This window comes from Stenotrophomonas sp. OVS01A, from assembly GCF_019969775.1.
Taxonomy (GTDB): domain Bacteria; phylum Pseudomonadota; class Gammaproteobacteria; order Xanthomonadales; family Xanthomonadaceae; genus Stenotrophomonas; species Stenotrophomonas indicatrix.
In genome coordinates this window covers 1-114105 of the sequence record NZ_JAHXYV010000006.1, presented here as the reverse complement: position 1 = coordinate 114105, position 114105 = coordinate 1, and the positions used below count along the sequence as shown (strand labels likewise).

Below are 114105 nucleotides of genomic sequence, written 5' to 3'. Positions count from 1 at the left end.
GACCAGTACGCCATCGATGCCTTCGAGCAGGGCGCGATGGATTACCTGCTCAAGCCGGTCAGTGACGAACGGCTGCTGGCCACGCGCGATCGCATTCTTTCGCGGCTGCCATCCACGCGCCAGGACGATGCGGTGCTGGAGCGCCTGCTGCAGCGCCTGGGTGCAGGCCCGGCCGCCAACGACCGGCCGCCCCTGGCCTGGATCACCGCCAGCAACGGCCGCGATACGCAGCTGATCATGCTCGACGATGTGATCTATTTCCGCGCTGACAACAAGTACACCACCGTGGTCACTGCCGCCGGCGAAAGCCTGCTGCGCACACCGCTGCGCGAGCTGCTGGAAGTGCTCGATCCGCTGCACTTCCGCCAGGTACATCGCTCCACCATCGTCAACATGAAGGCGGTGGCAGCCGTCAGCCGCGACGATACCGGCCGTGGCGTGCTGCGCCTGCGCCAGCGTGCCGAAACCCTGGTGGTCAGCCAGCCGTTCATGAGCCTGTTCCGCGGCATGTAGCCGCAGTCATTGCCATCCACCGAGGAACGAACATGCGCCGTATCCTGCTTGTAGGTCTCGCCGTGCTGGCCATCGCCGGCTGCGAAAAGTCCAGCAACACGTCGATCACCCGCACCAATGCCAATGGCGTGGACACGCTGTACAGCAAGAGCACGGTGGTCGATGGCGTGGCGCGTTTCGAATGCATCGCCAGCAGCAGTGGCCAATGCCATTACCTGGTGCTGGCGCCGGGCTGCAGCACCGACACCGCTTGCGCGACGCCGCCGCTGCGCCGGTTCGCGGTGGCCGCAGGCAAGACCGAGCAGGTCAGTGGCCTGCCGAAGGACTTCCGCCAGTGCGTCAGCGACGTGCAGAAAGAACAATGCCACCGTGACTGAGCACGGTGGCATTGTGGCTCCCCCCGGATTGCGTTCGGCTCAGTAAGCCGGCTGCAGCGTCATGTCGTGATGGTGTTCGGTTTCACCGACATGATTCAGGCGACCCACCAGTTCGGAGTGCTGCTTCATGCGCCCGATCTCGGTCATGATGCGGATGTCCTCGTGGCGCAGCTCGCGCTTGGCGGTGACCGCCTGCTTGTAGTCCAGCACTTCCGGATAGTGTTCAGCCAGGTCCAGCGCTTCGGCCACGTGCTCGACGCTGTCGGCCTTGGAGGTGATGCGCGCGCGGCTGTTGAAGGCCTTCATCCAGCGTTCGAAGCCCGCTGTGCGGTCGAACATGTTGGCCATGAACCAGATCACGAACAGGATCGAGATCCACGAGCCGAACACCACGACCACGCGGGTGAAGGTGATGTGGTAATCGTCGCGCCACAGGTAATTGGTGATCAGGCCGAGGATCAGCAGCGAAGCCGCCTGCCATCCGACGATCGAAGTGATCAGCCATTGGCACTTGGCCTGGGCCAGCACCGCCACTTCATCGCGGATCTGCTGTTCGCTGAGGCTGCGCCAGTGCGCGACCTGTTTTTCGAACGGGCTGCTGTAGAGCTCGTTGTCGCGAAGCAGTAATCCCAAACCCTTGAACAAAGCAATCATGGCTGGCTCCTTGTGGAACGTGCGGCGATCTGCAGTGGACGGTGTGGCGGGTTCAGTTCTAGCACTTCCAGCGAGCGGTGCAATGGCCTCAAGGCCACGCGGCACAAGGGCTCAGCCTGAACAGGTGAATATTGGTGCGACGCAGCATTGCCCGCGTGGCCTGCGACAAGATGTCGCAGGGTGAAATGTGCTGCGCGCGCACATGAAACCGCCGCTGAGCGGATGGGCTCGCTGTGCCGGTCGTGATCGACCAGAATCGGGGTGGACCGCGCAGGACGCGGTCCGTCCCTCCGCCGATCTGGACCCGTGATGCCGCCGTTGCTGCACCGTCTTTCCCGCCCCGTCACCGCGCCGATCCGGCGCTGGGTCCTGGATGCGTTTCCGCGTGGCCAGAGCGGCATCGACTACGACCATCCACTGGGCGATCCCGGCTGGTTCGGGCCGGACAGCGTGACCTGGCGGATGCACGCTGAGCTGCCCTCGATGCTGGCCGGCGGTCTGTGTGCGCTGATGCTGCAGACGCTGCATCCGCGCGCGCTGGCCGGTGTCTACGATCATTCCAATTTCCGCCAGGACCTGGTCGGCCGCCTGCGCCGTACCACTGCTTTCGTGGCCGGCACCAGCTACGCGCCGGCGCGCGAGGTGGAAGCGCTGGTGGCCAAGGTGCGGCGCATCCACGCGCAGATCCGCGGGCATACCGCGCAGGGTGAGCCGTATGCCGCCGATGATCCGCACCTGCTGACGTGGGTGCACGTCACCGAGGCCTACGGCTTCCTGCAGGGCTATCGCCGCTACGGGCGCGAGGTGCCTGCCGCGATCGCCGACCGCTATTACGACGAGTACCGCTGCGTGGCCGAAGCGCTGGGCGCGGTGGACGTACCACGCAGTGCAGCGGAAGTGGATGCGTATTTCTGTGCACGGCAGCCGGAGCTGGTGGTGGACGAACGCTCCCGCGAAGTGCTGCAGGTGCTGTCCGGCGTGCGCCTGCCGGTGCCGGTGCCCGGCCTGTCGCGCGAGATCTTCCTCGGTGCCGGTGCCGCGCTGCTGCCGGACTGGGCCGAGGGCATGCTCGAGCGCAGCACGCGCCAGCGTGCGCAGGCCGCAGCTTCGGCGAAGCTGATGCAGGGCATGGCGCCGCTGTTCCGCCGCGCGCTGCCCGACGGCCTGGCGAGCCGCGCCTGCGCCCGCGTGGGTGTGCCGGTGGAATCGTTGCGCGAGTGGCCGGCATTGCCCCGGTAAACGCCGACCTTCGGCACGCTGGCCGGCTGTGGTGGATGTGGACCTAGGACCGCACGCTTTGGCGCCCAGCCTCGTCCACGCCATTCGCGGATGGCACACGGTAGATCCACGCCATGCGTGGATTGGCTTTACGTGGTCGACTTCAGCCCACGCAACAGCATCTCCAGTGCCGCCGTTGCTTGGCGAAGGCGCGCATTGCCATCTTCACCTTCGGCTATCCAGAACGCGGCCTCGGCCAGGCTGCCGTAGATCAGCGATGCCAGCGCCTGCGCGTCCACCGGCGCGACCAGGCCTTGCGCGATCAACTGTTCGATCAGGCGTTGCATCGAGTGCACGCAGTTCCGCTGCGATTCCGGCGATGCGCCACCGAGCACCGCACGTGCATCGCGCAGCACGATGCGCTGGATCTCTGGTTCCAGCGCCATCTCCAGGTAGGCACTACAGCGCCGCACGAAGCCGTCCCAGGTGTCGGCGGTACCATCGCTGATCGCCTGCAGGCGCGCATCCATCTCGTCGTCAAGCTGGACGACCACCGCCGCCAGCAGACCCTGCTTGTCGCCGAAATGGTGATACAGCGCGCCGCGGGTCAGCCCAGCCTGGGCTGTCAGGTCGTCCATCGAGGCGGCGGCATAGCCCTGTTCGCTGAACACGCGACGGGCGGTGGCCAGCAGATTGGCGCGCGTTTCTTCCATCTCGGCGCGGGTGCGACGGACCATCGGGATCTCCTTACATACGACGTGCATGATTATTTACATACGGAGCGTATGAATGTAGTCTCATATTCATACGTTCTGTATGTATTGTCGTGGCGCCGCGTGCGCCAGGCAAGTCGCTGCCCTGGAGATTTCGATGGCCACCCCGTACCGCGACCTGTTCGCAGCCCCCGGCACCACCGGCCTTGCCTTGGCCGGGCTGCTGGCACGCCTGCCCCTGCCGATGACCGGCATCGGCTTCATCACCTTGCTGTCGCAGCTGCGCGGCAGTTATGCGTTGGCCGGCGCGGTGTCGGCCACCTTCGTGCTCACCTATGCATTGCTGTCGCCGCAGGTGTCGCGTTGGGTCGACCGCCATGGGCAGCGCAGGGTTCTGCCGTGGGCCACCGCAGCCAGCGCTACAGGCCTGTTGCTCCTGCTGGCATGCACGCTGCTGCGGGCGCCGTACTGGACCTTGTTCGCCGCGGCGATGCTGGCCGGCTGCATGCCCAGCGTGTCGGCGATGGTGCGGGCGCGCTGGACCGCGATCCACCGCGGCCGCCCGCAACTGCAGACGGCCTATTCGCTGGAGACGGTGTTCGATGAGGTCACCTTCATCGCCGGGCCGCCGTTGTCGGTCGGGCTGTCGGTGGCTATATGGCCGCAGGCCGGCGTGCTGGCTGCCGCCCTGCTGCTGGTCGTCGGCGTGACGCTACTGGTGCTGCAGCGTGGCACCGAACCGCCGCTGCAGGCCTGCGAGGGCGGCGCACCTTCGCGCTCATTGCTGCGGCAACCGGAGATCTGCCTGCTCGCATTGCTGATGCTGGCGATGGGTGTGGTTGTCGGCACGGTCGACATCACCAGCGTGGCCTTTGCCGAACAGCGAGGGCAGCCACTGGCAGCCAGCGCGGTGCTGTCGGCGTACGCACTTGGCAGCTGCGTGGCGGGGCTTCTGTTTGGTGCGCTGAAGCTGCAGGTGCCGTTGCAGCGCCTGTTGCTGCTGGGCGCAGGAGCAACCGCGTTGACCACATTGCCGCTGCTGTCGGTGGGCACCCTTCCTGCATTGGCCATTGTGGTGCTGCTGGCTGGGCTGTCCTTCGCGCCGACGATGATCGTGGCGATGTCGCTGGTGGAACAGCGCGTGCCCGAATGGCGCCTCACCGAGGGCATGACCTGGTTGCTGGCTGGCCTGAACATCGGCGTGGCACTGGGTGCCGCGTTGTCCGGGCAGAGCGTTGATGCCGGTGGTGTGCGCAGCGGCTTCGTCGTCGCGTTGGTGGCAGGCAGCGTCGTGCTGCTGATCGCCCTGCTCGCGCAAGGTGCGCTACGCACTTCTGCTTCGTCCACCTCCTCTGCTGGGATGGTCCCGTGAGTACTTCATCGCCCGCGCAAGCGTCGCCTGTGCCTCGCCATCCGTGGTGGGCCACCTCCGCCGTCGGCCTCGCTACCTTCTCCGTGGTCACCACCGAAATGCTGCCGGTCGGCCTGCTGACCCCCATCGCCGACAGCCTCAGCGCATCCGTAGGCACCGCCGGTCTGATGATCTCCTTGCCGGCACTGCTGGCGGCGCTGTTCGCACCGCTGGTGGTGATCGCAGCCGGTGGCATTGATCGTCGCCGCATCCTGTGCGCGTTGCTCGGCCTGCTGCTGGTGGCCAACGTCGCCTCGGCACTGGCGCCAAGCATCGGAGGGTTGCTGGCCGCGCGCGTGCTGGTGGGCTTCTGCATGGGCGGCATATGGGCCATCGCCGGCGGACTGGCGGCGCGCCTGGTGCCGTCAGCGCGCATCGGCCTAGCCACCTCGATCATCTTCGGTGGCGTAGCCGCGGCCTCGGTGCTGGGCGTGCCGCTGGGTGCACTGATTGGCGAGGCGCTGGGATGGCGTTGGGCCTTCGTGGTGATGGCTGCGTTCAGTGCAGCCGTCCTGCTGTTGCACCTGTGGGTGGTGCCAGCGTTGCCGGTGGACGGCTCGGTGCGCGCGCGCCACTTCGTGCAGCAGCTCGGCAACCGCAGCCTGCAGCAGGGGCTGCTGCTGACCCTGCTGTTGGTGGCGGGGCACTTCATCGCGTTCACCTACGTGCGGCCGCTGCTGACCACGCTGGCGAACATCGATGCGGCGTGGATCGGAGGCCTGCTGTTTGCCTATGGCATGGCCGGCATCGTCGGCAACTTCATCGTTGGCCTGCTGGCGGCGCGACGTCCGCGCGGGTTGCTGCTGGCCATTGCGCTGGGGTTGCTGCTGACACCGCTGTTGTTCCTGTGGACCGGCGGTACGCCGGCCAGTGGCGCGGTGGTGTTGCTGTTGTGGGGCCTGGCCTATGGCGGGGTATCGGTGGGGTTGATGACGTGGATGATGACGGCGGCCCCCAAGGCCGTGGAGATCGCTACGGCGCTTTACGTGGGCGTGTTCAACATCGGCATCGCGCTGGGCGCGTGGGGTGGGGGGCTGCTGCTGGATGGCATCGGGCTGCGCGCCAATCTCTGTGTCGCAGCCGGGTTTGCGGCAGCGGCGACGTTGGTCGTGGCTGGTATGCGCAGGCAGTAGATCCACACCACGTGTGGATGGCGAAAAACTGCCAACCGAGGTTGGCGTCTACCCATGGAAATAAAACGGGCGCCTTTCGGCGCCCGTCTGCGTTACATCACCACACCTTGACCCGCTTGTCCGGGGCCAGGTACAGCTTCTGGCCTTCCTTCACTTCAAACGCCGGGTACCAGGCGTCGATGTTGCGCACCGTCAACGCGCGGAACTGGCCCGGTGCATGCACGTCGGTCAGCAGCGAATTGCGCAGCGCCTGCTCGCGGCTCTTGCTGCGCCAGGCCTGGGCGAAGCCGAGGAAGAAGCGCTGGTCCGGGGTGAAACCTTCCAGGGTCTGGCCCGGCTTGCCCTGCAGCGACAGCTGGTAGGCGTCGTAGGCGGTACCCAGGCCGGCGACATCGGCGATGTTCTCGCCCAGCGTCAGCTTGCCGTTCACATGTACACCCGGGAACGGCTCGTAGCTGCTGAACTGCGCGGCCAGTGCATCGCCGGCCGCGTTGAACTGCTTGAGGTCTTCGGCCGTCCACCAGTTGTGCAGCTTGCCGGTGTCGTCGAACAACGCACCCGCGTTGTCGAAGCCATGGCTGATTTCGTGGCCGATCACCGCGCCGATCGCACCGTAGTTCACTGCGTCGTCGGCGGCACCGTCGAAGAACGGCGGCTGCAGGATCGCCGCCGGGAACACCAGGCGGTTCTCCAGCGGCACGTTCATCGCATTGATGGTCTGCGGCAGCATCGCCCACTCGCTGTGGTCGACCGGCTTGCCCAGCTTGGCGATGTTGCGCTGGTACTCGAACAGCTCGGCGCGCTGCGCATTGCCCAGCGGATCGTCACGACGGATGTCCAGGCCGGTGTAGTCGCGCCACTTGTCCGGATAGCCCATGCCCACGGTCAGGCCGGCCACCTTGGCCTTGGCGCTGGCCTTGGTCTGCGGTGACATCCAGGCCAGTGCATCGATGCGCTTGGCGAAGGCGGCGATGATGTTCTTGGCCATCTCGTCGGCACGTTCCTTGGTCTTCGCATCGAAGTGCTTTTCGACGTAACGCTTGCCGATGGCCTCGCCGACGGCATGGTTGGCGTCATCCACGGCACGCTTCCAGCGGTCGCTCTGCTGCGGCGTACCGCTCAGCGCGGTGCCGTGGAAGGCGAAGCGCGCATCGGCGAACTTCTTCGGCAGGTAGGCAGCGGCGCGGTCCAGCGCGTGGAAGGTCATGTAGTCCTTCCAGGCATCCAGCGGCTCGGTGGCCACCAGCTTGGACAGGCCGGCCACGGCCTTGGGCTGCCACACGATGAAGTCCTGCTGCTGGCCAAGCTTGGCGGCGTCCAGGAACGCGGCCCAGTCCATGCCCGGGGCCTTGGCGTTGAAGTCGGCCTGGGTCCAGGGGTTGGCGCCCTTGGTCACGTCATTGGTTTCTTCCTGCGTGGCATGCGCCTGGGCGATCTTCGTTTCCAGGGCGAGGATGCGCTGCGCCTTGCCGGCCGGGTCGGCCACGCCGGCCAGCTGCAGCACCTGCGCGATGTAGGCCTGGTACTGCTTGCGCAGGTCGGCCATGCGGCCACCGCCCAGGTAGAAATCGCGGTCCGGCATGCCCAGGCCGCCCTGCACCAGGTACGGCGCGGTACGGTCCGGCTGCAGCAGGTCCACCGACACCCACAGGCCGAACAGGCGGTCGGTGTAGAAGTTGGTGGCATTGAGCAGGTCGACGTCGGCGCGCACGTCGCCGCCGAGGGCGCGGGCCAGGCCGGCCTTGTCGGCGATCGCATCGATGTTCTTCAGCTGCGGCTGCACCGGTGCCAGGCCGCGCTGCTCGATGCCGGCCTCGTCCATGTAGGCGGCGTAGTAGTCGCCGATCAGCTTGTCTTCGCCGCTGGCCTGGGCGTTGCCGGCAGCGCCTTCCAGGATCGCGCGGGTGTCGGCCTGGGTCTTCTCGGCAATCACGTTGAAGCTGCCGAAGCGCGAGCGGTCGGCCGGAATCTCGGTGTTCTTCACCCAGCTGCCGTTGGCGAAACCGAAGAAGTCGTCACCGGCGGCGATGCTGCGGTCCATGCCACTGGCATCGAAACCAAAGCTGCCCAGCATCGGCTTGGCGGCAGCGGGGGTCGCCTCGGCCGGTGCGGCGGTGCCGGCGGCCGGATCGGCCGGGCGGTCGCAGGCGGCCAGGGACAGGCTGGCAACGATGGCCAGTGCCAGGGTGGGGCGGCGCAGCTTGGACATGGACTTCTCTTGCGGCGGAAAACTCCAAGTCTAATCCGCTGCGGGCCGGCTGGACGTGCTCGACAGGGCCAGCACTGTGCGTGATCTGGCTGAACACGCCGCAGCGATCTTCACGCGGTCACCGGCGTGGTGCATGCTGCGGGCTGGATGTCTGCAGCACCCGGGGGAGGGCGCATGCAGGACGGGTCGAGGCGTCAAGAATGGCGTCCGCCGGCCGTTGAGGTCGGGGATGTGGAGGAATCGTTCGCGCATGAAGCCAGCCGACTGCACAGGGAAGACCGACCGATGCCGGCGCTGAGACACGCGCTGGCCCGGCCGTTGCGTGCCATTACCTGGGGCGGCGTGGTGCTGGGCGTGCTGCTGGCGGCAGGCCTGGCCGCGATGCTGGCCAACGATTACCAGCGCCGGCTGGAAGCCGCGCAGCGGCAGAGCCGGGCGCTGGCGATAGGCAGCGAGCGCCTGCTGGCACTGGAGCTGCGCAACCTGGAACGGGCGATGGCCGGCATCGCCGCCGATGCGGCCGAGCTGTTCCGCACGGTGCCTGCGCAGGCGCCCGCGCTGCTGGACGCCGCCATAGCCGGCGTGCTGCGCCGGCACGCCGAACTGCACAGCATTGTCGTGCTCGATACCTATGGCCGCGCCCTGACCGCCGGCAAGGGCGAGCTGCAGCTGCCACTGTGGACCGATCCGCAGCGAAGGGGGCAGGGCAGTGCGCTGTACATCGGGCCGCCGCAGCGTGCCAGCGACGGTGGCTGGGTGGTGCCGCTGGCGCTGCCGATGGCTGGCGATCGCTGGCTGCTGGCACGGCTGCGCTGCGGCGAACTGCAGCGGATCGTGGGCGGTCTGGATGTGGGGCCCAGTGGCCTGGCCTCGATCAGCGACGCCGATGGCTACATGCTGGCCCGTGTCCCCGATCCGCACGGCACCGTCGGCCGCCGTTACACGCTGCCGGCACGCACGCTGCTGGGCCGGCAGGCAGTGGTCGAGCTGGGCAGCATTCCCGGCGCGGTGGACCAGATACCGCGCATCTCCACCATCAGCACCCTTGAGCGCAGTCCATTGGCGGTGCAGGTCGGTCTGGCAAACGAAGATGTGCTGAAGCCGTGGTGGCCGTATCTGCAGGCGGCGATTGCCATCATGCTGGCCTACGTGGCGCTGCTGCTGGTGCTGCTGTATGCCGTGCGCCGCAGCACGCACCGGCAGCAGTCGATGGCCGAAGAACTGCGGACCGGCCATGCCGAGCTGCGCCTGGCCCATCAGGTGGGCCGCGTATGCACCTGGTATGTCGACGAAGACGCTGCGCTGCTGCGCTGGTCACCGCTGGCGCGCGAGATCTTCGGTGTGCAGACCGATGCGCTGCCGGTGGCCGAATTCTTCGCCCGCGTGCACCACGATGACAGCGCACGCATGCAGCAGGCCTTCGATCAGGCCTTCGCCGGCAACGCTGTACTCGACGAAGAATTCCGCCTGGTGCTGCCCGGCGGTGCCGTGCGCTGGGTTGCCGCGCGTGGCCAGCGGGTAGCGGTGGTCGATCGGCAGCGGCGCATGATCGGCGCACTGACCGACCTCAGCGAGCGCTACCAGGCACGCGAGCAGATGCGCCAAGTTGAACGCCGCTTCCGCCTGTTGTTCGATCGCAACCCCGCGCCGTTCTGGGTGTTCGATCCGGACACCTTGCGCTTCATCGAGGTCAACGAGGCCGCCGTGCAGCAGTACGGCTACAGCCGCGATGAATTCCTGGCGATGAGCATCCTCGACATCCGCCCACGCGAGGGCTGGGACGAGGTCAAGGGCGCGATCGCGCAGGTGCGCAGTGGTGAACTGCAGGACGCTGCGGTGCGCCTGCACCAGCGCAAGGATGGCACGGTGTTCGAAGTGCGCGTGCACCTGTCGCAACTGGATTTCGATGGCCAGCCCGCGTGCCTGGTGCTGGCCGAGGATGTCAGCGAGCGGCTGGCCTACGAGCGCGACCTGGCCTATCACGCACGCCACAACCCGGCCACCGGCCTGCTCAACGTGCGCGCACTGAGCGAACAGCTGGACGAGCAGGCCGGCGCCTACACCATCGCCTATGTGCAGCTGCGCGGGCTGCAGCTGGTGGCCGATACGCTGGGCCGCGAGATCGGTGATGCGGTCCTGCAGTCGATGGCCTCGCGCCTGGGCGGGCTGGGCGCGCGCTTCGGCCTGCTGGCGTTCCAGCCGGCGGAGGATTTCGTGCTGGCGATCGCGCCGGAACACAACACCCAGCGCGTGCTGGACGATCTGCTGCAGATCGTCTCGGCACCGATGCGCGGCCAGGATTCGCTGCACCAGTTCGAACCCCGCATTGGTGTGGCCGTACATGACGCCGACGCAGGCCACAGTGCCGAACAGGCGATCGGCATGGCCGCGCAGGCGGCGCACGCGGCCCGCGCCGAAGGCAACGTGGTGGCCTGGTTCGATGCGGCGGTGACCATCCGCCTGGCCGACCGCCTGCGCCTGGCCGGGCGCATCCACGCGGCCATCGACAACGAATTCCAGCTGTACTTCCAGCCGATCCGGCACGCCAGCGATGGCAGCCCGGCGTCGCTGGAGGCGCTGCTGCGCTGGCCGCAGGCCGATGGCAGCTTCATCCCGCCCAGCGAGTTCATCCAGTTGTGCGAGGACACCGGCCTGATCCTGGCGTTGGGACGCTGGGTGATCCGCGCGGCAGCACAGGCGCAGCGGCGTCTGGTCGAAGCGGGGTGGGGCGAGCTGTCGATCGCGGTCAATGTGTCGGCGGTGCAGTTCTTCAACAGCGATCTGGTGGCCGAGTTCGCCCGCGCGCAGCAGGATTTCGGCCTGGCCCGTGGTGCACTGCACGTGGAACTGACCGAGAGCAGCCTGATGCGCAAGCCGGCACAGGCGATGCAGACCATGCAGCGCCTGCACGAGCAGGGCATCCGCGTGTCGCTGGACGATTTCGGTACCGGCTACTCGAGCATGTCCTACCTGCAGCACCTGCCGCTGGACGTCCTGAAGATCGATCGCAGTTTTGTGGCCGACGTGGAAACCAATCCCCGCAACGCATCGATCTGCCGGGCTCTGCTGTCGCTGGGCCACAGCATGGGGCTGACGATCATCGCCGAGGGCGTGGAAACGCCGGGACAGCTGGACTGGCTGGCCGCGCATGGCTGCGACCAGGTGCAGGGCTACCTGCTGGGGCGGCCGGCACCGCTGGAAAAGATCATCGCGCAGCTGGATGAGGTTGTCGCCTAGGCCGCGCTTCGCGCTCGCCGGGCATGGCCCGGCGCTACCGTGTCATGGGTGCGCTTCGCGCTTCGCCGGGCATGGCCCGGCGCTACCGTGTCATGGGTGCGCTTCGCGCTTCGCCGGGCATGGCCCGGCGCTACCGTGTCATGGGTGCGCTTCGCGCTCGCCGGGCATGGCCCGGCGCTACCGTGTCATGGGTGCGCTTCGCGCTCGCCGGGCATGGCCCGGCGCTACCGTGTCATGGGCGCGCTTCGCGCTCGCCGGGCATGGCCTGGCGCTACCGTGTCATGGGCGCGCTTCGCCCTTCGCCGGGCATGGCCCGGCGCTACCGTGTCATGGCCGCGCTTCGCGCTCGCCGGGCCATGCCCGGCGGACGCACGCTTACACCCCGGTTTCCACCAGGTAGTCGATGAAGCTGCGCACCTTGGGGGCGAGATGGCTGCGGCTGGTGTAGACGGCGAAGATGCCGATCGGCTCAGCTTCCCATCCGGGCAGGATGCGCACCAGGCGGCCATCGGCCAGCGCCTCGTGCAACAGGAAGTCCGGCTGCAGGATCACGCCCATGCCGGCAATCGCCGCTTCGCGCAGGACGTCGCCATTGTTGGCGCGCAGCAGGGTGGTCACTGCAACCTTCACTTCGCCACCCGGTCCCTGCAGGGGCCAGTGGTCGCCGGCGGCCCAGTAGCTGTAGCCGAGACAGGCGTGGGTCTGCAGATCCTCGGGGGCCTGCGGTGTTCCGTGTGCGGCCAGGTAGGCCGGTGCGGCACACAGGCTGATCCGCGATTGGCCCAGGCGCCGCGCGATCAGGCTCGGGCCCGGTTCGCGGGTGATGCGGATGGCCACGTCGTAGCCTTCTTCGACCATGTCCACCAGGCGGTCGGACAGCGCCAGGTCCAGTTCGACCTGTGGGAAGCGTTCGCGGTAGCCGGCCAGCAACGGGCCGAGGCGGGCGATGCCCCAGCTGACCGGTGCGTTGATGCGCAGCGTGCCGGACGGCTCCAGCGCCTGTGCGCCGATGCTGGCCTCAAGCGCATCGAACTCGGCGAGCAGGCGCACGCACTGCGCGTAGTAGGCGGCACCGGCGCTGGTCGGGCTGACCCGGCGGGTGGTGCGGTGGAGCAGGCGGGTGGACAGGCGCTTTTCCAGTGCGGCGACCTGGCGGGTGACACCGGCCGTGGACATGTCCAGCGCCTGTGCGGCGGCGCTGAAGCCGTTGCGTTCGACCACCGCGACGAACACGCGCATGGCATCCAGGGTGTCCATTGTTGCGCCTTATGAAATAAATACGGTCGATCCATCGTATTTATCGGCAATCGAGGGCGCAATAACCTGTGCCCTGTCCCTACCGAGGTGCCCCATGAACGCGACCCCCACTCCCCTGTCCCCGCTCGCCCCGTACGCCGCGACCCTGCTGCGGTTGGCCCTGGGCGTGTTGTTCCTGGTCCATGCGCTGACCAAACTGCTGGTGTTCACTCCGGCAGGTACGGCGGCCTTCTTCGAGTCGCTGGGCCTGCCCAGCGTGTTGGGCTACCTCACCATCGCCGTTGAACTGGCGATTTCCGCAGCGCTGCTGCTCGGCATCTACGCGCGCTGGATCGGCCTGCTCGGTGTGCCGCTGCTGCTGGGCACCATCGTGACGGTGCACGGCGCCAACGGTTTCAGCTTCGCCAATGCTGGCGGTGGCTGGGAATACCCGGCGTTCTGGGCGCTGGCCCTGGTCGTGCTGTTCCTGCTGGGCGATGGCCGCTGGACCCTGCGTTCGCGCTGAACGTCCCCCGGCCCGCTGCCTGTTCCTGTGATTGGAGAAGATCATGTCCCGCCTGCCTTCGCTGTACATCTCCCACGGCTCGCCGATGACCGCCCTGCATCCGGGCCAGGTCGGCGTGCGGCTGGCCGAGCTGGCCCGCGACCTGCCAACGCCGCGTGCGATCGTCATCGCCTCGGCGCATTGGCTGGCCCGGCAGCCGCTGGTCGGCAACCATCCGCAGCCGCCCACCTTCCACGATTTCGGCGGCTTCCCACGCGAACTGTTCGCGCTGCAGTACCCGGCGCCCGGTGATCCGGCGTTGGCTGAAGAGGTGGCGGGCCGCATCGCCGCCGCCGGCCTGCCGGTGGCACTCGATCCGCAACGTGGCCTCGACCACGGCGCGTGGGTGCCGCTGCGCCTGCTGCACCCGCAGGCCGACATCCCGGTGGTGCCGGTGTCGATCCAGCCGATGCTGGGCCCGCAGCATCAGTTCGCGCTGGGCCGTGCGCTGGCGCCGCTGCGCGAACAGGGCGTGCTGCTGATCGGTTCGGGCAGCATCACCCACAACCTGCACGACTGGGGCCATTACCAGGACGGCAAGCAAGCGCCCTACGTGCGCCCCTTCATCGACTGGGTGGAGCAGCGGCTGGCCGCCAATGACCGCGATGCCCTGTTCGACTACCGCCGACAGGCGCCGTTTGCCGAGCGTGCGCATCCCACCGATGAGCATCTGCTGCCGCTGTACTTTGCGATGGGTGCGGCGGGGGAGGGCGGTTTCGGTGCGCAGCGCATCGATGCGGGTATCGATGCCGGCTTCCTGGCGATGGACCTCTACCGCTTCGATGGTGCCGACCGCGCTCAGGACGCGGCATGACCCCACCGCTGCTGCCAGGGCTGGAACGCCCTGCATCAGGACACGTGCAGGGCCGGTTGGCAGTGCTGCATGACGACGTGGCCAGCACGCCGGCCTGATCGGGCGGCGCTTGCTGTCGCGGTCCTGACGCGCATTCAGATCGCTGGCCGCAGTGGCGGCCTGCTGTGTTAAGTTTTTTCCCGTCCCCCGGCGCACTCCGGTTTTTCCGGCCCCACGCGCCGCTCCTGTGGAAGAAGCATGCACACCATCGAAGTCGTCCTGGCGATGCTGGTGGCCGTTGTCGCCAGCGGTTACCTGGTTCGCGTCCTGCCATTCTCGTTGCCGCTGCCGCTGGTGCAGATCGGCCTCGGCGCGGTGATCGCCGGGGTATTCAACCGCGGCCATGCACTGGAACCGGAAGTGTTCTTCCTGCTGTTCCTGCCGCCACTGCTGTTCCTCGATGGCTGGCGCATTCCCAAGCAGGGCCTGTTCCGCGACAAGGGCGCGATCCTCGAACTGGCGTTCGGGCTGGTGGTGTTCACCGTGATCGGCGCGGGCCTGCTGATCCACTGGATGATTCCGGTGATGCCACTGGCGGTGTGTTTCGCGCTGGCCGCGATCGTGTCACCGACCGATCCTGTGGCGGTCGGCGCGATCGCTGCCAAGGCACCGATTCCCAAGCGCCTGATGCACATCCTGGAAGGCGAGTCGCTGCTCAACGATGCCTCCGGCCTGGTCTGCTTCCGCTTCGCGGTAGCGGCGGTGATGACCGGTACTTTCTCGTTGGCGACCGCCTCGCTGACCTTCGTGTGGGTGGCGGTGGCCGGCCTGGCCGTCGGCGTGGCGGTCACCCTGGGCGTGTCCACGTTCCAGCGCTGGCTGTGGCGCCGTTTCGGCGAAGAGCCGGGCGCGGCGATGCTGGTCAACCTGCTGATCCCGTTCGCGGCGTACCTGCTGGCCGAAGAGATCAATGCTTCGGGCATCCTCGCTGCGGTCGCAGCGGGTATTTCGATGAGCTACGTGGAAATGACCGGCCGTGTCTCCGGCAGCATGCGCGTGCAGCGTGCCGGCGTCTGGAACATGCTGCAGTTCAGCTTCAACGGCATCATGTTCGTGCTGCTGGGCGAGCAGCTGCCGGGCATCGTCGAACGTGCCACCACCACCATGAACGAGAGCGGCCACCAGAGCGCGTGGTGGCTGCTGGTGTACGTGCTGGTGATCAACGCGACGTTGATCGCGCTGCGCCTGCTGTGGGTGTGGCTGTCGCTGCGCTGGAACCTGCTGCGTGCGCGTCGCCGCGGCCTGGAGCGTGGCGAGGCACCGAACTGGCGCATCGTGGTGGCCACCTCGGTGGCGGGTGTGCGTGGTGCGATCACCCTGGCCGGCGTGTTGACGCTGCCATTGTTCCTGCCCGATGGCAGCCCGTTCCCGGCACGCGACCTGGTGATCTTCCTGGCTGCTGCGGTGATCCTGTGCTCGCTGGTCGGCGCCAGCGTGGCGCTGCCGCAGCTGTTGAAGGGCCTGCAGCTGCCGGCCGATTCGGGTGAGCGCAAGGAAGAGGATCTCGCCCGCAAGCTGTCCTCGAAGGCCGCGTTGGCGGGCGTGGAGCGCATGCGCCAGCAGCTGGTGCTGAACCAGAACACCGAGAACGTGCAGCTGTACAACGACGCCGCATCGCGGGTGAGCCTGCTGTATCAGCGGCATCTGGACCGCGACAACCCGGACGTGGACCCGGAAAAGGTGAACCGGATGGAGATGGGCTATCGCCAGCTGCGCAGCGCCGGGCTGAATGCCGAACGCGAGGAACTGTTCCGGCTGACCCGCCGCGGCGTGGTGTCGGACGAGATCGCACGGCGGCTGATCCGCAACCTCGACCTGCTGGAATCGCGCAAGCGCGAGTGAACGGTATGCCGATCGGGGTCAGATCCCTTTCCGCAGGAAAGGGATCTGACCCCGCCCCGGGACCGCCGGTTACTCCGGCTTCTGTTCCAGGAAATACGCCTCGACCTTGCCCTTTACCTTGATGGTCATCGGGTTGCCGCGACGGTCACGAGCCTTGCCGGCCTGCACGCGGATCCAGCCTTCGCTGACCGAGTATTCCTCGACGTTGTCGCGCTCGACATCGTTGAAGCGCACGCCGACGCCGCGCTCCAGGGCCTGCGCATCGTGGAAGGGGCTGGCCGGGTTGATCGCCAGGTGGTCGGGAGGGGTATCGCTCATCGCTTCATTCACAGTGACGGCCACCACGGCCGGCTTCAGCGGTACAGGATAAACCGTAGAATGCCCCCCTGCTCCCGAGGACGTTCCGCCATGCCTGACAACAGCGACTATTTCGACTTCGAGGAAGACGCCCACGATTTCGACGAGGACGATTTCGAGGCGCGGGTCTGGAACCTGCTCGTGCTGATCAACCCCGGTGACGAAGAGCTGGCCCTGCAGCAGTTCAACCGCTGGCGCGAGCATCTGTCCGAGGACGGCCAGCCGCTGGAAGCCGATAGCGACTGGCTGCCGGCGCTGTTCACGGCCATTGCCTGGCAGTCGGGCTTCGAGGTCGAGCGTGATGATTTCGATTCGCTGCAGTCGGCGGTGAACGAGCTGTCGGCGCGCTTCAACCTGCAGCTGGACTGGGGTGGCGACCTGGACGACGAGGATTTCGCCGCGGAGCTGGATGGGGTGCAGCTGATGAGCACCGCCTTCGACCGCCTGCGCGAGCACAACTACACGCTGTGGAGCGTGGATGCCGGCAACGACGGCTTCAGTGGCTGGATGGCGCTGACCCGCGATGACGACGCCCTGCTGGCGCTGTGCTCGCTGCTGAACGTGGAAGTGCGCCTGGGCAGCGACCCGTTCTGAGATTCACCGGTAGCGCCGGGCCATGCCCGGCGGCTTCCCGCCGCGCTGCGCGCTCGCCGGGCGCGGCCCGGTGCCACCTGTACCAGCCTAGGGCTGGTACTGAGCCCTGGCGTTGGCGATCACCGCCTTCACCTGCGCCCGGTCCACATGCCGGGAGATGGCGACCGCACCCAGCGCGAGTGCCTGCGCACGCAGCTCGGCGGTGACATCGTAATGCGCCCCGCTGGCCTTGTTCTGGAAGGCCCGTGGAGGAATGCCGAGCTGCGCCGCCATTGCGTGCAGCTCGGCCAGGGTATCGGCCATCAGGTGCGCCCAGCGCTGACCGCGCCAGGGATGCACCGCGTCATCGACGTAGACCGACACCGCCGCCGCCGGATCAGGCCTGCGGCTTGCCGTCGGCGTCGGCGGCCGGAGTGGCCTCGGCGTCGGCAGTGACTGCAGCCGCTTCATCGGACGCTTCGCCTTCAGCGGCTGCGTCTTCAGCCTGCTCGCTGGCGAACTCGGCCACCAGCTTGTCCAGGTACTCCTCGGCGGTCTGGCCCGCTTCTTCGGCCAGGGTGTCGAGCAGCTTCTGCATCAGCTCGGAATATTCCAGGGTGACCTTGCGGCCTTCGGCTTCCTGCACGTTGGACAGGTGCTTGAGCATGGCCAGCATCGGCACCGGGTTGTCGGCGTTGCCCATGGTCTGGCCGCCGATGGCCAGCAGCCACTCGCGGCCCTGCAGGCCGATGGCGGCCACGGCCTGGCCGTCTTCGTTGACCAGCACGGCATGGTTCTGCACCTGCTGCTGGGCGTTCAGACGGAGGAACGGGCGCTTGGCCTGCTGCTTCTTGCGCTTGTCGCGCTTGGCCTTGGAAGACTGGGACATGGGGGTGTGATCACCTGGAGTCGGAAAGACCGCCATTGTAGCGGCCGCGCGTAGGTGGGGTCAGATCCCTTTCCATGGGAAAGGGATCTGACCCCGGTTCAGCGCTGTGCGGACCAGGGTCCGCACCCACGGATTACTTTCCTGACCCCTGCGCGGCCTGCACGTCCGGGTCCACGGTGGTTGCCGACAGGCCTACCTGCGGCCCGGCGCCGGCCAGCGCAGCTTCCTCGGCGGCCTTGGTCATCACCACGATGCTGATGCGGCGGTTGATCGGGTTCTGCGGATCGGCCTTGTCAAACAGCACCGACGAAGACAGGCCGACCACGCGGGTGATCTTGCTGTCTTCCAGGCCGCCATCGATCAGCGCGCGGCGCGCGGCATTGGCGCGGTCGGCGCTCAGTTCCCAGTTGCCGTAACCGCGCGCGGCCGAATAGGCGGTGATGTCGGTGTGGCCGGTCAGGCTGATCCGGTTCGGCACGTGGTTCAGGTACTCGGCCAGTTCGTGCAGGATCTGCTGCGTGTACGGCTTCAGGGTGGCGCTGCCGAGGTCGAACATCGGCCGGTTCTGCTTGTCCACGATCTGGATGCGCAGGCCTTCCGGGGTCAGGTCCAGCAGCAGCTGGTCCTTGAACGGTTCCAGCGCCTGGCTGCGGCTGATCGCTTCCTGCAGTTCCTTCATCAGCGCTTCCAGCTGCTGCTTGTCGCGCTGCTGCTCGTCCACCGGCTGCGGTATCGACTTCTGCTGGTTCTGGAAGGGATCGTTGCTGTTGCCGCGCGAAACATCGGTGGCGCCGCCGAGCTTGATCATCGAGGTGCTGGCACCGCCCGGCCCGGCCATGCCCGGCGCCGGCGTCGCGCTGGAGCCGACCAGCGGGCTGGGGTTGCGGAAGTACTCGGAAATGGCTGCGCGCTCGGGCTTGCTGGTGCTGGCCATCAGCCACAGCACCAGGAAGAAAGCCATCATCGCGGTCACGAAGTCGGCATAGGCGACCTTCCACGAACCGCCATGGTGGGCAGCGTGGCCGGCCTTCTTGACCCGGCGGACGATGACGGTGGGCTTGGTCTCGGCCATGGCTTACTTGACCGTCTTCAGGTGCTGCTCGAAGTCGGAGAACGCCGGGCGCACGTTCGACGGCAGCGTCTTGCGGGCGAACTCCAGCGCGATCTTCGGGTTGTAGCCGCGCAGGCAGGCCAGCAGGGCGGTCTTCACCGACTCGTAGATGCGGCTGTCCTGCTCGGCACGGGCTTCCATCGCCGAGGCCATCGGGCCGACGAAGCCATAGCCCAGCAGGATGCCGAGGAAGGTGCCGACCAGCGCGCCGGCCACATGGCCACCCACTTCGACGATGTCGCCGCCGATCGAGCCCATGGTGATGACGATGCCCAGCACTGCCGCCACGATGCCGAAACCGGGCAGGCCGTCGGCGACCTTGGTCAGCACCTGCGACGGCGCCATCGCTTCGGCGTGGTGCTTTTCCAGCTCCAGCTCCAGCAGCGGCTCCAGCTCATGCGGCTCGATGTTGCTGCCGATCATCAGGCGCAGGCAGTCGGTGATGAAGTCGATCAGGTGGTGGTCGGCCTGCACCTTCGGGTAGTTCCCGAACAGCGCGCTCTCGGCCGGGCGCTCGACATGGTCTTCCAGCGCCATGAAGCCTTCACGGCGGGCCTTGTTGAGCAGTTCGTAGACCAGGCTGAGGACGTCGATGTAGTCCTGCTGCTTGTAGCGCGGGCCCTTGAACACGCCGACCATGGCCTGCAGCGTCTGCTTGACCGTCTTGGCCGGGGTGCCGACCAGGAACGCACCCAGCGCGGCACCGCCGATGATGACCAGTTCGTAGGGCTGCCACAGCGCCCCAAGGCGGCCGTGTGCGCCGAGGTAGCCGCCCAGCACGCTGATGATGACGACCAGGAATCCAACGATGATGAGCATGGCGCGACGCAAGGAGGGGGGATATCTCCTTGTCGGCCTGACACCGGTGTTTCTGAAGAGGGAATTCTGTGAAGTCGGTCAGCGGGGCATTGCGGCGCGTGTCAGCCCGCCACGCCGGCCTCCGCGCCGCCACGCTGCAGCGGATCGGGCCACGGCTCGCCGTTGCCGGTGAATGAAAGTGAGACCGAGTTCAGGCAGTGGCGCTCGTAGGTGGGCGGCGGACCGTCCGGGAACACGTGGCCCAGATGGCTGCCACAGCGGGCGCAGGTGATCTCGGTGCGGACCATGCCGTGGCTGGTGTCGCGGATCTCGCGCACGTGCGACGGGTCGAACGGGGCGAAGAAACTGGGCCAGCCGGTGCCCGAATCGAACTTGGTGCTGGAGCGGAACAAGGGCAGGGCGCACAGGCGGCAGCAGTAGACGCCCTCGCGCTTGTTGTCGAGGAATACCCCGCAGAACGGCGCCTCGGTGCCGTGCTGCAGCAGCACGCGGCGCTCCTCGGCGCTGAGCCCGGCGACCAGGGCGTCGGTCTGCGTGGCGGTGGGGGGCGTCAGATCGAAAGCGCTCATGCCGGCTCTCCGTGGGGTTGTGGCCTGGGATGCCAGCAGACGTGGGGGTGTCGGCACACGCTTGCAAGTGTGATGGCCGTTCATGGCCGGCACACAGGGGCAGGCGCAGGGTAAGCGTGGCCCACCCTGGAGCGCGCGATGAAACCCCGCCTAGTCCTGTTGCTGTCGGCCCTGTTGCCTCTGCTCGCCCAGGCGCAGGTTCCCACCGGCAGTCCGACCGCCACCCGCAGCAGCTCGACGGTGGCACCGCCGCCTGTCGCCCCGCCACCGCAGGCGTCGCGCCCGCAGCCGCAGGTGCTGCCCTCGCCGCAGCCGGCACAGCCGATCCGATCGACCGGCCCGGCCCAGGTGACCCCCACGCCCGCACCGGCGCTGCCGGACAAGGTCTACGACCGCAACGGCCGCATCGTTCCCGGCGTCAAACCGGTCGGCCCCAACCGCGTGTTCGACTCGCGCACCGGCCGCTACTACGACAGCGTACCGACCGGCGACGGCCAGCAGATCAAGCGCTGACCCCAGCGCCCGCAACCAATCGCGCAACCCAAAGAGAGCGCAGCGACCCGCTGTCGCTCTTTTTTTTTCTTTTTCTTTTCCGTGGCTGGCGCCCGCATGAACCTGTCCAAGGCCGGGCGGGTGGGCTGTGCAGGGGCGCAAGCGCCATGGATGGCGCGCCCGAGCCTACAGGGGTGAGGGCGCTTTGCTTGCGAAGCACTGCTTCGCAAGCGCCCGAACGCACAGCCGCTAGCGGCTGGGCCGGTCTGGGGATTCACGGCGTCCCCTGCACAGCCCACCCGCCCGGCCTCACCCGCAATGCTGGAAGCATGCGCAGCCACAAGGGGCTCAGCCGTTGGCAGGAAACCCGCCACCCACATGAACGCCGGAAAACAGCCCCCGCCCTGCACATCCCGCATCACCCGTTTTTCGCCTGCGATTAACCGCCCCAGGACCACGGTGGACCTGCGCCGGCATACCTGTCGTCGCGCTTCCCTCGTCCCCTTGGAATACGATCATGGCCAACCAGCAGAACCGTCATCCCGGCAAGGAACAGCAGGGCAAAACACCGCAGGAACAGCAGCGCCAGCAGCAACAGCAACAGCAGCCGAACGAGCAGCAGAAGAAGAATCCGCAACAGGGTTCCATGAAGAACCCGCAGCAGCGCTGATGCAGCCAGGGGCCAGAGCCCGCGTTGCGGGGTCTGGTCCCGCTGCCGCCAGTCGGTTCAATCCGGAATCGGCAGCGCCCAGGTCTCCTTGACCTCTTCCATCACGATGTAGCTCTTCGACTCACGCACATGTGGCAGGGTCAGCAGGGTGCTGCCGAGCAGCTTGCGATAGGACGCCATCTCGCTGATCCGTGCCTTCAGCAGGTAATCAAAATCGCCCGACACCAGATGGCATTCCAGCACGTTGGGCAGCTTCAGCGCCGAACGCCGGAATTCCTCGAAGATGTCGCCGGATTTGTAGGCCAGGCTGATCTCCACGAACACCAGCAGGCTCGCTTTCAGCGCGCTGGGGTCCAGGTGCGCGTGGTAGCCGGTGATCACCGCTTCGCGCTCCAGCCGGCGCACGCGCTCGGTGCACGGGGTGGTCGACAGGCCGACCCGTTCGCCCAGCTCGGTGAAGGAAATGCGGCCTTCGGCCTGCAGGATGCGCAGGATCTTGCGGTCGATCTTGTCCAGCTCGCGGGGACGGGTGGCCATGGGCGTCAAGTTCGGGGAGTGAATCACAGGGAAATATCCTGACTGCATTGCTGAAATCAGGCAAATCATCTGGATACGGAAGAATATACTTCCCCGATTATGGCCCCTGCGCACGCAAATGCAGGGAATGATCGGGTTGGAGAATTCCCATGCGAGTCCTAGTCCTCGGCAGCGGCGTGATCGGCACCACCAGTGCCTGGTACCTGCGACAGGCCGGGTTTGAAGTCACGGTCGTCGACCGCCAGCCCGGTCCCGCGCTGGAAACCAGCTTCGCCAATGCCGGCCAGCTGTCATTCGGCTACACCTCGCCGTGGGCTGCCCCGGGCGTGCCGAAGAAGGCCATCGGCTGGCTGTTCGAAAAGCACGCACCGCTGGCGATCAAGCCGGGCATGGACCTGGCCCAGTACCGCTGGCTGTGGCAGATGCTGCGCAACTGCACCCACGAGCGCTACGCGATCAACAAGGCGCGCATGGTGCGCATGTCCGAGTACAGCCGCGACTGCCTGAACGAGCTGCGTGCGCAGATCGGCATCGATTTCGAAGGGCGCGACCTGGGCACCACCCAGCTGTTCCGCACCCAGCAGCAGCTGGATGCATCGGCGCAGGACATCGAGATCCTGGCCCAGTACGGCGTGCCGTACGAAGTGCTGGATCGCGCCGGCATCATCAAGGCCGAGCCTGCGTTGGCCCACGTCGATGGCCTGGTGGGTGCGCTGCGCCTGCCGCGCGACCAGACCGGCGATTGCCAGCTGTTCACCCGCCGCCTGGCGCAGATGGCGGCCGAAGCGGGGGTCGAGTTCCGTTACGACCAGGACATCACCGGCGTGGAATCCGACGGCGACCGCATCACCGGCGTGCGCATCGGCGGCAAGCTGGAAACCGCGGACCGCTTCGTGGTCGCACTGGGCAGCTATTCGCCGGGACTGGTCGCGCCGCTGGGCATGCGCCTGCCGGTGTATCCGCTGAAGGGCTATTCGCTGACCCTGCCGATCACCGACCCGGCGATGGCGCCCACCTCGACCATCCTCGATGAGAGCTACAAGGTGGCGGTGACCCGCTTCGACAACCGCATCCGCGTCGGTGGCATGGCCGAGGTGGCCGGTTTCGACCTGTCGCTGTCGCCGCGCCGCCGCGAGACGCTGGAGCTGGTGGTGCGCGACCTGTACCCGAAGGGCGGTGACCTGGCCAAGGCCGAGTTCTGGACCGGCCTGCGCCCGGCCACGCCGGACGGCACGCCGGTGATCGGCGCCACGCCGTTCCGCAACCTGTTCCTCAACACCGGCCACGGCACGTTGGGTTGGACCATGGCCTGCGGCTCGGGCCGCTACCTGGCCGACCTGATGAGCGCGCGCCAGCCGCAGATCAGCACCGAAGGCCTGGATATCTTCCGCTACGGCCAGTACCGCCACGCCCCGCAACATGAGAACCGCACATGCGTCCTGCCCGCGCGCTGATCGACCTGGGCGCACTGCGCAGCAACTATCGCCTGGCCCGTGAACTGGGCGGTGGCAAAGCGCTGGCGATCCTCAAGGCCGATGCCTATGGCCACGGTGCGGTGCGCTGTGCGCAGGCACTGGAAGGCGAGGCCGACGGCTTTGGCGTGGCCACCATCGAAGAAGCGCTGGAACTGCGCCAGGCCGGCATCCGTGCGCCGATCCTGCTGCTGGAAGGCATCTTCGAGCCCAGCGAAATGGCGCTGGTGGCCGAGCATGACCTGTGGTTCTCGGTCGGTTCGCCGTGGCAGCTGGAAGCGCTGGTCGCGTTCGACAGCCCGCGGCCGCTGACGGTGTGGCTGAAGCTGGACAGCGGCATGCACCGGCTGGGCCTGGACGTTCCCGGATTCCGCGCCGCGCACGCGCGTTTGTCTGCACTGCCGCAGGTGGCGCGCATCGTGATGATGACCCACCTGGCACGCGCCGATGAACTGGACAGCGAGCGTACCCGTGAGCAGGCCGCGACCTTCGTCGAGGCCATCGATGGTCTTGAAGGCGAGACCAGCATCTGCAATTCGCCGGCGCTGCTGGGCTGGCCGGACGTGCGCAGTGACTGGGTGCGCCCGGGCCTGATGCTGTACGGCGCCAATCCGCTGCCGGACAACAGTGAACTCACCGCGCGCCTGCGCCCGGTGATGACGATGCAGTCCAAGGTGTTCGCCGAGCGCTGGATCGAAGCCGGCGAGCCGGTCGGCTACGGTGCGCGCTTCGTGGCCAAGGCGCGCACACGCGTGGGCGTGGTCGCACTGGGCTATGCCGATGGTTATCCGCAGTTCGCCCCCAATGGCACGCCGGTGCTGATCGATGGCCAACCCGGTGGGCTGATCGGCCGCGTGTCGATGGACATGCTGACCGTGGACCTGACCGCGCATGCGCAGGCCGGTGTCGGCAGCGTGGTGGAACTGTGGGGTACGGCGCCGACGCTGTCCGAGCTGGCGCCGCGCTGCGGTGTCAGTGCCTACCAGCTGCCGTGCGGCGTCAAGCGCGTGGCACGCATCTACCAGGACTGACCGGCTCTGGTAGCTGCCGACCTTGGTCGGCGCTGTGAATGCGTGTCGACCAAGGTCGACACCTACCGGATCGGATCAGACCCTGGTCGGCGCTGTGAATGCGTGTCGACCAAGGTCGACACCTACCGGATCGGATCAGACCCTGGTCGGCGCTGCGAATGCGTGTCGACCAAGGTCGACACCTACCGGGCAGCGGTAACGCGTGAGGTCAGCTGGCGCTTCACCCAGTCATCGATCAGGCGCTTTTCATAGCGCAGCGGATCGGTATCGCTCTTCAGGCCGATGTTGTGCAGGTAGCCGCTGTCGCTCAGGCGGGCGTCGCCTTCATCGATGATGCGCCCGCTGGCGTCCTTCAGCGTGTATTGCAGGGTGATCCGCGGCGGGTAGATGTCGCGCATGATCCGGATGTCGCGGCCACGCGGGCCGTGCCAGGGCTCGTAGTCGCCTGCGCGCTTGACGTCCACCAGGGTCACCTCCAGCGTCTGCCCGGCCTGCAGGGGCTTGGCGGCGCTGGTCTGCACGTAGCGTGCCAGCTGCTGCACCCAGTCCCCGCGTTCGGCCTCGAAGCGGTTGGTGCTCTGGCGGATCTCGGTGAATTGCGCCGGATCATTCCATTGCACGCTGACCGGGCCATCGGCCTGTAGTGCGCGCGGCGCATCGGGCGCGGTTACCGTCCGCGGTGCGGCGGCCACGCTGCCCACGGCAAGCATGCCGGCCAGCAGCAGGGCGGTTGAAAGCGAACCTTTCATGGCAGTCTCCTGCGTCCCCGAAGCGGGGAGGATGATGATCTCGGATCGAGTGTGATCCCGCCGCCGGGCCGCAGCAATGGCCAGTAGCGTCAAATGCGTCAACAGTTGCCGCCAATTCATGGTCGTCAACCCTGACTGACGGCGCTTGACGCTGTGAATACGCACTCTGGAAGATGCTGTACCTCCATCCGGTCTTTTCCTCCCACGCCCTTGTCCACACTGCCGCCCCTCGTGGAGCGCTCACCCTTGATGGTGCCGACGCCCGAAACCGACCTGCACCATGGCGTGCTTGAGCGCATCCACGCAGGTTTCTGTGTGATCCAGGTGCTGTTCGATGGCGACGAGGCGATCGACTACCGCTTCCTCGAGGTCAACGATGCCTTCGAGCGCCACACCGGCCTGAAGGATGCCTGTGGCAAGCGCATGAGCACGCTGGAGCCCCATCACGAAGGCGACTGGTTCCGGATCTACGGCGAAGTGGCGCGGACCGGGCGACCGGCCCAGTTCGAAATGGATGCCCGTGCTCTGGGGCGCACGTTCGCCGTGGATGCCGTTCGGGTTGGCCAGCCGGGCGAGGACAAGGTCGGCATCCTGTTCTTCGACGTGACCGCGCGCAAGCAGATGGAAGTGGAACTGGGCGAGAGCGAGGCCCGTTTCAGTGCGTTGGCCGATGGCCTGCCGATGCCGGTGTGGGTACTGGACGAGCGCGGCCACGCCCGCTTCGTCAACAGTGCCTTCAGCGAGTTCTTCGGCGGCGACGAGAACCGGGTGCCCGAAGATGTCTGGCGCGGCCTGGTGCATCCCGACGATGCGTCGGTGTTCGAATACGAACTGCAGGAAGCGCTTAAGGCACAGCGTTCGATGCATGCGTTGGTGCGTGCCCGTCGTGCCGATGGGCAGTGGCGCTGGCTGGAAATGAACGCACGTCCGCGCTTCTCGCGGATGGGCCGTTTCATCGGCCTGGCCGGCAGCAGCCCGGATGTCACCGAGCGCCGCGAGATCGAACTGGCGCGCGAGGAACTGCTGCAGTCCGAGCGTGCCGCGCGCAGTGCGGCCGAAAACATGGCGCGGCTGAAGGATGAGTTCCTGGCCACGCTGTCGCACGAGCTGCGCACACCGCTGACCACGATCCTGGGCTGGAGTGAACTGCTGCTGCAGCGCGTGGATTCCACCAGCCCGCTGTACAAGGGCCTGGGCGTGATCGCCAACAGCGCGACCGCGCAGAAGCGGTTGATCTCGGACATGCTCGACCTCAGCAGCATGCTGCTGGGCAAGGTGCAGCTGGAAGTGGAAGTGCTGGACCTGCGCGACCAGTTGAACGAAGCGATGGGCGCACAGGAGCTGGTGGCCGAGGGCAAGGCGCTGGACGTCACCCTGCAGCTGCCGGCACAGCCCTGCCAGGTGCTGGGCGATGCCACCCGGCTGCAGCAGGTGTTCTGGAACCTGTTGTCCAACGCGATCAAGTTCACCCCGGCCGAAGGCCGCATCGACGTGCAGCTGCAGGCCGATGGCAACTATTGGACGATCACCGTGCGCGATACCGGCGACGGCATCGCGCCGGAGTTCCTGAACCATCTGTTCAGCCGCTTCCGCCAGGCCGACGGCACCACCACCCGCCGCCATGGCGGTCTGGGCCTGGGCCTGGCCATCGTGCAGCAGCTGGTCGAGCTGCACGGCGGTTCGGTCAGCGCGGCCAGCGATGGCCACGGTCACGGCTCCACCTTCACCGTGCGCCTGCCGCAGCATCTGCCCGATGCCGAACGGCGTCCGCTGCGTGAGGTCGTCAGCGGTCCTATCCTGGAACCGATGGTGGTCGAGCCGTACCCGCTGCGCGGCCTCCATGTGCTGGCGGTGGAAGACCAGCCTGAAGTGCTGGAGTACCTGCGGCGCATGCTGGAAGAGCAGGGCGCGAGCGTGTCCGCCGCCAGTTCGGCGGGCGAGGCGCTGGCGCTGCTGGCCGACAATGGCCACCTGCAGTACCAGGTGCTGCTGACCGACATCGGCATGCCGGGCATGGATGGCTATGGCCTGGTAAGCACGTTGCGGCAGGACCTGGGCGTAGACGCGGCAGCGCTGCCGGCGGTAGCGGTGACTGCGCTGGCGCGTGCCGATGACCGTCGCCGTGCGTTGGCCTCGGGCTTCCAGGAGCATGTGGCCAAGCCGTATTCGGTGGCCCAGCTGGTGGGTGTGGTGCGGCGCGTGCAGGCCACGCGCGGGGACAGCCTGCTGCACTGAGCATTCACGGACGATCGGCGACCCTGCAGTTCAGGAGGTCGCCGATGTCCCGTATTGCTCCCCGTATCCATACTGATTCCGCGCAGATCGCGCGCCTGGAAGCCCTGTTGCCGCAGTTGCAGGGGGAAACCGAGGTGCAGCTGACCCTGCACGATGGTCGACGCCTGCTGGGCACGGTTGCGGTGCAGCCGACGCTGCAGCAGTACCGCAACGACGCCGGCGACGAAGGCAGCAATGGCCAGCTGCGGCTGGACGATCTTGATGCGCCGGTGCAGCAGCATCACGTGTGGCTGGATGAAATCGCCAGCATCCGCAGGTTGCCGCCGAGGCTCTGACGGCAACTGCAGATGGCTGCATCCACGCATGGCGTGGATCTACTGTAGAGCCACGCCATGCGTGGCTGCGATGGTCAACGTTCGAACAGGCGTAGAGCCACGCCATGCGTGGCTGCGATGATCATTCGAACAGTAGAGCCACGCCATGCGTGGCTGCGATGGTCAATGTTCGAACAGCGTTGCCGTCGCTTCGAACCTGCGCGCATACGCGCGCTCCTCGGCTACCCGGGTCACTTCATCGTCTGCCAGATCCGGCGCGCCATAGACGGCGTAGGCCACGCTGCCATCGGCGCCGTGGCCAACCTGGTGCAGGCGGTAGCGGGAATGGCCGCCGCCGGTGTCCTCCGGGTAATGCACGGGGGGATGGCTGCCTTCCAGGTCCATTTCACTGTTGTCGACAACACCTCCGACGAACAAGGCACGCATGCAGGATCTCCAGGGGTTGCGGGGGAGCTTCTACCCTGAACGCTGGCATGTTGCTGCGGCATCAAGGCAACGTTGAAGTTTCGCAAAGCGGTGGCCGGGGCCGGGCCGGGGCGGACAAGCCGGTACAATGGACGGCCCTCACGCTTCCAGTACCCGCGCCGATGGCATCCAGCGACGACGCCCCCCTGCAGACCCTGTTCCTGCCGTTCTCCAGCGGCGCCCTGCGCTGGCCGGAGGGTCCGGTGGCCTTCCTGCGCGCCCGTGACGGCTGGCCACTGCGCGAGCAGGCCGGCGGCCGCGAGGTCGACTGCGAGCAGAGCTTCGCCCCGTTCGCGCAGCCGCTGCAGCAGGCCGCTGGCTGGACCGTCAGCGGGCAGCTGGATGATGTTGCCGGCCGCGGCCGTTACCCGCTGGTGCTGGTGCTGCCGCCGCGCCAGCGCGAGGAAGCCCGCGCGCTGTTCGCCCGCGCCCTGGCGCTGGTCGCCGAGGGTGGCCGCATCGTGGCCTGCCAGCACAACAACGAAGGTGCCCGCTCCGGCGAAGGCGACCTCAAGCAGCTGGCCGGCCTCGGCGGCAGCCTGACCAAGAACCACTGCCGCGTGTTCTGGACCGCTCCGCTGCAGGGCCAGCACGATGTGGACGTAGCCAAGCGCTGGGGCGCGCTGGACGCGGTGCGGCCGATCGTCGGCGGCCGTTTCCTCAGCCGTCCGGGCGTGTTCGCCTGGGACCGCATCGACCCGGCGTCGGCCCTGCTGGCCGAGCATCTGCCGGCCGACCTGGCCGGGCGTGCAGCTGACCTCGGTGCCGGTTACGGCTACCTGTCGCGTGAACTGCTGGAGCGCTGCCCGAAGATCACCGCGCTGGACCTGTACGAGGCCGAGAAGCGCGCGCTGGACCTGGCCGAACTCAATCTGGCGCCGCCACCGCGTCCCGTGCCGCTGCGCTTCCTGTGGCGCGACGTCACCGCCGGTATCGAGCCGGACTACGACGTCATCATCAGCAACCCGCCGTTCCACACGCCCTCGCGTGCGGATCGCCCGGACATCGGCCAGCGCTTCATCGCCGTGGCCGCGCAGGCGCTGCGCCCGGGTGGGCGCCTGTACGTGGTGGCCAACCGCCACCTGCCCTACGAGTACACGCTCAACGAGAGCTTCGGCGCGGTGCGCGTGGTTGCCGAGCGCGATGGCTTCAAGCTGGTCGAAGCGGTGAAGGGCAAGGGGAAGGGCCGGTGAAGCTGGTCAAGCACATCGCCAACCTCGGCTACGGCAGCCGCAAGCAGGTGCAGTGGATGTTCCGCGAAGGCCGCGTTACCGACGCCGACGGCGAGGTGCTCTACGCCGACGACCAGGTGGCGCATGAAGCGGTGCGGGTGGACGGCGAGCCACTGGACCCGCCGGTGGGCCTGTCGCTGGCGATGTACAAGCCGGCCGGCTACACCTGTTCGACCAAGGACAAGGGCCGCCTGATCTACGACCTGCTGCCGCCGCGCTTCCGCGACCGCGACCCGGTGCTGTCCACCGTCGGCCGTCTGGACCGTGAGACCAGCGGCCTGTTGCTGCTGACCGACGACGGCAACCTGCTGCATCGGATCATTTCGCCGAAGTCGAAGCTGCCCAAGGTCTACGAAGTGGAGCTGGCCGAAGACCTGCGTGGTGACGAGGTGGCGCTGTTTGCCAGCGGCACGCTGATGCTGGAAGCGGAGAAGACGCCCCTGCTGCCGGCTGAACTGCAGGTGCTCGGGCCGCGCAAGGCGAGCCTGGTACTGCACGAAGGCCGCTACCATCAGGTACGCCGCATGTTCGCTGCCGCAGGCAACCATGTGCAGGCACTGCATCGCAGCCGTGTTGGTGGCCTGGACCTGCAGGGACTGGCCGAAGGGCAATGGCGGCTGCTGACCTCCACCGATCTGGATACGTTGTTCGCTCCATGACTTCCATCGCTGCGCTGCCGTTCCTGCCCGACGCCGTCATCTTCGACATGGACGGCCTGATGATCGACAGCGAGCGTGTGTCGCTTGCATGCTGGAGCGAGGCGGCGGAGGAATTCGGCCTGCCCCTGGATGCCAGCTTCTTCGTGCGCATGGTCGGCCTTGGCGACCGCGACAGCCAGGCGCTGCTGCGCCAGCAGGGCATCGAAGACAGCATGATCGAGGCCATGGCCGCGCGTTGCCATGATCTGTACGAGGAGCGCACGCAGACCGGGCTGCCGCTGCGGCCGGGCATCCTGGAACTGCTGGAGTTGTTGAAGGCGCACGCGGTGCCGCGCGCGGTGGCGACCACTACGCGGCAGCCGCGGGCCAGCCGCAAGCTGGCTGCAGCCGGGCTGCTGCCATACTTCGATGCGGTGATCACCAGTGGCGATGTGGCGCGGCCGAAGCCGGCGCCGGACATCTACCTGCTGGCCGCGCAGCGGCTGGGACAGGCGCCGGAACGTTGCCTGGCGCTGGAGGATTCGCCGGCGGGAACCCGTGCCGCGCTGGCCGCCGGCATGACCGTGATCCAGGTACCGGACCTGGTGCATCCCGATGAAGAACTGCGCGCGCTCGGCCACCGCATCGTCGGCTCGCTGGTGGACGCGCACGCCTTGCTGCTGCCGCTACTGCCGAAGTAACGGTGGGGGATGGTGGGTGCCGACCGCTGGTCGGCACGCTTCACCGTTCTCGCCGGGCATGGCCCGGCGCTACCGCCTTGGTAGGTGCCACCTTGAACCTGGTGGTGCCACCTTGAACCTGGTGGGTGCCGACCGTTGGCCGGCACGCTTCACCGCTCTCGCCGGGCATGGCCCGGCGCTACCGCTCTGGTAGGTGCCACCTTGAACCCGGTGGGTGCCGACCGTTGGTCGGCACGCTTCACCGCTCTCGCCGGGCATGGCCCGGCGCTACCGCCCTGGCAGGTGCCAACCTTGAACCCGGTGGTGCCACCTTGAACCCGGTGGTGCCACCTTGAAGCTGGTGGGTGCCGACCGTTGGTCGGCACGCTTCACCGTTCTCGCCGGGCATGGTCCGGCGCTACCGCTCTGGTAGGTGCCAACCTTGGTTGGCACGCTTTCAGATCACACTCTGCCGAACACCAGCGCCGCGTTGGTGCCACCGAAGCCGAAGCTGTTGGACATCACCGTATCCAGCTTCTGCTCGCGGCTTTCGCGCAGGATCGGGAAGCCTTCCACCCTCGGGTCCAGCTCGCCGATGTTGGCCGAGCCGGCCACGAAGCCGTCGCGCATCATCAGCAGGCAGTAGATCGCTTCATGCACGCTGGCGGCGCCCAGCGAATGGCCCGACAGCGCCTTGGTCGAGGACAGCGGCGGAATCGCATCGCCGAACACCTCGCGGATCGCACCCAGCTCGGTCACATCGCCCAGCGGGGTCGAGGTGCCGTGGGTGTTGAGGTAATCCAGCGGACGGTCCACGTTCTGCAGCGCCATCTTCATGCAGCGCACGGCGCCTTCGCCGGACGGCGCGACCATGTCGGCGCCATCGGAGGTCACGCCATAGCCGATCAGCTCGGCATGGATGTGCGCGCCACGTGCCACCGCGTGTTCGTAGTCCTCCAGCACCAGCATGCCGCCACCGCCGGCGATGACGAAGCCATCGCGGTCCTTGTCATACGGGCGCGAGGCGCTGGCGGGGGTGTCGTTGAAGCTGGTGGACAGTGCGCCCATCGCATCGAACATCACGCTCATCGACCAGTGCAGGTCTTCACCGCCGCCGGCGAACATGATGTCCTGCGCGCCGTGGCGGATGAGGTCGGCAGCCGCACCGATGCAGTGCGCCGAGGTCGCGCATGCGGCCGACAGCGAGTAGCTGACGCCCTTGATCTGGAATGCGGTGGCCAGGCAGGCCGACACGGTCGAGCACATCGTGCGCGGCACCATGTACGGACCCACTTTGCGCACGCCACGGCTGCGCAGCAGATCCACCGCACCCACCTGCCATTCGCTGGAGCCACCGCCGGAACCGGCGATCAGGCCGGTGCGCAGGCCGCTGACCTGTTCCGGGGTCAGGCCCGCATCGGTGATGGCATCGGCCATCGCCAGGTAGGCGAAGGCAGCGGCATCGCTCATGAAGCGCTTCTGCTTGCGGTCGATCAGCGCATCCAGGTCGAGGTCGACGCGACCGCCGACCTGGCTGCGCAGGCCGGCTTCGGCGTGGTCGGCCAGCGCGGTGATGCCGGCGCGGCTTTCACGCAGGGCGGCCGAAACGGTATCCAGATCATTGCCGAGGCAGGACGTGATGCCCATGCCGGTGATGACGACGCGACGCATCAGAAGCTCCCGGTTTCGGTGAACAGGCCCACGCGCAGGTCGCGGGCGTTGTAGATCTCGCGGTCGTCCACGTACATGCGTGCGTCGGACTGGGCCATCACCAGCTTGCGGTTGATGACGCGGCTGATGTCGATCTCGTAGCGCACCAGCTTGGCATCAGGCAGCACCTGGCCGGTGAACTTCACTTCGCCGCAGCCCAGGGCGCGGCCCTTGCCGGGGGCACCCAGCCAGGTCAGGAAGAAGCCAGTCAGCTGCCACATGGCATCCAGGCCCAGGCAGCCGGGCATCACCGGGTCGCCGATGAAGTGGCAGCCGAAGAACCACAGGTCCGGGCGGATATCCAGTTCGGCGCGTACCATGCCCTTGCCATGCGGTCCGCCGTCCTCGCGGATTTCGGTGATGCGGTCGAACATCAGCATCGGGTCGTTGGGCAACCGGCCGGCGGCAGCGCCGAACAGTTCACCGCGTGCGCTGGCCAGCAGCTGGTCGCGGTTGAACGCGTGGAGACGAGTCATGGAAAGCGCAATCCTGGAAGCGAAAACAAGGCAACGAATTCCCGAGGATGCACGACGGATCAGGCGGATATCAAACCGCGTCTCCGTACGCGTGCGTAGTGTTTTCAGCTGAAACCACGCATCCCGTTGATGCACAACGACCATACTTCGGCGTCTGGACCGGTACGGTGCAGGTATCATGTGGGCCAACCATGAACGCACTGCGCAAGATCATCCACGTCGACATGGACGCCTTCTACGCGTCGGTGGAGCAGCGTGACGATCCGTCACTGCGCGGCAAGCCGGTGGTGGTGGCATGGCGTGGTGCGCGTTCAGTGGTGTGTGCCGCTTCGTACGAGGCGCGCGTGTTCGGCGTGCGTTCGGCGATGCCGGCGCTGCGCGCCGAACGCCTGTGCCCGGACGCGATCTTCGTGCCGCCGGACTTCGCGCGTTACAAGGCGGTATCGCGCCACGTGCGCGAGATCTTCCTGCGCCATACCGACCTGGTCGAGCCGCTGTCCTTGGACGAGGCCTACCTGGACGTGACCGAGGCGAAGAGTGGCATCGAACTGGCCACCGACATCGCCCGCACCATCCGCGCGCAGATCCGCGAGGAAACCAACCTGACCGCTTCAGCCGGGATCGCGCCGAACAAGTTCCTGGCCAAGATCGCCTCGGACTGGCGCAAGCCCGACGGCCAGTTCGTGATTCCGCCACAGCGGGTGGACGCATTCCTGCTGCCGCTGCCGGTGAACCGCGTGCCCGGCGTGGGCAAGGTGATGGAAGGCAAGCTGGCGGCGCGCGGCATCGTCACCTGCGGCGACCTGCGGCAATGGACGCTGCCGGACCTGGAAGACGCCTTCGGCAGCTTCGGCCGCAGCCTGTACAACCGCGCACGTGGTGTCGACGAGCGGCCGGTGGAGCCTGACCAGCAGGTGCAGTCGATCTCTTCGGAGGACACCTTCGCCGAGGACCTGCTGCTGGAAGACCTGAGCGAGGCGATCGTGCAGCTGGCCGGGAAGACCTGGCAGGCCACGCGCAAGACCGAACGCATCGGCCACACCGTGGTACTGAAACTGAAGACCGCGCAGTTCCGCATCCTCACCCGCAGCTTCACCCCGGAACGCCCGCCCGAGTCGATGGAAGAACTGCGCGACATCGCACTTTCATTGCGCGCCCGCGTAGATCTACCCGCCGACACCCGCTATCGGCTGGTCGGCGTCGGCCTCGGCGGCTTCCGCGAAAAGGAAGCCGTGGTGCAGGGCGAACTGTTCGAGCACACAACGAACGACTCCCCACGGACCTGATACATGTGTCGACCAAGGTCGACACCTACCAACAGCCGCGTGCCGACCAACGGTCAGCACCCACCAACAGCAGCGGGAAGCTGTCGAAGGCGGGGTGGGTCCGGTTGCGGGGGTGTCCGCGGCATGGATGCCGCGGCCAAGCCCCCAAGGGTGAGGGCGCTTTGCTTGCGAAGCACTGCTTCGCAAGCGCCCGAACGCACAGCCGCCAGCGGCTGGGCCGGTCTGGGGGTTTACGGCGTCCCCCGCAACCGGACCCACCCCGCTAACCCTCAGAAAACCAGCTTCTGCTGTTGCTTCTGCTGTTGCAGTTGCCTCTGCGGTTGCAGGGCGCAGCCCTGCAAAAGAACCCCTTACCTTACAGCCACTGCATCTCGCCCTTGGCCACCTTCGCACTCAACTCCAGCGACGCCACGCCCGCCAGCTGCGGATAGCGCGCCTGCATCGCCTTCACCAACGCAGCGCTGTCCTTGGCCTTGGCGGTTTCAACATCGAAGGCACGGATGTAATCCGCGGTGAAGCGCAACGCACTGGCATCCAGTGCCGCTCCCTCCGCGTAATGGCCGGGCACCACCACCTTCGGCTTCAGCGCCTGCAGCTGCTGCAGCGTGCGCAGCCAATCGGCATGCGACTGCGGCGTCTGCGTATCGGCCATCCACACGTGCTCGCCGGCCACCACCGGAATGCCACCGACGATCGCGCGCAGCGACGGCACCCACAGCACGCTGCGGTCCGGCGTCGGGCCATCCAGGCCGATCAACGGCAGGCGCTGGCCTTCCAGCTGCAGTGCATCGCCTTCCAGCACCGCGGGCACCACGATGCGTGCGGGAGCGTCGGCGCCCATCTTCGGCCCCCAGTACGCCAGCTTGCCGGCCTGGGACTCACGGATGTGCGCCACGGTCTGCGCGGTGGCGACGATGCGCGCCTGCGGGAACGCATCCTGCACGGTGGCCAGGCCGAAGTAATAGTCCGGATCGCCATGGCTGATGTAGATGGTGGTCAGCCGCTTGCCGCTGGCACGGATCTGCTCGACCAGCCGGCGTGCATCGCCGGCAGCAAACTGCGCGTTGACCAGGATCGCGTCGTTGCGCCCTTCGATCAGCACCGAGGACACCGAGAACATTGCCTGCGGTCCGGGATGGAAGGTCTGCAGGCGCAGCTGGGATTTGGCAGCGCTGGCGGGTGCAGGCGCGGCCGGTGCGGCCAGCAGCGGGGCGCTGGTGAAGCTGGCAGCCAGCGCGAGAGGAAGCAGCAGGGCAGCAGTACGCATGGGAGGTGTCCTTGGAGTGTCGAGCCGAGCGTTGGCTATGCCGGGCGTCCTTGCCCGGCCCCCTACGGGCCGTCGCAAGCGACGTTGGCAACGGCTCCTGCCGTTGCCTTCGGCTTTACAGGTGGGTAGCGCCGGGCCATGCCCGGCGGGCGGTCAGGCCGGCGAGTGCGTGATCAGTACGCCGCCGTGATGATCTGCCTGGGGTGCTTGTGCGCTTCCAGTTCGGCGACGAACGCGGCGCCGTAGTCGGCGTAGCTGATGCGGCTGTGGCCGCTGGCATCGGCGAGGAAGGCCTTGGGCTGCACGCGGTACTGCCCACGCTCTTCACCTGGGCCGATTTCGGCGGCCGGCGAGAAGAAGGTCCAGTCCAGGTCATCCACCGCCTGCAGGCGGTTGAACGCTTCACGGTGGGCAAGCGCGTAGGGCTTGTAGGCCTCCGGGAAGGTGGGGGTGTCGACCAGCTGCACGCCGGGGGCGACTTCCAGGCTGCCGGCGCCACCGACCACGACCAGGCGCGGCACGTTGGCCTTGCGGGCGGCGTTGGCCAGCTGTGCGGCAACCTCGCCGACGCGACCGATGTCGTCGCCCGGGCGCGGGCCGTAGGCGCTGGCCAGCACATCGTGGCCGGTGATGGCGGCGACCAGGGCGTCCTGGTCATCCAGCGAGGCGATGACCGGATGGGCGCCGGCCAGCTCGGCCGGCAGGTCCTGCGCGCTGCGCACGATGACGGTCAGTTGATGGCCGTTGGCCAGCGCGTGGCGGGCGATCTGGCGGCCGATGTTGCCGGTGGCACCGACGAGGGCGATCTTCATGGCAGGACTCCGTGGGGGTGGTGGCTGGGAATGGGGCCACTGTAGGCCGCTGCAGTCGCTCGAAAAACAGCGTATAACGCGCTTGTTTGTTGCATGGATCGAGCAGATGGACCGATTGACCGCCATGACCGTATTCGTCGAAGTTGCCGAGCGCGGCAGCCTGACCGCCGCCGCCGAGGTGCTGGACATGTCGCGGGCGATGGTCAGCCGCTACCTGGCCGAGGTGGAGGGCTGGCTGGGCGCGCGGCTGCTGCACCGGACCACGCGTCGGGTCAGCCTGACCGGGGCCGGTGAAGCCGCGCTGGCGCGTTTCCGGCAGATGCTGGCGATCGGCGAGGAACTGCAGGGTGAGCTGGCCAGCGACGATCCCGAGCCACACGGCACGCTGCGCATCACCGCCAGCGTGTCGTTCGGGCAGAGCCATCTGGCGCGTGCGGTGGCCGCCTTCGTGCAGCGCCATCCGGCCGCACGCATCGAACTGCTGCTGGTCGACCGCATGGTCAACCTGGTAGAGGAGCGCGTCGACCTGGCCGTGCGCATCGCGCGGCAGATCGATCCCAGCCTGATCGCACGTCGTTTGGCGATCTGCCGTTCGGTGCTGTGCGCGACGCCGGCCTACCTGCAGGCGCGTGGCACGCCGACCGCGCCCGAACACCTCGCCGTGCACAACTGCCTGACCCATCACTACGTCGGCAAAAGCCTGTGGCAGCTGCATCGCGAAGGGCGCTCGTTGTCGGTGGCGGTGGGCGGCAACATCAGTGCCAATGAAGCATCGCTGTTGCTGGAGGCGGTGCGCGCCAATGCCGGTATTGCCATGTTGCCGACCTATCAGGTCGCGCCGTTGCTGCGCAGTGGTGAGCTGATCGAACTGCTGCCCGAGTACAGCCTGGACGAGCTGGGCATTCATGCCGTGTACGCCTCGCGCCGGCAACAGCCCGTTATCATGCGGCGATTCCTGGATTTCCTCGCCGAGTGCTTCGCCAGCCCGGCCTTCCAGGATCTGGACTGGCGGCCTTCGGGCAAGGAGAACACATGAACCATGGACAGGCGTTGATCGACCACAACCGTGCTGCCTGGGACCGCCAGGCCAGCGAGGTGCGCGAGTGGTCGCGACCGGTGGATGCCGAAACGATTGCCGCCGCACGCGAGGGACGCTGGCAGGTACACCTGACGCCGCGTGCGTTGCCGCTGGATTGGCTGGGCGATGTGCGTGGCAGGCGCATCCTGTGCCTGGCCTCGGCCGGTGGCCAACAGGCACCCGTGCTTGCCGCGGCAGGCGCTGAGGTGACCGTATTCGATCTTTCCGAAGGGCAGCTGGCGCAGGACCGCGCCGTCGCCGACCGCGACGGTCTGTCGCTGCGCACCGTGCAGGGTGACATGCGTGATCTGCAGGCCTTTGCCAGTGACAGCTTCGACGTGGTGTTCCATCCCATATCGAACCTGTACGTGCCCGACGTGCGTCCGGTGTGGGCCGAGTGCCGCCGGGTGCTGGCACGCGATGGCCTGCTGATGGCCAGCTTCTACAATCCGGTGGTGTTCGTTGCTGCGCGTGATGCACAGCTGAGCGAGCAGGGCCTGATCCGTCCGCAGCACGCGATTCCCTATTCCGACCTGGAAGACCTGGAGCCCGCCGCGCGCGAGGCCAAGCTGGCCCGTGGCGAAGCGCTGACATTCGGCCACAGCCTGGGGGATCTGATCGCCGGGCAGCTGGATGCCGGGTTCGTCATCGACCGCTTCATGGAAGACTGGCAGCCGCAGCCGCGCTTCCTGATCGACCGTTACCTGCCGACCTTCCTGGCCACCCGCGCACGCCGGATCGGCTGAAGACGCGGGCGTACAATGGACGGCCCCACGTTGCACGAGTGAGCCGTCCCTTGTCGTATCCCTATCCGCTGGTCGTGTTCGACCTCGATGGCACGCTGGTCGACAGCGCCGCCGATATCGCCGAAGCACTGAACCGCACGCTGGAAGACATCGGCCTGGCGCGCGTACCCGAAGCCACCGTGCTGGGCTGGATCGGCGACGGCGTGCGCCGGCTGGTCGAACAGGCCGTGCAGGCCGCCGGGCGTCAGATCGATCTGGCAGCGGTGATGCCGACCTTCATGGTCCATTACCGCGAATGCCTGCTGCGCAGCCCGCAGCTGTTCGCTGGCGTAGTGGACGCGCTGGCGCAGTTGCGCGCGTTGAACGTGCCGCTGGCCATCTGCACCAACAAGCCGGCCGCGCTGGTGCCGCCGTTGCTGCAGCACCTGGGCATCGCCGATGCCTTTGCGCTGGTGCTGGGGGGTGATTCGCTGCCGCAGCGCAAGCCCAGTGGTGAGCCGTTGCGGCATATCGCCGCGCACTTCGAACTGCCCGTCGACGCGTGCCTGATGGTTGGCGATTCGCTCACCGACTATCGTGCTGCCGAGGACGCCGGCATGCCGATTGTGCTGGTGCGCTACGGCTATCCGCGAGGACTGGACCTGGAAAACGCGCAGGCCGTCGCGGTAATCGACGACCTGCGTGAACTGCCGGGATTGGCTGCGGTATCGGCGATCTGACCCGCCGGTAGCGCCGGGCCATGCCCGGCGGCCCTTCGATCTGGCGCCCCGACGCCGGGCATGGCCCGGCGCTACCACTTACCTGGGCTGGTAACGCACGCTCAGCTGATACTCGCGGCCTGGCTGGTTGAACCACGCCACGGTTTCGTACTCGCGGTCGAACACATTGGCCACCCGCGCCAGCACCGACCATGCCGGGGTCAGCGCGTATTCGGCGCGCAGATCCAGCGTGCCGTAGCCGCCGACCTTCACCGCGTTGGCGGCATCGTCGTAGCGCTTGCCCGCGCCCTGCACGGTCAGGCCGGTGCGGAAATCACCGAAACGGCGGTCGATGTCCAGGCGCGCGGTCTGCTGCGCACGGCGTGCCAGCCAGTTGTCGAACTGCGCGCTGCCGTTGGTGCGGTTGCGCGGGTCGGTGAAACTCAGCTGCGCGTTGATGTCGAAGCCGGCCACGGTGGCGCCGCCGGTCAATTCCGCACCGCGGATGCGTGCCTTTTCGACCTGCTGCATGCGGAAGGTGGCCGCGTCGTAGGTGATCAGGTCATCGATGCGGGTTTCGTACACGTCCAGGCCCCAGCGCCAGCCCTGGCCCTGCTGCGAGATGCCGAGATTGGCACTCTTGGACTTTTCCGGGTCCAGCGTCGGCACGCCGCTCCACGGGTCGTACAGGTCGCTGAAGGTCGGTGCCTTGAACGCGGTGCCGTAGCTGGCGTTGACGCGCAGGCCGTGGCCCAGCTCCATCGCCCAGCCGAGGCTGCCGGTGGCATGGTTGCCGAACTGCTGGTTGTCATCATTGCGTGCGCTGGCCTGCAGCTGGTGACGGCCGAAGCGCGCCTGGTACTGCAGGAACACGCCGGTGTTGCGACGGCTGTCGACCAGGTAACCGGCGCTGCTGCCATCCAGGTTGTCCTCGCTCCAGTCCACGCCGGCGCTGAGCAGCTGGCCTTCGGCAATACCGATGTCGGCCTGCAGCGAAGCGCTGTCGCGGTGCGTCTGTGCGCTGCCGCGTGCACCGAAATCACCGAAGTTGTCGGACTCGTTGTCGCTGCGGCCGACGTTGGCGGTCAGCGTCAACTGCTCGGACGGGGTGTAGCGCACCTTGCCGGCCAGCACCTGCTGGCGGGTCTCGGAGTAGTTGTAGTAGCCGTCGTAGTGGTTCTTGCCGTCGGCACGCAGGGCGCTGCCTTCCACGGTCCACTGGTCGCTCAGGTTGTAACCACCGCGCAGGCTCTTGGACAGGTTGCGGTAGCCATCGCGGTCGGGTTCATCGGCAAAGCAGCCGGTGAACAGCGTGGCCGAACCGCGGCAGGCATCGATGCCATCCGAATGCTGGTAGGCGATGTCGGCGCCGAACCAGCCGCGTTCGGTGCCGCCACCGATGCCGCCGCTGGCTTCACGCAGGCCATTGCTGCCGCCGCCCAGCTGGAAGTGCGGAGCGAAATCACCCTGGTTGCGGCGGGTGAAGATCTGGATCACGCCGCCGATGGCGTCGGCACCGTACAGGCTGGACTGCGGGCCGCGCACGATTTCCACGCGCTCGATCTGTGCCAGCGGCAGATCCTGGTACATCGCCAGGCCGAGGTCGGCGCTGTTGATGCGCACGCCATCGACCAGCACCACGGTGTGCGAGGAATTGGTGCCACGCAGGAACAGCGAGCTCTGCTTGCCCAGGCCACCGGCATTGGTCAGGTTGATGCCGGCGCGGCCCTGCAGCAGTTCCTGCAGGGAGGTGGCCTGGCTGGATTCGATCTGCGCACGGTCGATCACCTGCGCAGGCGCAATGCTGTCCTGCAGGGCGATCGGAGTACGGGTAGCGGTGACCAGCACCTGGTCGAGGTCGGCGGCGCCATCATCGGCCAGGGCCAATGCAGGAAGTGCGGCCAGCACGGCCAGGGACAGCATTCGGGACTGCAGTTTCATCGGGGGACTCCAGGTGCCGCGCACGCCCGCGCAGCGAAGGGGAGGAGTCACAACAGGCAGGCACGCGCCGATGCCGCGGCCATCGCCACAGACATCCAGCGCCATGCCCACCGCATCGCGACCTGAGGCTTCCGGGCCGGTCTCCGGGCTCGCCGCCGGGTGGCCCGAGGCCACCGTCCAGGCGCCTTCCCATGCCTGCGGCACAGTGGCGGGTTGCCTGGAATTGACGTGCTTACCGTTGCGGGGGCAGCGCCGGCATGGCGTGTTGTCACGCGTCACCGGCTTCCCGTTTCAACCTGCCGGCAGGGCCGCAGGTCACCTGGAAGTGCGCGCAGTCTACGGCATCGCGGCCGGCCCGTAGCGTCGAACCCGCACGACTGAGCAGGCGCGGATGCACCTGCACGGTGCAGCAGACCTGCGCCAGCGCCTAGAATGCAGCTCGAATTATCGTGGTGCCGTTGCCGATGTCCGTCTGTTTTCCGCTGTTCCCGCGCCGCCCTGACTGGGCACGCGCATGATCCTCGACCTGGTCCGCCATGCCGGCAACGGTCGCGATGAGTTCCTCGATGGCCGCAGCGATCCGCCGCAGCTGGCCCGCCTGCCGCAGGAACTGGTCGATGCCTATGCCGGGCAATCGTGGGAACGGGTGATCAGTTCGCCGCGCCTGCGCTCGCTGCATACGGCGATGGCACTGGCCACACCGCGCGCGCTGGATGTTGAGGCCGACGAGGAGTGGGAAGAGCTGGATTTCGGCGACTGGGATGGCCAGTCATTGTTCGATCTGCCGGAAGAGGCGTTGGCCGCGTTCCACGCCGATCCGCACGCGTTTCCGCCGCCGCATGGCGAAAGCTGGGGCCACTTCGAACGGCGCATCGCACGCGCGCTGGATCGCCTGCTGGATGACGACGACCCGCCGCCGACGGTCGTGGTCAGCCACGGCGGCCCGCTGCGCATGGTGCTGTCGCTGGTGTGCGGCCTGCCGATGTCGCTGTGCTGGGGGCTGCGCATCGACCACGGCACGCGCCTGCGCGTGTGGGTCGAGCGCGGAGAAGTGGGGCTGGTGGGCGAGCTGCTGGAGCTGCAGCAACCCTGACGAATCCGGTAGCGCCGGGCCATGCCCGGCGGATTCCACATCAACCGCGCTACGCGTTCGCCGGGCATGGTCCGGCGCTACCGATCCCGCATCACAGTGGTGGTGCCGGCCGGTGGCCGGCATTCCCAGCAACGCGGAGGCCTCAATCCTCGTCGGCGCTTTCGGCCGTGCTTTCTTCGCCCTCGTCCTCGGCGTCGAAGCGCTGCTCATGCACCGGGCCCGAGGCCGGACCTGCCGCCTTCAGCGGATGCACGGCAATCCGCGCTTCGTAGTCCTGCACCAGCGCCGTACGCTGCGGCTCGCTCAATTCCTGCCAGTGGCAGTCCAGCAGCGCACCTTCCAGCGAATACAGCAGGTTGAGGCTGGGCTTGAAGCCGGCACGCTTGACCTTGACGAAGGCACCGACGGCACCGATGGCAACCAGGTCCTCGCGGCTGCGCAGGCCCACCTGGCGCAGCCATGCCGCACTCTTCGGGCCGATGTTGCGCAGCTTGACCGCGCTCACGCCAACGCCCCGACGAACACCTCGGCGATGGCTTCCAGGCCGGCCTGGTCCTCGGCATCGAAGCGGCCAACGACCGGGCTGTCGATATCGAACACGCCGATCAGCTCCCCACCGCGGAGCAACGGCACCACCAGTTCCGAGCGCGATGCGGCGTCGCAGGCGATATGGCCGGGGAAGGCGTCCACGTCTTCGATCCGCTGGGTAACGCGCTGGCTGGCGGCCGCACCGCACACGCCCTTGTCCAGCGGAATGCGCACGCAGGCCGGCAGGCCCTGGAACGGACCGACCACCAGTTCCTTGCCGTCGTACAGGTAGAAGCCCACCCAGTTCAGGTCGGGCAGGGCGTGGTAGACCAGTGCAGCGAGGTTGGCCGCATTGGCGATGCGGTCGGACTCGCCGTAGACCAGGCCACGGGCCTGTTCCAGCAGCTGGGCGTATTGTTCCGGCTTGCTGCCGGTGAGCGAGGCGTTGGCGAACATGGCCGCAGTCTAGCAAGCGTGCCGGGCCAGCGATAATGGGGGCTCTGTTGCCCTGCTGGAGCCTGTGATGTCCCTGCCTGCCACGTTGCCAAAGGCCCTGTTCGTCACCGGCACCGATACCGAGATCGGCAAGACCGCCGCCAGTACCGCGCTGCTGCACGCGCTGCGCCGGCGCGGCCTGCGCGCGGTGGGCATGAAGCCGGTGGCCAGCGGCAGCCATGACGCGGGGCAGGGGCTGCGCAACGACGACGCGCTGGCATTGCAGGTCGCCAGCCTGCCGGTGCCTGACTACGCCGATCTGAACCCCTACGCATTGCGCCAGCCGTTGGCGCCCGAACTGGCGGCCGCAGAAGATGGCGTGCGCATTGAACTGGCCCCGATCGTGGCGGCCTTCGAACGCCTGCGCGCACAGGCCGACGTGGTGGTGGTCGAAGGCGTGGGCGGCTGGCTGGCGCCGTTGTCGGCGCAGCTGGACCAGCTTGACCTGGTACGTGCGCTGCGGCTGCCGGTGGTGCTGGTGGTCGGCATGCGTCTGGGCTGCGTCAACCATGCGCGGTTGACCGCACACGCGCTGCAGGCCAGTGGCGTGGAGTGCCTGGGCTGGATCGGCAACCACATCGATCCGTCGATGCAGCGCCAGGATGAGAATTTCGCGACCTTGCAGCAGCGTCTGCCGATGCCCTGCTGGGGCCGGCTGCCGCATCTGCCGGGCGCCGATGGAGAAGCGTTGAGCGCGTATCTGCACAGCGACCACAGGTAGTGCCGGCCGCTGGCCGGCAACTGCACGCGTTTCACCACCTCGAGGTTGCCGGCCAGCGGCCGGCACTACCGTGTTGCCGTCACCAGCTCCCGTGCGATCGCACCCAACCGTTCCACCGCAGCGATGAAGCGCGCGTCCAGGGTCTGGCAGCACGACAACCGCAGGCAATGCCGGTAGCGCGCGCCACGCGAATACACCTGGCCCGGCATGAACACGATGTCCTCTGCCAATGCGCGCTCGAACAGCTCCCGGGTGTCTACGCCAGGCAGCTCCAGCCACAGCAGGAATCCTCCCTGCGGCTCGGTGGCGCAGGTGCCGGCCGGGAAATGCTCGGCCACCAGTTGCCGCAGGCGACCGACCTGTTCGCGGTACAACCGGCGCATGCGATGCAGGTGGTGCTCGTAGCTGCCCGCTTCCAGGTAGGCCGCCACCGCATCACCGAGCAGCTGCGGTTCGCCGCCGGTGGACTGGAATTTGAGCAGCGCGATGCGTTCGGCGAAGCGGCCGCCATCGAGCCAGCCGATGCGGTAGTCCGGTGCCAGCGTCTTCGAGAATCCACCGACCACCATCACCCAACCGTCGCGGTCGAACGCCTTCAGCAACGGCGCCGGTGGCTCGCTGAACTGCAGTTCGGCATACACCGCGTCTTCGATCAGCGGCAGCTGGCGTGCGTTGACCAGCTCGGCCAGGCGCTGCTTGTCGGCGATCGGCATCGTGCAGCCCAGCGGGTTGTGCACGGTCGGCATCACCACCAGCGCCGCAAGAGGGGTGTGCTCCAGCAGCGCTTCCAGCGCATCCACGTCCAGGCCGCGCTGCGGATGGGTGGGCAGTTCGATCGGCTGCAGGCCCAGCGTGGTCAGCAGGGGATACAGGTTGAAGTACGAGGGTGCTTCGATGCCGACTGCATCGCCGGGTTGGGTGACCGCACGCAGTGCCAGTTGCAGTGCTTCCATCGCACCATGGGTCAGCAGCAGGCGTTCGGGGTGGGTATGCAGGCCCATCCGCGGGCCACGCCGCACGATCTGCGCCAGCAGGCGTGGCGAACCATTGGGACGGGCGTAGGTCTCCACGGTCTGCTGGCCATGGCGCAGTACCTGCGCGGTGTGCCGGGCCAGCTGCGCACCCGGGTAGAACTGGCGCCCACGCGGGCCGGCAAAGGCGAGGTCGATCACGCCGGGGCGCCGCTGCGCTTCCAGCACCCGCGCCATCAGCACCTGCTGCAGCGGGGCGGTGGGCGCCGACGGCGCATCGCGCAGCGAGCGCTGCGGAACCGACAGTCGCGGCGCGACTTCGAAGCCGGCCTTGGGTCGCGGAATGACCAGACCGGCGTCTTCCAGCTGACGGTAGGCCGCGATCACCGTGTTCAGGCTGAGCTGGCGCTGCGATGCCATCTGCCGCAGCGACGGCAGCCGGCTGCCGACCGGCAGGCGCCCGCCGTGGATGGCTTCAGCCAGCTCGTCCGATAGCCGCTGGTAGCGGGGAGGAATCATCGTGGTGGCGTCTTCTGTATCCATCGACCTGGCCCACATCTGGTTCTGTACCCATGATGCTGACGAGCCTAGCATGTCGTTGTCGGCCGGGCCTGATCGGGGCCGGGTCGATACTTCCCAAGCGCACGGCCCTGTGGCCGTGCGTCTTTTTCATGCCGTGGTGGTGCCGGCCGCTGGCCGGAAATCCCTGGCTGCGGACGGGGGCGGTTGCCGGCCAGCGGCCGGCACTCCCCGGGGTGTCAGCGCATCGGCACCAACGCGGGATCGCGGCGGTACAACGCCGGGAACTGCTTGCCCAGCGCGGTCAGTTTGGGCGCGTCGTAGTAGCGGATGTACGCGGCCTGCGGGTAGTTGCTCATGTAGTTCTGGTGGTAACTCTCGGCCGGGTAGAAGCGCTGGCCGCTGCTCACCTGGGTCACGATCGGCGCGCGGTAGCTCCCCGCTTGGCCGAGCTGGCCGATGTACGCACGGCTTGCTGCCTGCTGGCGCGCGTCTTCGACGAAGATCGCCGAGCGGTACTGGCTGCCATGATCGGGCCCCTGGCGGTTGAGCTGGGTCGGGTCGTGCACCACCGAGAAGAACACCTGCATCAACTGTCCATAGCTGACCTGGCGCGGGTCGTAGTCCACCTTCACCGCTTCGGCGTGGCCGGTGCGGCCACCGCTGACGCGTTCATAGCGGGCGTCGGCGGCACTGCCTCCGATGTAACCGGACACCGCGTTGCTCACCCCTTTGACGTGCTGGAACACGCCCTGCACGCCCCAGAAACAACCGCCGGCGAAGACCACGCTGGCGTGGCTGGCGTCATCGCGGAACGCCGCATCACCGCTGGGCGCAGGCAGTGCCTGCAGCTGTGCGGTGGGTTCGGCCGGGGCGGCGATCGCGCTGTGGTCCACCAGCAGCACACCCGCGACCAGCGCGGTGGCGACCAGGCCGGCGACGCCGGCGGCAATGCCCTGTTCGAAGGAGAGTTTCATCGTGTGCTCCCGGTTCAACCGAAGGTGAAGGCGTAGGCCTGCACGCCTGCGTCGAGGAATTCGATCTCGAAACGATGCGGACCGATCGTGCCGCGCTGGCGGATCAGCTGGTACAGGCGGTGCTCGTTGACGGTGCCGGTGCCATCGGCGGCCACGTCGGCGCCGGCATCGGCCGCAGGCAGTGGCTTGCCATCGAGCAGCACGCGGAAGCGCACCGGCTTGCCGTCCTCGCCCGGTGCCAGCACCAGATGCAGGTCGCGGGCGTGGAACTGGAACGCGATGCGGCCGCCGGCCTGCTGCAGTTGTGCAGCCTCATCGTTGACCCGCCACTGTCCGGACAGGCCCCATTGGTTCAGCGCCAGGGTGGACGGCAGCGTGTAGCCGAATGCTGCGTCGGCGCGCTGCCCGCCCGGCGAGGCGAACTGCTCGGCTCGTGCGTGGCCCAGGTAGGTTTCCGGCGAGCGCAGGTTGCCCATGTCGGCCTGCGTGGCCACGCCCTGCAGGTCAGCCGCGGCCGGATCAGCAGGCGGCGGCAGCTCGGTCTGCCCGGCTTCCACCAGCAGGCGGCGGATCACCTGTTCGGAGTGCGCGTAGTTGCCCTCGCCGAACTGATGCCCGCGGATGTTGCCCTGCGCATCGACGAAGTAGTGCGCCGGCCAGTAGCGGTTGTTGAACGCGCGCCAGATCGCATACTGGTTGTCGAGTGCGACCGGGTACTCGACCTTCAGCTGCTGCACGGCCTTCATCACGTTGCGCGGGTCGCGCTCGAACGCGAATTCCGGGGTGTGCACGCCGATCACCACCAGGCCATGGTCGCGGTAGCGCTGCGCCCATTCGTGCACGAACGGCATCGCACGCAGGCAGTTGATGCAGGAATAGGTCCAGAAGTCGATCAGCACGACCTTGCCATGCAGCTGCTCGCGGCTCAGCGGCGGGCTGTTGAGCCACCCGGTGGCGCCGTCCAGCGTGGGCAGCGTTCCTTCCACCGGCAGCGGCGCGCCTGCCTGGCCGGCTGCCATCATCATCATCGGTGGTGCTGCCGGCTGCGTGCCGGGCACGGCATCGAGCAGGCCCTGTTCGATGCGTGCGGTACTGACCGCGGACAGGCGGGTCAGCAGGCCGGTGTCCCAGCCCAGGCCGATCGCCACAACCGCCAGCAACGCTGCCACGCCCAGCACCCGGCGCACCACATTGCCCAGGCCGAGCCGGGCCTGCAACGCGCGGAACACACGGCCGCCCACCCACACCGCCAGCGCCAGTGCGGTGACGGCGCCCAGCGCGTAGGCCAGCAACAGCGAACTGGTGCCGGCACTGGCGCCGTTCAGGGCGGCACCGGTCAGCACCAGGCCGAGAATCGGACCGGCGCAGGGGGCCCACAGCAGGCCAGTGGCGATGCCGATCAGCAGCGAGGTCCAGGCGCCGCCACGGCCAGCCGCATCCGCGGCGTCGGCACGTGCGCTCAGGCGCGCGCCGATGCGCTGGAACGGCGCCAGCAGGTGGTCGGCCAGGGTCGGCCACAGCAGCGCGATGGCGAACACCGCCATCAGTACCAGTGCCACCCAGCGGCCGACCTGGTTGGCCTGCGCCACCCACTGGCTGCCGACCGCCGCCAGACTGGCGACCACGGTGAAGGTCAGTGCCATGCCCAGCAGCAGCGGCAGGGTGCTGCGCAGGAAAGGACGATCAGCGCGTGCGAACACGAACGGCAGCACCGGCAGGATGCACGGGCTGAGCAGGGTCAGCACGCCGCCGAGATAGGCAAGCAGCAACAGCAGCATCATCAGGCTCCAGAAGCAGGGGAAGAACCGACCGGCACGCGCCAGCCGCCAGCGGCGTCCTGTTGCGCAGTCCCGGGCATGAACGCCATCGCGGCGCCGTTCATGCAGTAGCGCAGTCCGGTCGGCCGCGGGCCGTCGTTGAACACATGGCCGAGATGGCCGCCACAGCGGCGGCAATGTGCTTCCACCCGCAACATGCCGAAGGTGGTGTCACGGTCCTCGCCGATGGCGTTGTGCAGCGGCGCCCAGAAGCTGGGCCAGCCGGTGTGGCTTTCGAACTTGGTGGACGAAGAGAACAGCGGCAACGCACAGCCGGCACAGGCGAACGTGCCCTGCCGATGTTCCTTGTTCAGCGGACTGCTCCAGGGGCGCTCGGTGGCCTGCTGGCGCAGCACGGCGTACTGCGCCGGGCTCAGCAGCCGGCGCCACTCGGCATCGCTGCGGACCACCTCGAACTGTCGCGCAGGCCGTGCCTCGGCAGCGGCCGGGGCCGCGCGGCTGCACGCGCCCAGGCCCAGCAGGCCGGCGGCGGTGACAGCACCGCCCAGGCCCAGCAGATGGCGGCGGGTGAGGGACATGGTGGACTCCGGGAAGGGGCGACGGGGCCATGCTGCGCCCCCTCCGGTCAACGAATCCTCACGCAGGATTCAATTTTTCGTGAGGTATCCACGTCGCTCCCGCGCCACAATGCGGGCAGCCTCCCCACTGGCCCGAAGCTGCCGATGTCCGCCAAACGTGTCCTGATCGTTGAAGACGATGCCCACATCGCCGACCTGCTGCGCATGCACCTGGGTGATGAGGGCTATGAAGTCGCACACGCCGCCAGCGGCGATGCCGGCCTGCGCCTGATCGAACAGGAAGGTCCGTGGGATGCACTGGTACTGGACGTGATGCTGCCGGGCGTGGACGGCCTGCAGGTCTGCCAGCGTGCACGCGCGATGGCGCGCTACGTGCCGATCATCATCATCAGCGCACGTGGCAGCGAAACCCAGCGCATCGTCGGCCTGGAACTGGGCGCGGACGACTACCTGGCCAAGCCGTTCTCGATGCCGGAACTGGTGGCGCGCGTGCGTGCGCTTCTGCGCCGCGCCGAAGCGATGGCACAGAACGCGCGCATCGATGCCGGGGCGATCGAACTCGGCGGGCTGCGGCTGGACCCGGTCGCCCGTACTGCCGCCGTCGATGGCAATGCACTGGAACTGACCCCGCGTGAGTTCGAACTGCTGCTGTTCTTCGCCCGCCACCCGGACCAGGTGTTTGCGCGGATGGAACTGCTCAACCAGGTCTGGGGCTACCAGCACGACGGTTACGAGCACACGGTCAACACCCACATCAACCGCCTGCGCAGCAAGATCGAGACCGACCCGGGCAACCCGCGGCGCCTGCTGACGGTGTGGGGGCGCGGTTACAAACTGGTCGACCCGGCCGGGGCGGCCACATGATCAAGCCGAACCTGTGGCAGAAACTGGCGCTGGTGATGTCGGCGCTGATGCTGACGTGCTGCATGGCGCTGCTGGCCTGGCAGATGCGCACCAATACCCGGCATGAGCAGGAAGTGGTGCAGCGCCTGTCGCTTGGGTTGGCCGAGCACATCGCCCAGCGCAGCGAGCTGATGGACACCAGCGGCATGCGCGATGCGGCGGTGCGCGCATTGTTCGGCCAGCTGATGGCGGTCAACCCCAGTGTCGAGGTGTACCTGCTGGATGAGCAGGGTCGCATCCTCGGCCACGATGCGCCCAGCGGCCATCTGGTGCGCAGCCGGGTGGACGTGGCACCGCTGCGGCGCCTGCTGTCCGGTGCGCCGCTGCCGATCCTCGGTGACGATCCCCGCAGTGCCGATGGCCGCAAGGTGTTCAGTGTCGCGCCGCTGGTGGTGCAGGGGCGGCAGGCGGGTTACGTGTACGTGGTACTGGTGGGCGAACACCGGCAGATGCTGGCCGACGATCTGGCCGCCGGCAGCCAATGGCACACCACGCTCTGGTCGGTGCTGTTGATCGGCGGGCTGGGCCTGCTTGCCGGCCTGGTGGCCTTCTACTGGGTGACCCGGCCCCTGCGCCAGGTCACCCGGCGCATACAGGCCTTCGACATCGACGCACCGACGCCACTGCCCGCGCCGGTACCGCTGCGCGCGGGCGAGCGCGATGAACTGAAGATCCTCGAACATGCCCATTCGCAGATGGCACAGCGGCTGGGCGAGCAGTGGCAGCAGCTTCGCCAGCAGGACCTGCAGCGCCGCGAACTGGTGGCCAACATCTCGCACGACCTGCGCACGCCGTTGTCCTCGCTGCACGGTTACCTGGAAACGCTGGCGCTGAAAGAAGCCACGCTGTCGCCGCAGGAGCGTCGTCGCTATCTCGGTATCGCGCTGGCGCAGAGCGCCAAGGTCGGCCGTCTGGCCCGGGCGTTGTTTGAACTGGCGCGGCTGGAGCACGGTGAAGTGCGGCTGGAGTGGGAAGTGTTCGCGCTGCCGGAACTGCTGCAGGACGTACTGCAGAAGTTCGAGCTGGCCGCGCAGGCACGTGGGCAGCGCCTGCACGCTGATTTCCCGCCGGGCCTGCCGCTGGTGCGCGCCGACCTGGGTCTTGTGGAACGCGTGCTGACCAATCTGCTCGACAACGCGCTGCGGCATGCGCCGGACGGGGGCCGCGTGCAGGTGCAGCTGTCGGCGCTGCCCGACAGTGTGCAGGTGGCGGTACAGGACGATGGCCCTGGGGTGGCGCCAGCACTGCGTGGGCAACTGTTCCAGGCGCCGGCGGCACTGGGCGCGCGGCGTGGCGAGAACGGCGGGCTCGGCCTGCTGATCGTGCAGCGCATCGTGCAGTTGCATGGCCGCCGTATCGAACTGCGCGACAGCGAACAGGGCGCGCTGTTCGTGTTCGCCTTGCCGCGTGCCGATGCCGAGGCGAACTAGACGTTGTCTGCCGGTGGCGGGACACCGCTTTCCATCGGCAGCAGCAGCCGGATGCAGGCACCGCCGAGCACCGAATCGGCCACTTCCACGTGGCCGCGATGCTTGTCCGCCACCACCTGCACCAGCGCCAGGCCCAGCCCGAAGCCCGGGCTGGCCAGGTCCAGCCGCACGTAGGGCTGCAGCACCTGGCTGCGCAGTTCGACGGCGATGCCGGGGCCGTCGTCCTCCACCTGCAGGCACAGCCATCCCTCGTTGAGCGTGCTGACGATGCGGATCTGTCGGCGCGCATAGCGCAGCGCGTTGCCCAGCAGGTTGCGCAGCGCCAGTTCCAGCATGTGCCGGTTGACGTTGACCAGCCCTGCCGGTGACAGGTCCTGCTGCACCGGTATCGTCAGTGGTGCGAACTGCTCGACCACGCCGCGTACCAGCGCGGCCAGTTGCAGGCGCTGGCGGGTGACCTGATGGCAGCGGCCGAGCGCGGCGTACTCGACACCCGCATCGGTCAGGTGCTGCAACCGGTCGATGTCGATGCGCAGGCCGGACAGCGCATCGCGCTGGGCGTCGTCCAGTCCGGTGTCTTCCAGGTCGGCCAGGCCGAAGCGCATGCGTGCCAGCGGTGTGCGTACTTCGTGCGCCACCGCCTGGGCCAGCACGCGCTGGCTGTCCAGCAGCAGCTGCAGCTGTTCGGCCATGTGGTTGAACGCCTTGGCCAATGGCCGCACCAGTGCGGTACCGGCGCGTGGCGCCCGGCTGTCGAGCTGGCCATCGCGCATCCGTCGTGCGGTCTGCGCCAGCTGCGAGACATCGCGCCACAACCGGTAGACCATCACGTACATCGGCAATGCCACCGCCACCATCAGGATCAGCAGGATGATGGCCACGCCGGAGGCTTCGCTGTCCTGCCAGCCTTCTTCGGGCAGGGCCTGGTCCAGCGGCCCCAGGATCAGCGCACTGCTGCTGTTGCCGACGCGCTGCAGGCTGCGCATGCTGTCCAGCTCGATCTGCACGTGTCCGTTGAGCAAGCCCTTGCGCTGTTTCGCCGGCAGTATCGCGGCAGCTTCGGTCAGCGGCATCAGCTGCAGCGGATAGGCGAAATCGCTGTCCAACTGTTGCGCCAGGGCTGGCCACTGCGCCGGCGGCGTTTCGGCGAAGCGATGTTGCAGCATGGCGTGCGGGCCGCGCATTTCCGCCTGCAGGCTGGCCTCGGTGCGGTCTTCCAGCAGCGCATCCCAGGCCCACAGCCCGAGCACGATCAGCAGCAGATGGGCGGTGAGGAAACCGATGCCGTAGCGCAGGAAGTGGAAGGCATGGCCACGCATGGCCGACGACGGATGCTTCATCCCCATGCTGATCGGCTGAACAGGTAACCACGGCCGCGCACGGTCTTGATCCGCTCGGGCTGCTCCGGGTTGTCGCCGAGCTTGCGCCGCAGGCGCGAGATGCGTGCGTCGATCGACCGATCCAGGCCATCGAAGGCGATGCCGCGCAGGCCACGCAGCAGCGCATCGCGGTCGAGGATCTGGCCCGCGTTGCCGGCCAGCAGGAACAGCAGGTCGAACTCGGCGGTGGTCAGCTCCAGCAGGCGGCCCTGCAGGTGCACGTTGCGGGTGGACGGGTCGATGCTCAGTTCACCGAAACGCAGGGCGCCATCGCGTGGCTCGACCCGGCGGTGGCGGCGCAGGTGGGCGCGCAGCCGGGCCAGCAGCACCCGTGGTTCGATCGGCTTGCCGATGTAGTCGTCGGCGCCCAGCTCCAGCCCCAGCACCTGGTCGATGTTGTCGGTGCGGGCGCTCAGCACGCAGATGATCCCGTCATAGTGGGGCCGGATCTGCCGACACACTTCGAAACCATCCTGGCCCGGCAGGCCGATGTCGAGCAGGACCAGCGCCGGCTTCTCGCTGAGGATCCGGGCGATCGCGCGCTGGCCGCAGCGTTCGTGGGCGACCTGGTAACCGTGGCGCTTCAGGTAGTCGCTGACCATCGTGCCCAGCCGAGCGTCGTCTTCAACCAGTACGATATCCAGCATCTACAAGGCCTCCGGGGTGCTTCCGTACCGCCGTGGCACGAGCGCGGCGATGCTATCCCAGCTGCCGGGCCGCTCGGGTCCAGGGAGCGGGCGCCATTCAGCCGGGGTTGCTGGCGCGCGGGCCGGGCCTCAGGCCGGGCAACGACTTGGCCGCACGGTAGCCATCGTGTTGTTACAAAACGTTACGCAAGCCGCGCCTGCGGTGACGGTCGCTGACAGCGCTACGACTGACGTGGCGCTCGGCGGGGCCGAGCATGGCAGCTCTCCCCATCCGCGTGCCGCCCTCATGCCGTCCGCCTCCTGCCCCGCGCTTTTCCTTGAATGCCCTTGCCATGGAGGCCAGCGATGAGCGGCGTGGTCGGGGCCTGGCTGCCGCCTGCCGACGATGAGCAGCTGCTGCAGCAGCTGGCGCCGATGCTGCGGGCGCTGCAGCAGCGCGGCCGCGGTCGCATCGGGTACTGGACCGATGCCGACGCAGGGCTGGCCCTCGGTCATTGCCGTGCGCCGACCGACATGCCGTTGCAGCCGCTCAGCTCCAGCTGCGGGCGCTACGTGCTGTGCCTGGATGGCCGCATCTACAACCGCGCGGCCCTGCAGTCGCAGCTGCGCGACCTGCCACGCAGCTGCACCGATGCACGCCTGTTGCTGCAGGCCGTCGTCGAGTGGGGCGTGCAGCGTGCGCTGTCGCGCATCGAAGGGGCATTTGCGTTCAGCGTCTGGGACCGCCACGCGCATGAGCTCTGGCTGGCGCGTGACCCGGTCGGCGAACGGCCGTTGTATTACGGCTGGTACCAGGGCCAGTTCCTGTTCGCTTCGGAGTTGAAGGCGCTGCAGGCCTTTGCCGGATTCGCTCCCAGCATCGACCAGGATGCATTGAGCCTGCTGCTGCGCCATGACTATGTGCCGGCGCCGCACACCATCTATCGCGGCATCCACAAGCTGGTGGCCGGGGCGATGCTGCGCGTGGACCTCAACGATCATGCCGCCGGCGGATCAACGCAGGCCACGCAGGGCGGCCATCGCTACTGGTGCGCGCGCGATGCGATGCAATCCGCGCTGCAGCAGCCGTTGCAGCCGGCGCCCAGCCTGGAGCAGGCCACCGACCAGTTGGAGGTGGTGCTGCAGCAGGCGATCGCCACGCGCATGCATTCACCCGTGGCCTGCGGTGCATTCCTGTCCGGTGGCACCGATTCGTCGCTGGTGGTGGCGATGATGCAGGCGCAGTCGGCGTTGCCGGTGGAAGCATGGACGGTGGGTTTCGACGACCCCGGTCACGACGAGAGCGACTGGGCCTCGCAGGTGGCCCGGCACCTGGGCGTGCATCACCACCTGCACAGGATGGACAGCCGGCAGGGCCTGGAACTGCTGCAACGCTTGCCACAGGTCTGGTGCGAACCGTTCGCCGATGCCTCGCAGCTGCCCACCCTGCTGGCCAGCGAGCTGCTCGGCGCGCGCAAGCCGGTGGCGCTGACCGGCGACGGCGGCGATGAGCTGTTCTTCGGCCACCCCAGCTATGGCCGCGCGCTGCGCAATGCGCGCCTGTGCGGTGGCCTGCCGGACTGGGTGCGCGATCTGGCGCGGCGTGGCAGCAGCCGCTTGAACGTCGAGCGTGGTCGGCTTGGCGGTTGGCGCGCACTGGTGGCCGAGGTGGCCGCCAACGACGTGGAGGGGCATTACCTGCAGCGCGTCACCCGCTGGCGGCAACCGACCCAGGTGGTACTGGGGGCGCGCGAACCGGCGACGATCTTCCAGCAGCAGGACACCGCACTGCCGGCGGAAGCGCGCATCCAGCTGCTGGATTTCCGCATGGACCTGGCCGAGGGGATCCTTGCCAAGGTCGACCGTGCCGGCATGGCGGCCGGCGTGGAGACACGCTCGCCGTTGCTGGACATGGAGGTCATACGCCTGGCCTGGCGCCTGCCGCAGCACTTGAAGTACCACGACGGCGAGCACAAGCGGATCCTCAAGCATCTGCTGGCGCGCTACCTGCCCGCGCCGCTGGTCTATCGCCCCAAGCGCGGTTTCGGCCCACCGATGGCACGCTGGCTGGCCGGCCCGCTGCGCGACTGGGCGGAAGCGTTGCTCGACCCGCAGCTGCTGCGCAACCAGGGGTGCTTCGATGCGGTACGCGTGCGCGCGATCTGGGAGGCGTTCCTGCGCGGCGAGCGCAAATGGCATACGCACCTGTGGAACGTGTTGATGTTCCAGGCGTGGTACCAGCACTGGCACGGCAATCGCGGGCGATAACCCGGAGCGATCCTTACGGGCGCGGCGAATCTTCCTGGCGCAGGGCGGAGGCCCTTGCGTGCGAATGTCCTCCGGCGCCGGCCGTTGGCCGTCACCTCCCCCTTTACTTCGCACGCAAGGGCCTCCGCCCTGCGTCCGGAGCTCGTCGGCGTCTCATTGAAGGGCCGTCGCGAGCGCTGCATCTGCGCATCTGGTGCCGTAAGCCGAGCCTCGTCGGGGCGGGTAGGGGTCTGGGCAAAGTAAAGGAGGAGGTGACGGCCAACGGCCGGCGCCGGGGACATTTGCCCAGGCCTCTACCTGCCCCGGCGGGGCCCTCCAGCTCGCAGAGACCCAGACGAAGGAGCGCTCTGGAATCCAGACGCCAGGCAAAAAAAGACCCGGCAGAGGGAGGGATCTGCCGGGTCCGGATTGCATGGGGGGAGGGACCCATGCAATGAGCGTGGGCGTCGCGCCGGTGGCTGTTGCCTGCCAGTCGCATCCGCCGTGCATTTGTATTGATGCAATGCAGCATACGCCGATCATGCGGCAATGCAACAAAAATCACGAAGGCGCCATCTCTGGCGCCTTGAGGCCTTTCAGATCAATGGGTTGATCAGGCGGCAGGGCCGCGGTAACGGCAGCCCGAGGTGCAGGTTTCGTGCACGGTGATCTCGCTCAATGCCGGCAGGGTGGGCTTGAGCTCGTTCCAGATCCACACGGCCAGGTTTTCGCTGGTCGGGTTCTCCAGGCCGGGGATGTCATTGAGGTAATGGTGGTCCAGGCGGTCGTAGATCGGCTGGAAAGCCGCCTTCACGTCACCGAAATCCATGATCCAGCCGGTCTGCGCGCCCGGCTCGCCCTCGACTTTCAGTTCCACCCGGAAGGAGTGGCCGTGCAGGCGCGCGCACTTGTGCCCCGGCGGCACGTTGGGGAGGCGGTGCGCCGCCTCGAGCATGAAGACTTTGAAGATTTCCATGGCGCGATTGTACGCCGCGGGCGGCCGATCAGCCCGGCTTTGCGTTGCCTTCCCGTGAAGAAATTCTTTCCATCCGGATGAAGAGATGATAGTTTCTCTTATATCCGTATGAAGAGATGTTATTGGCCGCACCCCGGCCAGGCATGGATTACTGCGGAACTTACCTCGTCCTTCCACTACCTCCCCCACATCGTCATGCCCCAGCACACCCTGCTCGTGGCGGCCCTGGCCGTCGCTCTGGCCGCGCCTTTGTCTGCAGCCGCCGAAACCCCCGCCGACGCCAGCGGCGAAGCCAGCACCCTGGCTGCCGTGCGCGTCACCGGTTCCAACATCAAACGCGCCGATACCGAAGCCTCCAACCCGGTGCAGGTGATCGGCCGCCAGCAGCTGGAACAGACCGGCAAGGCCACCGTGGCCGATGTGCTGCGCTCGATCTCGGCCAACACCGGCAATGCCAGCAACGAGACCACCAACAACGGTTGGGCCTCGGGCTCGGCCGGCATCGGCCTGCGCGGTCTTTCGCAGAAGAACACGCTGGTGCTGCTCAACGGCCGCCGCCTGGCCAACTACGGCTTCCCGGCCGGCGGCCTGTCGGACACCTTCGTCGATCTCAACGCACTGCCGCTGGTGGCCGTCGAACGCATCGAAGTGCTCAAGGACGGTGCATCGGCGGTGTACGGCAGCGATGCGGTGGCCGGCGTGGTCAACATCATCACCCGACAGAACTTCGAAGGCGCCGAGATCGGCGGCAGCTTCGGCGGCGCCGACCAGGGCGGCCTGCACGAGCAGAACCTGAAGTTCGTCGGTGGCCTGGGCGACATCGACAAGGACGGCTACAACATCCTCTTCAGCCTGCAGGGCTACAACCGCGAGCGACTGGACCAGGACGAGCGCAACCTGACCAAGAGCGGCATCTACAGCGACCAGCCCGGCGGCCGCTGGAACGGCTGGTCGGCCAAGGGTGCACGCTATCTGGTCAATGGCACCTCCGTGCCGATGCTCGATGCCAACGGCAACTGCCCCACCGGCACCACCCGCGTGGCCAGCGCGCCGATCGACGGCCTGGCCGGTGATACCTGCGGCTTCAACCAGGCCCCGTACACCACCCTGATTCCCTCCACCAAGCGCTACCAGGCCTACGCCAACGGCACGTTCCGCCTCGGCGACAACGTCGAAGCGTTCGGCGAAGTGCTGTACAGCCAGATCAAGAGTGCTGCCTGGTTCGGCAGCAGCCCGTTCTTCACCCTGGAAAGCGGTCGCTTCGCACTGAACGCGCAGACCGGCCTGGCGGAGCCGGTGTCGTCCAACCTGCCGGCCAGCAACCCGTACAACCCGTACGGCCGTGCGATCCCGATCGAATACACCTTCTTCGACCTCGGCGGCACCATCAAGACCAACCGGTCCACCGCCTATCGCGGTGTGTTCGGGCTGCGTGGCAACACCGAGAAGTGGGACTGGGAAGTGGCCGCGTTCGGCGCGCGCAGCAGCGAGCGCGAAACCGTCTCCGGCGGCTTCGCCAACCGCTGGGCACTGGCCAATGCACTGGCCACCGGCAGCTACAACCTGCTGAACCCGGCCGCGACGCCGCAGTCGGTGCGCGATTCGATCAACATCGCCACCCTGCGTCCGGCCGAGTCGGTGCTGCAGGGCATCGATGCGAAGATCTCCGGCAGTCTCGGCCACACCTGGGCCGGCGACATCGGGTTCGCCGCCGGTGCCGAATGGCGCCGCGAGAAGCTTGATTCGAACAACCCGTGGCAGATCGATGCCGGCCTGCAGGTGCGCCCGGCAATCGCCGAAGTGCATGGCGAGCGCAAGGTCAGCGCCGCCTACGCCGAGGTCAACGTGCCGCTGGCCTCGACCCTGGAACTGTCCGCCGCCGCCCGCGCCGATCATTACGACGATTTCGGCGACGCGTTCTCGCCCAAGCTCGGCCTGCGCTGGCAGCCGCTGGATTTCCTGCTGGTGCGTGCCTCCGCGTCGAAGGGCTTCCGTGCCCCGTCGCTGTCGGAGAACTCCAACAGCACCAGCATCGCCTACGGCAGCGTGGTCGACCCGCGTGATCCGGACGTGCCGGGCTCGCGGCAGAACCCGACCTTCTTCACCGTCGGCAACAGCGACCTGAAGCCGGAGCGCACCAAGAGCGTGAACTTCGGCGTGGTGCTGTCGCCGTGGGCGAACACCAACCTGAGCATCGACTACTACCGTATCCAGCTGGACAACCTGGTCGGTACCAACAACACCCAGACCCTGGTCAACGACAACGTCGCCGGTGCCGTGCAGCGCGATGAGCGCGGCAAGCTGCAGGCGGTCTACAACCGCTACCAGAACCTGAGCGAGCTGAAGACCTCGGGCATCGACGTCGAACTGCGCCAGCGCATCCCGACCACGGCCTTCGGTGACTTCACCGTGACCTCGGCCTACACCCACGTTCGCGACTACCGGCGCCCGACCGTGGTCGGTGGCCCGCTGGTGGACTATGCCGGCAGCAATCTCGGCGCCACCCTGCCGAAGAACAAGGCCACCACCACCCTGGACTGGAAGTACAGCGACTACACCGCCGCGGTGACCTGGTACTACACCAGTGGCTACGACCAGAAGGCCAGCACCGCTGCCGCTGCGGTGCAGAGCCGCGTCGACGCCTACAACCAGTTCGATCTCTACCTGGGCTACACCGGCATCGACAACCTGACCGTGTACGCCAAGGTGCAGAACCTGGGTGACAAGACGCCGCCGTACGATGCCTCGTTCCCGGGCATCCGCGCGCCGTACGACTTCAGCCAGTACGACCTGCGCGGCCGCTACTTCACGCTGGGCTTCGACTACCGCTTCTGATCCACCCACCGCGGCCGGCCACCGTGTGTGGCCGGCCGTGTTGCCATGTTCCAGGGGAGTCACCGTGTCCTTCCACCGCCGTGCCGTTTTCCCGTTGTTGCTCGCCGTCGCCACCGCCGTATCGTTGCCGTCTGCGGTACATGCGCAGAGCGGCTATTTCTTCCCGCAGACCACCGATGCCGCGGCATTCGATACCGCCATTCCCACGCCGGAGCAGTTCCTCGGCTATCCGATCGGCAGCCGCTACACCCGCCATGACCAGCTGGTGGCTTACTTCCAGGAGCTGGCCAAGCACTCGGACAAGATCAGCGTGCGCGAGATCGGCCGCAGCTATGAGGGCCGACCGCTGCTGATCGCCACGGTCACTGCTGCAGGCAACCACGCGCGGCTGGAACAGATCCGCCAGCAGCACGCGACCCTGGCCGACCCGGCGCAGCCGCGCAGCGCTGCCGGTGACAGCCCGGTGGTGGTGTGGCTGGGCTACAGCGTGCACGGCAACGAGACCTCCAGCGGCGAAGCGGCGATGCTGACCGCCTACTACCTGGTGGCCAACCGCAGCGCGGAAACGCAGCAGTGGCTGCAGCAGGCAGTGGTGCTGTTCGACCCGGCGCAGAATCCCGACGGCCGCGATCGCGCCGCCAACTGGCACAACGCCTGGGCGTCCGATCCGGCCTCGGCCGATCCGGCCGACAAGGAACATGTCGAACCGTTCCCGCAAGGCCGTACCAACCACTACTTCACCGATCTCAACCGCGATTGGCTGGCACTGACACAGCAGGATTCGCGGCCGAAGGTGGCGCAGTTCCACCAGTGGTACCCGAACGTGCAGATCGACTTCCACGAAATGGGCAAGGACAGCACGTACTACTTCGAGCCATCGCCGAAGAGCATGCATAGTCCGTTGATCCCGGCAGCATCGTACGAGTTCAACAAGACCCTGGCCAAGTACCACGCCCAGGCGCTCGATGCGCTGGGTTCGCTGTACTACACCGGTGAGAACTTCGACAATTTCTCGCCCGTGTACGGCTCGACCTATCCGGATTTCCACGGCGCGGTCGGCGTCACGGTGGAGCAGGCCAGTTCGCGCGGTCGCGTGCAGGAATCGGTGAATGGCCTGCTGACGTTCCCGTTCACCATCCGCAACCAGGTTGCCACCGGGTTGGGCACGGTGCGCGGTGCGGTGACCGAGCGCAGCGCCCTGTTCGAGCTGCAGAAGCGTTTCTTCCAGAGCGCGCTGAAGCAGGCCGCACAACAGCCGGTGAAGAGCTTCGTGTTCGGCGACGCGCATGATCCGGCATTGACCCGACGCCTGCTGGAACTGCTGTTGCTGCACAGGATTGAAGTGCATGCACTGGACCGCGCTGTCAGCGTAGATGGCCAGCGTTTCGAAGCGGGCAGCGCCTACGTGGTGCCGGTGCAGCAGGCGCAGTTCCGCCTGGTCCATTCGATCTTCGCCGAGACCCCGCCGATCAAGGGCGACGTGTTCTACGGCAGCACCAGCTACGCGATCGCCCCGGCCTACGGCGTGGCTTTTGCCGGCAGCCGCAGCCGCATCGATGGCGGCGCCCGCGTGGTCGAGGTTCCCGCAGTGCAGGGCGGGCTGACCGGCGGTGAAGCGGGCTTCGCCTACGTGATCGACTGGCGCGACTACAACGCGGGCCGCGCACTGGCCGCCCTGCAGGCCAAGGGCTTGTCCACGCGTGCCACCTTCCAGCCGTTCACCGCGGCCACCGCACAAGGTGAGGTGGCCTTTGCCGGGGGCAGCATCGTGGTACCGGTGTCCGGGCAGCCGCTGCAGGGTGCGGCGTTGCAGGAGGCGGTCGCCGCCGCCGCGCGGGCCGCCGGTGTGCAGGTGCATGCGCTGGCCAGCGGTCGCAGCCGCGATGGCATCGACCTTGGCAGTGACGGCGTCAAGGCACTGCGCAAGCCCGCCGTCGCGCTGGTGATGGGCGAGGGCGTGGCAGCCACCGAAATCGGTTCGGCCTGGTTCCTGCTCGACCAGCAGCTGCGCCTGCCGGCCAGCAAGCTGGACCCGCAGCAGCTGGGCAAGGTATCTCTGGACCGCTACACCACGATCGTGCTGTCCGGCGGCACCTATGCCGGCGTCGACGCGGCCGCGGTAGCGGCATTGAAGCGCTGGATCCAGGCCGGCGGGTCACTGGTCACCTATGGCAGCGCGTCGAAGTGGGCGATCGAACAGAAACTTGCCGACGGCGAGAAGCTGGGCAAGGACGAGGAAGCAACAGACACCGCGCGCCGCGCCTTCGGTGACCAGCGCGATATCGCCGCGATCGAGCGTGTCAGCGGCAACATCCTCAGCGCCGACGTCGACCCCAGCCATCCCCTGGCGTTCGGGGTGCCGCGCCGGCAACTGGCGATCAACAAGGAGAACACGGTCATCCTGCAGCCGAGCACGAACGGGTTTTCCACGGTGGTGCGGATCGACGACACACCGCGGGTGAACGGGTATCTGTCCGAGCGCAACCGCAGTCGCGTGGCTGGAAGTGCATGGCTGCTGGTGTCAGCGCAGGGGCAGGGCAACGTGATCCTGTTTGCTGATGATCCGGCGCATCGCAAGTACTGGCATGGCACTGATCGGATGCTGATCAACGCGATCTTCTTCGGGAATCTGGTGAATCCGAGTAAAGCGCGGGGTTGAGGCATTACGCGCCGAACTGACGCTGGGATTGGGAGGACGGATGGGCCGCGCAGGACACGCCGCAAGTACGTCCGTGTAGGCTCGTAGGCGCCATCCATGGCGCCTGCGGTCCTGCGCGGCCCATCCGTCCTCCCCAGACAGTTTCCTGCGGGCGCGGATGCATCAAACCCAAGGCGGGAGCAAGGGCAAAAGCAAAAGCTGGAATTCCGGCTTTTGCTTTTGTCTTTGAATTGATCCTTCTTCTCTCGGCTACCCGGCGGGACAAGTAGGCGCTGGAAATGTCTGAAGCGTTGGGGAGCGGGGGCGGTGCAAAACCGCAGGCGCCATGGGCCCGAGGCATGCCCCGGGCGGGTTGGGCAGGACGCCGAACCCCGATCTTGCCGTGTGCGCAGGACAGCGCACACGAGCAAGGCGCCTACGAGCCCCCATGGATGGGTTTACGGCGTGTTTTGCACCGCCCCCGCTCCCCAACGCCCACACAAAACCCACCGCCAGCTTTCAAACCACCCGGCAGCCAGCAACAAAAAAGGGACGACGCGTAAGCGTCGTCCCCCGATAAGCAGCCCCCGCGCAGCGGGAGACGCCATCCCTGTCAGCTGGGATCAGCTGGCGCGACCGCCGCCGCCACCCTGGCCGCGGCCACGACCGCCACCAGTATTGGCACCGCCACCGCGACGCTGGCCCTGACCGGCACCTGCGCCTGCGCGCTGCTGGCCGTTGCCGGCGCCCTCGCGGCGGCCACCGCCGGCCTTCTTCGGGCCTGCATGGGCATGACGCGGCGCATCGCCGTGCGGACGGCGCGCGTGGGTCTTGCGCGGCACGCGCTCGCCGGTATCGGCCTCGGCCTTGCCCGGAGCACTGTTGCCCCAGCGGATCGGCGTCTGCAGCTCGAAGCCCGGCACATCGCGGATGTCCATGTCACGGCCGAGCAGGCGCACGATCGCGCGCAGCAGCTTCACTTCATCCTGCGCCACCAGCGAAATCGCTTCACCGGTCGCACCGTTGCGGCCGGTACGGCCAATACGGTGCACGTAGTCTTCGGCCACCATCGGCAGATCGAAGTTGATCACCTTCGGCAGCTCGTTGATGTCGATGCCGCGCGCGGCGATATCGGTGGCCACCAGCACGGTGACACGGCCAGCCTTGAAGTCGCCGAGCGCACGCAGGCGCTGGCCCTGGCTCTTGTTGCCGTGGATCGCCGCGGTCTTGATGCCGGACTTTTCCAGGAACGCGGCCAGCTTGTCGCTGCCGTGCTTGGTGCGGGCAAACACCAGGGTCTGCTCGCGGCTGTCCTGCGCCAGCAGGTGCAGCAGCAGGTCGCGCTTGCGGCTGCCATCGACCGGGTGCACCTTGTGGGTGATGGTCTCGGCGACGGTGTTCTTCGGCGTGACCTGGATCTGTTCCGGGTTGCGCATGAACTCCAGCGCCAACTGGCGGATGTTGTCCTCGAAGGTGGCCGAGAACAGCAGGGTCTGGCGGTTCTGCTTGGGCAGCTTGGCCAGGATGCGCTTGATCGAGGGCAGGAAGCCCATGTCCAGCATGCGGTCGGCTTCGTCCAGCACCAGCAGTTCAATGCCGGACAGGTCGATGCTGCGACGCTCCAGGTGGTCGATCAGGCGGCCCGGGCAGGCCACCAGCAGGTCCACGCCGCGACGCAGGATGTCCAGCTGGTTGCCCATGCCGACACCGCCGTAGATGCAGGCGCTGGGGATGCGCAGGTACTTGCTGTAACCGCGCAGGCTGTCATGCACCTGGGTGGCCAGTTCGCGGGTCGGTGCCAGGATCAGCGCGCGCGGCTTGCGCGGGCCGGTGCGCACTTCCTGCGAAGCGGTGCCCAGGTGCTGCAGCAGCGGCAGGCCGAACGCGGCGGTCTTGCCGGTACCGGTCTGTGCGCCGGCCAGCAGGTCGCGACCGGCCAGCACCAGCGGGATCGCCTGCTGCTGGATCGGGGTCGGGGTTTCGTAGCCCTGCTCGGCGAGCGCACGCAACAGGAAGGGCGCAAGGCCCAGGGATTCAAAAGACATCGAGATTGCTCCAAGTACAGTTAACGCCTGTCCGAACGGACAGACGGGGGCAGATCAAACTGATCGGCTGACTCGGAGCGTTCCCGTGAACCGCGCTGCGAGAATTGGGTGCAGCCAACGCGAAGCGCAGGCTGGAATGCGTGACGAACGGCGTCGGAGTGGGGGCGGGCGATGGGGCGAACCCCGGTCGCCGGCGATCCCGGAGGGAAACGGACGGCCGCTGCAGACCCGCATAGTCTAACGGAAGGATGAGACCTGACGCAAAACAGGCTGTTCAGGTTGGGGGTTCGGCAGGGCTGCGCCCTGCACCCGCCGAAGCGGTAGTGCCGGCCGCTGGCCGGCAACCTCAACAGCAACAGCAGAAGCGGGCTATCCGTGGGATGGCGGGGTGGTTCCGGTTGCGGGGGCCGCTGCAAGTACGTCCATGTAAGCTCGGTCGCCGCATCCATGCGGCTCACGCCCCCGCAACCGGACCCACCCCGCCTTCGACAGTTTTCCGCGATCTGTCGGAATGGCATGGCCCGCTCCTGGTGGGTGTCGACCTTGGTCGACACGGTAGATCCACGCCATGCGTGGATGCTCTTCGTTCAATTGTCGAAAAATTCGATTTCGATGGAGATCCATCCACGCATGGCGTGGATCTACCGGAACGAATGCAACCGTCACCGGGAACCTGTCGAAGGCGGGGCGGTATGGGGCTGCAGGACCGTTGGCGCCATGGATGGCGCCATCGAGCCCCCATGGATGGGTTTACGGCGTGTCCTGCAGCCCCATACCGCCCCGCCCAACCCACAGAAAACCCAGAGCCGGCTGTTGCCGTTGCTCCGGCCGTTGCTCTGGCTTGAAGCCGGTGCAGGGTGCAACCCTGCCGCCCCCCTCCTGCGGTAGGGTGAGGCGATGCCGCGCTGCAGCTTGGCTACGCTGCTTATTTGATTACACTTGAAACTTGTTTGCCCACGACTCCGGACACCCACCATGAAGCTTGGTTCCTTGAAGGAAGGCGGCCGCGACGGCACCCTGATCGTCGTCTCGCGTGACCTGCGCCACGGCGTGCGCGCCACCGGCATCGCCGCCACCCTGCAGTTGGCCCTGGAGGACTGGAGCCATCTGGCCCCGCGTCTGAATGCGCTGTATGAGTCGCTCAATGCCGGTGACGCCGATGGCGTGTTCGACCTGGACCCGCAGGCCTTGGCCGCGCCGATGCCGCGCGCCTATGAATTCGTTGATGGCAGCGCCTACCTGCCGCACGTCGAGCGCGTACGTCGCGCGCGCGGCGCCGAGGTCCCGGAGAGCTTCTACAGTGATCCGCTGATGTACCAGGCCACCAGCGCCGGTTTCCATGGCCCGCGCGATGCGGTCAAGGTGGTCAGCGAGGACTACGGCATCGACCTGGAAGCGGAGATCGTGGTGATCACCGACGACGTGCCGATGGCCGCCACCCCGGAGCAGGCCGCCGGCCACATCCAGCTGATCGGCCTGGTCAACGACGTCTCGCTGCGCAACCTGATCCCGGGCGAACTGGCCAAGGGCTTCGGCTTCCTGCAGTCCAAGCCGCGCTCGGCGTTGTCGCCGGTGTTCGTCACTCCCGACGAGCTGGGCGCTGCCTGGCAGGACAGCAAGGTGCACCTGCCGCTGCTGACCCACATCAACGGGACGTGGTTCGGTGCGCCGGAAGCGGGTGTCGACATGCAGTTCAACTTCGCCCAGCTGGTCGCGCACGCGGCGAAGACGCGCCCGCTCAGTGCCGGCACCATCGTCGGCTCGGGCACCATCGCCAACGAAGACACCAGCAAGGGTGCTTCGTGCTTCGCCGAACAGCGCGTGGTGGAAACCCTGCGCGACGGCAAGCCGAGCACGCCGTTCATGTCCTTCGGCGACGTGGTGCGCATCGAGATGCTCGATGCCGCCGGCAACAGCATCTTCGGTGCGATCGAGCAGCGCATCGAACAGGCGGCCAAGCCCTGAGCATGGAGGCGGCGATGGAGATTCCGGTCGACGACGGCATCGTGCTGTACACCTACTGGCGATCCAGCGCCGCCTACCGCGTGCGCATCGGCCTGGCCTTGAAAGGCCTGGCCTTCGAAGCACGACCGGTGCATCTGGTGCGCGAGGGCGGCGAGCAGCACCATGACGCCTATCGCGGGCTCAACCCGCAGCAGCTGGTGCCCACGCTGCTGCATGACGGCCACGTGCTGACCCAGTCGCCGGCGATCCTGGAGTATCTGGAAGAGCGGTTTCCGCAGGTGCCGCTGCTGCCGGCCGATGCCGCTGGCCGCGCACGGGTGCGGGCGCTGGCGCAGCTGGTGGCCTGCGACATCCACCCGATCAACAACCTGCGGGTGATGCAGTACCTCGAGCGCGATCTGCAGTTGCCGGCCGATGCACGCACGCGGTGGACCCTGCACTGGATGGCCGAGGGCTTTGCCGCAATGGAAACGATGCTGGCCAACAGCGCTGACACCGGCACGTTCTGCCACGGTGACCGTCCGGGCCTGGCCGACATCTGCCTGTTGCCGCAGCTGTACAACGCCCATCGCTTCGGCCTGGACCTGGCGGCATACCCCACACTGCGCCGCATTGAAGCGGCCTGCCAGCAGCTGGATGCCTTCATCGCTGCACGCCCCGAAAACCAGGTCGACGCCGCCTGACGTCCCGCTGTGCTCGCCGGGCATGGCCTGGCGCTACCGGTCTCCGGCGCGCGGTAGCGCCGGGCCATGCCCGGTGGGCGCGGAATCGGCCGCCAGCAGTTGCCGCAGGTCATCGCGGAACAACCGGTAGGCGTCCTCGCGCCGCGTATCATCCTTCTGCCGCAGTACCCAGGCAGGATGCACGGTGGCGTATCCCCGGGTGCCATCCTCGAGCGTGAGCCAGCGGCCACGGTCGCGCGTCAGGTTGAAATCGCGACCAAATACGGACGAGGCCGCCGTGGCGCCGAGACAGACGATCACCTGTGGCTTCACCCGTGCGATCTCGCCCTGCAGCCACGGCCGGCAGGCGTGCACATGGCGGCTCTCAGGGCGCTTATGCAGGCGCACCTTGTCTCGCCGCTCGTGATGGAAGTGCTTCACCGCGTTGGTCAGGTACAGGGCGCTGCGTTCGATGCCCAGCTCCTGCAGCGCACGGTCCAGCAGCTTGCCCGCCGGCCCGGCGAAGGGGCGACCACTCAGGTCCTCGACATCACCGGGCTGTTCGCCCACCAGCATGATGCGTGCATCGGCACGACCTTCGCCGAACACGGTCTGGGTCGACGCTTCCCACAGCGGGCACTGCCGGCAGACGGCGGCCTGCTGGCGCAGCGCCTGCAGGCTGCCATTGTCCGCAGCGGCATCGGTTGCATCATTCGGCCGTGCGGGAATACGTCGCTGCGGTGCCTGTGCCGGTCGATCATGCATCTCCTGCACGCGGCCGGCTGCGTCGCGCACAAGACCCGGCAACAGGTGCGCTTCGGGAAGATGCTTCCAGTAACGGGCGGGCATTTCCTGCTGCATCATCCGCGTGTTGAGCCGGGCCGGATTGAAGATGCTGGCGTAATAGGTCTGCCACAGCGTCTCACGGGCGTCTTCGGCGGGTGCATCGCGACGGCTGCCGCCATCACCGAATGAGAGCGCGCTGCCATCCCAGCGGACACTGCGCGCGGGTGTCAGGATCGCCCAGCGCATACCGGCAAAACGGCGGGCGAAAAACGGCGCGACCCGGTCGACGATGTTGTGGTCGGGTTCGAACCAGGCGATGAACGCGTCGGTCTCGCCGGGCACCTCCCGGAAGCGTACGAAGGCCTTCATCTTGTGCGTGTCGCGGCGCACCGCCTGCGCCAGCGCCATCAACCGCAGCACATCGGCGTCGGCCGGATTGGACAGCACCGTGCGTTCGCCATGCGCGATGCGCCACAGCAGGCGGTACAGCAGCGGCAGGCGCTGCGGATCGCGATGGCACAGACAGGTAGCGGCCAGTTCGACGAAGTCGCGCGGCACGTTCGGGACGGTGGCGCCGTCGGGTAGTGGCGCCTGCTGCACCGCCGGCGCGTCCAGCAGCGACGCTTCGGTACCTGTGATCCAGTCCAGCTGTTCCGGCAGCACCCCGCGCAGCAAGGCCTCACGCGCCGCACCGCGCCAGGCATCCAGCGACCACGGCGGGTCTACGCGCAGCGACCAGCGCTGCAGCTCAGGCAGCGGGCGTGGCATCGAACAGCGAGCCCTGGCGGGGTGGTGGCGCCAGCTTCGCGCGCAGCGCCGCCGGATCATCCAGCGCACTGCGCGGATGGTGGTCGGCCAGCTGCACGAACGGCAGCAGTTTGCTCATCGGCGCCTTCAGTCGTGCAACGTCGGCCACCCGCAGGCGACCGTGGCGGCGTGCCATCAGCACGCGCTTGACGTTGCGCACTCCCAGGCCCGGCACCCGCAGCAGCAGCTCCTTCGGCGCAAGGTTCAGGTCCACCGGGAAGCGTTCGGGATGGCGGATCGCCCAGGCCATCTTCGGATCGATGTCCAGATCCAGCATGCCGCCCTGGGTGGTGTCGGTGATCTCCTCCACGCCGTAGCCGTAGAAACGCAGCAGCCAGTCGGCCTGGTACAGACGGTGCTCGCGCTGCAGCGGAGGCGGCTGCAGCGGCAGCTGGCGGCTCGCATCGGGAATCGGGCTGAAGGCGGAGTAGTACACCCGGCGCATGCGGTAGTTGCCGTAGAGGCTGTCGGCACTGGTCAGGATCTGCTGGTCGCTGGCACCGTCGGCGCCGACGATCATCTGCGTGCTCTGCCCGGCGGGTGCAAAGCGGGGAGGGCGAGGACGCGCGCTGCGGCTGGAAACCGGTGCGATCACTGCCGGCGCCTTGCGGGCCTCCTTGGCTTCTTCGATGCGCCAGCGCAGTTCGCCCATCGCGCCGCGGATCGATGTGCTGGTCTTTTCCGGGGCGAGGGTGGCCAGGCCTGCCTCGGTGGGCAGTTCGACATTGATCGACAGGCGATCGGCGTAACGACCCGCAGCGGCCAGAAGTTCTGGCGATGCCTCGGGGATCGTCTTCAGGTGGATGTAGCCGGCGTATCGGTGCTCCTCGCGCAGCCGGCGTGCCACCTCCACCATGCGCTCCATCGTGTAGTCCGCGTTGCGGATGATGCCGCTGGAAAGAAACAGCCCTTCGATGTAATTGCGCTTGTAGAAGTCCAGGGTGAGCGTGACCACCTCGTCCACGCTGAAACGCGCGCGCGGCACGTTGCTGGACACCCGGTTCACGCAATAGGCGCAGTCGTACACGCAGAAGTTGGTCAGCAGGATCTTCAGCAGCGACACGCAGCGGCCATCGGGCGTGTAGCTGTGGCAGATGCCCATGCCCTCGGTACTGCCGATGCCGCCGGAGGCGCGCGAATCGCGCTTGCCCGCGCCACTGGAGGCGCAGGAGGCATCGTACTTGGCGGCATCTGCAAGGATGGCCAGCTTGCGTATGGTTTCCATTGAAGAAACCTACGCACGAGGGGTCTCATTGGATGAGACCGCCCCTTAACTCTTCAGGATTCCGCCGGGCATGGACCGGCGCTACCACCACGCGTCCGGTAGCGCCGGGCCATGCCTGGCGGGCGCGCCGTCAGAACCCGTGGGTAATGCTCGGCGCGCCGGCCGAGAAGTCCGCATACGGATCGTGCTCGCCGCTGCCGCCTTCTGACAGGCGGAACTTCAGCGCCAGGCCATCGCGCGAGTCGGCCGCGCGCAGTGCTTCTTCCTGATCAATGGTGCCGTTCTTGGCCAACCGGAACAGGCACTGGTCGAAGCTCTCCATGCCTTCTTCCAGCGAAGCCTCCATCGCCGCCTTGATCTCGTGTACCTGGCCGCGACGCAGCAGGTCGCGGATCATCGGCGTGTTGATCAGTACTTCGGTGGCCGGCAGGCGGCGCCCCTCCTTGTTCTTCACCAGGCGCTGGCTGATCACCGCGCGCAGGTTCAGCGCCAGGTTCATCAGCACGTTCTTGTGCGCGCTTTCCGGGAAGAAGTTGAGGATGCGCTCGATGGTCTGGTCGGCGTTGTTGGAGTGCAGGGTGGCCAGGCACAGGTGCCCGGTTTCGGCGAAGGCGATCGCCGCCTCCATCGTTTCGGCATCCAGGATCTCGCCGATCAGGATCACGTCCGGCGCTTCACGCATCGCGTTCTTCAGCGCATTGTGGAAGGCATGGGTATCGAGCCCGACCTCGCGCTGGTTGACGATGGACATCTTGTGCTTGTGCAGGTATTCGATCGGGTCCTCGATGGTGAGGATGTGACCGGTGGTGGTGCTGTTGCGATGGTCGATCATCGACGCCAGCGAGGTGGACTTGCCCGAGCCGGTGGACCCCACCACCAGCACCAGCCCACGCGGGGTCATGATGACGTCCTTCAGCACCTGCGGCAGGTTGAGCTCTTCGATGCTCGGAATCCGGCTGCGGATGGCGCGGATGACCATGCCTACTTCACCGCGCTGCTTGAACACGTTTACGCGGAAACGCCCGGCATCGGCCAGGGCGATGGCCATGTTGAGTTCCAGCTCGCGCTCGAACTGCGGCACCTGGCCCTCGTCCATCAGCGAGTAGGCGATCTTCTTCACCATTCCCGGCGGCAGGCCGGTATTGCCGAGCGGATACAGCTTGCCCTCGATCTTGATGTACACCGGCGCGCCGGTGGTCAAGAACATGTCCGAAGCGTTCTTTTCGGTCATCAGCTTCAGGAAGTAGCCGATATCCATTGCGAATTTTCCCCAACGAAACTGCCGGTGCCCGTTGCAAGCACGGTACCGGCTTGACGACAATGGCCGCGAACCGACAACCGGTACGGCCTCCCCAATGAAACGACTTAGCTTCGCACGAATGCGCCACAGCCTGTATGTGATGGCGTTTGCATTCGCACTCTCTGCTCCCGCCTGGGCGCAGGATGGCGCGTTGGAACTGGCCCAGGCCCGGCAGGCGGTGGACAAGGCCACCCAGGCCGACGCCGACCAGTACGCCCCGGACCTGATCGGGTTGGCCCGCCAGGGGCTGGAGCAGGCCCAGCGTGCCGCCGGCGACCGCCGCGAGCGCAAGAACGCACCGGCGCTGGCCCTGCGTGCCACCGTTGACGCCGATCTGGCCCGTGCCCGCAGCGAGGAAGCCACGGCGACCGCACAGCTGCAGCTGCGCCGCAACGAGGTCAACCAGCTGCAGCGCCAGTTGTCGACCGGGGAGGACCGCCGATGAAGACGATTTCCGCGCTGACCCTGGCTACGCTGCTGGCCCTGCCGACGCTGGCACTGGCCGCTGACAACCCGATGGTGGGCCAGCTGAGCCAGCGCCTGATGGCGATCCAGGCCAATCCGGACACCGCCGAACTGGGCGCCTTCGAGCGCATGCAGGCGCAGCAGGCCATCGCCACCCTGGAGAAGGCCAAGCGCCGTGACCAGGAGCTGGCCACCTACCTGGCCGAGCGCCGGGTCGAGATCGCCGAGACCGCCGTGCGGGCTGCGCTGGCCGCGCGCGAGGTCGACCGCCTGGAGCGCACCCGCGGCGATCTGCTGATCGAGGCCAGCCGCCGCGATGCCGCCCGTGCCCGGCAGGAAGCCGAACAGCTGCGCATGCAGGCGCAGATGCAGGCAGAAGAGGCCGAACGCCTGCGCCAGGCGGCCGAGGCCGAGACCCTGGCCCGCCAGGATGCCGAGAACGCCCTGACCAGCGTGGCCGGCAAGCAGCAGCAGCGCCTCAGCTCGGCCCAGCAGAACGCGGCCAAGCTGGCCCGTGAGGAAGCCGAGCTGGTGTCCGGGCAGAAACTGCCGGGCTCGAAGTTCGATGGCCGCGGCGAGGTCTTCACCTTTGCCGGTGACGCGTTTGCGGCCGGGGCCTCGAGCCTGTCCGGTGGCGCCCGCAACCAGGCCAAGGCCCTGGCCGAGTACGTGAACATCGGCAAGAAGGGCAGGATCCGCATCGAAGCCTATGACAGCGCCAATGGCGTCGGCCAGAAGCGCGCCGAGGCACTGCGTGACGCGCTGGTGTCGGCCGGTGTCGCCAGCAGCCGGATCCAGGTTGCTGGGAAGAAGGCCGCCTCCACCCGGGCCCGCTCGGCCGAGGTCGTCATCGCGCCGTAATTGATTGATATTGTTTGTTTTTCGTTGTGTTGAGTATTCAGCCTGAACCCCGCCTCGGCGGGGTTCGGTCTTTTTGCCGCAGGGGCTTGAACCCCGTCCAGAGCAAGCGTAGGGTCAATTGTCCGGGACGCAATAACGCGGACCGGACGATGGGAGGGCCGGGCCGATGCAAGCAGGGCGCGAACCGCAGCAGATCGAAGTGCGCAGGCCAGTGCCGCATGTCGTTGTGGGCACCCATGTGGGCATCGACCGGCACTCCTCCATGAACAACGCCCCGTGCCTTGCGGCCGGGGCGTTCGTGTATCTGTCGAAGGAGGTCCATCATGTTTGAAGATCAGCCCCAGAGCGAGATCGACGCCCGTCGCGCGCGCGATCCGGAGTTCCGGGCACTCCATGACCAGCACCGCAAGTTGAACAAGAAGTGCATGGATGCGGAGTTGGGTGTACTCCCGATCGATGATGTCACCCTGGGTCGAATGAAGCGCGAGAAGCTGCTGGCCAAGCAACGCCTTCTGCGAATGTACGAAACACCGCTCGCAACCTCGTCCCCCACGCATTGACGCACCCCTGTCGTGCCCGGAATGGCATGACCTGGCCATCGATGGCCCTGCCAGGCTCTCCTGACCTGGCAACGCGGCGCCGCTGAACGCAGGCGTCGCGCCAAGGCACCACACGCGGTGGTGCCTTGGCCCCGCAGGCACGTCCCCCGATGCGGGCGGTACCGGTCTCCTCGTCGATCCGGGGCCGTCCGCATCCCCTTGGGCCGCCAGCCGAGCTGGTGGGTGCCGACCGTGGGTCAGCACGCCTCCCGCCGGGCATGGCCCGGCGCTACAGAAACGGCTCCTGACTTTCGTCGCCATCCGTCGGATAATCACCGGTCCGGCCCTGTGTGGCGCGAACCGAAGTCCCCCGAATGCCCATCCATTCTTCCGTCCTCGAACTCATCGGCCAGACCCCTATCGTCAAGGCCCAGCGCCTGGATGCTGGCGTCTGCGAGCTCTACCTGAAGCTCGAAAGCGCCAACCCGGGCGGATCGATCAAGGATCGCATCGGCCTGTCGATGATCGAAGCGGCAGAGAAGCGCGGCGACCTCAAGCCCGGCGCCACCCTGGTGGAAGGCACCGCCGGCAATACCGGCCTGGGCCTGGCGCTGGTGGCCCAGCAGAAGGGCTACAAGCTGATCCTGGTGGTCCCGGACAAGATGAGCCGGGAAAAGATCTTCAACCTGAAGGCGATGGGTGCCGAAGTGCGCCTGACCCGCTCGGACGTGGCCAAAGGCCACCCGGAGTACTACCAGGACCTGGCCAAGACCATCGCCGAGCAGACCCCGGGCGCCTACTTCGTCAACCAGTTCGGCAACCCGGACAACCCGGCCGCGCATGAATTCGGCACCGGCCCGGAGATCCTCGAGCAGATGGATGGCGATCTGGATGCCATCGTGTTCGGCTGCGGCAGCTCCGGCACCATGACCGGCCTCTCGCGCGCCTTCGCCACGCTGTCGCCGAAGACCGAGCTGGTGCTGGCCGACCCGGTCGGCTCCATCCTGGCCGAGTACATCAACGACGGCGTGCTCAACGACAAGTCGGGCAGCTGGCTGGTGGAAGGCATCGGCGAGGATTTCCTGCCCTCGATCTCCGATTTCAGCCGTGTGAAGAAGGCCTACGCCATCACCGATGCGGAGAGCTTCCATACCGCGCGTGAGCTGCTGGGCAAGGAAGGCATCCTCGGTGGCTCCTCGACCGGCACCCTGCTGGCGGCGGCGCTGAAGTACTGCAAGGAGCAGACCACGCCGAAGAAGGTGCTGGTGCTGGTCTGCGACACCGGCAACAAGTACCTGTCGAAGATGTACAACGACTACTGGATGCTGGACAACGGCTTCCTTGAGCGCCCGCAGCACGGTGACCTGCGCGACCTGATCCTGCGCCCGTACGGCCAGCGCGACACCGTCGTGATCGGCCCGAACGACCTGCTGACCACCGCCTATCAGCGCATGAAGCTGTATGACGTGTCGCAGCTGCCGGTGCTGGACGGTGACCAGCTGGTCGGCATCGTCGACGAAAGCGACGTGCTGCTGCACGTCTACGGCGACGAAGCACGCTTCCGCGACCCGGTGGCCACCGCCATGGTCAGCAAGCTGGACCGGCTGGATGTGAAGTCGCCGATCGAGGCGCTGCTGCCGGTGTTCGACCGCGGCCAGGTGGCCATCGTGATGGACGGTGACACCTTCCTCGGCCTGATCACCCGCATCGACCTGCTGAATTACCTGCGTCGGCGCGTTCAGTAAGGCGTTTATCGCCGCAGATCGCTGCTGAATCCCGGTTTATCCGCGTCAAAGCTCGTTAAGGCCGCGCTGATAGACTCCCGCTCCTTCGACGGCGCCGGTCATCGGCGCCAATCAGGAAACGACATGTCCAACGCTTCTTCCCCGGACCGCGCGCTGGCGCTGGCCACCCTGGCCATCCATGGCGGCCAGTCGCCCGACCCGAGCACCGGCGCGGTGATGCCGCCGATCTACGCCACCTCGACCTACGCGCAGTCCAGCCCGGGCGAGCACCAGGGCTTCGAGTATTCGCGTACCCACAACCCGACCCGCTTCGCCTACGAGCGTTGCGTGGCCTCGCTGGAAGGCGGCACCCGCGGCTTCGCCTTCGCCTCGGGCATGGCCGCCAGCTCCACCGTGATCGAGCTGCTGGATGCCGGCAGCCACGTGGTGGCGATGGACGACATCTATGGCGGCAGCTTCCGCCTGTTCGAGCGCGTGCGTCGCCGCACCGCTGCGCTGGACTTCAGCTTCGTCGACCTGACCGATCTGGCGGCCTTCGAAGCGGCAATCACCCCGAAGACCAAGATGGTGTGGATTGAAACCCCCACCAACCCGATGCTGAAGATCGTGGACATCGCCGCGGTCGCCGCCATCGCCAAGCGCCATGGCCTGATCGTAGTGGTCGACAACACCTTCGCCTCGCCGATGCTGCAGCGTCCGCTGCTGCTGGGCGCCGACCTCGTGCTGCATTCGGCCACCAAGTACCTCAATGGCCATTCGGACATGGTCGGCGGCATGGTGGTGGTCGGTGACGATGCGCCGTTGGCCGAGCAGATGGCCTTCCTGCAGAACTCCATTGGTGGCGTGCAGGGCCCGTTCGACAGCTTCCTGGCCCTGCGCGGTCTGAAGACCCTGCCGCTGCGCATGAAGGCGCACTGCGCCAATGCGATGGCGTTGGCCAAGTGGCTGGAAACGCATCCCGAGGTGGAAAAGGTGATCTACCCTGGGTTGCCCTCGCATCCGCAGCATGATCTTGCCCGTAAGCAGATGACCGGCTTTGGCGGCATCGTCTCGATCGTGCTGAAGGGCGGTTTTGAGGCGGCCAAGCGCTTCTGCGAGAAGACCGAATTGTTCACCCTGGCCGAGTCGCTGGGTGGCGTGGAAAGCCTGGTCAACCACCCGGCGGTGATGACCCATGCCTCGATTCCGGTGGCGCGCCGTGAGCAGCTGGGGATCAGCGATGCGCTGGTAAGGCTGAGCGTGGGCGTTGAAGATCTGGGGGATCTGCAGGTGGATCTTGAAAATGCGCTGGGCGGGAACCGCTGAGCATGAGCATTCTCTCGGTCTTCGGGAAGCATCGTTCGCTTACCTTCGAACTGACCCAGCGTGAAGTCCTTGGGCGCTATCGCGGTGCCAGCTTCGGTCTGCTGTGGTCGCTGATCAGCCCATTCCTGATGCTGCTGGTCTACACCATGGCCTTTGGCTTCATCATGAAGGGACGCTGGCCCGGATCGACCGGGTCCACCACCGATTTCGCGTTGATCCTGTTCGCGGGCCTGACCGTGCATGGCTTCTTCGCTGAGTGCTTTACCCGTGCGCCGCAGTTGATCGTGAGCAACACCAGCTACGTCAAGCGCGTGGTGTTCCCGCTGGATATCTTGGTGTGGAGCATGACGCTGTCGGCGTTGTTCCATCTGCTGATGAACATGGTCGTGTTGCTGCTGCTGTACCTGTGCGTGAAAGGCAGCATCCATCCCACCGCGGTGCTGTTGCCGGTGGTAGTGTTGCCGCTGGTCATCCTGACGGTCGGCATCGGTTGGATCGCCTCGGCACTGGGCGTATACCTGCGCGACATCGGCCAGATCGCGGGTGTCATCGCAGCGGCCATGCTGTTCCTGTCCTCCGCGATCATTCCGGTCGAGTCGGTGCCGGCCAGCTATCGCATCGTGTTCGAGCTCAATCCGCTGACCTTCATCATCAACCAGGTGCGCGAAGTGGTGATTTGGGGCCGCTTGCCGGATTGGGCTGGCCTGGGTCTCTACACCTTGATCGCCTGCGTGGTCGCCGTCATTGGCCATCGCCTGTTCAACAAGCTGCGTGTGGGGTTCGCCGATGTCCTCTGAAGTCGCCGTGGCCGAGACCGTCATCGAGGTCAACGGGGTTGGCAAGTCGTACCACATGTACGAGCGCCCTTCGCACCGCCTGTGGCAGGCGCTGGCAGGCAAGCGCAAGTCCTTCTACAAGGATTTTTGGGCGCTGCGTGATGTGAGCTTCTCGATTCGCCGCGGCCAGACAGTGGGCATTGTTGGCCGCAACGGCTCGGGCAAATCGACCCTGCTGCAGATGATCGCCGGTACCCTCAATCCTACCGAGGGCAACATCAAGGTGAAGGGGCGCGTGGCCGCGCTGCTTGAGCTGGGCAGCGGCTTCAATCCTGAGTTCACCGGTCGCGAGAACGTCTACCTCAATGCGACGATCCTGGGCCTGACGCGCGCTCAGATCGAACAGCGGCTGGAGAGCATCCTGGCATTCGCCGACATCGGTGAGTTCATCGACCAGCCGGTGCGCAGCTATTCCAGCGGCATGTCGGTGCGCCTTGCCTTTGCAGTGATCGCCCATGTCGACGCCGACATCCTGATCATCGACGAGGCATTGGCGGTCGGTGATGCGTTCTTCTCGCAGAAGTGCATGCGGTTCCTGCGCGAGTTCCAGAAGAACGGGACGCTGTTGTTCGTCAGCCATGATGCTGCGGCTGTGACCAATCTGTGCGAGAACGCCGTATGGCTGCAGAATGGCCGCATGCGCCTGTCCGGCACCTCGCAGGAGGTGGTCGAGGCGTACATGACCGAGCAGCACGTGGTCGGGCGGCGTGAAGCCGGCGATGCCAAGGTGGTCGTCGGCGAGAAGCGCGCCCGCCGCCAGATCGGCGATGCCCCCGATGCCCGTACGGCCGCGCGCCAGGAGGCAGGCTGGAGCAATCGTATCCAGACCTTCGAGTTCGATCCGGAGAATACTGGGCAGGAGTTCGGCGCGCAGGGCGCTCGAATTGTCGAAGTGCAATTGCTGGACGAGCATGGTGATTCCGTGGGCCTGCTTGCTGGAGGCGAGCTGGTGCGGTTGCAGATCACCGCCGAGCTTGTGGAGTCCCTGCACAACCTGATTCTGGGGTTCTACGTAAAGGATCGCCTCGGCCAGCGCCTGTTCGGCGATAACACCTATCTTGCTTGGCAGGGTACGCCGGTGTCGGGTGAACCCGGTGAGCGGATCTCGGCCAGCTTCCTGTTCCGCATGCCGATCATGCCGTCGGGCTCGTACATGGTGGATGTTGCGGTCGCTTCCGGCGATCAGCATGACCATGTCCAGCAGCATTGGATCCATGATGCGCTCGAGTTCCGTGCGGTCGATGAAACCATGCGCTATGGACTGGTTGGACTGCCCATGCTGGCGATTGAATTTTCCAAGGAGATGAAATGATCGAGTTCACTGGCGAGCGCTTTGTTCCCAGCGAGCACGGCGTGATTCGGCAGGAGCACCTGCACCGATACGCGTGGTGCCTGCCGATCGTTGCGGGCAAGGATGTGCTGGACCTGGCCAGTGGCGAGGGCTATGGCAGCGCGATGCTGGCCGGTCAGGCCCGTTCGGTTCGTGGCGTGGATATTTCCGCCGAAGCAGTCGCGCATGCTGCCGGTATCTATGCCGGGCGTAGCAATCTGCAGTACCTGCAGGGGTCGGCTGCACAGATTCCATTGCCGGACCAGTGCGTCGACGTCGTGGTGTCCTTCGAAACCGTCGAGCACCTGCTCGAGCAGGAGCAGATGCTGGCGGAAATCCGCCGCGTGCTCCGCCCCGAGGGGGTGCTGGTGATGTCCTCGCCGAATAAGGAGGTCTACTCCGACAAGGCGGGCTATCACAACGAGTACCACGTCAAGGAGCTATACCTGGACCAGTTCCTGGAACTGCTGGGCACCCAGTTCCCAGAGATTCGCGTGGTTGGCCATCGAATGTCTGTCGGCTCGACGATCACTCCGCTGGACGGTAGTGTCGAGGAAGAGTACACAGCGGTCACCGACAGTGGCAGTGTAATCGAGCAGCGGGTTGCCGCACTGCCCGATCCGGTCTACTACATTGCGGTGGCTGCCGCTGAAGCGTCGCTGCTGCCGGCCACGCCTGCCTCGCTGCTGCTGGCCGAGCAGGAAGATCTGTACAACCACCATCACGAAGTGGCGCGCTGGGCCAAAGCGCAGGACACCGAGATCAACGCCCTGCGCGGCCATGTCGCATCGATCCAGGGCGAGCTCGGCCATGCGGCTGCGGTGCAGGCAGATCTTCAGGAGGCGATTGCACGCGAGCAGGAACGGAATGCGGCGCTTCAGGAGCGAAGCGAGATGCTTCAGGAGCGAAGCGAGAAGCTTCAGCGGGAAAGCGCGCAGCACGAAGAGACTGCTGCGGAACTTCGCGAGCTGCTGGCCGATGCGATTGTCGGAGACCACGCGCGGGCCCAACTGCAGTCTCAGCTGGATCAACTGCGGGCCGACAATGATGCCAGCCAGGCGATGACCAGTGCGCTGCTTCAGTCCAAGTCCTGGCGCATGACCAAGCCGCTGCGATTGATGTCGCGTGTTCTGCGCGGTGACTGGACCGGCGTGGCCAACTCGCTCCGCGCCAGCGGAATTGCCCGTCTCCCGGTGTTGGCGCCACTGGTGGGGCCGGTGCGCCGGTTCCTGGTCAAGCGCAGCTTCGCCCAGGTAAAGCAGGTGGAAGGCCTCGGGCTGGAGTTCGTCAGGTCCAACATCGACATGTGCCTTGCGACCACTTCGTTGCCCAAGGTGGAAGCGCCGCTGGTATCGGTCATCGTCCCGACCTATGGCAATCTGCCGATCAGCCTGGCCTGCGTGCGCTCGTTGTCGCGTGCCGCCACGCGCGCGTCATTCGAAGTAATCGTTGCCGAGGATGCCTCGGGCGATCCGGACATCGGCAAGCTACGTGGCATTCCCGGTTTGCGCTACCACGAGAACGACAAGAACCTCGGTTTCCTGCTTTCCTGCAATAACGCGGCGACTCTGGCACGCGGTCGCTATGTCTGCTTCCTCAACAACGATACTGAAGTCACCAATGGCTGGCTTGATGCGCTGTTGAAGGTATTCGAAGCGTTCCCTGACGCAGGCATGGCCGGCTCCAAACTGGTTTATCCGGATGGTCGCCTGCAGGAAGCCGGAGGCATCGTCTGGAGCGATGCCTCCGCGTGGAACTTCGGCCGACTGCAGAATCCGGCCGCGAGCGAGTACAACTACGTGCATGAGGCCGACTACATCTCAGGTGCGGCGATCATGCTGCCGAAGTCGCTGCTGGATGCTCTGGGTTGCTTCGACCCTCACTACCTTCCGGCTTACTGCGAGGACACCGACCTGGCGTTCCGCGTGCGCGCCGCAGGTTTCAAGGTGTACTACCAACCTGAATCGATGGTGGTGCATTACGAAGGCGTATCGCACGGTACTGATGTCACCAGTGGCATCAAGGCCTACCAGGTGGCCAACCAGAAGAAGCTGCGCGAGCGTTGGCAAGACACGCTGCTGGAGGGGCAGTTTGCCAATGCGGAGTTGCCTTTCCTGGCCCGTGATCGCTCGCAGTTGCGCAAGAGCGTGCTGGTAATCGATCACTACGTGCCGCAGCCAGACCGTGATGCCGGCTCGCGCACCATGGACCAGTTCATCGGGCTGTTCAAGAAGCACGGAATGAGCGTGAAGTTCTGGTCGGACAACCTGTGGCACGATCCGGTCTATACCCCGCGCCTGCAGCAGATGGGTGTCGAGGCAATCTATGGCCCCGAGCATGTGGACAACTTCGAGGGCTGGATCGCTGCCAACGGGGGGTGCATCGACTATGTACTGCTTAGCCGCCCCCATGTCTCGATCAAGTACATCGAAGCACTGCGTCGCCACAGCCGGGCTACGCTGTTGTATTACGGGCACGACGTGCACTACCAGCGCATGACCGAGCAGCTCAAGCTGGCACATGATCCCGCCCTGTCGACCCAGCGAGATGCCATGCAGATGCTAGAGGAGTCGCTGTGGAGCAAGGTGGATACGATCTACTATCCATCCGAGCTTGAAACCGCGCACGTTGCGCGCTGGATGGACGAGCGCGGTGAATCGCATGCGAAGAACTTGACCATCCCGGTGTACGCGTTCGATCGATTCCCGGTTGTGGACGTCTCGGGCATGCATCGCCGCAATGGCCTGTTGTTTGTTGCAGGCTTCGCGCACGACCCCAACGTGGATGCCGCGGTGTGGTTCGTCGAAGAGGTGCTGCCGCTGATTCGCGAGCGCAAGCCGGATATCGAGGTCAATCTGGTCGGCTCCAACCCCAAGCCCGCCGTGCGTGCATTGGTCAGTGACACCATCCGGGTGCCTGGTTATGTGACCGACGAAGAGCTGGAGATGTATTACGCCCACGCCCGCGCGGTGGTGGCGCCGCTGCGTTTTGGCGCAGGGATGAAGGGAAAGGTGGTGGAGGCGATGCGCTTCGGCGTGCCGCTGGTGACATCCCCGGCAGGTGCCCAGGGCCTGGCCGCCGCCTCGGAGTTCATCGCCGTCGCAGAAGATGCGCGGACGTTTGCAGATGAAGTGCTGCGGCTGCTGGATGACGATGCGCATTGGTTGCAGGTCTCTGGCCGCGCGCAGGATTTCGCCCGTGCAACATTCTCGGAAACGGCGTTGTGGAGCATCGTCAGCCAGGACGTCGATCCGGCTCCCTACGCCGATGTCGACGCGCGCCGCGAACGCGTGCGCGCAAATACCCCGAATGCGAATTGAGGAGCAGGTAATGAAAGTACTTGTAATGGGCGCGACCGGCTTCGTCGGCAGCTATCTGATGGAACGCGCGATCGCTGAGGGGCATGAGGTGCTGGGCACCAGCTACAACCCGACCATCGAGCCGAAGGACTGGGCGTCATTCCAGGATCGCGTCGTGCGCTGCGACATCCGCTACCGCGAGCAGACTTCGCAGGTGATCGATGCGTTCCGCCCGGATGTCATCTATCTGCTTTCGGCGCAGAGCTATCCGGCACTGTCCTGGTCCGCACCGGCAGAGACACTGGACACGAACGTGGTGGGGACCACCAACGTATTCGAATCCATCCGCGCTGCGGGGATCGACCCGGTAGTGGTCGTGGCTTGTTCCAGCGCCCAGTACGGCGAGGTGGCGGCAGAGGATATTCCGGTCAAGGAGTCGCATCCGCTTCGCCCCCTGCATCCGTATGGCATCAGCAAGGTGGCCACCGAAATGTTGGCGCTGCAGTACTGGTCCAACTGGAAGATCCGCAGCGTGTGCGCGCGTATCTTCAACACCACCGGTGCGCGCAAGGCCGGCGACGTCTGCGCCGATCTGACCCAGCGCATCGCCCGTATCGAAGCGAGGCAGATCGAGCCGGTATTGAAGGTCGGCAACCAGGATACGTGGCGGGCAATCACCGACGTGCGCGACCTGGCATCGGCACTGGAGCTTCTGGCCGCCAAGGGCGAACCGGGGGGCATCTACAACATCAGTGGCGCGCGTACCTACCAGATCCGCGAGATCGTCGAGCAGGTGGTTGCCGCCGCTCGCGTTCCGGTGCAGGTGCAGGTCGACACCGCGCTGCTGCGTCCCAGTGACGAGAAGGTAATCTTCGGCGATTCCAGCCGACTGGTGGAGCGTACCGGCTGGCAGCAGCAGGTACCGCTGGAGCAGACCTTGAAGGACATGCTGGCCTATTGGCGCAACACGCTGGGCGTGGTCGACGGAGGGCGCTCATGATCGTCCGCTCGCGCGCACCGCTGCGCCTGGGCCTGGCAGGTGGTGGTACCGACGTGTCGCCGTTCTGCGATCAGCATGGCGGCTTCGTCATGAACGTCACCATCGACAAGTACGCTTACGCGACCATCGACGATGCGCTGGCCGGGACGGTGTCATTCCATGCCCAGGACGCCGATGCCAGCGAGACTCTATCCGTAGCAGACGTGCAGGCGACTGCAGGCCCGTTGCAGCTGATGAAGGGCGTCTACCTGCATCTGACCGACCGCTATCTGGGAGGCACGAGGCCAAGTATCCGCGTGCGCACGCATTCCGATGCACCTCCCGGTTCAGGCTTGGGGTCCTCCTCCACGATGGTGGTGGCACTCGTGGCAGCGTTTGCCGAATACTTTTCCCTGCCACTGGGCGAGTATGAGGTTGCGCAACTGGCGTACCAGATCGAGCGCGGTGACCTTGGCCTTTCCGGAGGCAAGCAGGATCAGTATGCGGCGGCGTTCGGTGGCTTCAATTTCATGGAGTTCTACGCTGAAGATCGCGTCATCGTCAATCCGCTGCGAATCAAGGACTGGATCTGCGCCGAGCTCGAGTCCAGCCTGGTGCTGTACTTCACCGGTGTGTCGCGTGCGTCGGCAAAGATCATTGATGAACAGTCACGAAACATCAAGGAAGGCCGCTCCGATTCGCTTGATGCGATGCATCGCCTGAAGGTTGAAGCGACGCAGATGAAGGAAGCGCTCCTGCGCGGTGACCTGGTTCGCTTCGCTGAAGTCATGCAGTCCGGCTGGCAGGCGAAGAAGCAGAGCGCGTCGAGCATCAGCAATCCGATGATCGACGAGATCGAGCAGCGCGCCTTCGCCAACGGTGCGCGTGCAGCCAAGGTTTCCGGCGCTGGTGGCGGTGGTTTCATGATGTTCGTCTGTGATCCCGCCGACCGCCTGCGGCTGGTGCGCGCGCTGGCAGAGGCCGGCGGCACCGTCTACGACACTCACTTTACGCACCACGGAGCTTCGTCATGGAAACTGGGATGAATCAATTCATTGGCGCTGAATTTGCGAAGGCGCAGGAGAATTTCCGCAGGATGGCAGAGGATGCTGCCCTCCAGCAGCAGATTGTCGACGCAGTGGAGTTGTGCGTTCGCGCGCTGCGTTCGGGCAAGAAGATTTTCTTCGCGGGCAATGGTGGCAGTGCCGCCGATGCCCAGCATTGGGCCGGCGAGCTGGTATCGAGGTTCTACTTTGATCGCCCAGGTCTACCGGCCATTGCGCTGACGACCGATACGTCGATCCTGACGGCGATTGGCAACGACTACGGCTACGACTACACGTTTGCTCGCCAGATCGAAGCATTGGGCCAATCCGGCGATGTATTCGTCGCGATCTCGACGTCGGGTCGTTCCAAGAACATCATGCGTGCCATCCACGCGGCGAAGGATCGCGATATCGCGGTGATCGGCTTCACCGGTCAGGGCGGTGGTGACATGCTCGAGCATTCGAGCATCTGCTTCCGCGTGCCGTCCGACGAGACGCCACGCATCCAGGAAGGCCATGAATTCGTGGGTCACCTGCTGTGCGCGCTGATTGAAAGCGAGATGTTCGAGCGCCCGACTGCGGGCTGAAGCTGGCAGTTGGCGTCATGATGAGCCGTCGCTGCGAGCGACGCGGTTGATAGGGGCGCGTGCGTTCAGCACGCGCCCGGGCATCGGGAAGGAAGGGAAATCGATGAAGCTGGCCGAAGAAGCCATTGTGCTCGTTGGAGGGTTTGGAACGCGCCTGCGGGCAACCGTGCCTGATCTTCCGAAACCGTTGGCTCCTGTCGCCGGGAGGCCCTTTCTGGCCTATGTCCTTGATAATCTGGCTGACGGTGGAATCCGCCGGGTGATCCTGGCTACCGGATATCTGGGAGAGCTGGTGGAGGAGCAGATCGGTCACCGCTGGCAGTCCATGGAGGTGCTCTACTCGCGCGAGCCTCAGCCATTGGGCACCGGCGGCGCCGTGCGCCTGGCGCTGTCGCGGTTGCAGGGCGACACCGTGCATATGTGCAACGGCGATACCTACCTCCGTTACGTTCCTGCAGCGCTGCAGCAAGCTGCTATCGTCCATGAGTCGCCCATGGCGTTGGCGCTGGCAAAGGTGCCGGATGTTGGCCGATATGGAGCGGTGGTTACGCGCGGCGGTTACGTCAGCGCCTTTTCGGAGAAGGGCGGCAGCGGGTCCGGCTGGATCAACGCTGGCAGTTACTTTCTTTCGGCCCAGGCACTCTCATCGTTGCCTGACCGCGACACTTTCTCCTTCGAGACGGACGTATTGCTGCCCCAGGCAGAGACCGGAAATCTGGCGGCATTGAAAGAGACGTCGGGCTTCATCGATATCGGTGTTCCCGAAGACTATACGCGGGCGCAGACCGAACTCGCCGGTATCGGCAGGTGAGCCGGGTGACCGCAGGGGTCGTGATCAATGAGCGTGCGCGTGTTGTCGGACCGGTTGGCCCGGCCCTGCTGCTGGATCGCGATGGTGTCATCAACGTCAACCATGGCTACGTACACAGTCCGGATCAGACGGACTGGGTGCCTGGCATCTTTGAGTTCTGCCGTACGGCCGTCACGGCAGGTTACCGCCCGATCGTGGTGACCAATCAGGCCGGCATCGCGCGCGGGCTCTACGATGAGGCACAATTCGCCCGATACAGCCGCTGGGTACATGATGAGTTCGCCGTTCGGGGCGTGGAGATTCTGGCTACCTACTACTGCCCGCACCATCCCGATGCGGGATTGGGCACCTACCTGATTCAATGCAACTGCCGCAAACCCGCGCCGGGGATGCTGCTTGCTGCAGCGCACGATTTGGGTGTTGATCTTGCCAGGTCGATCATGATCGGTGACAAAGTCAGTGACATGCGGGCGGGTGAAGCCGCCGGGGTGGGGACTCTGTTGCTTCTGGACCCCGCCGGTGAGCAGCCTGTTGGCCCCCCACGTACCCGGGTGTGCGCCTCGCTGGATGAGGCGGCACGTGCCTTGACGGGCCTCGTGACCGGCTTGCCCGGGTAGTCCAATCCGGGAGTGAGCTTTACTGCAAGTCTTTGAACGGTCAGAATGCTGCGCCGCAGGCCAGCTCTTCAGGGGCTGGCATGCACCTGCTGTGAGGAGCTTGGATGAACAAGGCAATCCGGTCCATTTTGCCTTTGGCAATAATCTTGGCCGTCTCGGCCTGCTGTTCCGAGGAAGGCCGGAAGCGCGCTGGTGCTGCGGGTACCCAGCCGGTAGAGTTGCCTCTGGGCGAAATCCACCGCGACGAGTCGGTACCCGGCATGGCCTTGGTCTACTCCTATGTGGAAGGCGCCGTATTCGAGCCCAAGGTCGAGAATGTCGTCTGCAAGGACAACCATGGCGACATTGGCGAAGTGCGGATCAAGTGGACCGCCCCCGAAGGCGTGAGCTTCACTCGTATCAGTGCCGCTGCTGCTAACCAGGAACCCAAGACTTGGGTTGATGGCGGTGCTTCGGGCGATCAGGTGACCGGGCAGTGGATCACCTCCGGCTCGAGCCTTGTCTTGTACAACGCCAGCACCCAGGCCCGCTTTGCACAGATCAAGATCGAAACCACTCCCTGCAGCGCTCAGTAGCTCTGCCGCCCCACCCAATTCAACAGGATACCGCTGGTGAAATTGCCTGTTCTGGGCTTCGGTACGGCCCGTTTCGTGCTTGCCTCCCTCGTGGCCGCTTCCCATCTGTGGGCAAGCATGACCCAGGGATACGCCGCTTACGCGGTTTGGGCATTCTTCGTCCTCAGTGGTTTCCTGATGACGCTCGTGTTGACCGGCAAGTATGGCTTTGATGGCGCGGGGCTGCGTGCCTACGCCTTCAACCGCTTCATGCGGATCTTCCCGCTTTACTGGTTGGCGGCGATCGCTGGCCTGCTGACACTGTGGTACTACGGCAGCGTCGGCATCGACCTGCGGACGATCAACGGCGAGTTCTACATGCCGACGTCCCTGCGGGAATGGGCATACGTCGTTACCCTGTTCCCTGGCATCCAGCGCGGAGGCCTGCCAGTGCCGGTTTCCAACGCGTTGGGCATCGAGGTGGGCTTCTACCTGTTGCTGCCGATGATGGCGACCTCGCGCGGTGCAGCATTGCTGGGCGTGGTGCTGGGTGTGTGGATTAACCTGGACATGAGTATCGTGCCGACCACGTTCGGCGATCGCTATGCGACCTTCCTGCCCTGCCTGCTGCCCTTTGCGGCAGGCGCGCTGGCTTGCCATCAGCGTGAATGGCTCTCGCGCTTCAACATGCCGTTCATCAGCTGCGCAGCTTGGATGCTGCATGGGCTTGCCTGGTATTGGTTCCCATCCTGGCCTTGGGAATGGGGTCTATATGTCTCGATGGCGCTCTCGGTCTGGATGGTTGTCTCTCTGCACAAGCAGAAGGGCGGCAAGCTTGACAAGATGCTTGGTGACATGAGCTACCCGATCTATCTGGTGCACACCACGGTAGCGGCCTGGTTTGTCTGCCTGTGTGGCTTCTCGAGGCCATTCAGCTTCTTCCTGCAGGCGTTCGCGGCGACGGTCGTGCTGTCGTGGCTGGTGGTGATCATCATCGATCGGCCGCTCTCACGTCTGAAATTGAAGCCACCAGGCCACGTATCGAAACCAAAGCCGGTTTGACCGGAAGGACGGCACCGTCCGCATGCAGAATTGACAATCTAGGTGGAAATGATGGAACCAAGCGTGATCGGGGAACGACGACCGCAGGCGGCACGTGTGGGCTGGAAGACATGGATGCTGGTGGGATTGCTGGCAATCGCTGCCAACATCCTGACCCTGGTCAATCCTGGCTTCTTCAGCCACGACGAGTGGCAGAAGTACGACCATCTGCGTGAAAAGGGCGTAGCCGATTTCGTCGCCGAGTATGGGCAACTGCGTGTGGGTCCGGACTTCGGTTTCCCGGTGAGGCCGATTGGCTTTCTGCAGCAGGGTCTCAGCGCCAGTTTCATGGCCGATCAGCCATTCGTTGCCCACGCGATCGATGTACTGATGCACGTTGTGTGTGCACTTCTGTTGCTGGCAGCGCTTTCCCGCACTCCGCTGCGGGGGCGATGGGCCAATCTCATTGCCGTGGTTTTCGCGATATCACCGTTGGCGACTTTCTCCACCGGTTGGGTTGGAGCATCGTTTGATCGCTGGTATGTGCTGTTCGGCCTTGTCACTGCCATCGGGGTGATCGGTGCTACCTACGGTCGACTGAGCCTCTCCAATATCCTGTTGATTGTGGGGGGGACCGCAGGCGCGACGCTGACCAAGGAAACGTCCGTGATGCTGCCGGTGGCCGTCCTGCTGGTCCAGCTGGCGTTGCTGCTGAAGGGCGGTGCGCGCCTGGACCTGCGTCGGGGGATGACTATCCTGGCGCTGGTGTCGCTGCCGATCGTGGCCTATCTGCTGTTCCGGATGCCGGCGCTGATCGCTTCGTTCAGTGGCCACGCCGGGGCCTATGATCCGGGTCAGGGTGATTTGCTCGGGAATGTCCGGCTGTACTTCGCCCAGCCGTTCATGATCGATGCGGTTGAACTCATCTCGGCGGGCAGTCTGCCCAAGTGGCAGTGGATGATGGCGCTGGGCATGCACGCAGCGATGGTGGTCGTGCTTGGCTGGCGCCGAGGCATACTTGCGGCGCTGCTGTATCTGGCAGGGTACTTCCTGTTCCTGCTTCCCGTGATGCCGGTGCCGATCGTGGGGGCACACTACCTGTACGCCTCCGGAGTCGCGTTCTCGATTGGTCTGGTGGCAGCATTTTTCCCGGATTGCCGTTCCTGGTTCGGACGCGCGCTCGCAACCTTGGCCCTTGTCTGCTACCTGGTGGTGGCGTGCTACCACGCTTACACGATCCAACGGAACCTGCAGGTAGCCGGCATCTGCCAGGTCGTTCTGCTATCTGATATCGATGCCCAGATCGAAGCTGCACGCAAGCAGGGTCAGACCTCGCTCTGGGTCGTTCCGGAGTTCGGTGCGCCGGGCTACATCGCGGTGCGCAGCACCTTTGCACGCTGGCCCTATGAGGCCCAGTACGGAATGCAGGTGGGAATTGGCGAATCCGAGGCGGCGCCGACCGATGGAGCACGTCTGCTGGTAATGAAGCCTGATTGTCGAATCGTACCCAAGTGAGCCCGCAGATGCTGACGGTCAAGGATGCCTTCGAGAGAGGAGCGAACAACTTCCACCTGCTGCGGCTGCTCGCCGCACTGGCGGTCATCTATGGTCATTCCTACCACATCACCGGTCAGCCGGGAGGTGACCTATTCCTGATGACGGTGGGTTTCAAGTTCATCGGCGGCGTCGCCGTGGACATCTTTTTCGTCGTCAGTGGATTCCTGATCTGCGGGTCGCTGGAACGCAATACGGTCGGCAGCTATCTGGCTGCGCGCTGCCTGCGCATCTTCCCGGCAATGATCGTTGCGCTGCTACTGAGTGTCTTCGTGGTTGGTCCCCTGCTGACCAACGATCCGATCTACTGGACCAATCCACAGACTTGGCGTTATCTGTTCAACAATGGCCTGATGTGGAGTACCGAGTACTCGCTGCCGGGTGTTTTCACCGGGAATCCTGATACGGGTTTCAACGGATCATTGTGGTCGCTCCCGGTCGAGTTCCGCTTGTACCTGCTGTTTCTGCTGCTCTCTTCAGTCGGTCTTCTGAGGAAGGGGCCGTTTACAGCATTGAGCATCATCACGCTGCTGGTGGGCCTGTGGGCGGTGCCGCGCTACGCGATCTTTACCCAGTACGCAAATTGGGTGAACGTCAGTGCATACTTCTTCGCCGGCGCCTTGATCTGGAAGCGTCGTGACGAAGTCGTGCTGAGTCCTTGGGGGGTGCTGGCCGTCATTGGCCTATGCATGCTCTTTCATGGAACCGACCAGTTCTACATCGCATTTTTTGTAGCGCTGGTCTATCTGACCTTCTACCTCGGCTTCCTCCAGGTGCCGGGGTTGCCGGAGATCAAGCGGCGCGATCTCTCCTATGGCGTTTACCTGTATGGCTGGCCGGTCCAGCAGATCGTGCTGCTGATGGCCCCTGGACAGTCGGCGATGTTCAATACCATCGTCAGCAGCCTGATCGCTCTCACACTGGCCTTCCTCTCCTGGCAGCTGATTGAAAGTCCTGCTCTAAAACTGAAGAAGAGGCGTTGAAGATGGAAATCTCCCCTGACGTTCCGCGCGCACGCCTGTTGTCGCTGGTGATGCCCGCTTACAACGAAGAAGAGGGGATCGCCGAGGTTCTTGCAATCATCGATGGGATTCTCGACGGGTCGACTTACCGCTGGGAGCTGGTCCTTGTCAATGACGGCAGCAGGGATGGGACGCTGGCGGCGGCTGGCGGCTACCAGCCTCGAAACTTCGCTCTGGTCCTGGTAGATCTCTCGCGCAACTTCGGGAAGGAGGCTGCACTCAGTGCTGGCCTTGAAGTCGCTTGTGGCGACGCCATCATCCCGATGGATGCGGACCTTCAGGATCCCCCTGAACTGATTTTCCAGATGCTTCCGCTTTGGGAATCGGGCGCCGAAGTCGTTCTGGCCAAGCGCGCAGACCGGTCCTCGGATGGTGTGATGAAGAGAATGACGGCGGGGTGGTTCTACCGCACGATCAACCATATTTCCGATGTGGCCATTCCAGAGAATGTGGGCGACTTCCGGTTGATGGATCGTGTGGTGGTGGATGTGATCCGACGGATGCCGGAGAGTCGCCGCTTCATGAAAGGCCTGTTCGCCTGGGCTGGCTTCCGTACCGTGACCGTTGAGTACATCCGCCCGGAACGCCTCAGCGGGCAGACCAAATTCAACGGGATGCGATTGATCAATCTGGCCGTGGAAGGTATTACGTCATTCTCGACGGCACCACTGCGGCTGGCGACCTATCTGGGGGCCGTTGTTGCCGTGGCTGCCTTCCTTTTTGGCGTCTACGTCATCATCCATCGACTCACCGGGGGGGTCGCCGTGCCGGGCTACGCGTCACTGGCGTCGATGATTGCCTTCTTCTCCGGCGTCCAGCTGCTGGCGATCGGCGTGATTGGGGAGTATGTCGGCCGCACCTACATCGAGTCGAAAATGCGGCCCGCCTTCGTCGTGCGCAGTATTCAGCGCCTTTGACAGCAAGCTGGACATGATCTGATGCCCGCAGGACCCGGTGGCCGCTCTCTCATCATCCGCATTGCCGACAAGCCCGTTGTTCGGCAACTGGTTCTTTACGGTGTCGTTGGTGGCGCACAGCTGTTGCTGGACTATGCGGTCTTCGTTGGATTGACCGCGGCTGGCCTGGCCGTGATTTCCGCGAACCTGATAGGGCGTGTCAGCGGTGCATGCGTGGGCTATTTCCTCAATCGACACATCACCTTCGCCGGTATCGGCCAGGATCGTCGGCAGGCGAGCCATGAACGCGGCCGGATGATCCGTTTTGCCATCGCCTGGGTTGGCCTCACCTTTTTGGGTACGGCGGCGCTCGAACTGCTGGCGGCAAATGTCGACCTCAAGGCGACATGGGTCGCCAAGCCTGTCATCGATGGCCTGCTGGCCGTGTTCGGCTTTGTACTTTCCCGTCACTGGATCTATCGCTGAGCCCCCTGTGCTCCGGCCCGGAGTATACGGGCCGCCTTCCGCAATGGGCCGATAGATCGACGCCTTCAGTGTGTGGGTGCGGCGAGGGTGATGCTGCCGAGTACCACCTCTGGCTGACCCTCGCATTGCACGCTCACCATCAGCTTGCCTTTCCTGGCATAAAGGGCGCGGTTACGGAATGAGGAGGTGATCAGCGATGCGCCATTAAGGCTCTCCCCGGTCATTCCACCAACCCGGATAGTGGGCTGTCCCTGCAGGGATTTCATGCTAACCCACACCGCGCTCGCGCCATCGTCCTGGATATTGAAGCCGTCGCCCGCTACACCCATCTGGGGGCCCCACTGATCGACCTCGAAGGCGCAGCTCTGTTCGACAGGTTCAGCCAGCGTGGTGGTCGTGTGCAGTGGCACCGCGTTCTCATGCTCATGCGTCAGAGTGACATGACCCACGAGCACGGCGGGTTCGCCCGGGCACTGCAGCGTAACGGCCAGGGGGGTGGTCTGTTTCATCAGCTGGGGATCATGGAATGCAGCGGTGATCAGGCGAGCTCCTTGGGTGCTGGTTCCCGTGACGCCTGCGACGTGTAGTTGCGGGGAACCTCGTAGCCGGCGAAGACTGATCCAGACTGCACTGGATCCATCGTCCTGCACGTTGAAGCCCTGCTGCAGGATGCCATCCTGCGGCCCCCACTGTTCGACTTCGAAGTCGCAGCTCGGCTGACTCTTCTCGATGTCCAGGCCCGTCTTCTGAGCCGAAGCCAGTAGAGACTCTGCATGCATCGATTGGACGAAATGACGCTTCCCCAGGATCGTATCCTGGCGCAGGGTGCGGAGTTCCTTGAATTGAGCACGGGCATTGGCGCAAAGCGCGCTATCGGCCTGGACCGCACCTGGTGCGCAATCGCGCCACGCGTCGTCAGCGCGGGTCAGCAGGTGCCCGAGGAAGGGGCGGATGGTGGTCTTGCCAAGCTGGCTGGTCTGCGGCAGCAGTTGCCCGGATCCCAGCAGTGCGGAGATCAAGCGGGGCACCGCATACAGGGGGATGTCGCTGCCTATGCGGACTGCGCCGCGCTCGCCATCGACAATTAGCAGCGGGGTACGGGACAGGCCGAGCAGCGAACGCGTTTCAGTAGTATCGAACTGGCCGGTGTCCAGATGATTGACTTGGCTGTAGATATCGCTTCCGTCTCTGTCCCCCTGCAGTACTGGAGAATGATCGCCAAATGCCACGATGATGGCGTCCGGGTCACGGGCCAGGATTTCTTCGGCCCAGTCCATGAAGGCTTGGGTGGTATAGGCAATGGCATTGGAGTAGTCGCGCAGCATTGGCGAATCATCGGGTATCACCTGGACGACGTCCGGTCGTTGCTGGCGGTCACGGCCATAGGCCCAGTGCGATGACAGTGACACCTGATAGTTCAGTACCGGCGCATCGGGCTTCAGCGTGGAGAGGTACGTCAGGTTCTGACGGAAGAAGGAGCCGTCGGAGAGGTAGCTGCCATCCATGTCATCCAGATCGAAGGCGGTAATCGGACGATAGTGGTTGAAGCCAGCGGCACTGTAGGCGCTGTTACGGTTCCAATTGGATGCTTCGTGGGCGTGGCTCGCGGTTGTCTGGTAGCCCATCGAAGACAGCACTGCCGGCAGGCAGGGAGATGTGTTGCGGAGCTGATTGACGAAGGCGACAGAAATCCGGGGCGCGGGGAATCCGCACAGCACTTCAAACTCCGCATTGGCCGTGTTGCCACCCAGCACTGGAGAAAGCGCATATGGTCTACCGGCCTGCTCCCACAAGGCAAGGAAGCGGGGATCCAATGGATTGCGGTTGGTGCGGTGATGGGCCAGCTGGCCGGTATCCCAAAGGCTCTCGAGTAGCACGATGTGAATGTTGCGATTGTGCGTGCGTTCGAGAGGGCGCCACGGTTGCAACGGTACGGCCGCAACTGCCGCCTCGGATGGCGCATCATTTTCGTCGTGCAACGACTGCCAGTCGGCGATGAGATAGAGGATGGGGCCCCGTGCCTGCAGGAAGGCGACGGGGTCCTGCGCAGGTCGTACCTTCAGGATTTCGCCATTGGGCATCTCCCGTTCTTCCATCGCCACGGCCAGGACATGATCCAGAACAGGGTTCAGCCGGCCGACGATCGTTGGCAGTAGAGCGACGTAGCAGATGGCAAGGGCAATGCTGAGCAGCGTGCGCCGGTTGAACTTCAACGCCAGCATCACGAGTGCCGCAGCAGCGGCCACCAAGCCAAACCCAACTACCAGACGCAGCCCGGACATTGTCTTGAACAGCACGGGCAAAGCCTGCAGGTCGGCAATTGACAGAGGCAGATGCAGCATCGCCACTTTTATCGGATTGCCAAGCAACAGCAGGCAGGACAAGCCCAGGCAGATGGCGGCTGTCCAACGACTGCCGCGCAGTGATGGTGCCAGCGCCATGAGCAGCGGGGCGAGCAGCAGCGCAGTTGCGATCAGGCCACCGGGGGCATAGCGAAAATCCTGCGCCAATCGTGCGCACAAGCCCCATAGCAGGCAGGCAAGCACACTCAGGAGCAGAATCTTCCATGAACCGGCCAGTTCCTTGGCGAGTGCCGCTGGAGCGGCTTCAGTCCTGTACTTCATAGAAACTACATGAATGCTAAGCAGCGAGCATTCTGGTAATTCCCCTCCAATATGACCAGTTCATGACTGTTTCGATATGTGTCGCAATGAATCATCTCCGACAGCAAGTACATATAAACAAGCACATATGAAAATGCCTCTAGACAGTGCTGGTGCACCCTCTAGAGGCAGTGGGACTGCTTTCACGCAATTTTCTGGCCGAATCAGCCCAGCGCAGCTTCCAGCTCCGGCAGGATCGCAAACAGATCACCCACCAGGCCGATGTCGGCGATCTCGAAGATCGGCGAATCCGCATCCTTGTTGATCGCGACAATGGTACCGGCATCCTTGATGCCGGTCAGATGCTGGATGGCACCACTGATGCCGACCGCCACGTACAACTCCGGCGAGATGATCTTGCCGGTCTGGCCGACCTGCAGGTCGCTCGGCACATAGCCGGCATCCACCGCAGCGCGCGAGGCACCCACGGCGGCGCCGAGCTTGTCAGCCAGCTGGAAGATCACCTTGAAGTTCTCTTCCGAACCCACGCCACGGCCACCGGAGACCACGCGCTTGGCGCTCTGCAGGTCCGGGCGGTCGCTGGCACCGGCGGCCAGGCCGATGAAGCGGGTGTGGGTGGGCAGGGCGGCATCGACGCTCGCCGCTTCAACGACGGCGCTGCCACCCTGTGTGGCTTCCGGCCACGACGCGGCACGCACGGTGGCGACCACGATCTGGTCGGTTGGTGCTTCCACGGTGATGATCGCGTTGCCGGCGTAGATCGGGCGCTTGAAGGTGTGGCTGCCTTCGACGGCCATCAGGTCGGAGACCTGGTTGACGCCAAGCAGGGCGGCCACGCACGGCATCAGGTCCTTGCCGAAGGTGGTCGACGGGCCGAACACGTGGGTGTAACCCTTGGCCAGCAGTGCGATCTGCGGGGCCAGTACCTGGGCCAGCGCCTGTACGTTGGCGGCGTTGGCCACGGTCAGGACCTTGGCGACGCCGGCGATCTTGGCCGCTTCAGCCGCAACGGCGGTCGGGTCGGCGGCCAGCACCAGCACGTCGATGCTGGCGCCGCTGATGGCGGCTGCGGCGCTGACCGTCTTGGCGGTAGCGGCGTTGAGCTTGCCGTCGTGGTGCTCGGCGATGACGAGAATCCTGCTCATTACAGCAACCCCTTCTGCTTGAGTGCGGCAACCAGTTCGGCCGCGTCCTTGACCATCACACCCTTGCTGCGCTTGGACGGTGCGGCGTACTGGGTGGTCTTGAAGGTGTCGGCAGCTTCAACACCGAGGTCGGCCAGCTGCAGGGTCTCCAGCGGCTTGGCCTTGGCCTTCATGATGTCGGGCAGCTTGATGAAGCGCGGCTCGTTCAAGCGCAGGTCGGTGGTGACCACGGCCGGCAGGTCCACTTCCAGCGTTTCCAGGCCGGCGTCGACCTCGCGGGTCACCATGGCCTTGCCATCGGCAATCTCAAGCTTGCTGGCGAAGGTCGCCTGCGGACGGCCCCAGAGCGTGGCCAGCATCTGGCCGGTCTGGTTGGCGTCGTCATCGATGGCCTGCTTGCCCAGGATCACCAGGTCCGGCTGTTCCTTCTCGACCAACTTGAGCAGGGTGCGCGCGGCGGTCAGCGGCTGGATCGCCTGGTCGGTGACCACATGGATGGCGCGGTTGGCGCCCATGGCCAGGCCGTTGCGCAGGTGCGCCTGGGCATCGGCCGGGGCGATGGTGGCCACCACGACTTCGGTGGCGATGCCCTTGTCGCGCAGGCGCAGGGCTTCTTCCAGCGCGATTTCATCGAAGGGATTGGGGGACAGCTTGACGCCGTCGGTGACCACGCCGGAACCGTCCGGCTTGACCTGAATGCGGACGTTGTAGTCCACCACGCGCTTGTACGCGACGAGGATTTTCATCTTGTACGGGGTCCTTCAATAACGGGGAGAACGTCCGGTCCTCGCACAGCAACCGGTTCGGGGGTGGGATCCCGATTCTAGCTGGCTTGAGGGGACCATGCGAATGCGTATGGTTATGCTGCGGTGCGGCATGAATTTGGCGGGTACTGCCGTTCGTTCACGGTGCGAAGGCAGTCGTGAAGGTGCCCCCGATGTATCCTGTCGCGCTGAATCGGGTTGCGGCATGCGACCCATTTGAATCATCAACAGGAGAACGGGTAGTGCCCACATGGCTTGTCACCGGCGGCGCCGGATTCATTGGCGGTAACTTCGTTCTCGAGGCCGTCGCACGCGGCGTCAAGGTCATCAACCTCGATGTGCTGACCTACGCCGGCAACCTGAAGACCCTGTCCAGCCTGGACGGCAATCCCAACCATGTGTTCGTGCAGGGCGACATCGGCGACAGTGCGCTGGTTGCCCGCCTGCTGGCCGAGCACCAGCCCGATGCGGTGCTGAACTTCGCGGCCGAAAGCCACGTCGACCGTTCCATCGACGGCCCAGGCGCGTTCATCCAGACCAATGTCGTCGGCACTCTCGGCCTGCTCGAGGCCGTGCGCGATTACTGGAAGGCGCTGCCGGCCGATCAGGGCGCGGCCTTCCGCTTCCTGCATGTCTCCACCGACGAGGTGTACGGCACCTTGGGCGAGACCGGCAAGTTCAGCGAAACCACGCCGTATGCCCCGAACTCGCCGTACTCGGCGTCCAAGGCCGCCTCGGACCACCTGGTGCGTGCGTTCCACCATACCTACGGGCTGCCGGTGCTGACCACCAACTGCTCCAACAACTACGGTCCGTACCACTTCCCGGAGAAGCTGATCCCGCTGGTGATCGCCAAGGCGCTGGCCGGCGAGCCGCTGCCGGTGTACGGCGATGGCAAGCAGGTGCGTGATTGGCTGTTCGTGTCCGACCACTGCGAAGCGATCCGTACCGTGCTGGCCAAGGGCCAGGTCGGCGAGACCTACAACGTCGGCGGCAACTCCGAAAAGCAGAACATCGAAGTGGTGCAGGCGATCTGCGCGCTGCTGGACCAGCGCCGCCCGCGTGCGGACGGCCAGCCGCGCAGCAGCCAGATCACCTACGTTGCCGACCGCCCGGGCCATGACCGCCGTTACGCGATCGATGCCTCCAAGCTGAAGAACGATCTGGGCTGGGAGCCGGCCTACACCTTTGAACAGGGCATCGGCTTCACCGTCGACTGGTACCTGGACAACCAGGAGTGGGTGAACGGCGTGCTCGACGGCAGTTATCGCCTGCAGCGCATCGGCACCGCGGCCTGAACCAAGGACACGACATGACCCAACGCAAGGGCATCATCCTCGCCGGCGGTTCCGGCACCCGGCTGTATCCGATCACCAAGGGCGTCAGCAAGCAGCTGCTGCCGGTGTACGACAAGCCGATGATCTATTACCCGCTCAGCGTGCTGATGCTGGCGGGCATCCGTGAAGTGCTGATCATCAATACCCCGCACGAACAGGCCTTGTTCCAGCAGTTGCTGGGCGATGGCTCGCAGTGGGGCATGGACATCCAGTACGCCGTGCAGCCGAGCCCTGATGGCCTGGCCCAGGCGTACCTGATCGGCCGCGATTTCGTGGCCGGCAAGCCGAGCTGCCTGGTGTTGGGTGACAACATCTTCCACGGCCATGGCCTGCGCGAGGTGCTGCGCAATGCCGATCAGCGCGACCACGGCGCGACGGTGTTCGGCTACTGGGTCAATGATCCGGAGCGTTACGGCGTTGCCGAGTTCGACAAGTCTGGAAAGGTGGTCGACCTGGTGGAGAAGCCGGAGAACCCGCGTTCCAACTATGCCGTGACCGGCCTGTATTTCTACGACGGCAATGCCAGCCACCATGCGGCCGAGCTGAAGCCGTCGCCGCGTGGCGAACTGGAGATCACTGATCTCAACAAGCGCTACCTGGCCGAAGGCAACCTGCACCTGGAGGCGCTCGGCCGCGGCTACGCGTGGCTGGATACGGGTACCCACCAGTCGCTGCTGGAAGCGTCCAACTTCATCGAGACGATCCAGACCCGCCAGGGCCTGCAGGTCTGCTGCCCCGAGGAAATCGCCTTCGGCCAAGGCTGGATCAGCGCCGAGCAGTTGGAAGCGCTGGCTGCACCGCTGATCAAGAATGGCTACGGCCAGTACCTGCACAAGCTCGCCCTGCGTGGAGTCGTTCCGTGAAAGTGATTGAAACCAAGTTGCCCGGCTGCGTAGTGATCGAGCCGGCCGTGTTCGGCGATGCCCGTGGTTATTTCTTCGAAACCTGGAATGCCGAGCGCTTCGCAGCGCTGGGCCTGCCGGATCGCTTCGTGCAGAGCAATGTTTCCACCTCGGCGCAGGGCGTGCTGCGCGGCCTGCATTACCAGTGGCCGCGCCCGCAGGGCAAGCTGGTCAGCGTGCTGGAAGGCGAGGTCTACGACGTGGCTGTGGACATCCGCCGCGGTTCGCCGACCTTCGGTCAGTGGGAAGCGGTGGTGCTGAGCGCGGAAAACAAGAAGCAGTTCTGGATTCCGGAAGGTTTCGCGCATGGTTTCGCGGTGCTGTCCGAACGCGCGGTGTTCAGTTACCTGTGCACCGAGGTCTACCTCAAGGACTTCGATGCCGGCGTGCGCTGGAATGACGCCGATATCGGCGTGGACTGGCCGGTCAGTGCACCGACGCTGTCGGCCAAGGACGAGAACGCTCCCTTCCTGAAGGACATTGCTGAAGACCGCCTGCCGGTCTACGTGCCATGACCGTTCTGGTGTTCGGCGGCAACGGCCAGGTCGGCCAGGAGCTGCTGCGCGCGCTGGCACCGCTGGGCAAGGTGGTTGCGACCACCCGCAGCGGCGTCCTGCCCGATGGCAGCGCCTGCGAAACCGCCGATTTCGGCCAGCCTGACAGCCTGCCGGCGCTGCTTGACCGGCTGCAACCGTCGATCGTGGTCAATGCGGCCGCCTACACCGCCGTCGACCGTGCCGAACAGGAGGTCGACGCCGCCTTTGCGGCCAACGCGCAGGCGCCGGGCGTGATCGCGCGCTGGTGTGCGGCGCATGGGGTGCCGTTCGTGCATTACTCCACCGACTATGTGTTCGATGGTCAGGGCACGGCCCCGTACCGCGAGGATGAACCGACCGCGCCGCTGGGGGTCTATGGCACCAGCAAGCGTGATGGCGAAGACGCCGTGCGCGCTGCCGGCGGCCGTCATCTGATCTTCCGCACTGCATGGGTGTATGCCTCGCACGGCGCAAACTTCCTGCGCACGATGCTGCGGGTGGGCGCTGAGCGCGATCAGCTGCGTGTGGTGGCCGACCAGATCGGCACGCCGACGCCGGCGGCAATGATCGCGGATGTCACCGTGCAGGCGCTGCAGCATCCGGGCGCGCTGTCGGGAACGTGGCATCTGACGGCGTCGGGCCAGACCAGCTGGCATGGTTTTGCCGAAGCGATTTTCGCCGAAGCACTGGCGACGGGCGTGCTGGCCAAGGTGCCGTCGGTTGAAGCCATCCCCAGTTCCGAATACCCGACCCCGGCCAAGCGTCCCGCATGGTCGGTGCTCGACAACCGCAAGCTGCAGCAGGACTTTGGCATCGCGCTGCCAACGTGGCAGGACGGCCTGGAGCGGGTCATGGCTGAACTGGCCCGCTGACGGTAGCGCCGGGCCATGCCCGGCGGATGCACATTACCGCTGCGCTCGCCGGCCATGGGCCGGCGCTACCCAGAATGCAGCGGGTTCCGGGTCAACTCCGCCCGTAGGTATCCTCGAACCGCACGATGTCATCCTCGCCGAGGTAACTGCCGGACTGCACCTCGATCAGTTCCAGCGGCAGCTTGCCGGGGTTGCGCAGGCGATGGGTCACGCCCAGCGGGATGTAAGTGCTCTGGTTCTCGCTCAGCAGGATCACCTCGTCGCCACGGGTGACTTCGGCGGTGCCGCTGACCACGATCCAGTGCTCGGCACGGTGGTGGTGCATCTGCAGGCTCAGCGTACCGCCGGGCTTGACCGTGATCCGCTTGACCTGGAAACGCTCGCCGTTGTCGATTGAATCGTAGGCTCCCCACGGGCGGTAGACCTTGCGGTGCCAGGTCGCTTCGCTGCGGCCGTCAGCCTTCAGCTTCGCCACCACCGTCTTGACCTCCTGCATGCGGTCGGCCTTGCCGACCAGCACCGCGTCGTCGGTCTCGACCACGATCACATCATCCAGCCCGACCATCGCCACCAGGCGTTGGCCGTAGGCATAGGTGTTGCGGCAGTCGATGGCGATCACATCACCCTGGTGCGCATTGCCGTCGCCGTCCTGCTGCGATACATCGCGCAGTGCGGTCCAGGAGCCGACATCGTTCCAGCCGGCATCCAACGGCACCACCACTGCATCGGCGGTCTTTTCCATCACGGCGTAATCGATCGAATCGGACGGCACGGCAGTGAATGCGTCCTTGTCCAACCGGGTGAAATCGGCATCGCGGCGTGCGCTCTGCCATGCGTCGCGGCAGGCCGACAACATGGCCGGCTGCAGGCGTTCCAGCTCCTGCAGGTAACGCGAGGCCTTGAACAGGAACATGCCGCTGTTCCAGTAGTACTGGCCGCTGGCCACGTAGCCGGTGGCGGTGTCCAGATCGGGCTTTTCGACGAAACGCTCAACCGCGCGCACGCCTTGGCCGTCGGCGGCCTTGATGTAGCCGTAGCCGGTTTCCGGGCCGGTCGGCACGATACCGAAGGTGACCAGCTTGCCGGCTTCAGCGGCGCCGGCAGCAGCCTGCACCGCAGCGCGGAACGCGGCTTCGTCGGTGATCACGTGGTCGGAGGGCAGTACCAGCAGCAGTGCATCGTTGCCATCGCGGGTCGCCTCAAGCGCGGCAACGGCAATGGCCGGGGCGGTGTTGCGGCCGACCGGCTCAAGAATGATCGCCGCGGGCTCGGCGCCGACCTGCTGCAGTTGTTCGGCCGCAACGAAGCGATGTTCCTCATTGGCAATGACCAGCGGGCCACGGCTGGCAATGGGCGCCACGCGCCGCCAGGTCGCCTGCAGCATCGTCAGCTCACCGGCCAAGGGCAGGAACTGCTTGGGATACGCTTCGCGCGAGAGCGGCCACAGACGGGTGCCGGAACCACCGGAGAGGATCACGGGCTGGACGGTGTTCATCGGAACATCTCCGCTCAGGCCTTCAACAGCGTGGCGATTTCATCGGTGCGTGCCTGCATCAGCGCCGCATCCCCACGCGATTCCACGTTCAAGCGCAGCAGCGGCTCGGTGTTGGAACTGCGCAGGTTGAAGCGCCAGTCGCCGAAGTCGGCACTGATGCCATCGGTATGGTCCAGCGCCGGCGACTGCGCGGCGAAGTGTTCCATCACGCGGGCCACGGACGCCTTCGCATCGCTGACCTTGAAGTTGATTTCGCCGCTGCACGGATAGGCGGCCATGCGGTCTTCAACCCAGTCGGCCAGCGAACGGCCGCTTTCGGAAATGAGCTGGGCGATCAGCAGCCAGGGGATCATGCCCGAGTCGGCATAGGCGAATTCGCGGAAGTAATGATGGGCACTCATTTCGCCGCCATACACCGCGTCCTCTGCGCGCATCTTCTCCTTGATGAAGGCATGGCCGCTCTTGCACAGCACCGGCACACCACCCGCCTGTTCGACCATCTCCACGGTATTCCAGACCAGGCGTGGGTCATGCACGATCTTGCCACCCGGGTTACGGTCCAGCGCCGCCTTGGCCAGCAGGCCGACGAGGTAATAGCCCTCGATGAAGCGCCCGTTGTGGTCGAAGAAGAAGCAGCGGTCGAAATCGCCATCCCAGGCAATGCCGAAGTCTGCGCCGTGCTCGCGGACCGCCTCGGCCGTGGCAGCGCGGTTCTCCTGCAGCAGCGGATTGGGAATGCCGTTGGGGAAGCTGCCATCGGGTTCGTGGCAGATGCGGATGAACTCGAACGGCAGGTGCGGTGCGAGCAGGTCGACGATGGCGCCGGCGCCCCCATTGCCTGCATTGACCACCAGCTTGAGGGGCTTGAGCTTGGTGCTGTCCACATAGGACAGCAGATGCTGGATGTAGGCGCTCTTGTCGTGCTCGCTGCGTTGGCCTGCGGTCGGCGGCTGCGGTGTTGCGCTGTCGGCTGCCACGGCATCGGAGATCGCGAACAGGCCGGTATCGGAACTGATCGGCCGGGCGTTCTCCTTGACCAGCTTCATGCCGTTGTAGTCCATCGGGTTGTGGCTGGCGGTAACCATCACACCGCCCGCTGCACCGCGATGGTCGGTCTGGAAATAGACTTCCTCGGTGCCGCACAGGCCGATGTCGATCACTTCCCGGCCCGCGCCGCGCAGGCCGGCTGCCAGGGCATCCTGCAGCGCCGGACTGGTCAGGCGGACGTCGTGCCCCACCACCACTGGCCCGGGTGACAACTGATCGGCCAAGGCCACGCCGATCCGCCGGGCGAGGTCTTCGTTCAGTTCTTCCGGCACGCGGCCGCGGATGTCATAAGCCTTGAAGGCGGGCAGGGGCATCGCTGGAATCCTTTGTCAGATCAGTTGGCTAGTGTAATCCCAGCCTTGTATGGGAATCGTTTCCATAGACCCAACGCTGCCTGACCGCCGAGTGGTCACGTGCGGGTGGCCCTGCGTCTGCCTGCCGCGCGTTTGGCCGGCGCGCCGGGCAGGGGAGACAGCAGGGCCTCAAGATCGGCTGCGTCGAAACGTGGGCCTGTGCCGCCACTGCCCTCCAGGATCGCGTCGGCCAGGTCGGCCTTGCGCTGCTGCAGCTCGGCGATCCGTTCCTCGACGCTGCCGGCGGTGATCAGCTTGTAGACGAACACCGGCTGGTCCTGGCCGATGCGATGGGCACGGTCGGTGGCCTGGTTCTCGGCGGCCGGGTTCCACCAGGGATCGAAGTGGATGACGGTGTCGGCGGCCGTCAGGTTCAGGCCCACGCCACCGGCCTTCAGGCTGATCAGGAACACGGGAACCTCGCCCTGCATGAAGCGCTGCACGGGCGTGACCCGGTCCTGGGTATCGCCGGTGAGCTGCACGTAGGGCAGGCTGAGTTCCCGCAGGGCCTGGCCGATCAACGCCAGCATGCCGGTGAACTGCGAGAACAGCAGGATGCGCCGCCCTTCCTCGACCATGGCAGGCAACATCTCGCGCAGCAGGTCCAGCTTGGCCGAACCGGCAGCGCGCGCGGGTGTCTCGCCTGGCAGCAGGCGCGGATCGCAGCAGACCTGGCGCAGCTTCAGCAACGCGTCCAGTACCACGATGTGATTGCGCGCCAGCCCGCTGCCGTTGATCGCATCGCGGACCTGCTTTTCCATCGCCACGCGCACGGCTTCGTACAGATCGCGCTGGGCGCCTTCCATTGCCACGGTGCGGGTGATGACCGTCTTCGGTGGAAGCTCGGAAGCGACCTGGTCCTTGCGCCGGCGCAGGATGAAAGGTCGCAGCCGCTGGGCCAGCAGCTGAGCACGCCGCTGGTCGCTGCCGCGTTCGATGGGATGGCGCCAGTGCTGGTTGAACTGTTTTTCGCTGCCGAGCAGGCCGGGCAGCAGGAAGTCGAACTGCGTCCACAGCTCGCCCAGATGGTTCTCCAGCGGGGTGCCGGTCAGGCACAGGCGATGACGCGCCTGCAGCGTGCGCAGCGTGGCCGCCGCGCGCGATCTGGGATTCTTCACCTGCTGTGCCTCGTCCAGGATCAGCAGGTGATAGGAATGGGCCTGCAGCGCCGGTTCGTCGCGCCAGAGCAGGGGATAGGTGGTGAGTATCAGATCATGGGCGGCAATGGCGTCGAACTGCGTGTCACGTGCGGGGCCGTGCAGGGTCAGTACACGCAGATCCGGGGTGAAGCGCGCCGCTTCGCTCTGCCAGTTGTGCAGCAATGAGGTTGGCACGACCACCAGCGCCGGCTTGTCCAGGCGGCCACTCTGCTTTTCAAGCAGCAGATGGGCCAGGGTCTGCAGTGTCTTGCCCAGGCCCATGTCATCGGCCAGCACGCCGCCCAGGCCCTGCTGGCGCAGGTACTGCAGCCATGACAGGCCTTCAAGCTGGTAGCTGCGCAGCGTCGCGCGCAAACCCTGGGGCGCTGGGACAGCGCTCATCGCCGGGGCGTCCAGCAGGCGCTGCACGCGTGCACGGGTATCGTTGCTGCTGTGCAGCCGTAACTGCGCAGCGTCCTGCAGGGCCTGCAGGCGGCCGCGATCATGCGCCTGCAGGCGCAGCGGTTGCCCACGGTCGCCGAACAGATCCGCAAGCAGCGCGATCACCGGCTTCAGCCGCGCTGCCCGCAGGGCCAGACGTTCATTGTCTGCCGTCGTCAGCAATACGTTCTCGTCATCGCCAATCGCGTCCAGCTGGCCGCGCAGCCAGCGCGGATCGGACTGCAGTACGCCCTGCAGCAGCGGAACCAGCGCAATGCTGCGGCCATCGACGTCGATGGTCAGGGCCAGGTCGAGCTCGTTGCTGTCGGCGGACACCGACCGGACATCCAGGTCGATGTCCTCCACCCGGGTGATGCGGTGGCGGAAGGCGTCGTCAGTCTCGATCTTCCAGCCCAGCGCTTCCAGCCGCAGCACGTCCTCCAGCAGGAAGCGGGTCCAGTCGAAACTGCGCAGCTCGAACAACGGGCCGCCGCCGTCCAGCACGATGCGCGGTTGCCGCTCGCGGTGCAGGTGGACGCTGTGCAGTTCAGCCTCGCGCCGTGCCTCCCCGGCCAGGTCACGCGGCAGCAGGTAGAGCTGGCCCTCGGCGTCGTGCACGAACAGCGAGGGGTCGTCGAGAAAACGCACGTGCTCGTCGTACTCGAACGCGACGGTGGCGACGTCGAGCCATTGCGAGGGGTCACGTTCGGTGAGCCAGGCAGGTCGGTATTCCATGCTGTGCAGATGCAGGATCGGTGTCATCGCCTGGATCTGCAGGGTAGGCAGTATCGGATCGGCGGCCGCACGCAGCGAACCCGGTTCACCCTCCAGTGAGTTCTGCAGTGCGGCCAGCAACACCGCGGCGACATGCTCGCAGTGCGTGCCAGCCGGGCAGGTGCAGCGACTCTGCAGGGGGCTGTGCGGGGTGCGGGCGCTGGCATCCAGGTCGATCGCCACCTGCCAGCCCTCGACCTGGGCGGTCAGCAGCGGTGACCGGTAGCGCAGCTCGCGCACTGCCGACACCTGGTGGTTGCCCTTTTCCAGCGTCCCGGCATCCAGCCAGCGGGACAGTTCCCCTCCGGTGAATACTTCGGCCATGCGTCGTCCTGTCCTCTCCATCTACAGCACGCGTTGCCAAGGGCACCGCAAGCGGGAAAGGGAACATTCTACGGATTGGCAGCCCGGCATGCCGGTTCATGCTGCGGCGCATCCCAGCCGGCGTCGGGTGTGCCGCTAGAATGGCGGCATTCTCACCGGGTAGGGCAGTAGAGATGCAGCAATCAACTTCCAGCGGCACGCGCAGCAAGCGTTTCGCCTCTGCGGCGCAGGCCCTGCAGGGCGTGGTCGCCGATGGCCAGACCCTGGCCGTGGGGGGCTTCGGCCTGTGCGGCATTCCCGAGGCACTGATCGCCGCGTTGCGCGACAGTGGCGCCAAGGGCCTGACCGTGATCTCCAACAACGCCGGCGTCGATGGCTTCGGCCTGGGCCAGCTGCTGGAAACCCGGCAGATCAGCAAGATGATTTCGTCGTACGTGGGCGAGAACAAGGAATTCGAACGGCAGTTCCTGGCCGGCGAGCTGGAGCTGGAATTCAATCCGCAGGGCACCCTGGCCGAGCGCCTGCGTGCCGGCGGGGCGGGTATCCCGGCGTTCTTCACCGCCACCGGTTACGGCACCGTGGTCGCCGAGGGCAAGGAAACCCGCGAGTTCGATGGCAAGCACTATGTGATGGAAACCGCGCTGCGCGCCGACGTTGCCCTGGTCAAGGCCTGGAAGGCCGACGAGGCCGGCAACCTGGTGTTCCGCAAGACCGCGCGCAACTTCAACCCGGCCTGTGCAATGGCCGGCAAGGTCTGCATCGTGGAAGTGGAGGAGGTGGTGCCGGTCGGCAGCATCGATCCGGACCAGGTGCACCTGCCGGGCATCTATGTGCACCGCATCGTGCACAACCCCACCCCTGAAAAACGTATCGAACAGCGCACCATCCGTGCGGAGGGCAACTGACATGGCATGGACCCGCGATGAGATGGCGGCGCGCGCTGCGCGTGAGCTGACCGATGGCGCCTACGTGAACCTGGGCATCGGCCTGCCGACGCTGGTGGCCAACCACATTCCCGAAGGCGTGGACGTGTGGCTGCAGTCGGAAAACGGCCTGCTGGGCATCGGTCCGTTCCCCACCGAGGCCGAGGTGGACGCCGACCTGATCAATGCCGGCAAGCAGACCGTCACCGCACGTGCGGGCGCCAGCTACTTCGGCAGCCATGACAGCTTTGCGATGATCCGCGGTGGCCACGTCAACCTGGCCATCCTTGGTGCGATGCAGGTGACCGACAAGGGCGACCTGGCCAACTGGATGGTGCCCGGCAAGATGGTCAAGGGCATGGGCGGTGCGATGGACCTGGTGGCCGGCGTGCAGCGCGTGGTGGTGCTGATGGAGCACACCGCCAGGAACGGCGAACACAAGATCCTGGCCGAATGCACGCTGCCGCTGACCGGTGTGGGCGTGGTCGACCGCATCATCACCGACCTGGCGGTATTCGATGTGACCGATGACGGTCTGGTGCTGGTGGAGACTGCGGCGGGTGTGGGCGAGGATGAGTTGAAGGAAAAGACCGGCGTCGCGTTCAAGCGCCGCTGAGCATCCACGGGGCGGCATGTCGCTGCCCCATCTCCTGAATCTCCCATGCTATTCCCCCACGATCTGCCTGATGCTGACGTCCGACATCTGCCGGGCTGGTTGCCAGCGGCTGACGCCGATGCACTGCAGCGTGTATTGGCGCAGGCAATCCCCTGGGAAACCCACCGCATCCGCATGTTCGGCAACTGGGTGGATTCACCGCGGTTGAGTTGTTGGATCGGTGATCCGCAGGCGCGTTACCGCTATTCAGGTACTGAGTTCGTGCCGCATCCGTGGCCGCCACGGCTGTCCGCGCTGCGCGACCGGCTACAGGCCGAGGGCGTCGGTCGATTCAACAGCGTACTGCTCAACCGCTATCGCGGCGGCACCGACTACATGGGCTGGCACAGCGATGACGAGCCCGAGCTGGGGCCGGCGCCTTTGATTGCGTCGTTGAGCCTCGGCACAGCGCGGCGGTTCCTGCTGCGCCGCCGTGATGACACCACGCGCAAGGCGGAATTCCTGCTCGGCCATGGCGACCTGCTGCTGATGGGCGGCGCTACCCAACGCCACTACCAGCACGCGCTGCCGAAGATGGCGCGGGTACAGGGCGAACGCATCAACCTGACGTTCCGCTGGATCCATCCGCGTTGACCGGGGTTCGCCGGGCATGGCCCGGCGCTACCAGGAACAGGTGGCGGTAGCGCCGGGCCATGCCCGGCGTGCGAAACGGGCAACCTCAGCGCTTCAGCGCCTGCTTGTCATTCTGCCCGCTGGTCAGCGTCCAGCCCACCACGTCCTGCGCCACCTGCTGCAGGCCACGCTCGAACGCCGCTGCCACTGCCGACACATCGGTGCTGCCCACCGGCTGCAGCTGGCGGAAGGTGCGGTCGGCGACCACGCGTTGGTTGGTGACGTCGATCAGCTTGGCGTTGATCTCGATGACGACCGTCGGCGTTGCCTGGCCCTGGTAATCCGATTCGAAGCGACGGATGTCGGTGGACAGCTTGTAGTCGGCGCGGATGCCGGCGGCAACGCGGGCCACGCCGTGGATGCGGCCGGAATCCTCGAAGCCACGCAGCAGGGTGTCTTCGATCATGTCGGTGGCCGGCTGCGCCCAGCTGGCGCCCTTGTAGATCTCCAGCTCCGACGGCGTTGGCCGTACGTTGATGCGCGGGCTGTCGACCATGCGCGCGGCGCTGGGCTTGGCCAGCACCAGCTGCCAGTCGGCCTGCGGCCAGCTGGGGTCGACCTTGACCTGCACGGCCGGCGAATACAGGGTGACGGGGTTCTTGTCGCCGCTGCCGAGGATCGAGCAGCCACCCAGCAGGGTGGCCAGCGACGCTGCCAGCAACAGGCGCGGAAGGGTGGTCGGGCTCATTTGGGTTCGAACTCCTTCGGGGCGTCGCGGCCGAGCAGGTAGCGTGCGGGATTGTTCTCGAGGCGGTCGCTGACCCGGCGCAGGTCGCGGATCAGGCCACGCAGTTCACCCAGGGTCGGGCCGAGCTGGCCCAGGCCGTCATTGGCGAAGCTGTTGATGGCGGCGCGGTTCTCGCCAAGGATCGAATCGGCATTGCCGGCGGCCGAATCAAGCTTGGCCAAGGTGGCGTCGAGCTTGTCGATGATGCCCGGCAGCTGCTGCACCAGGTTCTTGTCCAGGCGCTCGATGGTGCCGTTGGTGGTCTTCAGGGTGGCGTCCAGGCTGCGCGCGGCATCGCGCGCGCTGAGCAGCAGCGACTGCGTGCCCTGGTCACGGTCGGCCAGGCCGCCACTGATGGTTTCCAGGTTGGCCAGGGTGGCGTTGATCGAGGCGACGTTGCGGTCGCTGAGGATCTGGTCCATGCGCTCGACGATGCGGTTGGCCACGTCGGTGATGTTCTGCAGCGCCGACGGTGTGGTCGGGATGATCGGTGCCGGGTCCTTGTTGACCGTGGTCAGCGCCGGCGACTGCGGCGTGCCGCCGCTGAGCTGGATGATCGACGGGCCGGTCAGGCTGGTGATCGCCAGCTTGGCGCGGGTATCGGTCTTGACCGGCGTGGTCGAGTTCAGGCGGATGCGCGCGACCACCTGGCGCGGGTCATCCGGTACCAGGTTCAGTTCGGTGATCGAGCCCACCGCGATGCCGTTGTACTGCACCGGGCTGCCGACCGACAGGCCGGTCACCGCTTCGCGGAACACCACCCGGTATTCCTGCCAGGTGCGGTCGGAGGAGTACTTGGCGGCCCACAGGCCGAAGGCCAGCAGGGCCAGGCCGGTGATCAGGGTGAACGCGCCGATCAGCACGTAGTTGGCTTTTGTTTCCATGGCTCAGGCACTCTCGATCTGTTCGCCACGCGCAGCGCGCGCGCGGGGTCCGTGGAAGTATTCCTGGATCCACGGATGATCCAGTCTCTCGATTTCCGGCAGCGGCGCATTGGCCACCACCTTGCGGTCGGCGATGACCGCCACCCGGTCGCAGATCGCATACAGCGTGTCCAGGTCGTGGGTGATCAGGAACACGGTCAGCCCCAGCGCTTCCTGCAGGGTCTTGATCAGGCGGTCGAACGCCGCCGCACCGATCGGGTCCAGGCCGGCGGTGGGCTCATCCAGGAACAGCAGCGGTGGATCCAGCGCCAGCGCACGTGCCAGGCCGGCGCGCTTGCGCATGCCGCCGGACAGCTGCGAGGGCAGCTTGTTGATGGCATCGGCGGGCAGGCCGGCCAGTTTCACCTTCAGCAGTGCCAGTTCGTAATGCCAGCGCTCGGGCAGTTCGCGGTGGTGTTCCTTCAGTGGCACCTGCACGTTCTCGCCGACGGTCAGCGACGAGAACAGGGCGCCGTCCTGGAACAGCACGCCGGTGTTGCGCTCGATATGCAGGCGGCTCTCGGGATCGTCGGCGCGCGCATCGCGGCCGAGTACCTCGATCTGCCCTTCATCCGGCACGCGCAGCCCGAGGATCGAGCGCATCAGCACCGATTTGCCGGTACCCGAGCCGCCCACCACGCCAAGGATTTCGCCACGGCGCACGTCCAGGTCCAGCCCTTCATGCACGGTCTGGCTGCCAAAGCGGTTGACCAGCCCGCGCACGCGGATGGCCAGGTCGTGGCCGTCGTCGTCCTGCATGGGCACGTCTTCGTGGGTCGGATGCGTAGTCATGTCACCAGTCCATGTGCATGAACCACAACGCCGCGAAGGCGTCGATGATGATCACCAGCGAGATCGTCTGCACCACGCTGGAGGTGGTGCGTTCGCCGACCGACTGCGCGGTGCCTTCCACCTTCAGGCCTTCCAGGCAGCCGATCAGGCCGATCACCAGCGCGAACACCGGCGCCTTGGACAGGCCCACCAGCATGTGCCGCACTTCCATCGTTTCGTGCATGCGCGCGATGTACATCTGCGGCGGGATGTCCAGGTCGAACGCGCCGACGGTGATGCCGCCGGCCAGGCCAGCGACCATCGCGATGAAGGTCAGCAGCGGCAGGGTCAACAGCAGCGCGACCAGACGCGGCAGTACCAGCAGGTCGATGGGATCGAGCCCCAGGGTGCGCATCGCATCGATTTCCTCGCGTGCCTTCATCGCACCGATCTGCGCGGTGAAGGCACTGGCGGTGCGGCCGGCCAGCACGATCGCGGTCAGCAGCACGGCGAATTCGCGCAGGAAGGCGATGTTCACCAGTTCGACCACATAGATCTCCGCACCGAAGTCGCGCAGGATGGTCGAACCGAGGAAGGCGATCACCGCGCCGACCAGATAGGACAGCAGCGCCACCAGCGGCACCGCATCCAGCCCGACCTGTTCCATCTGGTGCACGGTCGCGGTCAGGCGGAAACGTCGAGGTTCCTTGACCAGGCGCGCACCCTTGACCAGGTTCTCGCCGAGGAAGCTGCACAGCGCCTTGATGTTGTGGCCGGTGGCATGGACGCTGACACCCAGCCGCTCCAGTGCCGCCAGTACGCCGAAGTCACGCTTCGGCTTCGGGCGGTCATCGGCTACTTCCTCAATGGTGCACACCAGCGCCTGGTGGTCCGGGCGGAACTGCAACGCGTCTTCGCTGAGGTCAGCGCGATGGGCGACGCGCAGCACCTGCAGCACGCCGGCCGAGTCGAGCAGCTCGATGCCTGTGGCGTCGATGCCGGTCAGCTTGTCCGGAACGCCACGCAGCACTTCGGCCGCGGCCAGCGCGGTCTTCAGGGTCCAGTGGCCGGACAGCCGGATCAATCCCGGATCCTGAGCGTCCTGTTCGAGCTGGGGGGCGTGGGTCGGGGTCATGGGGGCCATTCGGGTCGCAGCATAACCGTTCTGAATTGCACGTCGCGTCGAACCAGGATGAATTTCTCCAGCAGAGCCTGACGTAGGTAATACTACGGCGCATGTCCGCAGACGCTCACACGATCCCCACGCCCCAGGCTACCTACGCGCAGCGCGTGGCCTTCGTTTCCGAGATCGCCGGCCGCCTGCACAGCTACGGCACAACGGCCCAGCGCCTGGAAGCGGCGGTGGTTGCCTTGGCCCGGCAGCTCGATCTGGATTGTGAACCGTGGTCGAACCCCACCGGCATCATCCTCAGTTTCAGCGATCCGGCGCAGGCCATCGGCTCCAGCGACATCACCCGGGTGATCCGGCTGGCGCCCGGCGAGAACGACCTGCACAAGCTCAGCGTGGCTGACGGGATCGCCGAAGAAGTGGCCAATGGCCGCATGAGCATTGCCCAGGGCCACACCGCGCTGCGCCAGCTGGACAAGGATCCGGGCCGGCGCGGCAAGCTGCGCACCATCCTGTCCTTCACCCTCGGTGCGGCCGGCGTGGCGGGCATGTGGAAGCTGCCGTGGCTGGATATCGCCACCGCTGGCGTCATCGGCCTGTTGATCGGCCTGCTCGGCATGGTCACCGACAAGCGCCCGGCCAGCCGGGAAGCGGCCGAAGCGCTGGCGGCGCTGCTGGCCGGCCTGGTCGCCACCGTGGTTGCCACGTTCGTGGGTGCCCTGAATCTCAACACGGTGATCATCGCCTCGCTGGTGGTGCTGCTGCCGGGCATGTCACTGACCAATGCGGTCAATGAACTGGCCAGCCAGCACTGGGTGTCCGGCACCGCGCGCTTTGCCGGCGCGTTGACCACGATCATGAAGCTCAGTGTCGGCGCGATGATCGCGGTGACCCTGGCCGATGTGCTGGGGCTGGATCCGATGATCCGTGCCTCGCGGCCACAGGGGCCGTGGGTGGAGTGGGGCTCGCTGCTGACGGCGGCGTTCGCCTTTGCGATGTTGTTCAAGGCCAACCGCCGCGACTATCCGTGGGTGATCGCCGCCTCGGTAGCCGGTTACGCGATCTCCAAATTTGGTGGTCATGCCTGGGGTACGCCCGCCGGCATCTTCCTGTCGGCGATGCTGCTGACCGCCGGCGGCAACCTGTTCGGGCGCGTGGTCGGCCGCCCCGGTGCGATCATCCGCCTGCCGGGCATCATCATGATGGTGCCCGGCAGCACCAGCCTGCGCGGCGTGCTGACCCTGGTCCAGCAACAGGACGTGGGCGCCGGCCAGAGCGTGTTCCTGACCGTGTTGAACGTGGTGATGGCGCTGGTCGCCGGCCTGCTGTTCGGCAACCTGCTGATGCCGGCGCGCAAGACGCTGTGATCAGGCGGTAGCGCCGGGCCAGGCCCGGAGGATCGGGAAACCAACCGCTGCGCTCGCCGGGCATGGCCCGGCGCTACCCAAAAAAAACGCCGGCTTTCGCCGGCGTTTTTCATTCCTGCTGCAGACGGCCTCAGGCCTTCTTGATCAGGAAATCTTCCGGCTTCTTGCTGCCCTTGGCAGTCAGCTCGGCCATCCAGCGCGGCTGCTTGCCACGACCGGTCCAGGTTTCCTTCGGGTTGGCCGGGTTGCGGTACTTCGGCGCAACCTTGCCCAGCTTGCGGCCGGCAGCCTTGGACGGGGCCTTGGTGGTCTTGGCGACCTTGCGCGCGCGCGGTGCGGGCTCACCACCGAACAGTTCCTCGATGGTGTAACCCTCGGTCTTGGCCAGCTTGCTCAGCTGGGCACGTACCTTGGTGATCGGGCGACGCTTGGCGACGATGGTCTGCTGCTTCTTGGCTGTGCGGATCAATGCGCCCAGCTCACGTGCAGACAGGCCGGTCAGGTCGATGCTCATCAACGATTACTCCAGAAACTAATTTAGGGACAGGGACGAGCCGGTCCGTGGCGTCGCAGGACAGAGTAATGATGAATTAATCCCAGCACAAACAGTTGCGGTCACCGTCTGTCGGCTGGCTGGCCCGGTTGCGACCATTTTGACCGGATTATGTCCGTTGCGGTTTTCCCGGGTCGGCCAGCCGCTAAAAAAAGACCGGGGTATACCCCGGTCTTTTCCGATCAGCCCTGCAGGCGCTGCAGCAGGGTGGCCTTGTCCAGGCTCTCCGCTTCGGCCGCCCGACGCGAGCGGTACTCGAAGGTGCCTGCGGCCAGGCCGCGCTCGCTGACCACCACGCGGTGCGGGATGCCGATCAGTTCCATGTCGGCAAACATCGCGCCCGGGCGCAGGCCGCGGTCGTCCAGTGCTGCATCCAGGCCGGCATCGCGCAGCTCCTGCAGCAGAGCTGCAGCTGCATCGGCCACGCCTGCGTCGCCCTTCGGATTGATCACGCAGACCACCACCTGCCACGGCGCCATCGCGTCGGGCCAGATGATGCCGGCGTCATCGTGGTTCTGCTCGATGGCTGCGGCGACCACACGCGAAATACCGATGCCGTAGCAGCCCATCGTCATTACCGCGGCCTTGCCATTCTCGTCCAGCACGGTGGCATCGAGCGCCTTCGCATAGGTGCGGCCCAGCTGGAACACGTGGCCGACTTCGATGCCGCGGGCGATTTTCAGTTCGCCGCCGTCCAGCGCACGATCACCGGCGCGCACGTTGCGGATATCGGCCACTTCCGGTTCGGCCAGGTCGCGGCCCCAGTTGACGCCGGCCAGATGGAAACCGGCCTCATTGGCACCGACGACGAAGTCGGACATCGCCGCCACTTCGCGATCGGCGACCACGCGGATCGGCTTGGCCGGGGCGACCGGACCAAGGAAGCCCGGCACGCTGTCGAGGTATTCGGCGATCTCTGCTTCGCTGGCAAAACGCTGCTCGTCCAGGCCAGCAACCTTGCCCAGCTTGATTTCGTTGACCTCGTGGTCGCCACGCACCAGCGCCAGCACGAACTGCTGTGCCTCGCCTTCGCCGGCGATCAGTGCCACCGACTTCACCGTACGCTGCAGATCGATGCCCAGCAGCGCGGCGACGTCTTCGCAGGTCTTCTGGGTCGGGGTCTCGACCTTGCGCAGCGCTTCGCTGGCCGCAGCACGCGCGGCCGGATCGGCGGCGATGGCCGCTTCCATGTTGGCCGCGTAGTCCGAACCGGTGGAGAACACCAGCGCGTCCTCACCGGAGTCGGCGATCACGTGGAATTCCTGCGAGGCGTCACCGCCGATCGCGCCGGAATCGGCCTGCACCATGCGGAAGTCCAGGCCCAGGCGGGTGAAGATGCGGCTGTAGGCCACCTTCATGTTTTCGTACTCACGCACGAGGTCTTCGTCGTGCAGGTGGAACGAGTAGGCGTCCTTCATCAGGAACTCGCGCGCGCGCATGACACCGAAGCGCGGACGGATCTCGTCGCGGAACTTGGTCTGGATCTGGTAGAAGTTCACCGGCAGCTGCTTGTAGCTGGACAGTTCGCTGCGCGCGAAATCGCAGGCCGCTTCTTCGGCGGTGGGGCTGTAGCAGAAGGTCTGTTCCTTGCGGTCCTTGATCTTCAGCAGCTGCGGGCCGAATTTCTGCCAGCGGCCGGTCTGCTCCCACAGTTCCTTCGGCTGGATGGTCGGGATCTGGAATTCCACGGCACCGGCGCGGTCCATTTCCTCGCGGACGATGCGTTCGACCTTGCGCAGCACGCGCAGGCCCAGCGGCGACCAGGTGTACAGGCCGGATGCGAGCTTGCGGATCATGCCCGCGCGCAGCATCAGCCGGTGGCTGGTCAGCTCGGCGTCGCTGGGGGTTTCCTTGGTGGTGTGCAGGTGGAACTGGGAGAGGCGCATCGTCGGCTTCGGATTACGGCAGAGATACCTATTCTGCCAGCCCGGCCGGGGGAGGGGTATCGGCCGGGCGGCGCCCGGCACCCGCAGAGGCAACGGCTGGAGCAACGGCAACAGCAACAGCAACAGCAACAGCAACAGCAACAGCAACAGCGGGGTTGCTGTGGGATGGCGGGGTGGGTCCGGTTGCGGGGGACGCCGTAAACCCATCCGTGGGGGCTTGGCCGCGGCATCCATGCCGCGGACACCCCCGCAACCGGACCCACCCCGCCTTCGACAGATTTCCGCGGCTGTTGGTGGGTGTCGACCTTGGTCGACACGTAGATCCACGCCATGCGTGGATGGGCGCCATGGATGGCGCCATCGAGCCCCCAGGGTGAAGTGACCCCCTAAAGTTGGACAGTTGGGGGATCAGGCGGCCAGCGCGACCTGTTCCCGGTACTTTACCGGGCTCAGGCCCTTTAGTTTCAGTCGGATACGGTCTTCGTTGTAGTACCGGATG

At 66.1% G+C, this 114105-nt stretch carries 102 protein-coding genes, 1 pseudogene and 1 riboswitch (1 of these 104 only partly in view); of the genes and pseudogenes, 59 read left to right on the top strand and 44 right to left on the bottom strand.

Features of this window, described 5'->3' with window-relative positions:
* Both LC407_RS17695 and LC407_RS17690 read left to right on the top strand, forming a co-directional pair.
* On the top strand, positions 1-513 hold the 3' portion of the coding sequence (locus LC407_RS17695; RefSeq protein WP_033830239.1) for a LytTR family DNA-binding domain-containing protein. 258 nt of this gene lie to the left of the window's left edge; only the last 513 of its 771 coding nucleotides appear in the window; its start codon lies beyond the left edge, outside the window; the stop codon is at positions 511-513.
* Between the two features lie 32 nt (positions 514-545).
* Positions 546-890 (top strand): hypothetical protein, encoded by a 345-nt coding sequence (locus tag LC407_RS17690; RefSeq protein WP_025878392.1) that lies wholly within the window; start codon positions 546-548, stop codon positions 888-890.
* Positions 891-929: 39 nt separating this feature from the next.
* Here the strand turns inward: LC407_RS17690 and LC407_RS17685 are convergent, their stop codons facing one another.
* A complete protein-coding gene (locus LC407_RS17685) occupies positions 930-1544 on the bottom strand; it encodes a hypothetical protein (RefSeq protein ID WP_025878393.1) in 615 nt (204 codons plus the stop codon).
* Positions 1545-1853: 309 nt separating this feature from the next.
* Here LC407_RS17685 and LC407_RS17680 point away from each other — a divergent pair, with 309 nt between their 5' ends.
* Positions 1854-2783, top strand: coding sequence for an oxygenase MpaB family protein (locus LC407_RS17680; RefSeq protein WP_025878394.1), 930 nt, complete (start codon positions 1854-1856; stop codon positions 2781-2783).
* A 128-nt stretch (positions 2784-2911) separates the two neighbouring features.
* Here the strand turns inward: LC407_RS17680 and LC407_RS17675 are convergent, their stop codons facing one another.
* Positions 2912-3499 carry a TetR/AcrR family transcriptional regulator gene (locus LC407_RS17675; RefSeq protein WP_223483309.1) on the bottom strand — a complete coding sequence of 196 codons (588 nt, stop codon included), beginning with the start codon at positions 3497-3499 and terminating at the stop codon, positions 2912-2914.
* Between the two features lie 133 nt (positions 3500-3632).
* Here LC407_RS17675 and LC407_RS17670 point away from each other — a divergent pair, with 133 nt between their 5' ends.
* Positions 3633-4847 (top strand): MFS transporter, encoded by a 1215-nt coding sequence (locus tag LC407_RS17670; protein WP_223483308.1) that lies wholly within the window; start codon positions 3633-3635, stop codon positions 4845-4847.
* Positions 4844-6019, top strand: coding sequence for an MFS transporter (locus LC407_RS17665; protein ID WP_223483307.1), 1176 nt, complete (start codon positions 4844-4846; stop codon positions 6017-6019). The genes LC407_RS17670 and LC407_RS17665 overlap by 4 nt, the downstream gene beginning before the upstream one ends.
* A gap of 97 nt (positions 6020-6116) precedes the next feature.
* Here the strand turns inward: LC407_RS17665 and LC407_RS17660 are convergent, their stop codons facing one another.
* A complete protein-coding gene (locus tag LC407_RS17660; protein ID WP_033830245.1) occupies positions 6117-8228 on the bottom strand; it encodes a M13 family metallopeptidase in 2112 nt (703 codons plus the stop codon).
* A gap of 174 nt (positions 8229-8402) precedes the next feature.
* Here LC407_RS17660 and LC407_RS17655 point away from each other — a divergent pair, with 174 nt between their 5' ends.
* Positions 8403-11465: an EAL domain-containing protein gene (locus LC407_RS17655; protein WP_080150156.1), complete on the top strand. Its 3063-nt coding sequence runs from the start codon at positions 8403-8405 to the stop codon at positions 11463-11465.
* 375 nt (positions 11466-11840) lie between these two features.
* Here LC407_RS17655 and LC407_RS17650 read toward each other — a convergent pair whose 3' ends face one another.
* Positions 11841-12722, bottom strand: a complete 882-nt coding sequence (locus LC407_RS17650; protein WP_025878397.1) for a LysR family transcriptional regulator — start codon at positions 12720-12722, stop codon at positions 11841-11843.
* A gap of 94 nt (positions 12723-12816) precedes the next feature.
* Here LC407_RS17650 and LC407_RS17645 point away from each other — a divergent pair, with 94 nt between their 5' ends.
* From LC407_RS17645 to LC407_RS17635, 3 genes are all read left to right on the top strand, one after another.
* Positions 12817-13227, top strand: coding sequence for a DoxX family protein (locus tag LC407_RS17645; protein WP_223483306.1), 411 nt, complete (start codon positions 12817-12819; stop codon positions 13225-13227).
* A gap of 43 nt (positions 13228-13270) precedes the next feature.
* Complete coding sequence (locus LC407_RS17640; RefSeq protein WP_223483305.1) at positions 13271-14080, top strand: class III extradiol ring-cleavage dioxygenase; 810 nt, start codon at positions 13271-13273, stop codon at positions 14078-14080.
* 237 nt (positions 14081-14317) lie between these two features.
* The gene (locus LC407_RS17635) at positions 14318-15961 is read left to right on the top strand and encodes a Na+/H+ antiporter (protein WP_025878400.1); all 1644 of its coding nucleotides are present in this window, start codon (positions 14318-14320) and stop codon (positions 15959-15961) included.
* A gap of 69 nt (positions 15962-16030) precedes the next feature.
* On the opposite strand, the gene LC407_RS17630 is transcribed toward LC407_RS17635, so the two are convergent.
* Entirely contained in the window at positions 16031-16279 is a 249-nt protein-coding gene (locus tag LC407_RS17630) for a DUF3297 family protein (RefSeq protein ID WP_025878401.1), read from the bottom strand.
* A gap of 90 nt (positions 16280-16369) precedes the next feature.
* Between LC407_RS17630 and LC407_RS17625 the strand changes: the two genes are divergently transcribed.
* Positions 16370-16912 carry a hypothetical protein gene (locus LC407_RS17625; RefSeq protein ID WP_223483304.1) on the top strand — a complete coding sequence of 181 codons (543 nt, stop codon included), beginning with the start codon at positions 16370-16372 and terminating at the stop codon, positions 16910-16912.
* An 87-nt stretch (positions 16913-16999) separates the two neighbouring features.
* On the opposite strand, the gene LC407_RS17620 is transcribed toward LC407_RS17625, so the two are convergent.
* The 5 genes from LC407_RS17620 to msrB (LC407_RS17600) form a co-directional block, all read right to left on the bottom strand.
* Positions 17000-17275, bottom strand: a complete 276-nt coding sequence (locus LC407_RS17620; RefSeq protein ID WP_025878403.1) for a DUF4031 domain-containing protein — start codon at positions 17273-17275, stop codon at positions 17000-17002.
* A gap of 13 nt (positions 17276-17288) precedes the next feature.
* Positions 17289-17780: a hypothetical protein gene (locus LC407_RS17615; RefSeq protein ID WP_223483303.1), complete on the bottom strand. Its 492-nt coding sequence runs from the start codon at positions 17778-17780 to the stop codon at positions 17289-17291.
* A gap of 133 nt (positions 17781-17913) precedes the next feature.
* On the bottom strand, positions 17914-18852 hold the full coding sequence (gene motB / locus LC407_RS17610) for a flagellar motor protein MotB (protein ID WP_059065863.1): 939 nt from the start codon (positions 18850-18852) through the stop codon (positions 17914-17916).
* Positions 18853-18855: 3 nt separating this feature from the next.
* A complete protein-coding gene (gene motA / locus LC407_RS17605; protein ID WP_012509934.1) occupies positions 18856-19710 on the bottom strand; it encodes a flagellar motor stator protein MotA in 855 nt (284 codons plus the stop codon).
* A 101-nt stretch (positions 19711-19811) separates the two neighbouring features.
* Positions 19812-20279, bottom strand: a complete 468-nt coding sequence (msrB, locus tag LC407_RS17600) for a peptide-methionine (R)-S-oxide reductase MsrB (protein WP_025878406.1) — start codon at positions 20277-20279, stop codon at positions 19812-19814.
* 138 nt (positions 20280-20417) lie between these two features.
* Here msrB (LC407_RS17600) and LC407_RS17595 point away from each other — a divergent pair, with 138 nt between their 5' ends.
* Both LC407_RS17595 and LC407_RS17590 read left to right on the top strand, forming a co-directional pair.
* On the top strand, positions 20418-20792 hold the full coding sequence (locus LC407_RS17595) for a hypothetical protein (protein ID WP_033830254.1): 375 nt from the start codon (positions 20418-20420) through the stop codon (positions 20790-20792).
* Between the two features lie 496 nt (positions 20793-21288).
* Positions 21289-21441, top strand: a complete 153-nt coding sequence (locus LC407_RS17590) for a hypothetical protein (RefSeq protein ID WP_025878408.1) — start codon at positions 21289-21291, stop codon at positions 21439-21441.
* Between the two features lie 57 nt (positions 21442-21498).
* On the opposite strand, the gene LC407_RS17585 is transcribed toward LC407_RS17590, so the two are convergent.
* Positions 21499-21978, bottom strand: a complete 480-nt coding sequence (locus tag LC407_RS17585; protein ID WP_025878409.1) for an AsnC family transcriptional regulator — start codon at positions 21976-21978, stop codon at positions 21499-21501.
* A 149-nt stretch (positions 21979-22127) separates the two neighbouring features.
* Here LC407_RS17585 and LC407_RS17580 point away from each other — a divergent pair, with 149 nt between their 5' ends.
* Together LC407_RS17580 and alr are read left to right on the top strand one after the other, a co-directional pair.
* Entirely contained in the window at positions 22128-23432 is a 1305-nt protein-coding gene (locus LC407_RS17580; protein ID WP_032976409.1) for a D-amino acid dehydrogenase, read from the top strand.
* The gene (gene alr / locus LC407_RS17575) at positions 23411-24481 is read left to right on the top strand and encodes an alanine racemase (protein WP_099782682.1); all 1071 of its coding nucleotides are present in this window, start codon (positions 23411-23413) and stop codon (positions 24479-24481) included. The genes LC407_RS17580 and alr overlap by 22 nt, the downstream gene beginning before the upstream one ends.
* Before the next feature lie 182 nt (positions 24482-24663).
* On the opposite strand, the gene LC407_RS17570 is transcribed toward alr, so the two are convergent.
* Positions 24664-25230, bottom strand: a complete 567-nt coding sequence (locus LC407_RS17570) for a DUF3016 domain-containing protein (protein WP_088101647.1) — start codon at positions 25228-25230, stop codon at positions 24664-24666.
* A gap of 249 nt (positions 25231-25479) precedes the next feature.
* On the opposite strand from LC407_RS17570, the gene LC407_RS17565 reads away from it, so the two are divergent.
* Together LC407_RS17565 and LC407_RS17560 are read left to right on the top strand one after the other, a co-directional pair.
* Positions 25480-27465, top strand: a complete 1986-nt coding sequence (locus LC407_RS17565) for an ATP-binding protein (RefSeq protein WP_223483302.1) — start codon at positions 25480-25482, stop codon at positions 27463-27465.
* A gap of 44 nt (positions 27466-27509) precedes the next feature.
* Positions 27510-27800 (top strand): DUF3247 family protein, encoded by a 291-nt coding sequence (locus LC407_RS17560; RefSeq protein WP_025878414.1) that lies wholly within the window; start codon positions 27510-27512, stop codon positions 27798-27800.
* A 162-nt stretch (positions 27801-27962) separates the two neighbouring features.
* Here LC407_RS17560 and LC407_RS17555 read toward each other — a convergent pair whose 3' ends face one another.
* On the bottom strand, positions 27963-28226 hold the full coding sequence (locus LC407_RS17555) for a hypothetical protein (RefSeq protein WP_025878415.1): 264 nt from the start codon (positions 28224-28226) through the stop codon (positions 27963-27965).
* A 161-nt stretch (positions 28227-28387) separates the two neighbouring features.
* On the opposite strand from LC407_RS17555, the gene LC407_RS17550 reads away from it, so the two are divergent.
* From LC407_RS17550 to LC407_RS17540, 3 genes are read left to right on the top strand one after another with little or no spacing between them, the layout of a single operon-like run.
* Positions 28388-29458 (top strand): class I SAM-dependent methyltransferase, encoded by a 1071-nt coding sequence (locus LC407_RS17550; protein ID WP_025878416.1) that lies wholly within the window; start codon positions 28388-28390, stop codon positions 29456-29458.
* Positions 29455-30156: a pseudouridine synthase gene (locus tag LC407_RS17545; protein ID WP_223483301.1), complete on the top strand. Its 702-nt coding sequence runs from the start codon at positions 29455-29457 to the stop codon at positions 30154-30156. Before LC407_RS17550 ends, LC407_RS17545 begins: the two co-directional genes overlap by 4 nt.
* On the top strand, positions 30153-30836 hold the full coding sequence (locus LC407_RS17540; RefSeq protein WP_223483300.1) for an HAD family phosphatase: 684 nt from the start codon (positions 30153-30155) through the stop codon (positions 30834-30836). Before LC407_RS17545 ends, LC407_RS17540 begins: the two co-directional genes overlap by 4 nt.
* Before the next feature lie 441 nt (positions 30837-31277).
* Here the strand turns inward: LC407_RS17540 and fabB are convergent, their stop codons facing one another.
* Together fabB and fabA are read right to left on the bottom strand one after the other, a co-directional pair.
* On the bottom strand, positions 31278-32486 hold the full coding sequence (gene fabB, locus LC407_RS17535; protein ID WP_059065874.1) for a beta-ketoacyl-ACP synthase I: 1209 nt from the start codon (positions 32484-32486) through the stop codon (positions 31278-31280).
* A complete protein-coding gene (gene fabA, locus LC407_RS17530; protein WP_025878420.1) occupies positions 32486-33001 on the bottom strand; it encodes a 3-hydroxyacyl-[acyl-carrier-protein] dehydratase FabA in 516 nt (171 codons plus the stop codon). Before fabA ends, fabB begins: the two co-directional genes overlap by 1 nt.
* A gap of 191 nt (positions 33002-33192) precedes the next feature.
* On the opposite strand from fabA, the gene dinB reads away from it, so the two are divergent.
* The gene (gene dinB / locus LC407_RS17525; protein WP_223483299.1) at positions 33193-34287 is read left to right on the top strand and encodes a DNA polymerase IV; all 1095 of its coding nucleotides are present in this window, start codon (positions 33193-33195) and stop codon (positions 34285-34287) included.
* Positions 34288-34642: 355 nt separating this feature from the next.
* Here the strand turns inward: dinB and LC407_RS17520 are convergent, their stop codons facing one another.
* A complete protein-coding gene (locus tag LC407_RS17520; protein WP_223483298.1) occupies positions 34643-35554 on the bottom strand; it encodes an MBL fold metallo-hydrolase in 912 nt (303 codons plus the stop codon).
* A gap of 173 nt (positions 35555-35727) precedes the next feature.
* Entirely contained in the window at positions 35728-36366 is a 639-nt protein-coding gene (locus LC407_RS17515; protein WP_033830261.1) for an NAD(P)H-binding protein, read from the bottom strand.
* Between the two features lie 106 nt (positions 36367-36472).
* On the opposite strand from LC407_RS17515, the gene LC407_RS17510 reads away from it, so the two are divergent.
* From LC407_RS17510 to gph, 3 genes are read left to right on the top strand one after another with little or no spacing between them, the layout of a single operon-like run.
* Entirely contained in the window at positions 36473-37402 is a 930-nt protein-coding gene (locus LC407_RS17510) for a LysR family transcriptional regulator (protein ID WP_025878424.1), read from the top strand.
* The gene (locus LC407_RS17505) at positions 37399-38190 is read left to right on the top strand and encodes a class I SAM-dependent methyltransferase (protein ID WP_223483297.1); all 792 of its coding nucleotides are present in this window, start codon (positions 37399-37401) and stop codon (positions 38188-38190) included. The genes LC407_RS17510 and LC407_RS17505 overlap by 4 nt, the downstream gene beginning before the upstream one ends.
* Positions 38191-38240: 50 nt before the next feature.
* Positions 38241-38909 carry a phosphoglycolate phosphatase gene (gene gph / locus LC407_RS17500; RefSeq protein WP_223483362.1) on the top strand — a complete coding sequence of 223 codons (669 nt, stop codon included), beginning with the start codon at positions 38241-38243 and terminating at the stop codon, positions 38907-38909.
* A 78-nt stretch (positions 38910-38987) separates the two neighbouring features.
* Here gph and btuB read toward each other — a convergent pair whose 3' ends face one another.
* Positions 38988-40829, bottom strand: a complete 1842-nt coding sequence (gene btuB / locus LC407_RS17495) for a TonB-dependent vitamin B12 receptor (protein WP_025878427.1) — start codon at positions 40827-40829, stop codon at positions 38988-38990.
* Positions 40830-40945: 116 nt separating this feature from the next.
* Positions 40946-41167, bottom strand: a riboswitch (cobalamin riboswitch).
* A gap of 176 nt (positions 41168-41343) precedes the next feature.
* On the opposite strand from btuB, the gene LC407_RS17490 reads away from it, so the two are divergent.
* Positions 41344-41922 carry a histidine phosphatase family protein gene (locus LC407_RS17490; RefSeq protein WP_223483296.1) on the top strand — a complete coding sequence of 193 codons (579 nt, stop codon included), beginning with the start codon at positions 41344-41346 and terminating at the stop codon, positions 41920-41922.
* A 142-nt stretch (positions 41923-42064) separates the two neighbouring features.
* Here LC407_RS17490 and LC407_RS17485 read toward each other — a convergent pair whose 3' ends face one another.
* Positions 42065-42427 carry a TfoX/Sxy family protein gene (locus tag LC407_RS17485; protein WP_223483295.1) on the bottom strand — a complete coding sequence of 121 codons (363 nt, stop codon included), beginning with the start codon at positions 42425-42427 and terminating at the stop codon, positions 42065-42067.
* On the bottom strand, positions 42424-42906 hold the full coding sequence (locus LC407_RS17480) for a GAF domain-containing protein (RefSeq protein WP_025878430.1): 483 nt from the start codon (positions 42904-42906) through the stop codon (positions 42424-42426). The genes LC407_RS17485 and LC407_RS17480 overlap by 4 nt, the downstream gene beginning before the upstream one ends.
* A 67-nt stretch (positions 42907-42973) precedes the next feature.
* On the opposite strand from LC407_RS17480, the gene bioD reads away from it, so the two are divergent.
* Positions 42974-43666: a dethiobiotin synthase gene (bioD, locus tag LC407_RS17475; protein WP_223483294.1), complete on the top strand. Its 693-nt coding sequence runs from the start codon at positions 42974-42976 to the stop codon at positions 43664-43666.
* 65 nt (positions 43667-43731) lie between these two features.
* Here bioD and LC407_RS17470 read toward each other — a convergent pair whose 3' ends face one another.
* From LC407_RS17470 to msrB (LC407_RS17455), 4 genes are all read right to left on the bottom strand, one after another.
* Positions 43732-45180 (bottom strand): PLP-dependent aminotransferase family protein, encoded by a 1449-nt coding sequence (locus LC407_RS17470; protein WP_080150123.1) that lies wholly within the window; start codon positions 45178-45180, stop codon positions 43732-43734.
* Positions 45181-45395: 215 nt separating this feature from the next.
* On the bottom strand, positions 45396-46133 hold the full coding sequence (gene msrA, locus LC407_RS17465; RefSeq protein WP_059065885.1) for a peptide-methionine (S)-S-oxide reductase MsrA: 738 nt from the start codon (positions 46131-46133) through the stop codon (positions 45396-45398).
* A 14-nt stretch (positions 46134-46147) separates the two neighbouring features.
* A complete protein-coding gene (locus LC407_RS17460; protein ID WP_223483293.1) occupies positions 46148-47911 on the bottom strand; it encodes a cytochrome c biogenesis protein DipZ in 1764 nt (587 codons plus the stop codon).
* Positions 47912-47913: 2 nt separating this feature from the next.
* A complete protein-coding gene (msrB, locus tag LC407_RS17455) occupies positions 47914-48489 on the bottom strand; it encodes a peptide-methionine (R)-S-oxide reductase MsrB (RefSeq protein WP_025878435.1) in 576 nt (191 codons plus the stop codon).
* A gap of 144 nt (positions 48490-48633) precedes the next feature.
* Between msrB (LC407_RS17455) and LC407_RS17450 the strand changes: the two genes are divergently transcribed.
* Positions 48634-49353, top strand: coding sequence for a response regulator transcription factor (locus LC407_RS17450; RefSeq protein ID WP_032976390.1), 720 nt, complete (start codon positions 48634-48636; stop codon positions 49351-49353).
* Positions 49350-50822: a HAMP domain-containing sensor histidine kinase gene (locus LC407_RS17445; protein ID WP_117309448.1), complete on the top strand. Its 1473-nt coding sequence runs from the start codon at positions 49350-49352 to the stop codon at positions 50820-50822. Before LC407_RS17450 ends, LC407_RS17445 begins: the two co-directional genes overlap by 4 nt.
* Here the strand turns inward: LC407_RS17445 and LC407_RS17440 are convergent.
* A complete protein-coding gene (locus tag LC407_RS17440) occupies positions 50819-52162 on the bottom strand; it encodes an ATP-binding protein (RefSeq protein WP_099841841.1) in 1344 nt (447 codons plus the stop codon). The two genes, LC407_RS17445 and LC407_RS17440, sit on opposite strands and share 4 nt — an antisense overlap.
* A complete protein-coding gene (locus LC407_RS17435; RefSeq protein ID WP_025878439.1) occupies positions 52159-52848 on the bottom strand; it encodes a winged helix-turn-helix domain-containing protein in 690 nt (229 codons plus the stop codon). Before LC407_RS17435 ends, LC407_RS17440 begins: the two co-directional genes overlap by 4 nt.
* Before the next feature lie 345 nt (positions 52849-53193).
* On the opposite strand from LC407_RS17435, the gene asnB reads away from it, so the two are divergent.
* The gene (gene asnB, locus LC407_RS17430; protein WP_099782711.1) at positions 53194-55095 is read left to right on the top strand and encodes an asparagine synthase (glutamine-hydrolyzing); all 1902 of its coding nucleotides are present in this window, start codon (positions 53194-53196) and stop codon (positions 55093-55095) included.
* A 592-nt stretch (positions 55096-55687) separates the two neighbouring features.
* On the opposite strand, the gene queD is transcribed toward asnB, so the two are convergent.
* Positions 55688-56050, bottom strand: coding sequence for a 6-carboxytetrahydropterin synthase QueD (gene queD / locus LC407_RS17425; protein WP_025878441.1), 363 nt, complete (start codon positions 56048-56050; stop codon positions 55688-55690).
* A gap of 195 nt (positions 56051-56245) precedes the next feature.
* On the opposite strand from queD, the gene LC407_RS17420 reads away from it, so the two are divergent.
* A complete protein-coding gene (locus LC407_RS17420) occupies positions 56246-58885 on the top strand; it encodes a TonB-dependent receptor (protein WP_088101635.1) in 2640 nt (879 codons plus the stop codon).
* 64 nt (positions 58886-58949) lie between these two features.
* Positions 58950-61544, top strand: coding sequence for a M14 family zinc carboxypeptidase (locus LC407_RS17415; protein ID WP_223483292.1), 2595 nt, complete (start codon positions 58950-58952; stop codon positions 61542-61544).
* A 602-nt stretch (positions 61545-62146) separates the two neighbouring features.
* On the opposite strand, the gene LC407_RS17410 is transcribed toward LC407_RS17415, so the two are convergent.
* Positions 62147-63568, bottom strand: a complete 1422-nt coding sequence (locus LC407_RS17410) for a DEAD/DEAH box helicase (RefSeq protein ID WP_025878444.1) — start codon at positions 63566-63568, stop codon at positions 62147-62149.
* 975 nt (positions 63569-64543) lie between these two features.
* On the opposite strand from LC407_RS17410, the gene LC407_RS17405 reads away from it, so the two are divergent.
* Complete coding sequence (locus LC407_RS17405; RefSeq protein ID WP_025878446.1) at positions 64544-65533, top strand: fumarylacetoacetate hydrolase family protein; 990 nt, start codon at positions 64544-64546, stop codon at positions 65531-65533.
* A gap of 14 nt (positions 65534-65547) precedes the next feature.
* Positions 65548-66216 carry a maleylacetoacetate isomerase gene (maiA, locus tag LC407_RS17400; RefSeq protein ID WP_223483291.1) on the top strand — a complete coding sequence of 223 codons (669 nt, stop codon included), beginning with the start codon at positions 65548-65550 and terminating at the stop codon, positions 66214-66216.
* A 33-nt stretch (positions 66217-66249) separates the two neighbouring features.
* Here maiA and LC407_RS17395 read toward each other — a convergent pair whose 3' ends face one another.
* The 3 genes from LC407_RS17395 to LC407_RS17385 all read right to left on the bottom strand — a co-directional run bounded on the left by LC407_RS17395 (position 66250) and on the right by LC407_RS17385 (position 70271).
* Positions 66250-67749, bottom strand: coding sequence for a UdgX family uracil-DNA binding protein (locus LC407_RS17395; protein ID WP_223483290.1), 1500 nt, complete (start codon positions 67747-67749; stop codon positions 66250-66252).
* The gene (locus LC407_RS17390; RefSeq protein WP_223483289.1) at positions 67730-69013 is read right to left on the bottom strand and encodes a putative DNA modification/repair radical SAM protein; all 1284 of its coding nucleotides are present in this window, start codon (positions 69011-69013) and stop codon (positions 67730-67732) included. Before LC407_RS17390 ends, LC407_RS17395 begins: the two co-directional genes overlap by 20 nt.
* 130 nt (positions 69014-69143) lie before the next feature.
* Complete coding sequence (locus tag LC407_RS17385; RefSeq protein WP_025878450.1) at positions 69144-70271, bottom strand: PilT/PilU family type 4a pilus ATPase; 1128 nt, start codon at positions 70269-70271, stop codon at positions 69144-69146.
* Positions 70272-70392: 121 nt separating this feature from the next.
* On the opposite strand from LC407_RS17385, the gene LC407_RS17380 reads away from it, so the two are divergent.
* From LC407_RS17380 to LC407_RS17290, 19 genes are all read left to right on the top strand, one after another.
* Positions 70393-70758, top strand: a complete 366-nt coding sequence (locus tag LC407_RS17380; RefSeq protein ID WP_025878451.1) for a DUF4398 domain-containing protein — start codon at positions 70393-70395, stop codon at positions 70756-70758.
* Complete coding sequence (locus tag LC407_RS17375) at positions 70755-71639, top strand: OmpA family protein (RefSeq protein ID WP_025878452.1); 885 nt, start codon at positions 70755-70757, stop codon at positions 71637-71639. The genes LC407_RS17380 and LC407_RS17375 overlap by 4 nt, the downstream gene beginning before the upstream one ends.
* A gap of 323 nt (positions 71640-71962) precedes the next feature.
* Positions 71963-72199: a YdcH family protein gene (locus LC407_RS17370; RefSeq protein WP_025878453.1), complete on the top strand. Its 237-nt coding sequence runs from the start codon at positions 71963-71965 to the stop codon at positions 72197-72199.
* A 353-nt stretch (positions 72200-72552) separates the two neighbouring features.
* On the top strand, positions 72553-73923 hold the full coding sequence (locus LC407_RS17365) for a pyridoxal-phosphate dependent enzyme (RefSeq protein WP_025878454.1): 1371 nt from the start codon (positions 72553-72555) through the stop codon (positions 73921-73923).
* 123 nt (positions 73924-74046) lie between these two features.
* A complete protein-coding gene (locus LC407_RS17360; RefSeq protein WP_223483288.1) occupies positions 74047-75228 on the top strand; it encodes a cystathionine gamma-synthase in 1182 nt (393 codons plus the stop codon).
* A gap of 2 nt (positions 75229-75230) precedes the next feature.
* Positions 75231-76025: an ABC transporter permease gene (locus LC407_RS17355; protein ID WP_223483287.1), complete on the top strand. Its 795-nt coding sequence runs from the start codon at positions 75231-75233 to the stop codon at positions 76023-76025.
* Positions 76015-77376 (top strand): ABC transporter ATP-binding protein, encoded by a 1362-nt coding sequence (locus tag LC407_RS17350; RefSeq protein WP_223483286.1) that lies wholly within the window; start codon positions 76015-76017, stop codon positions 77374-77376. Before LC407_RS17355 ends, LC407_RS17350 begins: the two co-directional genes overlap by 11 nt.
* Positions 77373-80714 (top strand): glycosyltransferase, encoded by a 3342-nt coding sequence (locus LC407_RS17345; RefSeq protein ID WP_223483285.1) that lies wholly within the window; start codon positions 77373-77375, stop codon positions 80712-80714. The genes LC407_RS17350 and LC407_RS17345 overlap by 4 nt, the downstream gene beginning before the upstream one ends.
* A 10-nt stretch (positions 80715-80724) precedes the next feature.
* Positions 80725-81693, top strand: coding sequence for a GDP-mannose 4,6-dehydratase (locus LC407_RS17340; RefSeq protein ID WP_223483284.1), 969 nt, complete (start codon positions 80725-80727; stop codon positions 81691-81693).
* On the top strand, positions 81690-82718 hold the full coding sequence (locus LC407_RS17335) for a dehydrogenase (RefSeq protein WP_223483283.1): 1029 nt from the start codon (positions 81690-81692) through the stop codon (positions 82716-82718). Before LC407_RS17340 ends, LC407_RS17335 begins: the two co-directional genes overlap by 4 nt.
* Entirely contained in the window at positions 82715-83305 is a 591-nt protein-coding gene (locus tag LC407_RS17330; protein WP_263292372.1) for a D-sedoheptulose 7-phosphate isomerase, read from the top strand. Before LC407_RS17335 ends, LC407_RS17330 begins: the two co-directional genes overlap by 4 nt.
* 103 nt (positions 83306-83408) lie before the next feature.
* Entirely contained in the window at positions 83409-84116 is a 708-nt protein-coding gene (locus LC407_RS17325) for a nucleotidyltransferase family protein (RefSeq protein ID WP_223483282.1), read from the top strand.
* Positions 84113-84733, top strand: coding sequence for an HAD family hydrolase (locus LC407_RS17320; protein WP_223483281.1), 621 nt, complete (start codon positions 84113-84115; stop codon positions 84731-84733). The genes LC407_RS17325 and LC407_RS17320 overlap by 4 nt, the downstream gene beginning before the upstream one ends.
* Before the next feature lie 104 nt (positions 84734-84837).
* Positions 84838-85308, top strand: coding sequence for a hypothetical protein (locus LC407_RS17315; protein ID WP_223483280.1), 471 nt, complete (start codon positions 84838-84840; stop codon positions 85306-85308).
* A 36-nt stretch (positions 85309-85344) separates the two neighbouring features.
* Positions 85345-86349, top strand: coding sequence for an acyltransferase (locus tag LC407_RS17310; protein WP_223483279.1), 1005 nt, complete (start codon positions 85345-85347; stop codon positions 86347-86349).
* Positions 86350-86463: 114 nt separating this feature from the next.
* Positions 86464-87843: a hypothetical protein gene (locus LC407_RS17305; protein WP_223483278.1), complete on the top strand. Its 1380-nt coding sequence runs from the start codon at positions 86464-86466 to the stop codon at positions 87841-87843.
* 8 nt (positions 87844-87851) lie between these two features.
* A complete protein-coding gene (locus LC407_RS17300; protein ID WP_223483277.1) occupies positions 87852-88865 on the top strand; it encodes an acyltransferase in 1014 nt (337 codons plus the stop codon).
* A gap of 2 nt (positions 88866-88867) precedes the next feature.
* The gene (locus LC407_RS17295) at positions 88868-89821 is read left to right on the top strand and encodes a glycosyltransferase family 2 protein (RefSeq protein WP_223483360.1); all 954 of its coding nucleotides are present in this window, start codon (positions 88868-88870) and stop codon (positions 89819-89821) included.
* A 21-nt stretch (positions 89822-89842) separates the two neighbouring features.
* The gene (locus LC407_RS17290) at positions 89843-90286 is read left to right on the top strand and encodes a GtrA family protein (protein WP_223483276.1); all 444 of its coding nucleotides are present in this window, start codon (positions 89843-89845) and stop codon (positions 90284-90286) included.
* A gap of 65 nt (positions 90287-90351) precedes the next feature.
* On the opposite strand, the gene LC407_RS17285 is transcribed toward LC407_RS17290, so the two are convergent.
* The 3 genes from LC407_RS17285 to LC407_RS17275 all read right to left on the bottom strand — a co-directional run bounded on the left by LC407_RS17285 (position 90352) and on the right by LC407_RS17275 (position 94801).
* The gene (locus LC407_RS17285; RefSeq protein WP_223483275.1) at positions 90352-92910 is read right to left on the bottom strand and encodes an LTA synthase family protein; all 2559 of its coding nucleotides are present in this window, start codon (positions 92908-92910) and stop codon (positions 90352-90354) included.
* A gap of 203 nt (positions 92911-93113) precedes the next feature.
* Positions 93114-94055, bottom strand: coding sequence for an electron transfer flavoprotein subunit alpha/FixB family protein (locus LC407_RS17280; RefSeq protein ID WP_223483274.1), 942 nt, complete (start codon positions 94053-94055; stop codon positions 93114-93116).
* A complete protein-coding gene (locus LC407_RS17275; RefSeq protein ID WP_223483273.1) occupies positions 94055-94801 on the bottom strand; it encodes an electron transfer flavoprotein subunit beta/FixA family protein in 747 nt (248 codons plus the stop codon). Before LC407_RS17275 ends, LC407_RS17280 begins: the two co-directional genes overlap by 1 nt.
* A gap of 260 nt (positions 94802-95061) precedes the next feature.
* Here LC407_RS17275 and rfbB point away from each other — a divergent pair, with 260 nt between their 5' ends.
* The 4 genes from rfbB to rfbD are packed head-to-tail and all read left to right on the top strand — an operon-like array spanning position 95062 to position 98466.
* Positions 95062-96117 (top strand): dTDP-glucose 4,6-dehydratase, encoded by a 1056-nt coding sequence (rfbB, locus tag LC407_RS17270; protein ID WP_088101614.1) that lies wholly within the window; start codon positions 95062-95064, stop codon positions 96115-96117.
* A 14-nt stretch (positions 96118-96131) separates the two neighbouring features.
* A complete protein-coding gene (gene rfbA, locus LC407_RS17265; RefSeq protein ID WP_223483272.1) occupies positions 96132-97019 on the top strand; it encodes a glucose-1-phosphate thymidylyltransferase RfbA in 888 nt (295 codons plus the stop codon).
* Positions 97016-97573, top strand: a complete 558-nt coding sequence (gene rfbC, locus LC407_RS17260) for a dTDP-4-dehydrorhamnose 3,5-epimerase (protein WP_025878479.1) — start codon at positions 97016-97018, stop codon at positions 97571-97573. The genes rfbA and rfbC overlap by 4 nt, the downstream gene beginning before the upstream one ends.
* Positions 97570-98466 (top strand): dTDP-4-dehydrorhamnose reductase, encoded by an 897-nt coding sequence (gene rfbD, locus LC407_RS17255; RefSeq protein ID WP_223483271.1) that lies wholly within the window; start codon positions 97570-97572, stop codon positions 98464-98466. Before rfbC ends, rfbD begins: the two co-directional genes overlap by 4 nt.
* A 91-nt stretch (positions 98467-98557) precedes the next feature.
* Here rfbD and LC407_RS17250 read toward each other — a convergent pair whose 3' ends face one another.
* From LC407_RS17250 to LC407_RS17240, 3 genes are all read right to left on the bottom strand, one after another.
* Complete coding sequence (locus LC407_RS17250; RefSeq protein WP_025878481.1) at positions 98558-99961, bottom strand: mannose-1-phosphate guanylyltransferase/mannose-6-phosphate isomerase; 1404 nt, start codon at positions 99959-99961, stop codon at positions 98558-98560.
* 14 nt (positions 99962-99975) lie between these two features.
* Positions 99976-101322 carry a phosphomannomutase/phosphoglucomutase gene (locus tag LC407_RS17245; protein WP_025878482.1) on the bottom strand — a complete coding sequence of 449 codons (1347 nt, stop codon included), beginning with the start codon at positions 101320-101322 and terminating at the stop codon, positions 99976-99978.
* Positions 101323-101417: 95 nt separating this feature from the next.
* Positions 101418-104039 (bottom strand): DEAD/DEAH box helicase, encoded by a 2622-nt coding sequence (locus LC407_RS17240; RefSeq protein ID WP_223483270.1) that lies wholly within the window; start codon positions 104037-104039, stop codon positions 101418-101420.
* A 173-nt stretch (positions 104040-104212) separates the two neighbouring features.
* Here LC407_RS17240 and LC407_RS17235 point away from each other — a divergent pair, with 173 nt between their 5' ends.
* From LC407_RS17235 to LC407_RS17225, 3 genes are read left to right on the top strand one after another with little or no spacing between them, the layout of a single operon-like run.
* Positions 104213-104944, top strand: coding sequence for a CoA transferase subunit A (locus LC407_RS17235; protein WP_025878484.1), 732 nt, complete (start codon positions 104213-104215; stop codon positions 104942-104944).
* Position 104945: 1 nt separating this feature from the next.
* On the top strand, positions 104946-105578 hold the full coding sequence (locus LC407_RS17230) for a CoA transferase subunit B (RefSeq protein WP_032976348.1): 633 nt from the start codon (positions 104946-104948) through the stop codon (positions 105576-105578).
* Positions 105579-105623: 45 nt separating this feature from the next.
* The gene (locus tag LC407_RS17225) at positions 105624-106211 is read left to right on the top strand and encodes an alpha-ketoglutarate-dependent dioxygenase AlkB (protein WP_223483269.1); all 588 of its coding nucleotides are present in this window, start codon (positions 105624-105626) and stop codon (positions 106209-106211) included.
* Positions 106212-106296: 85 nt separating this feature from the next.
* Here LC407_RS17225 and LC407_RS17220 read toward each other — a convergent pair whose 3' ends face one another.
* Genes LC407_RS17220 through LC407_RS17205 form a run of 4 tightly spaced genes read right to left on the bottom strand, consistent with a single transcriptional unit; the run spans position 106297 to position 109815 of the window.
* Positions 106297-106938, bottom strand: coding sequence for an ABC-type transport auxiliary lipoprotein family protein (locus tag LC407_RS17220; protein ID WP_033830299.1), 642 nt, complete (start codon positions 106936-106938; stop codon positions 106297-106299).
* Entirely contained in the window at positions 106935-107861 is a 927-nt protein-coding gene (locus LC407_RS17215) for an MlaD family protein (RefSeq protein WP_025878489.1), read from the bottom strand. The genes LC407_RS17220 and LC407_RS17215 overlap by 4 nt, the downstream gene beginning before the upstream one ends.
* 3 nt (positions 107862-107864) lie before the next feature.
* Positions 107865-108692 carry an ABC transporter ATP-binding protein gene (locus tag LC407_RS17210; RefSeq protein WP_099841875.1) on the bottom strand — a complete coding sequence of 276 codons (828 nt, stop codon included), beginning with the start codon at positions 108690-108692 and terminating at the stop codon, positions 107865-107867.
* Between the two features lies 1 nt (position 108693).
* Complete coding sequence (locus LC407_RS17205) at positions 108694-109815, bottom strand: ABC transporter permease (protein ID WP_177177018.1); 1122 nt, start codon at positions 109813-109815, stop codon at positions 108694-108696.
* Between the two features lie 92 nt (positions 109816-109907).
* On the opposite strand from LC407_RS17205, the gene LC407_RS17200 reads away from it, so the two are divergent.
* Positions 109908-111167 (top strand): threonine/serine exporter family protein, encoded by a 1260-nt coding sequence (locus LC407_RS17200; RefSeq protein WP_025878492.1) that lies wholly within the window; start codon positions 109908-109910, stop codon positions 111165-111167.
* Between the two features lie 136 nt (positions 111168-111303).
* Here the strand turns inward: LC407_RS17200 and LC407_RS17195 are convergent.
* The 3 genes and pseudogenes from LC407_RS17195 to LC407_RS17185 form a co-directional block, all read right to left on the bottom strand.
* A pseudogene (locus LC407_RS17195) lies at positions 111304-111681 on the bottom strand (H-NS histone family protein); the annotation flags it as partial.
* A gap of 221 nt (positions 111682-111902) precedes the next feature.
* Entirely contained in the window at positions 111903-113606 is a 1704-nt protein-coding gene (locus LC407_RS17190) for a proline--tRNA ligase (protein ID WP_223483268.1), read from the bottom strand.
* A 408-nt stretch (positions 113607-114014) separates the two neighbouring features.
* Positions 114015-114105 (bottom strand): IS3 family transposase (locus LC407_RS17185; RefSeq protein ID WP_140227454.1); only part of this gene is annotated, 91 nt, incomplete at its 5' end.

Coding starts and splice junctions, on each gene's coding strand:
- LC407_RS17690 (WP_025878392.1), top strand. CDS start 546: ATGCGCCGTATCCTGCTTGTAGGTCTCGCCGTGCTGGCCATCGCCGGC.
- LC407_RS17685 (WP_025878393.1), bottom strand. CDS start 1,544: ATGATTGCTTTGTTCAAGGGTTTGGGATTACTGCTTCGCGACAACGAG.
- LC407_RS17680 (WP_025878394.1), top strand. CDS start 1,854: ATGCCGCCGTTGCTGCACCGTCTTTCCCGCCCCGTCACCGCGCCGATC.
- LC407_RS17675 (WP_223483309.1), bottom strand. CDS start 3,499: ATGGTCCGTCGCACCCGCGCCGAGATGGAAGAAACGCGCGCCAATCTG.
- LC407_RS17670 (WP_223483308.1), top strand. CDS start 3,633: ATGGCCACCCCGTACCGCGACCTGTTCGCAGCCCCCGGCACCACCGGC.
- LC407_RS17660 (WP_033830245.1), bottom strand. CDS start 8,228: ATGTCCAAGCTGCGCCGCCCCACCCTGGCACTGGCCATCGTTGCCAGC.
- LC407_RS17655 (WP_080150156.1), top strand. CDS start 8,403: ATGCAGGACGGGTCGAGGCGTCAAGAATGGCGTCCGCCGGCCGTTGAG.
- LC407_RS17650 (WP_025878397.1), bottom strand. CDS start 12,722: ATGGACACCCTGGATGCCATGCGCGTGTTCGTCGCGGTGGTCGAACGC.
- LC407_RS17645 (WP_223483306.1), top strand. CDS start 12,817: ATGAACGCGACCCCCACTCCCCTGTCCCCGCTCGCCCCGTACGCCGCG.
- LC407_RS17640 (WP_223483305.1), top strand. CDS start 13,271: ATGTCCCGCCTGCCTTCGCTGTACATCTCCCACGGCTCGCCGATGACC.
- LC407_RS17635 (WP_025878400.1), top strand. CDS start 14,318: ATGCACACCATCGAAGTCGTCCTGGCGATGCTGGTGGCCGTTGTCGCC.
- LC407_RS17630 (WP_025878401.1), bottom strand. CDS start 16,279: ATGAGCGATACCCCTCCCGACCACCTGGCGATCAACCCGGCCAGCCCC.
- LC407_RS17625 (WP_223483304.1), top strand. CDS start 16,370: ATGCCTGACAACAGCGACTATTTCGACTTCGAGGAAGACGCCCACGAT.
- LC407_RS17615 (WP_223483303.1), bottom strand. CDS start 17,780: ATGTCCCAGTCTTCCAAGGCCAAGCGCGACAAGCGCAAGAAGCAGCAG.
- motB (WP_059065863.1), bottom strand. CDS start 18,852: ATGGCCGAGACCAAGCCCACCGTCATCGTCCGCCGGGTCAAGAAGGCC.
- motA (WP_012509934.1), bottom strand. CDS start 19,710: ATGCTCATCATCGTTGGATTCCTGGTCGTCATCATCAGCGTGCTGGGC.
- msrB (WP_025878406.1), bottom strand. CDS start 20,279: ATGAGCGCTTTCGATCTGACGCCCCCCACCGCCACGCAGACCGACGCC.
- LC407_RS17595 (WP_033830254.1), top strand. CDS start 20,418: ATGAAACCCCGCCTAGTCCTGTTGCTGTCGGCCCTGTTGCCTCTGCTC.
- LC407_RS17590 (WP_025878408.1), top strand. CDS start 21,289: ATGGCCAACCAGCAGAACCGTCATCCCGGCAAGGAACAGCAGGGCAAA.
- LC407_RS17585 (WP_025878409.1), bottom strand. CDS start 21,978: ATGGCCACCCGTCCCCGCGAGCTGGACAAGATCGACCGCAAGATCCTG.
- LC407_RS17580 (WP_032976409.1), top strand. CDS start 22,128: ATGCGAGTCCTAGTCCTCGGCAGCGGCGTGATCGGCACCACCAGTGCC.
- alr (WP_099782682.1), top strand. CDS start 23,411: ATGCGTCCTGCCCGCGCGCTGATCGACCTGGGCGCACTGCGCAGCAAC.
- LC407_RS17570 (WP_088101647.1), bottom strand. CDS start 25,230: ATGAAAGGTTCGCTTTCAACCGCCCTGCTGCTGGCCGGCATGCTTGCC.
- LC407_RS17565 (WP_223483302.1), top strand. CDS start 25,480: ATGGTGCCGACGCCCGAAACCGACCTGCACCATGGCGTGCTTGAGCGC.
- LC407_RS17560 (WP_025878414.1), top strand. CDS start 27,510: ATGTCCCGTATTGCTCCCCGTATCCATACTGATTCCGCGCAGATCGCG.
- LC407_RS17555 (WP_025878415.1), bottom strand. CDS start 28,226: ATGCGTGCCTTGTTCGTCGGAGGTGTTGTCGACAACAGTGAAATGGAC.
- LC407_RS17550 (WP_025878416.1), top strand. CDS start 28,388: ATGGCATCCAGCGACGACGCCCCCCTGCAGACCCTGTTCCTGCCGTTC.
- LC407_RS17540 (WP_223483300.1), top strand. CDS start 30,153: ATGACTTCCATCGCTGCGCTGCCGTTCCTGCCCGACGCCGTCATCTTC.
- fabB (WP_059065874.1), bottom strand. CDS start 32,486: ATGCGTCGCGTCGTCATCACCGGCATGGGCATCACGTCCTGCCTCGGC.
- fabA (WP_025878420.1), bottom strand. CDS start 33,001: ATGACTCGTCTCCACGCGTTCAACCGCGACCAGCTGCTGGCCAGCGCA.
- dinB (WP_223483299.1), top strand. CDS start 33,193: ATGAACGCACTGCGCAAGATCATCCACGTCGACATGGACGCCTTCTAC.
- LC407_RS17520 (WP_223483298.1), bottom strand. CDS start 35,554: ATGCGTACTGCTGCCCTGCTGCTTCCTCTCGCGCTGGCTGCCAGCTTC.
- LC407_RS17515 (WP_033830261.1), bottom strand. CDS start 36,366: ATGAAGATCGCCCTCGTCGGTGCCACCGGCAACATCGGCCGCCAGATC.
- LC407_RS17510 (WP_025878424.1), top strand. CDS start 36,473: ATGGACCGATTGACCGCCATGACCGTATTCGTCGAAGTTGCCGAGCGC.
- LC407_RS17505 (WP_223483297.1), top strand. CDS start 37,399: ATGAACCATGGACAGGCGTTGATCGACCACAACCGTGCTGCCTGGGAC.
- btuB (WP_025878427.1), bottom strand. CDS start 40,829: ATGAAACTGCAGTCCCGAATGCTGTCCCTGGCCGTGCTGGCCGCACTT.
- LC407_RS17490 (WP_223483296.1), top strand. CDS start 41,344: ATGATCCTCGACCTGGTCCGCCATGCCGGCAACGGTCGCGATGAGTTC.
- LC407_RS17480 (WP_025878430.1), bottom strand. CDS start 42,906: ATGTTCGCCAACGCCTCGCTCACCGGCAGCAAGCCGGAACAATACGCC.
- bioD (WP_223483294.1), top strand. CDS start 42,974: ATGTCCCTGCCTGCCACGTTGCCAAAGGCCCTGTTCGTCACCGGCACC.
- LC407_RS17470 (WP_080150123.1), bottom strand. CDS start 45,180: ATGGATACAGAAGACGCCACCACGATGATTCCTCCCCGCTACCAGCGG.
- msrA (WP_059065885.1), bottom strand. CDS start 46,133: ATGAAACTCTCCTTCGAACAGGGCATTGCCGCCGGCGTCGCCGGCCTG.
- LC407_RS17460 (WP_223483293.1), bottom strand. CDS start 47,911: ATGCTGCTGTTGCTGCTTGCCTATCTCGGCGGCGTGCTGACCCTGCTC.
- msrB (WP_025878435.1), bottom strand. CDS start 48,489: ATGTCCCTCACCCGCCGCCATCTGCTGGGCCTGGGCGGTGCTGTCACC.
- LC407_RS17450 (WP_032976390.1), top strand. CDS start 48,634: ATGTCCGCCAAACGTGTCCTGATCGTTGAAGACGATGCCCACATCGCC.
- LC407_RS17445 (WP_117309448.1), top strand. CDS start 49,350: ATGATCAAGCCGAACCTGTGGCAGAAACTGGCGCTGGTGATGTCGGCG.
- LC407_RS17440 (WP_099841841.1), bottom strand. CDS start 52,162: ATGAAGCATCCGTCGTCGGCCATGCGTGGCCATGCCTTCCACTTCCTG.
- LC407_RS17435 (WP_025878439.1), bottom strand. CDS start 52,848: ATGCTGGATATCGTACTGGTTGAAGACGACGCTCGGCTGGGCACGATG.
- asnB (WP_099782711.1), top strand. CDS start 53,194: ATGAGCGGCGTGGTCGGGGCCTGGCTGCCGCCTGCCGACGATGAGCAG.
- queD (WP_025878441.1), bottom strand. CDS start 56,050: ATGGAAATCTTCAAAGTCTTCATGCTCGAGGCGGCGCACCGCCTCCCC.
- LC407_RS17420 (WP_088101635.1), top strand. CDS start 56,246: ATGCCCCAGCACACCCTGCTCGTGGCGGCCCTGGCCGTCGCTCTGGCC.
- LC407_RS17410 (WP_025878444.1), bottom strand. CDS start 63,568: ATGTCTTTTGAATCCCTGGGCCTTGCGCCCTTCCTGTTGCGTGCGCTC.
- LC407_RS17405 (WP_025878446.1), top strand. CDS start 64,544: ATGAAGCTTGGTTCCTTGAAGGAAGGCGGCCGCGACGGCACCCTGATC.
- maiA (WP_223483291.1), top strand. CDS start 65,548: ATGGAGATTCCGGTCGACGACGGCATCGTGCTGTACACCTACTGGCGA.
- LC407_RS17395 (WP_223483290.1), bottom strand. CDS start 67,749: ATGCCACGCCCGCTGCCTGAGCTGCAGCGCTGGTCGCTGCGCGTAGAC.
- LC407_RS17390 (WP_223483289.1), bottom strand. CDS start 69,013: ATGGAAACCATACGCAAGCTGGCCATCCTTGCAGATGCCGCCAAGTAC.
- LC407_RS17385 (WP_025878450.1), bottom strand. CDS start 70,271: ATGGATATCGGCTACTTCCTGAAGCTGATGACCGAAAAGAACGCTTCG.
- LC407_RS17380 (WP_025878451.1), top strand. CDS start 70,393: ATGCGCCACAGCCTGTATGTGATGGCGTTTGCATTCGCACTCTCTGCT.
- LC407_RS17375 (WP_025878452.1), top strand. CDS start 70,755: ATGAAGACGATTTCCGCGCTGACCCTGGCTACGCTGCTGGCCCTGCCG.
- LC407_RS17370 (WP_025878453.1), top strand. CDS start 71,963: ATGTTTGAAGATCAGCCCCAGAGCGAGATCGACGCCCGTCGCGCGCGC.
- LC407_RS17365 (WP_025878454.1), top strand. CDS start 72,553: ATGCCCATCCATTCTTCCGTCCTCGAACTCATCGGCCAGACCCCTATC.
- LC407_RS17360 (WP_223483288.1), top strand. CDS start 74,047: ATGTCCAACGCTTCTTCCCCGGACCGCGCGCTGGCGCTGGCCACCCTG.
- LC407_RS17355 (WP_223483287.1), top strand. CDS start 75,231: ATGAGCATTCTCTCGGTCTTCGGGAAGCATCGTTCGCTTACCTTCGAA.
- LC407_RS17350 (WP_223483286.1), top strand. CDS start 76,015: ATGTCCTCTGAAGTCGCCGTGGCCGAGACCGTCATCGAGGTCAACGGG.
- LC407_RS17345 (WP_223483285.1), top strand. CDS start 77,373: ATGATCGAGTTCACTGGCGAGCGCTTTGTTCCCAGCGAGCACGGCGTG.
- LC407_RS17340 (WP_223483284.1), top strand. CDS start 80,725: ATGAAAGTACTTGTAATGGGCGCGACCGGCTTCGTCGGCAGCTATCTG.
- LC407_RS17335 (WP_223483283.1), top strand. CDS start 81,690: ATGATCGTCCGCTCGCGCGCACCGCTGCGCCTGGGCCTGGCAGGTGGT.
- LC407_RS17330 (WP_263292372.1), top strand. CDS start 82,715: ATGAATCAATTCATTGGCGCTGAATTTGCGAAGGCGCAGGAGAATTTC.
- LC407_RS17325 (WP_223483282.1), top strand. CDS start 83,409: ATGAAGCTGGCCGAAGAAGCCATTGTGCTCGTTGGAGGGTTTGGAACG.
- LC407_RS17315 (WP_223483280.1), top strand. CDS start 84,838: ATGAACAAGGCAATCCGGTCCATTTTGCCTTTGGCAATAATCTTGGCC.
- LC407_RS17305 (WP_223483278.1), top strand. CDS start 86,464: ATGCTGGTGGGATTGCTGGCAATCGCTGCCAACATCCTGACCCTGGTC.
- LC407_RS17300 (WP_223483277.1), top strand. CDS start 87,852: ATGCTGACGGTCAAGGATGCCTTCGAGAGAGGAGCGAACAACTTCCAC.
- LC407_RS17295 (WP_223483360.1), top strand. CDS start 88,868: ATGGAAATCTCCCCTGACGTTCCGCGCGCACGCCTGTTGTCGCTGGTG.
- LC407_RS17290 (WP_223483276.1), top strand. CDS start 89,843: ATGCCCGCAGGACCCGGTGGCCGCTCTCTCATCATCCGCATTGCCGAC.
- LC407_RS17285 (WP_223483275.1), bottom strand. CDS start 92,910: ATGAAGTACAGGACTGAAGCCGCTCCAGCGGCACTCGCCAAGGAACTG.
- LC407_RS17280 (WP_223483274.1), bottom strand. CDS start 94,055: ATGAGCAGGATTCTCGTCATCGCCGAGCACCACGACGGCAAGCTCAAC.
- LC407_RS17275 (WP_223483273.1), bottom strand. CDS start 94,801: ATGAAAATCCTCGTCGCGTACAAGCGCGTGGTGGACTACAACGTCCGC.
- rfbA (WP_223483272.1), top strand. CDS start 96,132: ATGACCCAACGCAAGGGCATCATCCTCGCCGGCGGTTCCGGCACCCGG.
- rfbD (WP_223483271.1), top strand. CDS start 97,570: ATGACCGTTCTGGTGTTCGGCGGCAACGGCCAGGTCGGCCAGGAGCTG.
- LC407_RS17250 (WP_025878481.1), bottom strand. CDS start 99,961: ATGAACACCGTCCAGCCCGTGATCCTCTCCGGTGGTTCCGGCACCCGT.
- LC407_RS17245 (WP_025878482.1), bottom strand. CDS start 101,322: ATGCCCCTGCCCGCCTTCAAGGCTTATGACATCCGCGGCCGCGTGCCG.
- LC407_RS17240 (WP_223483270.1), bottom strand. CDS start 104,039: ATGGCCGAAGTATTCACCGGAGGGGAACTGTCCCGCTGGCTGGATGCC.
- LC407_RS17235 (WP_025878484.1), top strand. CDS start 104,213: ATGCAGCAATCAACTTCCAGCGGCACGCGCAGCAAGCGTTTCGCCTCT.
- LC407_RS17230 (WP_032976348.1), top strand. CDS start 104,946: ATGGCATGGACCCGCGATGAGATGGCGGCGCGCGCTGCGCGTGAGCTG.
- LC407_RS17225 (WP_223483269.1), top strand. CDS start 105,624: ATGCTATTCCCCCACGATCTGCCTGATGCTGACGTCCGACATCTGCCG.
- LC407_RS17220 (WP_033830299.1), bottom strand. CDS start 106,938: ATGAGCCCGACCACCCTTCCGCGCCTGTTGCTGGCAGCGTCGCTGGCC.
- LC407_RS17215 (WP_025878489.1), bottom strand. CDS start 107,861: ATGGAAACAAAAGCCAACTACGTGCTGATCGGCGCGTTCACCCTGATC.
- LC407_RS17210 (WP_099841875.1), bottom strand. CDS start 108,692: ATGACTACGCATCCGACCCACGAAGACGTGCCCATGCAGGACGACGAC.
- LC407_RS17205 (WP_177177018.1), bottom strand. CDS start 109,815: ATGGCCCCCATGACCCCGACCCACGCCCCCCAGCTCGAACAGGACGCT.
- LC407_RS17200 (WP_025878492.1), top strand. CDS start 109,908: ATGTCCGCAGACGCTCACACGATCCCCACGCCCCAGGCTACCTACGCG.
- LC407_RS17190 (WP_223483268.1), bottom strand. CDS start 113,606: ATGCGCCTCTCCCAGTTCCACCTGCACACCACCAAGGAAACCCCCAGC.